We start from the raw sequence: 115,343 nt of genomic DNA, 5'->3' as shown, positions 1-115,343 counted from the left end.
ATCAAGTTACTGTTTTAGGAAGGAGGTTGGAAAAATGTCGAATTTTGATAGACTTTATAGGGGATATAAATTACAATATTCGTATACTATTTATTATTTCTGTCCGTCTTTCGTTTTTTATTTGATAAAGGAGGTAGTGAGAATGGACTTATTTAGTGGGACAATTAACACATTACAGCAATCTTTAAATTATGCATCAGTTAAAAACCAAACGATATCTTCGAATATAGCAAATGTCGATACCCCTAATTATAAAGCGAAAGATGTCGTATTTAAAGATGTATTAAATAACGAATTACAGAGTTCTTTGACTGCAAAGCGAACAAACTCCAGACATTTACCATTCGAAAATGAACCACGACAATCATTCAATGTTATGACACGCAATGATACAACCTACAACCACAATGGAAATAATGTTGATATTGATAAAGAAATGTCAGAGCTGGCTGAAAACCAAATTTATTATCAAAGTTTAATAGATCGTCTTAATGGTAAGTTTAGTAGTTTACAAATGGTTATAAAAGGAGGTAGATAACGATGTCAATATTTAATGCATTTAATGCTAGTTCAAGTGCCCTAACAGCACAACGATTACGAATGGATGTTATCTCTTCTAATATTGCAAATGCGAATACAACCAGAGCTACAGTTAATGAAAACGGAGAGTATGAGCCATATCGACGAAAAATGGTGGAAATGGAACCAGCTGACAAGAGTTTTCAATCTTTCTTGCAAAAGGCAACTAACACGTCATCGAATCCAGCAAGTGGTGTAAAGGTTTCTGGGATTGTGGAGGATGAAGAACCATTTAAATTATCCTATGATCCGACACATCCAGATGCTAATGAAGCTGGATATGTACAATTACCGAATGTTGATCCACTAAAGGAAATGGTGGACTTGATGAGTGCAACTAGATCATATGAGGCAAACATCACAGCACTAAACGCAAGTAAAAGTATGTTAATGAAAGCATTGGAAATTGGTAAATAAGGAGAATGGTCATGAATCTATCAGTTAACGGATTAACAAATAATGCAATTGAGCCTAGTATTTCAAAAACAACGATAGCTCCTGGTAAAGCACAAGCAAATTTCGCAAATGCTTTAAAGAATGCGATTAACAATGTGAATGAATTGCAAATTCAATCAGATCAGAAAACAGAAGCACTTGCACAGGGGAAAATTGATGATTTACATGATGTCATGATTACTGCTCAGAAAGCAAGTATCACGCTAGAGGCAACTGTAGAGGTTCAACGTAAAGCAATTGACGCTTATAACGAAATTATGAGAATGCAAGTATAATAGCTTTTCTAGCTATTATATCGGCAAGTTATACAAAGCTTTAATAGTAAATTTAGCAGATTGATGATTGTTTTTTAAAAAATCTGCTTTCGTACAACGAATAGCATTCGCGAACGTGGCGAGTGTCAAGCTTTCTAACATCAGTTTAGAAATTTGGCGGGGGAGTACATGAACGAAAAAATAATGAAATTTAATGAAACGGCAAAAACTTTTTGGTCAAAACGGTCGAAAAGTCAAAAGGGGTTAATACTTGGTTCGATCGTTGCGGTTATTGCGTTAATAATAGTCATTTCATTATTTGCAACGCGATCGGATTACGTCCCATTATATAATAATTTGTCCTTGCAGGAAGTTGGGCAAATCAAAGGTGAGTTAGATACTAGAGGTATTCCTTACGAGCTTCAGGATGGCGGAACGACGATTATGGTTCCGAAAGAACAAGCAGATGGATTACTTGTGGATCTAGCAGGGCAAGGAATTCCAAATAGTGGTAATATTGATTACTCGTTTTTCAGCGAGAACTCTTCTTGGGGGATCACCGATAATGAATTCAATATTATGAAGCTAGATGCTATGCAAACAGAATTAGCAAACCTGATTAAAGGTATTGAAGGAATCAATGATGCCCAAGTGATGATTAATATGGCCAAGGATCCGGTTTTTGTAAGTGAAGCAACACAACCTACAACAGCTGCAATCATCTTAAATACAGCACCAGGCTATCAATTCGAAGGTAATCAAATCAATGCACTATATCAATTGGTTTCTAAGGCTGTACCGAATCTGCAACCTGAAAACATCAGCATTATGAATCAATACTTCGAGTATTACGATCAAAACACACAAAATGCTTCAACAGGTTTCCAAGATGCATACACGTATCAACAAACAGTGAAAAAAGATGTAGAGCGTGACATTCAACGAAGAGTACAACAAATGCTTGGAACAATGGTAGGCATGGATAATGTTATTGTTTCGGTTACAACCGATATTGATTTCACCCAAGAAAACCGTGTGGAAGAAATTGTAGAACCAGCTGATCCAGAAACAATGGAAGGTTTACCAGTTAGTGTAGAGACTATTCGTGAAACCTATACCGGTGATGGCGCACAAGCTGGTGGCTTGGCGGGAACAGGTGAAGAAGATATTACGAATTACCCAGGAGCCGAAGAAGGCGAAAACGGGGAGTATGAGTATATCAAAGAAACGATTAATAATGAGTTCAATCGAATTCATAAAGAAATAGTAGAAAGTCCTTATAAAATTCGTGACTTAGGTATTCAAGTTGCGGTGGACAGTGTTAAACAGCAGGACGGAGAAGAGATAGAGTATCTCTCTCAACAAGATATGATGGTAGTTGAGGACGGGATTACATCTATTTTGAATTCCATAATCTCAACATCAATTGATGGAGCATATGGCGAAGTAGCACCTGAAGAGAAAACGTCAATTGTTTTCCAAGAATTTAGTGGAAGTAATGGATTAGCACAAGAAACTGGCTTTAAGATTCCATTATGGATGTATATTGTCGGCGGTTTATTGCTCGTAATCATTATTATTCTCGTTATCATGCTTATGATGAGGAAATCGAAGCAAGAAGAATATGAAGAAGAGGAATACGAATCAGAAGCAATTGCAACATTACCTGATCTTGATGAACAAGAAGAATCAGATTCGATACAACGCAGAAAACAACTAGAGAAAATGGCAAAAGAAAAACCAGAGGAATTTGCGAAGTTACTAAGAGGTTGGATTGGGGACGAATAGGAGGTTACCTGCATGGCTAGACAACAAACTGAATTATCGGGAAAACAAAAAGCGGCAATTCTCTTAATCTCCCTTGGTCCAGATGTATCGGCTCAAGTATATAAGCATCTTACCGAGGAAGAAATTGAGAGGCTGAGTCTTGAAATATCATCCGTAAAAAAAAGTAGATGCAACTATGAAAGAAGAAGTGCTTGAACAGTTTCATCAAATCGCACTGGCGCAGGATTATATATCACAAGGTGGTATTGGTTATGCCAAAACTGTGCTAGAAAAAGCTTTTGGGGAAAGTGAAGCGAGCAATATTATTAATCGTCTCACATCCTCATTGCAAATAAGACCGTTTGACTTTGCACGAAAAGCAGATCCCCAACAAGTATTAAACTATATTCAAGGGGAGCATCCTCAAACAATTGCACTAGTACTATCTTATTTTGATCCAGAACAAGCAGGACAAATTTTATCTGCTTTACCACAGGAAATGCAAGCAGATATTGCAAAACGAATTGCGACGATGGATTCCACATCACCAGAAATAATTAGTCAGGTGGAAGAAGTGTTAGAACGTAACATTTCTTCATCCTTTACAGAGGATTACACACAGGCTGGTGGAATTCAAACAGTGGTAGAAGTATTAAATGGCGTAGACCGTAGTACTGAACGTACTATTTTAGATGCACTAGAAATACAAGATCCAGAATTAGCAGATGAAATTAAGAAACGAATGTTTGTATTCGAGGATATTGTTATTCTTGATAACCGTGCAATCCAACGTGTTATTCGTGAAGTGGAAAACGAGGACCTTCGTCTTGCGCTGAAAGTTGCTAGTGATGAGGTGAAAGAAATCGTCTTTAAAAATATGTCACAACGTATGGCGGACACCTTTAAGGAAGAAATGGAATATATGGGGCCGGTTCGACTACGTGATGTAGAAGAAGCACAATCACGAATTGTGGCAATCATTCGTCGACTAGAGGATGTCGGTGAGATTGTGATTGCTCGTGGTGGAGGAGACGATATCATTGTCTAATTCGGAAACAAAACGAGTTATCCAAATTAAGCAAATTGAACTTCCGGTTGACGAAGAACAGATTAGTTATCAAGCTGACTTACAAGCAGAATTAGCTGAACTTCATCAAGCAAAAGCAGATCTAGAAGCGATCCAACAGCAGAGAGAAATACTCCTAGCAGATACGGATAAAGAAATTCAAGCTATGCGTGAAAGCTGGGAAACAGAAAAGCTTAAGCTAATGGAGGCTGCAAAAGAAACCGGTTATCAGGAAGGGTTTGCACAAGGAAAAGAAGAGAGTATTACGCAATATCAAGAACTTCTTGAGCAGGCCAATTCCATTATTATAGCATCTAAAAAGGATTACGAAGCCACGATTGAAAAGAGTGAAGAATCCATTCTAATGCTTGGATTACAAGTGGCAGAAAAGGTAATTAAGCAACAACTTAAAGATGACCCAGCATCATTTGTACCGATTGTGAAAGATGCAATCAGTACCATTAAAGACCAACGCGTGCTATCCATTTATTTGCATCCAGATCATTATGAATATGTTTTATCGCAGAAATCAGAACTGGAACGAATACTAGAAAAGAAGGCCGAGCTTTCTATCTATGTGAACGAAAGCCTTGAAGCCGGAAGCTGTGTCATTGAACATCCATTTGGCAAAATAGATGCAAGTGTAGATACACAATTATCTCAAATACAACATGTATTGCATGAAATTGTAATGGAGAATAAAGAATGAATCTAACAAGTTACCTGAATGCAATTGAAGAAGCAGATGTATACAAACGCTATGGTAAGGTTCAGCGTGTTGTGGGTATCATGATTGAGTCAGTTGGTCCTGCCGCTAATATTGGCGAGGTTTGTTATATTCATTCTGCGATGAACATGAATAAAAAGCCTGTTCTTGCAGAAGTTGTCGGATTTCATGATGAAAAAGTTATCTTGATGCCGTACAACGAAGTGACCGAAATCGGTCCGGGTTGCCTAGTAGAATCTACTGGAAAACCTTTAACAGTCAAGGTAGGTAGGGGATTAATTGGCATGGTAATTGATTCATTAGGAAAACCATTAGATCAATCAGCTTTGCCTAAAGGTTTATCGAACTTTCTAACTGAACAAGCGCCACCTAATCCAATGAGTAGACCGACGATATCAGACCCAATTCAAGTTGGTGTCAAAGCAATTGATTCGATGCTTACAGTTGGTAGAGGACAGCGTATTGGTTTATTTGCTGGAAGTGGTGTAGGGAAAAGTACTCTACTAGGAATGATTGCTAGAAATAGTAAAGCAGATATTAATGTAATTGCCTTAATCGGTGAGCGTGGACGTGAAGTTCGAGAGTTCATTGAGAAAGATCTCGGTCCTGAAGGTTTAGAAAAGTCAATTGTTGTTGTAGCGACCTCTGATCAACCTGCACTGATGCGAATTAAAGGGGCATATACAGCGACAGCAATTAGCGAATATTTTCGTGATTTAGGCTACCAGGTTAATTTAATGATGGATTCAGTAACACGTGTTGCAATGGCTCAACGAGAAGTAGGGTTAGCAACTGGTGAACCACCAACGACAAAAGGATATACACCTTCTGTTTTCTCTATCTTACCGAAGCTGTTGGAGAGAACTGGTACCAATAGCCATGGCGCAATTACAGCCTTTTATACGGTGCTAGTAGATGGAGATGACATGAATGAACCTATTGCTGATACGGTTCGAGGGATACTTGATGGACACTTTGTAATGGATCGAAAGCTAGCAGAGCAAGGGCAATACCCTGCTATTAATATCTTGAAATCGATTAGCCGGGTAATGAATCAAGTTGTCACACCTGAGCATTTAGAACTTGCACAGCAGACGCGTTCATTATTAGCAAAATATGAAGATAATAAAGAGCTAATTCAAATCGGAGCCTATAAACGAGGTACTGATCATGAAATTGATAAAGCAATTCTTTATTATCCGAAAATCCAACAATTTTTGAAGCAGAGCGTTGACGAAAGATTAACATTTGAGGAAACGTTTGAGAAGCTAAAATTGCTTCTAAATGGAGGTAGTTAACAATGGCAGGAACTCTAGCATTAACGAAAATACTTGATATTCGAGAGCTGGAAAAGAAGAATGCCCAGGTTGAATATCACCAGTCCGTTGAATCGTTTGAACAAGTAGCTACAAAATTGTTTCAGTTGCTTAAACAAAAGGAATCAGCTGAAGAAATGTACGAAGAAGCGTTATGTGAAAACATGGATCTTGAGCAAATTCAAGATCAAATCGCCTATATCGAAACGTTAAACAAACGGATTATTGTACTGCAAGAACAAGTACAGCAAGCGAGAACACAAATGGAAACAAAGCAAGTGTTGCTCTCAGAAGCTCATGTAGAAGCCAAAAAGTTCGAAAAGATTATCGAGTTCCGTACAAGAGAAGAACTAGAGGTAATTAAGAAAGAAGAAAAAGCACTAATGGATGACATATCTATCCAACAATATCTTAGTCACAAAAATAGGTGAATGCGATGGCAAAGGGAAATGTAATAGAAAAAGAAAAAATGAATCCATTCCTATGGTTCTTATTTGCAATAGTAATACCGGTCATCATTGCATTGACGTTAACAATTATCGTTTTCGCAGTGGCTGGGGTAGATGTAATTGACTGGGCCAAAAATAAAGGGAATAACATTCCAGTAATTTCATCCCTCATTACGACTGACGAGGAAGCTAGGGAAGAGAAGAAACAAGAAGACATCGATGCAAAGCTTGCCTCAAAGGATGAGAAAATCGAGCAACTAACTGTTGAGAAAGAAGATCTTGAGGGTCAGATTGAACAGCTGAAGTTAGAGGTGCAAAAGCTAAACCGTGATATGGAAGTAGCTTCAGCTAGTGCACAGCAAGATGACGAAATCGATCAGACTTCCAATCAAACCGTAAAAAAAATATCTAGTTCATTTACTGAAATGAAGAGTAAGCAGGCGGCTTTGATTTTAGAAGAGCTTGAGACGAATGCAGCCTATATGCTCCTAAGTGAAATGACCGATGAAGAACGTGGCGTAATTATGGAGAGCATGAATCCAGAGAAGGCTGCTACTATTACGGAAATGTTTATAGAAGCTCGATAATCATTCGAATTTGAAAGGAGGTGACAACATGAACGCGATGGGAATGATATTACAGGCTCCACCGACAACAGAAGTAAAAGGTAACCTGAATAAGAATGCTGCAAAAGCGAGCGAAGGAACAGTATCTTTTCCTAGTCTATTAAAAAAAGGTGAAATAGAACAAGGACAAGCACAGGCGCTTCTTTCAGCGGCGGTTCAGACATCAAATGCATTAATACCTGCAACCGGAGAAATAAAGGTGGAATTACAATCCTTCCTAGAAGCGATGAATCTGCAACCTAGTGATTTGCTAGGAATGGTCGAAGAGACAGTAGATAATCCGAACAATGAATTAGCAGCTAGTCTACTTGGGTTAATAACGAATAACCAACAGGATACAACGGAATCACTTGATTCGGAGCTATCTGTACAAGCACTTGATGCTACTATGGGTATTCACCTCAATCAAGAGGAACTGGAAAAGCTAGAACAACAGCTAACAGCGATTTTAGCAAAATTAGAAAATCTCCTAGCAACTGTTTCGACGGAAGAGGATAGTAAAAAAATTGCTCCAAAGATGCTAGAGTTGTTGCAGCAGTTAACGAAACTAGAAGCTAAGCTAGCTGGAACAAACCCAACATCTGATGTAGTAAATCGTTCTATTAACCTTGACCTTGAACAATATCCTGCTTTGAAAGAGATTATTGTCGCTTTTCAAAATCGAAGCAATCTCTCAGCAAAACAACTTTACAACAGTGACTCTCAAGTAACCACCAAAGATGTTGCAAAATGGATTGAGAATGCGATTCGTAATCAGCAGGTTTCCGAGGCAGCTGGAACTACTGGACAAACTACAGCAGTTGAACAAGAAGTTCCTGGATTACAGGATGCAACGAAAGTGTCAACTAATGTAAATCAACCAGTACAACAAGCGACCTTCCAGACGAATACAGCATTACCGAAGCTGGAACAATTCGTTATTTATGTTAATCAAAATCAAAGTAGTCAATCGGTTGAACAGCAAGTTATGGATCAATTTCAGCAAGTGATGAAATCAAGCAAATTCATGACGACGCCAAACGGTTTAAATCAACTGTCAATTGCCCTTCGTCCAGACAATCTTGGTGAAATGATGATTCGTTTAACCCAAATTAACGGGGAAATGACTGTTAAAATTTTAGTCACATCACAAGCTGCCAAGGATATGTTGGAATCGAATATGAATCAATTGAAGCATATGTTTTCTCCACAACAAGTCGTTATTGAACGTCAGGATGTTATTAGTGGACAAACACAAAATCCAACCAAGCAGAATGATGAACAATCATTAAACAGTCAACAACAAGGTCAATCTGACCATTCAGAGCAACAAGAAAAAAATCATAGCGAAGAAGATTTTCAATCACAATTAAATGAAATGATTCTGAATGAGAAAGTGTAGGTGAGTAAATTGCCAACAATTGATCCATCGTTGTATTTGAGAAATCAATCAACAACAAGAGTACCAAGTAGTGAACTTGGTAAAGATGAATTTTTAAAAATCTTGATGGCCCAACTATCCAATCAGGATCCAACGAGTCCGATGGAAGACCGTGAATTCATTTCACAGCTAGCTCAATTTTCATCATTAGAACAGATGATGAACATGACCAACTCAATTAGTTCGCTTGTTCAAAATCAAATGATTTCACCAGTAATTCAGTATAGCCATATGATTGGTAAGGATGTTTCATACCAAGATTATGATGAAGAAACAGGTAAAAAGCTTGATATCGTAACAAGTGAGGTTGTTTCTGTTAGTCAATACGAGGGCTTTGCCGTACTCGAATTGGAGAATGGTAAGAAGATTTACGCGGATACAGTCCTAGAAGTAAGAGCAAAGGAAGCAAAAGAGGAATCAGCTGAAACGGAATAGCGGGCTAGCAGTAAAGGAAGTGAAAAGCTATGGATCATCGAATCCATCAAGTGCCTAGACAGCACGCTCTACAATTTCCTGCAGTACCGAAAACGAATCATCCTAGTGAATCGAAGCTAGATTTCAAATCGATTCTCCAGGAACAGCAGGAATTGAAAATTAGTAAGCATGCAACGGAAAGACTTCAAGAACGAAATATTCAATTGAATGACAAGCAATGGCAGTTAATCAATGATAAAGTTGTTGAAGCAAAAGAAAAAGGCATTACCGATTCGTTAGTAGTGATGAATAATGCTGCTCTACTCGTAAGTGCTAAAAACAATACCGTTGTAACAGCAATGAATTTAGAAGAAGCATCAAACAGAATCTTCACAAATATCAATGGAACAATTTTAATTAACGAATAGGCTGGACCCTATTGGGAGGCCAATAAGCTGTTGACTGATTGATACAGCTATCAAAAACCGATTAAAGGGGAGAACGAAATGTTACGTTCAATGTATTCAGGTATTTCAGGAATGAAAAACTTTCAAACAAAATTAGATGTAATTGGTAACAACATTGCCAATGTTAATACATCAGGCTTTAAAAAAGGTCGAGTAACCTTCCAAGATATGATGAGTCAGATGACAACAGGTGCACAAGCACCAACAACTGGACCAGCAGGAAATATGATGCGTGGTGGGGTAAACCCAGCACAGGTTGGTTTAGGTTCACAGCTTGGATCAATTGACAATATTCACACACAAGGTTTCCGTCAAACAACAAACAACCCACTAGACTTCGCTCTAGAGGGAGATGGAATGTTTGTGTTAGCAAGTGATCTAGTACCAGGTAATTTAGAAAACTCTAATGTAGCCTATACTCGTGCAGGTAATTTTTATTTGGATGAACAAGGAAACATTGTAAATCCTCAAGGGTTATACCTAATGGGCTATACACAGCAGAATAATGCAGGTACACAAATCACTGCAACTGATGATGCTAGTATTCAGACGCGTATTACAACAGTAAATGGCGAAACAACTATTGAAATTATTCATCCTGAAAACAATGCTGGGATTTATGCGGAAGGTTTAGAGCCAGAAGTAACTACTGATGAAGATAACAATATTATTGAGACTTATATTTTACCAAATAATGTTGGACAAGTTGTTGTAACCACAGCTCCAGATGGAACAATCACAGTTACAACTCCAGATGATCCAGCAGGTTCACAAGGTACTTCAAGTGAACTTAATGTCGATGGCATCAACTATGATCTAGTTGGCCCGATTAACATCCCAGAAAACGCTCAAAGCTTCAGTGTACAAGCAAATGGTACAGTTAACTATGTTGATGAAAATGGGAACACAAGAGTAGCTGGTCAAATTGCACTTGCTAACTTCTCCAACCCAGGTGGTTTACAAAAAGCTGGAAGTAACTTGTTCTTAAATAGTGCTAACGCTGGTTATACTGGACTAATTATTCCAGAAACAGAAGGTGCTTCTGTCGTTAGTGGTGCACTTGAAATGTCAAACGTAGATCTTTCTGAAGAATTTACAGAGATGATCACAGCACAGCGTGGATTCCAAGCAAACACAAGAATTATTACAACTTCTGATGAAATCCTACAAGAACTCGTTAACTTAAAACGATAATAGGGAGGTAGGAAGTGCCCTGAAGTATTAGGGCACTTCTTCCAATAACATGATAAAACTAAAACGGCTAAATGGTGAATCATTCACCTTGAATGCATTTATGATTGAGCAAATCCAGTCCTATCCCGATACAACAATCACCTTACTAAACGGTAAAAAAATTGTTGTAAAGGAAAAAGAAGAAGAGGTAGTTGAACTTATAACATCTTATTATAAGCGGATAGGAATAATACATGCACTAAGTGAGGTGGAAAAAAGAAGTGAGTAAATTAGTGAAAACAATGCTTTTATCGTTAGTCATTATCATTTTAATTGGTGTTGTTGCAGCTGTAATTGTTTTAAATGTTATAGAAAAACGGGAACAAGGTGACGAACAATCCATTGATGAGATTGTTGAATACTCGTATCAAACACCTGAAATTACAACGGATCTTAGTGATGGTAGCTTTGTTCGTATACAATTTCAAATAGTGACAGACAGTAAAGAAGCACGAGAAGAAATCGAAAAGCGGGAATTTCAAGTCCGCAATATTTTAATTAAGGAATTAGCTACTATGGATGAGGAATCCTTTAAAACAGGCCTAACCAATGTAGAGGATAGTCTACTTACTAAGTTAAACGAAGTAATGACAGATGGCTTAGCGACAGACGTATACACAATCAATAAAATTTTACAGTAGAAAAACAATACTCCGATATGGAGGTGAGTATCTGTGGCAGAAGAAGTTCTCTCGCAAAATGAAATCGACGCCCTTTTATCAGCATTAACTACTGGTGACATGGACGCAGAAGAGCTAAAAAAAGAGGAAAAAGAGAAACGGGTTCGGGTCTATGATTTCAAACGTGCACTACGATTTTCAAAAGACCAAATTCGAAGCATCGGTAGAATACACGAAAACTATGCACGACTTTTAACGACATTGTTTTCTTCCCAGCTTCGAACCTATGTAAACATTACAGTTGCTTCCGTCGACCAAATTCCGTATGAAGAATTTATCCGATCGATTCCCAAAGTTACCGTAATTAACCTATATAATATAGCACCACTAGATGGTAGAATTATCATGGAAGTCAATCCGAACATTGCCTATGGAATGCTTGATCGTTTATTAGGTGGTCGAGGGGACTCCATTAATAAAATCGATAATCTAACAGAGATTGAAACAATCCTTATTTCGCAATTATTCGATAAGGCAACCATTAGCTTAAAAGAAGCGTGGTCTTCTCTTATTGACACTGAACCAGTATTAGAGGATATGGAAATCAATCCACAGTTTCTACAATTAGTATCGCCAAACGAAACGGTAGTTGTTGTATCGTTAAACACAGCTATTGGTGAAGTGAGTGGTATGATTAATATTTGTATTCCGCATATCGTATTAGAACCAATTCTTTCTCGATTGTCTGTACAATATTGGATGCAAAATGCAACGAAAAAGCCAGATCCAGAAGCGCTCGATAAACTTACACGAAATATTGAAAAAGTGTTTGTTGATGCAAAAGCAATTCTTGGAGAAACAACAATTAATTTACAACAATTACTAGCGTTAAATACAGATGATGTCATTGCATTAAATCGTCCAGTTGAACAGCCGTTAGTGTTAAAAGTCAATGACGAAGCCAAATTCCATGTACAGCCAGGTAAATTTAAAAATAAATTATCTGTACAGATATTGGACGAAATAAAGGGAGGGGTTGAAGAATGATGAATGATGGAATGCTTTCCCAAGACGAGATAGATGCACTATTAAAAGTTGGTGCAGATGAAGAACCGAAGGAAACAAAAGAAACGACTCATGAAGAAATAGATAGTAGCAAGTATCTTTCCAATACCGAAATCGATACATTAGGTGAGATAGGAAATATATCTTTTGGAAGCTCAGCAACTACGCTTTCAACACTTTTAAATCATAAAGTCGAAATCACAACACCATCCGTATCAATCATTAGTAAGAATCAAATCGATGAAGCATTTCAATTTGAACATGTAAGTGTTCAAGTAAATTATGTAGAGGGCTTCTCCGGTAAAAATGTACTGGTGATTAAGGCAGAGGATGCTGCGGTTATTTCCGATGTCATGTTAGGTGGTACTGGTGAAGGTCCGTTTGAAGAGTTGAATGAAATTCATCTAAGTGCAGTACAAGAAGCCATGAACCAAATGATGGGTGCTGCAGCTACTAGTATGTCAACCGTATTTGATAAGCGTGTTGATATTTCACCACCGTCTATTTCGCAATCAGCCGTTGCAGAAGATCATGGTGATGATGAATTCTTTGTAAAAGTATCATTCCAATTAAAGGTAGGCAGCTTAATTGATTCTAGTATTATGCAATTAATGCCAATTCATTTTGCTAAGCAATTGGTTGAAGATTTATTAGAGGAAGAACAAGCTGCACAAGCAGAAGCTGCTGTAGCAGTTGCAGAACCAGTTATGCAACAAGAAACAGCATATAGTACGCAACAGATGGCTACACAAACTCAGGTAAATGAGGGGACTCCAATTCAGACAATGAATACGAGTAATGAAACACAATTTATCGGTAACCAAGCAATTTTGAATAAAAACAATGTGCAACAAGCTGAGTTTTCTAATTTTAGTTCTCAAGGTCCAGTAACCAATCAGCATCGTAATCTTGATATGCTACTTGATATTCCATTGAAGGTTACGGTTGAGCTCGGCCGTACGAAGCGTACGATTAAGGACATTTTAGATTTAACTGCAGGGTCAATAGTGGAGTTAGATAAACTAGCTGGGGAACCTGTTGATATTTTAGTTAATGATAAATTAATCGCACAAGGTGAAGTAGTAGTAATCGATGAAAACTTTGGTGTCCGAGTGACTGATATAATTAGTCAGTCTGATCGACTCATGAAGCTGAAATAATCACACTAGGGGGATATAACAATGAGTAATCGCATTTTAATAGTAGATGATGCTGCATTTATGCGCATGATGATTAAAGATATTTTATCGAAAAACGGTTTTGAGGTAGTAGGAGAAGCACAAGATGGTGCACAAGCTGTACAGATGTACCAGGAGCTTACACCAGATTTAGTTACGATGGATATTACAATGCCTGAAATGGATGGATTATCCGCATTGAAAAAAATTAGAGAAACGAATCCAGAAGCAAAAATCATTATGTGTTCTGCAATGGGTCAACAAGCAATGGTTATTGATGCTATTCAAGCAGGTGCAAAAGATTTTATCGTAAAACCATTCCAAGCAGATCGTGTAATTGAAGCAATCCAAAAAGCATTGGACTAAGAAACGAGTGAGTACGTTGATTAAAAAAAGCGGTTTAGGGATCCTTTTAGGAGTATTATGTATCTTCCTATCATTACCTACTTTTGCATTTGCAGAAGGGGATTTGGTGAAGGATATGTTCCCTGAAAATGCAGATGAACAAGGAGAAGAATCTCCAAACGATAATACAGAAAATAATACTGAACTTGGTGAAACGCCAGTTGCTGAACCAGAAGTAGATAATGGCTCCTTAGTATGGGACATTATCAAAATGGTTTTCGCGTTATTGTTAATTCTTGTGTTGATTTATTTATTGCTCAAATTTCTCAATAAGCGAAATAAGTTATTTAGCCAGGTGAGGGCATTAGAAAATCTAGGTGGAATAACAGTTGGACCAAGTAAATCCATTCAACTTGTACGAGTTGGAAGTAAGATTTACCTAATTGGTGTTGGCGAGAATGTCCAGTTACTTGAGGAAATTGAAGATGAAGCCATCAAGAATGAACTTCTACAAAGCTTCGAACAACAGACAGAATTTAAAGCAGGAAATATTTTATCTGTGTTTCAATCGAAAGCTGGACAAGCGACTAGTGAACCAAATCAAACAAAAAATGATTTTAAAAATCTGTTTTCAAGTGAACTAGAAAAGTTAAAACAAAACAGAAAAAAACTACTAACGAAGCAAGTCGAGAAGGAAGATAGTCATGAATGAATTTATGGATATGTTTTCTAGTTCAGATCCTGCAAATGTGTCTACTTCAGTAAAATTAATCCTGTTATTAACAGTCTTTTCATTAGCACCAGGTATTCTGATTCTAATGACAAGCTTTACAAGAATTATTATCGTATTATCATTTGTTCGAACATCACTAGCGACACAGCAAATGCCGCCGAATCAAGTACTCATTGGAATTGCGTTATTTTTAACATTTTTTATTATGGCACCAACCTTTAATGAGGTTTACGAAGAAGGCTTGCAACCATTATTTAATGAAGAAATTACATTGGATGAGGCCTATGATCGGGCAAGCGAACCAATAAAGAGTTTTATGGCCAACCATACTAGACAAAAAGACCTGGCATTATTTTTAAATTATGCCCAAATTGAAACACCTGAGAGTATTAATGATATCCCAATGACAGCAATGGTACCCGCATTTGCCATCAGTGAGCTTAAAACTGCATTTCAAATGGGCTTTATGATTTTTATACCATTTTTAATTATCGATATGGCTGTTGCAAGTATTTTGATGTCCATGGGGATGATGATGTTACCGCCAGTTATGATATCACTACCATTTAAAATATTGCTATTTGTTATGGTAGATGGCTGGTATTTAATTACACATTCCTTATTATCAGGTTTTTGAGTAGGTTTAGAGCAGAAAAGGAGGTTTTGTCTTGAGTAGTGAATTTGTTTTAGCTTTGGCAGAAAAAGGAATTTATACCGTATTACTTGTGACAGGTCCATTGCTTATACTTGCACTTGCTGTAGGGTTGTTAGTAAGTATTTTTCAAGCAACCACTCAGATTCAAGAACAAACACTTGCCTTTATTCCAAAGATTGTTGCAGTTTTAGTAGGATTAATATTCTTCGGTCCGTGGATGCTTTCAACGATGATTGAATTTACGGCAGACATATTTCAAAATCTAAATCGGTTTGTAGGGTAACCCATGTTAGACTTAATATCGCTTAATAGTTTTCCTATATTTTTATTAATTTTAGTTCGCGTATTGGGCTTTTTTGTTACAATGCCACTCATTTCTTATCGGACAATTCCACTTCCATTTAAAATTGGGATTAGCTTCTTTTTAGCATTTATGATGTTTTATACTGTTGATTCTTCATCCATCGTAATTGATGAGATGTATTTCTTTTTAGTGATTAAAGAAGCGCTGGTAGGAATTTTAGTAGGTTTAATTGGTTATATTATTGTTTCAGCTGTACAAGTTGCAGGTGGATTTATTGATTTTCAGATGGGGTTTGCAATCGCCAACGTGATGGACCCTCAAACAGGTGCCCAAAGCCCATTAACGGGACAATATTTTTATATCATTGCCTTACTATTCTTATTATCGGTTGATGGCCATCACTTGTTAATAGATGGAATCGTGAATAGTTATACATTTATTCCAATTGATGCTTATATTCCATTTCATGATGGGAATATTGCTGAATTTGTTATTCGAGCATTCAATACTATGTTTCTCATAGCTTTCCAAATTTCTATCCCAATAGTAGGATGTTTGTTTTTAGTGGATGTAGCACTCGGCATTATTTCACGAACTGTTCCACAGCTTAATGTATTTGTTGTCGGGCTCCCATTAAAGATTTTAGTTAGCTTTGCAGCAATACTCGTGTTCTTAAGCTTGTATATTGTTCTTGTGAGGAATTTATTTACGACAATGTTTGAGACAATCCAAGGACTTATGCAGTTATTCGGAGGTGCGTAGGCTTGCAGTTACAGCTTGATTTACAATTCTTTGCAGGAGAAAAAACGGAAAAAGCTACGCCAAAGAAACGAAGCGATGAGCGAAAAAAAGGTAGAGTAGCCAAAAGCCAAGATATTAACACGGCATTTCTATTATTGTTTGTTTTAATTTTAATGGCTGTATTTGGAAGCTTTATGAAGGATAATATGCTTGCTCTGTATCAGCACTCCTTTACGGAATATATCAATTGGGAACTTACCGAAAATAACATTTTTCAACTATTTACTGAAGCTACCATCGAGCTTGTCAAAATTATTGCTCCAGTATTAGTAATTGCCTTAATAATTGGGGTAGCATCCAATTTAATGCAAATTGGCTTCTTATTCACGACAGAACCGTTAAAGTTTGATTTGAAAAAAATAGATCCTATCCAAGGTGCCAAGCGGATATTTTCGATGCGTGCCCTTGTTGAATTATTGAAGTCATTTCTTAAGATTGTTGTAATTGGTTCGATTACGTTTATGGTCATTTGGATATTCAAGGATGATATGCTGATGACAGCCTTCAAAAACGCGGAAAATGCACTAGCATTCTTCGGCAGGACAACCCTAATTATGGGGATCAGTGCTACGATAGCATTACTCTTTTTAGCAGTTTTTGACTATGCTTACCAGCGCTATGATTTTGAGAAGAATATGCGAATGTCCAAACAGGATATAAAGGATGAATATAAGAATATTGAAGGGGATCCTTTTATTAAATCCAAAATTAAAGAGAAACAACGTCAAATAGCAATGCGCCGAATGATGAGTGAAATTCCAAATGCTGACGTTGTTATTACAAACCCGACACATTATGCAATTGCTATTAAGTATGACGAGGATAAAGCAAGTGCACCTTATGTCGTTGGGAAGGGTGTTGACCATATCGCCTTTAAGATTAGAGAAATTGCCAAAGCAAATAATGTCATGACAGTGGAAAATAGACCACTTGCAAGGTCATTATATGCATCGGTTGAAATAGGAGAAGCAATCCCAGAAGAGTTCTACCAAGCGGTAGCAGAGGTGCTTGCTTACGTATACCGAATGGAGAAAAAAGTTTAGCAATAAGGAGAGACATCCATGAAAGCCCGTGACCTATCCGTTTTAATAGCCGTAATTTTAGTAGTCGTAATGTTAGTCATCCCGTTACCTGGATGGCTATTAAGTGTGTTTATCCTTATCAATATTATTCTTGCATTAATCGTACTTTTAGTTTCCATGAATACTCAGGAACCATTACAGTTCTCTGTTTTTCCAACCTTACTATTACTACTGACTTTGTTTAGACTTGCACTAAATGTTTCTACGACAAGATCAATCCTTAGTGAAGCAGATGCTGGGGGCGTTGTGGACACATTTGGTTCTTTTGTAATTGGCGATAATCCGTTAGTTGGTTTTGTTGTCTTTATCATTTTAGTTATTATTAACTTTTTAGTAATTACAAAAGGGTCCGAGCGTGTTTCTGAGGTAGCGGCTAGATTCTCACTAGATGCTATGCCAGGTAAGCAAATGAGTATTGATGCAGACTTAAATGCTGGATTAATTTCTGAACAAGAAGCAAAGGAAAGACGTAAAAAAGTTGAGAATGAAGCGGATTTTCACGGTTCCATGGATGGTGCTAGTAAATTTGTTAAAGGGGATGCAATTGCCGGAATCATCATTTTATTGATCAACATCATATTTGGGTTGATTATCGGAATGGTGCAAATGGGCTTTTCATTTCAAGAAGCAATTGACACGTTTATGCGCTTAACCGTAGGGGACGGGTTAGTAAGTCAAATTCCTGCATTATTAATTTCCACTGCGACCGGTATAGTGGTAACACGAAGCTCAGCAACTGGTAATAATCTTGGTAGTGATGTTAGTGCACAGCTGTTTCAATATCCGAAGCTATTATTTATTGCTGCAGGAACAATCTTCTTACTAGGGCTGACACCGATTAACTTTTTCTTAACAACAACGATTGCTTTAATTCTTGCTTTAGGGGCATACTATATGCTCCAGAAGCAGAAGGAACCAGAGGTTAAAGATGAAGAGGTTGATGACCAGACAGAAGGCTCCGCAATGAAGACACAGGAAAATGTAATTAGTCTTCTTAGCATGGATCCGATCGAATTTGAATTCGGCTATTCACTTATTCCGTTAGTGGATGCTAAACAAGGTGGCGACTTATTGGATCGTGTCATTATGATCCGCAGGCAATTAGCAATTGAACTTGGTATAGTCATCCCGGTAGTTCGTATTCGTGATAACATCCAGCTTAGTCCAAATGAATATCGCTTGAAAATAAAAGGAAATGAAGTAGCGTCAGGCGAAATATTACTCGATCACTACTTGGCCATGACGCCAGATATGGATAATGATTTGATTGACGGAATTGAAACAACAGAGCCAGCTTTTGGGCTACCTGCGAAATGGATTAGTGAAGAGAATAAAGATGATGCCGAGCTATCTGGTTATACGGTTGTGGATCCACCTTCTGTAGTGTCGACACACATTACTGAAGTAATTAAGCGTCATGCACATACTCTACTAGGAAGACAAGAAACGAAGGAACTAGTCGATCACTTAAAAGAAAATTATCCAATTTTAGTAGAGGAATTAACTCCAGATCCACTAGGAATAGGAGATATACAAAAGGTATTAGCGAAATTGCTACGAGAAAATGTCTCAGTTCGTAACTTACCTATCATTTTTGAAACGTTAGCAGATTTTAGCAAACTTACGAATGATCCAGAAATTTTAGGGGAATACGTCAGACAAGCACTCTCCTCACAAATTACAAAGCAATATGCAAATGCTGATAATTCTCTAAAGGTTGTAACTGTTTCTGGTAAGGTAGAAAAAATGATTGCAGAAAGCGTACAACAGACGGAACACGGTAATTATTTAGCACTAGAGCCAGATTCACAACAAGCAATTGTGAAGTCCATCAACGAAGAGGTTGAAAAGTTAACGCTACAGGAAGAAAATACGGTTATCCTATGCTCGCCTGCAATTCGGATGTATTTAAAACAATTATTAGATCGATTTTTACCACAGGTTGTCGTGCTGTCTTATAACGAATTAGAACCGACTGTACAAGTTCAAAGTGTTGGGGTGGTGAATGTTACATGAAGGTAAAAAAATACGTGGCACCAACAATGCCAGAAGCAATGAGCAGAATCCGAAAAGAGCTAGGAAAAGACGCTGTTATTCTTAGCTCGAAGGAGATTCAAGAAGGTGGCGTGTTAGGCTTCTTTAAAAAGCGTAAGATCGAAGTGGTTGCTGCACTGGATCAAAAACCAATACCAAAGCGACAACCGAACATACCAAAGCGTACACCACAGCCAGATACTGTCGAGAAAAAGCAAAACGTGACAGTGGAATCCGAAGTAATACAAGAGATTCGTAATATGAAACGTATGTTGGAGCAACAGTCCCTGCAACAAAAGGTTGGCAAATTTGAACTGGACTATCAGGCTGTTTTTCAATATTTACTTGATCAAGAAGTGGATGAGGCAATTGCCTCGTCCATTATGGAAAATGTTATCAAAAAACATAAGGAAACTGGGATTGCTCCAGACTATCCAACCATATCGAAGGATGTTCAAACAGAAATCGAAACAATGCTTTCAGATCTATCCTTTCATGGGTTCAGTAATTCAGCAAAAGTTGTTCATTTTATTGGTCCAACTGGTGTAGGGAAAACAACGACCATTGCAAAGGTAGCCGCTAACAGAATGCTACAAGAAAAAAAGAAGGTCGCCCTCATTACCATGGATACGTATCGGATTGCTGCAATCGAACAATTGAAAACATATGCCAAAATTTTAGAAACACCACTTGAAGTCGTTTATTCGGTTGATGACTACCAAAACGCCATCAAAAAGTTTCAGAACTATGACTTAATTTTAGTTGATACTGCTGGACGAAATTATCGAGATGAGCAATATGTAAAAGAACTAACGAAAACGATGCGTACAGATCAGCAAGTTGAAAATTATCTCGTGCTTTCATTAACCTCGAAGCCGAAAGATATGCATGACATTTATCATAGCTTCCGTCACGTAGATATAAGTGGATTGATTTTTACAAAAATCGATGAAACTAGGCAATATGGAAGCTTGCTCAATATTCCATTGACTGAGAAGCTGGACATTGCGTTTATCACTAACGGACAGGAAGTACCAGATAACATAATTAAACCGACAAAAGAAGTCATCAGTAACTATATAGTAGGTGATTTAATTGGTTCATGATCAAGCGGATAGCTTAAGAAGGCAGTTGGAAATATCGAAGCACCCAAGAGAAGCAAAGACGATTTCGTTTGTTAGTGGAAAAGGCGGCGTAGGAAAGTCGAATATTGCAGTCAATTTTTCACTAGAGCTTTGCCGACTAGGGAATAAGGTTATGCTAATTGATTTGGATATTGGAATGGGAAATGTCGAGATTTTACTTGGATTACATGCAGAAAAAACGATTGTAGATATGTTGCAAGATAATTTGCCTATTTATGATATTATGGAAGTAGGACCAAATAATTTGTCGTTTATTGCCGGAGGTTCTGGTCTTGCCAATTTGTTTTCCATGGATGAATACAAAATGGATTATTTCTTAGCACAGTATCAATCGATTACCAAGGAATATGACTATATTATTTTTGATATGGGTGCCGGTGCAACACAGGCAAGTATTGATTTTGTCTTAGCATCGGATGAATGTATCGTTGTCACGACACCAGAACCAACTTCGATCACTGATGCATATAGCATGATTAAGCATATTATTAGCTACAATCGGCAGGTGCCGTTTTATGTCGTTTTAAACCGAGCCGATACAATTAAAAATGGCTTACGTACTGTCGACAGATTTCGTAAAGTCATCATGCAATTTTTAGATATTGAGATTAAATTACTTGGTATTTTACCAGAAGATAAAGCTGTGTCAGCAGCCGTAATTCATCAGGCGCCTTTTGTGCTTGGCAATGAAAAAACGGCCATTACTAAATCTATTAAACAGCTTGCAGAGAAATATTCTAATAACGTAGTTGGATCGACTATAGAAGCAAATACTTCCTTTATTGATAGGTTAAAAGATCTTCTACGAAATAGGTAGGTGAATATTGTGTCTCCCATTCGAGTAATCGTGATTGATGATTCTGCATTTATGCGGAAAATGATCACGGATATATTAGAAAGTGACAGCAGAATTCAAGTATTAGCAACTGCACGGAATGGGGTAGAGGGGCTTAAAAAAATAAAGATGCTTTCACCTGATGTTGTTACATTAGATGTAGAAATGCCAATCATGGATGGTATTACTGCTCTGTCTCACATCATGGCAGAGCATCCTATACCAGTAGTAATGCTATCTAGTTTGACAAAAGAAGGAGCAACAAACACGCTTCAAGCAATTACAAATGGAGCCGTGGATTTTATAACAAAGCCATCCGGCTCCATTTCATTAGATATCGCAACGATAAAAGAAGAAATCATTACAAAGGTAATTGCAGCTTCTCAAGTGGATGTAGCAACGAAGACTGGCGAGCAACAACAAGAGAGTCCTAAATTAGTAGCTTCGAAACAGAAACATGCAGCAACAATCGTTTTAGTAGGGGCATCTACTGGTGGGCCAAGGGCATTACAACGATTTCTACTCGATATCCCAAGCGATTTCACAGATCCGATTTTAATTGTGCAGCATATGCCAGCTGGCTTTACGAAATCATTAGCTGAACGATTAAATCAGTTGTCAGAGCTCCATGTCAAGGAAGCAAGGCATGGGGAAATTATAAAGGAACGAACGGTTTATATTGCACCTGGTAATTTTCATATGAAAATTAGGAAGGTCGGTACTGTCCATGCGATAGAGCTAACACAAGAGGATGAACGTTCTGGACATAGACCAGCTGTTGATGTACTTTTTGAATCTGCCGCATTGTTAACTAGAGTTAATAAAATTGCGGTTATCTTGACGGGCATGGGAAGTGATGGTTCAAAAGGCATCAAAGAATTAAAGAAACGTGATGCTGATACGATCGTACTAGCAGAATCTGAAGAGTCAGCAATCATTAATGGGATGCCAAAAGCAGCAGTAAAAACCAATGCTGTTAATTACATAATACATTTACATCAGATGGGCGAAATGATTCATGCATTAACCAAACGAGTCGGGGGGATGTAATATGGATACAACACAATATTTAGATGTCTTTATTGATGAGAGTAAGGAACATATCGAAGTTCTGTACAAGAAATTACTAGAATTAGAGAAAAGCCCTAGTGAAAAAGCTATCATAGAAGAAATCTTTCGTGCTGCACATACCTTAAAAGGGATGTCTGCAACGATGGGATATAGTGATTTAGCAACGCTAACTCATACGTTAGAAAATGTATTTGATGCCATTCGTTATGACCGAGTCCAAGTGCAAACCGAAATGGTAGATTTGCTAGTGGAAACGGTAGACCAATTAAACTCGATGGTAGAAGATATTGCCAATGGCGGAAGTGGCACACGTAACATAGCAGATGTGGTAAATAAGCTAGAACGAATGGAAACAGGAACATCTGCCCAAAATGCATCTTCGTCAAAAGGAAAACAGGTAAGTGATTCTGTTACATCAACTAATGTGATACGGACACTTGATGAGTTTGAATTATCTATTTTGAATGAGTCACAGGAACGTGGGTTTTCAAATTATGAAGTAACGGTTCAACTTCGTGAGGACTGCTTACTGAAAGGCGCTCGTGTGTTTATGGTGTTTGAAGTGCTCGAGCAGCTAGGGGAAGTAATTAAGTCAGAACCTTCCGTAACGGAATTAGAGGATGAAAACTTCGAACACTCATTTACAGTTATCTTAGTATCCAATCGACCTGAAACGGAGATTAGTGAAAAAATAAAAAAAGTATCGGAAATTGAAACAGTAAACGTACACGAATTTTCCGTATCCAACTATTTAGAAACAAAAGAACAAGTAGTACAACGATCTTCTGTTCCTGCCAATCCAGATGATAAGCAAGTGAATCCAACTCCTGATGAGCGAGAAGTAGGAAAGAATGCCCAGCAAAAAACGATTCGGGTTAACATTGAAAAGTTAGATGTGCTGATGAATTTATTTGAAGAATTAATCATTGACCGAGGACGTCTAGAGCAAATTTCGATTGACTTACGTAATGCCGACCTGCAAGATACAGTGGAACGTATGTCCAGAGTTTCTAGTGATTTACAGAATATCATTTTAATGATGCGTATGGTGCCAATCGACCATGTGTTTAGTCGTTTCCCAAGAATGGTACGAAAACTGGCTCGTGATTTAAACAAGCAAGTTGATATAGAAATCATTGGTGCTGACACAGAGCTTGATCGAACTGTCATTGACGAAATAGGAGATCCAATTGTTCACCTGTTACGAAATGCTATTGATCATGGTATTGAAACACCAGAGGAAAGAGTTCGAAAAGGGAAACCAGAAAAAGGCACGATTAAGCTAGAAGCGTTCCATAGTGGAAACCATGTATTCATTGAAATCTCGGATGATGGCGCTGGTATTAACAAGGATAAAGTGTTAAAGAAGGCGCTAAGTAATGGTCTTTTAACTGACCGGGAAGCAGAAGGACTTACTGACCAGCAAATTTATGAGTTGATTATGGAAAGTGGCTTCTCAACCGCGGATAAGATTTCGGATATATCAGGGCGCGGAGTCGGGTTAGATGTTGTGAAAAATACTATCGAATCATTAGGTGGAAATATTGCGATTGATTCAGCAGTCGATAAAGGGTCCGTATTTTCCGTACAATTACCATTAACATTGACGATAATCTCTGTTTTACTCGTTGAGTTAAACAAAGAGAAATATGCGATACCACTGTCTTCTATCATTGAAACAGCTATTATTTCCAAGGAACAATTGCTATCTGCACATCATAAAAAGGTGATTGATTTTAGAGGCAAAGTTGTTCCATTAGTTAACTTAAAGGACATATTTGGTGTGGAAGCACCAGAGGTGGAAGAAGCGTATACCTCCGTTGTCATTGTTAAAAAAGGAGATAAACTTGCTGCACTTATTGTAGATTCGTTTATTGGGCAACAAGAAGTTGTCCTAAAATCGTTAGGTGCATATATGAGTAACACCTTTGCAATATCAGGTGCAACTATACTAGGCGATGGTGAAGTTGCTTTAATTATCGATAGTAATGCCATTATTAAATAGGGTTATAAATAGAGGAGGAACTACAAATGTCTAATGAAACAGCTACAGAAAAAAAGGTGATTGTTTTTCAATTAAAGGATGAAGAATTTGCTGTATCGGTAAAACAAATTGGATCGATTGAACGCATCCAAACGATTACTAGAGTGCCAAATACGAAGAGCTTTGTAAAGGGTGTTATTAACCTTAGAGGGGTTGTTACACCAATTATAGATTTACGGACAAGACTTGGAATTCAAGAGTCTCCCTATAATGATTCAACTCGGATTATCATCGTTTACTTAGACGATATGGAAGTGGGATTAATTGTTGATGCAGCAAATGATGTTATTGATATTCCGACTAGTATTATTGAGCCAGCACCAGAAGTAATTGGAGCAGTGAATGCGGATTATATTGAAGGTGTTGCTAAGCTATCTGATCGTTTACTTATTTTATTAGACCTGAAAAAGGTTTTAACAAATGAGGAAATTAATGAGTTAAAAACAGTAGAAGGTCAATAATATGAATTATGAACAACTTTCGACCATCCAATTAGATGCATTACGGGAAATCGGTAATATTGGAGCGGGTAATGCTGCTACTTCCATGTCAAAATTGCTACATAAGAAAGTAGACATGGAGGTACCAGATATTAACATCGTTGCATTTGACGAAGTAATGGAGATGGTTGGTGGAGCAGATAATCTCATCGTTGGTATACTATTTCAAATACATGGAAAAGCACCAGGAATGGTGTATCTGCTCTTTTCACTAGAGGAAGCTGAATCGTTAGTGAGACAAATGACTGATAACCCGACAATTCAGTTGTTTGAAGGGGATGAGCAAAATGAGATTGCCTTTTCAGCACTACAAGAGGCAGGAAATATTTTAGCAGGTTCCTATCTATCCGCTCTTTCAGACTTTACCAATATTAATATGCAACCATCGATACCACACTTAAGTGTGGACATGGCAGGAGCAATTTTGACGGTTGGATTACTACAAGTATCCGAAGTAACAGATTATGCCATTATTATTAATACGAAGATTAATGAAGCGGATGAGAATTACCATGCTATAAATGGACAATTTTTATTGCTTCCTTCGCCAGAATCGTTTACGAGAATATTTCAAGCTATAGGGATTCAAGGCGATGAGTAAAGACCAACAGACTGTTATCAAAGTCGGGATTGCAGATTTAAATATAGTTACAGCACCAGATGTAATTCGTACATCAGGATTAGGATCCTGTGTTGGGGTGGTTTTATATGATCCATATAAACATATCGCTGGCATGGCTCATGTGATGCTACCAGATTCAAAGCTTGGCAAACAAGAAACATTGAGCGCGTATAAATATGCCGATACAGCAATTGACATTCTGGTAGATCAGCTGTGTGCGAAAGGGATTCGGAAGACTCAATTACAAGCTAAGCTTGCAGGTGGTGCCCAAATGTTCCAATTCAATTCAAGTAATGACATTATGCGTATCGGTGAACGAAATACGGAAGCGGTATTGCAAAAGTTACGTGAGCATGCAATTCCAGTTGTAGCGTCCGATGTCGGTGGAAATTTTGGAAGAACGATTGAATTCGATCCACTAACAGCTAAACTGAAAATACGAACCATTAATAAAGGTATTGATTATATCTAAATTTTACTTACTAGTTGCCTATATAAGACTGTACGTTAAATGTATTAAAATTTTGGATAAGGAGGAGCTAGTCTATTGAGTACAAAAATTTCTCCTCTAGAGCAAGAATTATGGTATAAGTGGAAAAACGATCAAGATAATGAAGCAGCGAATGAATTAATTCAAAACTATATGTATTTGGTTAATTATCATGTGGAAAGAACTATTAGCCACCTTCCGAGTAGTGTAATGAAGGAGGACTTGAAAAGTCTAGGGCTATTAGGACTTTTTGATGCTTTAAAGAAATTCGATTTAGAACGTGACCTGAAGTTTGATACGTATGCTTCCTTCCGTATTCGTGGAGCGATAATTGATGGGCTACGAAAAGAAGATTGGCTACCTAGGTCAATTCGGGAAAAAACAAAAAAAATAGACCAGGTAGCACAGCAATTAGAACAGCGTTATCAACGCGAACCAAGCTCAGAGGAGATTGCGAAGGAGCTTAATCTACCCGTCCAAGAAGTAGAAACGTATGTACGCGATGCATTGTTTGCGAATATGCTATCAATTGAGGAAAAAGCAAAAGACGGTAATAATCAACATAAAGAGGGAATTGGCTATACGATTCCTGACGAAACAAGTGTACAACCAGAAGAACACATCGTGAAGCATGAACAATATAAAGACCTAGCACAAAGCATCAAAGGATTAAAGGAAAATGAGCAAATGATTATTAGCCTTTTTTATCAAGAAGGGTTAACTTTTACGGAAATAGGACAAGTATTAGGGTTGACGACATCACGTATTTCACAAATCCATAAAAAGGCTATCTTTAAATTGCGACACACGCTTGAAAAAGCACTTTAGATATTAGAAAAAAGGGGAAACATCGTGATGGCACAACTGAATGCGTATTTTACGATAGAAGTATCATCTGACCATATGATTGCTGAACTACAGTATACGGATAATTTTCTAGCTGAAACGAATGTTACAATCACTTCTGAGTTAATCACGCAATTTTTAACGGATAACCATATTAGCTATGGTTTCCAAAATGACATGATAGAAAAATTACTATCTGGTCCAACTGCCTCTGATTTTCCAATGATAATAGCGCGAGGCAAAGCACCCGTACCTGGTAATGACGGTACGATTCAATATGAAATTACGATAGATCCAGTGATAGAGAAAACAGACAGCTGGAATTTTCGGGATGTTATGCAAATCCCGTCAGTAGAAAAAGATGAGTTAATCGCAACCATCATTCAGCCGACAAGTGGTACTGATGGTGTTAATGTCTACGGTAAGGTGGTTTCGGCAAAACCTGGGAAGCCAGTAAATATCAAGGCTGGGCAAAATGTTCGATATGAAGCAGATAACCAGGCGTTTTATGCTGAATCGGTTGGCCAAGCAAGTGCTAGTGGTAATATGATTCATGTCCATCCGGTTTTTGAAATAATGGACAGCCTCTCCATGAAGGAGGGAAATATAGATTTTATTGGTACTGTCATCATTCATGGGGATGTTCCTTCTGGTTATACAATTAAAGCTGGCGGAGATATTAAAATCTTTGGGTTAGTAGAGGCAGCAACGGTATTGGCAGAGGGATCAATCTATATTACTGAAGGACTATCAGGATTGCAAAAGGGTATTATTGAAGCGGCTGGTAATGTTCGAATCGGTTACATAAATCAAGGAACTGTCAAAGCAGGTAATCAATTATTTGTTGAAAATTCTATTTTACATAGTGAGTGTATAGCAGGTAATGACGTGATTTGTCAAAAGGGGAGTATTATAGGCGGCCGTATATCGGCTGGCGTCCAACTATACGTACGGAATATCGGAAATCAACTGAATACGAAAACAGAGCTTATTTTAGGTAGAAATCATCATGATACCGAACATCTTCAAAAACTTGTAGCCGAAAAAAAGGAAATTGAAGATACATTGGCGAAATTAACTATAATAGGTGAAAAACTAACTCAGACTCCGAATATTGAAGCAAATCCCAAGCTATTTCAAGCACTACAAAGACAACGCGCATCGTATGATAAAAATACAAGTCTACTTGAAGGGATTAACAAACAACTAGAATTAAAGGAAGTTGTAACACGCGAAAAGATGGCAAAGTTAATTGTAACTGGAAATATTTTTGCCAATACATTAGTGTCATTTGGTAAGTATAAACGAGTTGTTACTACTCCTTATAAGCATGTGGAATTTGAGCTTGTTCACAATGAGATTGTAATGAATACACAATAGCGTTTTCTTTATTGAGCTTTTACCTTCCGTGATGGAGGGATAAATGAATAAGGAAGTGATTGAATGAGCTGGAAATCTGTTGAAATGCAGGTGGCGCTTCCAAGGACACATGATGCGGGTAAACTTCAAGATCAGATGATGAAATCGAATCAGCATTTTCAGGAAGCATTGGCCCAGAGCCAGTTAATCCAAGAATCAAAAAAACGAAAAAAAGTACAAGAATTTGAAGAAATCCAGTTACAAAAAGATGACCAGTCAGAGCATAAGCAGAACGAACAAGGAAAACAACGGAAAAAGGCTAATCTAGATCCGTTACAAGCATTGCGTCATCCGTATTTAGGTAACAACTTTGATATTAGGAGATAACCGTTATGATTTCATTTTTACTTACAATAAGTTTTCTTTTACATATTGTTTCATTAACCGCAATCTATGCCATGTATAAACAATTAACAGCCCCCAAAACAGATGATACGAAAGATGTCATCCAGCTTATGGAAGCATACCTTGAAGAAATAAAGCTAGAGAATGAACGGTTACAAGAGGAATTAAGCCAGTCAATGAATCATCCACAACCAGTTCCTAACAGACCAAACATAAAGGTAGCCAATCCACAGATAAGTAATACTAAGGAACAATCTACTGCACATGAAACAGATGAACCGCCAGTTCTGCCGATAGATATCGATATTCAAGATGATATGGAGGTTTCTTTGCAATCGCAAATCTTAAAGCTTCATCATGAGGGACTATCACCTGATGAGATTGCTCGCAAGTTAGGCTGTGGGAAAACAGAAGTGGACTTAATTCTTAAATTCCATGAAAAAAAATAGCATTAATGCTTGATTACCGAATACCGGTATGATATATTTATTTTTGGTGTAAATACAACAAATTGATTTATAACCACGCACGCTTGTTGATTTGGATAATTGGTGCCTAATAGGTCTTTATGCAAAAATGATTCAAGCGGAGGAAAAACCAAGGAGGAAAAATATTATGTCAGTAATTTCTATGAAGCAATTACTAGAAGCTGGTGTACATTTCGGACATCAGACTCGCCGTTGGAACCCTAAGATGAAGAAATATATCTTCACTGAGCGTAACGGCATCTACATCATCGATCTTCAAAAAACAGTTAAAAAGGTCGAAGAAGCGTATAACTATGTGAAAGAGGTTGCCGCTAATGGTGGTACAGTTCTTTTCGTAGGTACGAAAAAGCAAGCGCAAGATTCTGTTAAAGAGGAAGCAATCCGTTCTGGTATGTACTATGTTAACCAACGTTGGTTAGGTGGTACATTAACAAACTTCCAAACAATCCGTAAACGTATCAATCGTTTAGTAGAGATTGAAAAAATGGAAGAAGACGGTACTTTCGAAGTACTTCCTAAAAAAGAAGTTGTAGGTTTATTAAAAGAAAAAGAACGTCTTGTTAAATTCCTAGGTGGAATTAAAGAAATGAAGAAGCTTCCAGATGCACTATTCGTAATTGACCCACGTAAAGAGCGAATTGCAATTGCAGAAGCACATAAATTAAATATTCCTATCGTTGGAATTGTCGATACAAACTGTGATCCAGATGAAATCGATTATGTAATCCCAGCAAATGATGATGCAATTCGTGCTGTAAAACTTCTTACTGCGAAAATTGCAGATGCTATCCTTGAAGTTAAACAAGGTGAAGAATTAGAAGTAGCTGCCGAGGAGCAAGCAGAAGTTTCAGTTGAACAAACTGAAGAAGCTTAATTTCTGAAAAAGGTCAGGTGATAAGAGGATAAGCCTTTTATCACCTTTTTTTAAGGGTATTATATAAAGGTAAGAATAGTTCATAAGGTAATTATTTTAAGGAGGATTTAATATGGCTATAACTGCACAAATGGTAAAAGAACTTCGTGAAAAAACAGGTGCTGGAATGATGGATTGTAAAAAAGCACTTACAGAAACAAATGGTGATCTAGATAAAGCAATTGACTACCTACGTGAAAAAGGTATTGCAAAAGCAGCTAAAAAAGCAGATCGTATTGCGGCAGAAGGGTCTACATATATTGCTTCTGAAGGCAATACAGCAGTACTAATCGAAGTAAACTGTGAAACAGACTTCGTAACAAAAAATGATCAATTTAAACAGCTATTAGATGATTTAGCTTCTCACTTACTATCACAAAAACCTGCAACAGTTGAAGAAGCGTTGCAACAAAAACTAAAAGGTGAAGGTGAAACTGTAGAAACTTACATCAATTCAGCAGTTGCTAAAATTGGTGAAAAGATTTCTCTACGTCGTTTCGTTATTTCTACTAAAACTGATAATGATGCATTTGGTGAATACCTTCATATGGGTGGAAGAATCGGTGTTCTAACACTAGTTGAAGGCTCAACTGACGAGGCATTAGCGAAGGATATTGCAATGCATATTGCTGCGGTAAATCCGAAGTATGTTTCTCGTGATGAGGTTTCAGAAGAAGTTATTAATCATGAGCGTGAAGTGTTAAAACAACAAGCATTAAACGAAGGTAAACCTGAAAACATCGTTGAGAAGATGGTAGAAGGTCGTCTAAGTAAATTCTTCGAAGATATTTGCTTACTTGAACAAAGCTTTGTTAAAGATCCAGACCAAAAAGTTAAAAAATATGTTGCATCAAAAGGTGCAACTGTGAAATCATTTGTTCGCTATGAAGTTGGAGAAGGAATGGAAAAACGTTCTGAAAACTTCGCTGAAGAAGTAATGAGCCAAGTTAAAAAATAATGGTAGACAAAATAGGGGACATTTCATGTTCCCTATTTCACCATGAAGACATAAATTATTTTACAGCAGTTCTATAAAAATAGTTTTGTATGGAGGTTATTATGACAACAGCTCGTTACCGTAGAATTGTACTTAAGTTAAGTGGGGAAGCATTAAGCGGAGAACAGGGGTATGGAATCGAACCAAAAATCATCCAATCAATTGCTACACAGATAAAAGATGTTGTAAGTTTAGGTGTGGAAGTAGTTGTAGTAGTTGGTGGGGGTAATATTTGGCGAGGCAAGGTTGGTAGTGAAATGGGAATGGATCGAGCAACGGCAGACTATATGGGCATGCTAGCAACCGTTATGAATTCATTAGCCCTTCAGGATGCATTAGAAACAATTGATATTCCAACCCGTGTCCAAACATCAATCGAAATGCGTCAAGTAGCAGAGCCATATATCAGAAGAAAAGCAATTCGCCACTTAGAAAAGAAGCGTGTTGTCATTTTCGCAGCAGGAACGGGGAACCCATACTTCTCAACAGATACAACCGCAGCACTAAGAGCTGCTGAAATTGAAGCTGAAGTTATTTTAATGGCAAAAAATAATGTTGATGGTGTATACTCTGATGATCCAAGAACGAATAAGGATGCTAAGAAATACGATAATATTACTTATATGGAAATGCTAAATGAGGGTCTTGGTGTCATGGATTCAACTGCATCAACACTATGTATGGAAAATGATATTCCACTAATAGTATTTTCCATTACGGAAGAAGGAAATATTAAAAAGGTTGTCCAAGGCGAGACAATCGGAACGACGATAAGGGGGAAATAAATATGTCAGAGCAAATTTTAACAGGCTGCCGTGATAAAATGAAACAAGCTGTACAAGCATTTTCAAGGAACTTGGCAACTGTACGTGCTGGTAGAGCAAATCCTAGTTTATTAGATAATGTATTTGTTGATTACTATGGTGCTTCTACCCCATTAAACCAATTAGCGACGATATCAGCGCCAGAAGCGAGATTACTTGTCATCACTCCTTATGATAAAACAGCTATGGGCGATATTGAAAAAGCAATCCAAAAGGCTGATCTAGGTCTTTCGCCAACAAATGATGGGAATGTTATTCGTATTAATATTCCACCATTAACTGAGGAACGTAGAAAAGACTTAGTAAAAGTTGTTGGAAAATACGCGGAAGAATACCGTGTGCAAGTTAGAAATATTCGTCGTGATACAAATGATGCCTTGAAAAAGGCTGAAAAAAACGGTGAGTTAACTGAGGATGAATTAAGACTTGCACAAGATGATGTCCAAAAAGAAACGGATAATCATATTACCGAAATTGATCAACTAGCGAAGACTAAAGAAAAAGAAATCATGGAAGTTTAAGTGATTCTAAAGCGTAATCTGTCTGCCAAATACAATGAAGCAGGACGAAGCCCTCTTTTTTAAGGGGGCTTTTGTATTCTTATGTCATTCACGTTATAATAATAGGGTAGTCTATATCTAAGTAACACTTGTAGTTAGCTTATGATAAACTAGTTAAATAATGCTAAATGACATATCACAATCAATTGAAGCATAATTATTATAGTATTTTTATGGATAAACACCAGTGTTCGGAGGACAAATGATGTCAATGAAACTTCCTTTTTTTAAAACAAAGCAAGAAAGTCCTATAGAAACTAATGAACTAACCAATGTACCAGAACACGTGGCAATTATTATGGATGGGAATGGACGCTGGGCTAAGAAAAAAGGGTTACCACGAATAGCGGGCCATAAAGAAGGCATGGATGTTGTAAAAAGAACCATCGAACTCGCTTCGAAACACAACATTAAAATATTGACGCTATTTGCTTTTTCCACAGAAAATTGGAAAAGACCAAAGCCAGAGGTAGAGTATTTATTAAGGCTCCCAAAGGAATTTTTACATACGTATTTACCAGATCTAATTAAAAATAACGTCCGAATTGAAACGATAGGTGATTTTGATTCCCTACCAGATTTTACGAAAGAAGCCGTTCAGTATGCGAAAGAACAAACAAAGAATAATGATGGTTTATTAGTAAACTTTGCACTCAATTATGGAAGTAGAAGCGAAATTATGCGTGCCATCAAACTGATAATGCGGGATGTGGACGATGAAAAGCTATCGCTTGATAAATTAGATGAGGATTTATTATCAACGTATCTCTATACACAAGGAATATCTGATCCTGATTTGTTAATTCGAACAAGTGGTGAGAGACGATTAAGTAACTTTTTACTTTGGCAATTAGCTTATACGGAGTTTTGGTTTACGGATGTGCTATGGCCAGATTTTAGTGAAGAAATTTTTATCGAGGCGTTAATGGACTTTCAAAAAAGGTCTAGACGTTATGGAGGTATATAAGGTGATGAATGGTAGATGAAACAACGAATTCTAACAGCAATTGTAGCACTAATCCTATTTATACCGTTTGTTATCTATGGGAGTTGGCCGTTTACAATTATTGTGTTTTTATTAGCTACAGTAGGTTTAGTAGAATTATTAAAAATGCATGAGATTCCTTGGAATTCTTTTGCAGGCTTGTTTTCGATAGTCTTATTATGGTTAATTTTATACCCGGCATCGAATGAACTTCTTTCCTTTTCACTTGCCACGACAACCGCAGAGAACATTTTATTATTCGTGTTGTTATTACTAGCATATACTGTACTGTTAAAGAATAAATTCACATTTGATGATGTTGGCTTTATTTTGTTAGCGGTATTATATGTCGGCATGGGTTTTTATTATTTTCTAGAAACAAGACATACAGCAGATGGACTAGCTCAAATCTTCTTTGCCTTACTCGTAATTTGGGCAACAGATACAGGCGCTTATTTTAGCGGCCGGGCATTTGGGAAGAATAAATTATGGCCAGAAATTAGTCCTAATAAGACGATTGAAGGAGCAATTGGTGGGGTTATCCTTGCTGCTGTAGTGGGCGTGATTTTCCATATGTTATTCCCATTTCCGTTCAGTATCCTTACTGTTATCTTGATTTCTATTATTGTATCCATATTTGGTCAGATTGGGGATTTAGTGGAATCGGCCTTCAAACGTCATTATAATGTGAAGGATTCCGGGACAATCCTTCCTGGACATGGTGGTATCTTAGATAGATTTGATAGTGCAATATTTGTATTTCCAGTTTTACATTTCATTCTGCAAATTTTGTAATGAAATAGCTTGTCCTACCCACATTTGTTATGAGTTTTGCTTCTTTTTCTACTTCAACAAAGGAAGGTGTTCGATTTGACAACAGTAATTGCGTTTATATTTATGTTTGGCCTGCTTGTGTTTGTCCATGAATTAGGCCATCTAATCTTTGCGAAACGGGCAGGGATGCTAGCGCGTGAATTTGCAATTGGGTTCGGTCCCAAGTTATTTGCTTTTACAAAAAATGATACGTTATACACGATTAGACTATTACCAATTGGCGGATATGTTCGGGTTGCGGGTGAGGATCCTGAAATTATCGAGCTAAAGCCTGGACATCATATTGGGCTTGAGTTTAATGACGCGGGTAAAGTCAGTAAAATAATTGTCAATAACAAGTCCAAGCATCCAAATGCACGTGTAATTGAAGTAGAAGAAGTTGATTTAGATCATCAGCTAATCATCGAGGGCTATGAACTAGATGACGATGAAAATCGATTACGATTTGAAGTTGATCGCAAAGCTTTATTTGTCATGGATGAAAAGGAAACACTAATTGCTCCATATGATCGACAGTTTGCATCAAAAACAACTGGTCAGCGTGCAATGCAGCTATTTGCTGGTCCGATGATGAACTTTTTATTAGCGATTTTCATTTTTATCATTATTGGGGTTGTACAAGGCATACCGGTTGAAGAAGCAAGAGTGAGTCAAATCCAACTAGACAGTCCTGCAGAAACTGCTGGGTTGCAAGAAAATGATGAAGTAGTTCAAATCGACGATCAGTCCATTTCAACTTGGGAACAATTCACAGCTGTTGTCCGGGAAAATCCAGGAGAAGAGCTACATATGACCATTCTTCGAGATGGGGATACAGAAACGCTTACCGTTGTACCAAATGCGATTACATTAGAAGGACAAGAAGAACAGATCGGGCAAATTGGGGTATACCAAGCTTCTGAGAAGTCCTTTTGGGGTTCTTTTAAATACGGTGCGATTCAAAGCTATGAAACAACTTCCATGATTCTTACCAATCTCGCTATGCTTATTACCGGACAGCTAGGAATTGATATGCTGTCAGGACCTGTTGGCATCTATGATGCAACTGATCAGGTCGTACAAACCGGATTTATGAATTTCTTAATGTGGACAGCAATTTTAAGTATCAACCTAGGTGTTGTTAATCTAGTTCCATTACCGGCACTTGATGGTGGACGATTATTATTTGTTGGTATTGAGCTAGTGCGAGGGAAACCAATGGAACCAGAAAAGGAAGGTATTTTTCATTTTGTTGGATTTGCCTTGCTAATGCTCCTGATGATTATCGTTACGTGGAATGACATACAACGATTGTTCTTATAACACATATTTTTGATGAAATTACCAGATTAAAAATGTTGTAACGATTAGGTAAAGAAGGTACTATAGAAATAGAATAAGATTTGAACGATTTGGGACCCTTGTCTTTTTTTACGTGACAAGGGTTTCCATCTTTTCAATTTCCTGCATTACCGTTAAAAGGGTTATTTTTACAGGGGGAATACGAATGGATATATCTAATAAAGAGAAATTAAGTTTATTATTACAGCAAATAAATATGCCAGCAAACGATGTTTCTAACTATTTTCAGGATAGTTCCTTAACAAAGCTTGAGGTATTTAAAGCAAAAAGGCTATGGCACTTTTATATAGATGTCAATCAAGTGCTACCATCAACTGTGTATCAAACGTTAATGACACAGTTAAAGGAAGCGTTCCAACAAATTGCAACTATTGAGTTAACCTTGACTTGTCAGAATAGCCAATGTACTGAAGAGCTAGTCTGTGATTATTGGCAACTGTTTTTACAGCTAACACCTGATGTATCTCCAGCTTATCGTGATCTTGTCTATTCACAAAAACCTAGGGTTAACGGTAATAAAATTATGTTAACTGCTAGAAATGAAGCAGAGGCAAATGCGCTTAAAAAACGATTAGAAGAGAAGTTTAAATCTTTTTGTAAACAAGTAGGACTTGGATATTATCCGCTTACCGTGGATGTAAAAACAGAAGATGATAAAATTCAACAGTTCCGAGAACAGAAGGCGCGTGAAGATCAACAGCTTATTTTAAAAACAATTCAAGAAAAAGAAAAACGGGATAAAAACCGTTCAGCTGAAGAAAATCAGCCATTTTCAATTGGATATAAAATACAAGATGATATCTCTGAAATGCGAGAGATACAGGAGGAAGAGAAACGAATTGCCGTACAAGGCTATGTGTTTGATGTTGATATTCGTAAATTACGCTCTGGTAGAAGCCTGTTAATTGCCAAAGTAACCGATTATACGGATTCACTGCAGATAAAAATGTTCTCAAAAGGTGATGAGGATGCAGCTAAGTTTGAGCACTTGAAAAAAGGTATGTGGATTAGAGCAAGAGGTAGTATTCAAACAGATATGTATTCCAACGAGCTTGCAATGATGGCAAATGATATGCATGAAGTTAAAGTCGCGAGCAGACAAGATACCGCAAAGGATGACGAAAAGCGGGTAGAATTTCATGCTCATACGACTATGAGTCAATTGGATGCTGTTATTTCGCCAGCTAGACTTGTTGAACAAGCAGCAAAATGGGGTCATAAGGCTGTTGCAATTACGGATCATGCAGGTGTACAAGGATTTCCGGATGCACATGGAGCCGGCAAGAAGCATGGCATCAAAATATTATATGGTGTAGAAGCCAATTTAGTAGATGATGGGGTACCAATTGCCTATAACGAAGCAGACATCGATTTGGAGAATGGGACGTATATTGTATTTGACGTGGAAACAACCGGACTATCGGCTGTATATGACACCATCATAGAGCTAGCGGCGGTAAAAATACATCAAGGCGAAATTGTGGACCGATTTGAGTCATTTGCAAATCCACATCATCCACTTTCCCAAACAACAACGGATTTAACGGGAATTACCGATGAAATGGTGCAGAATGCTCCTGAAATTGACGATGTATTAAAGGATTTTTATAGCTGGAGTGGAGATGGCATATTTGTCGCACATAATGCGAGTTTCGATATCGGATTTTTAAATCAAGGCTACCAAAAGATTGGCTATGAAAAAGTAGAAAATCCAGTAGTTGACACATTAGAATTAGCTAGATTCCTATTTCCAGAATTAAAGAACCATCGCCTAAATACATTGTGTAAACATTTAGATATTGAATTAACACAGCATCACCGAGCAATTTATGATGCAGAGGCGACTGGCTATTTACTTTGGAAATTAGTACAAGCTTTATTAAAGAAGGAAATTACGAATCATAATCAATTAAACAGTCATATGGGGGAAGGGAATGCATATCAGCGCTCCAGACCATTCCATTGCACATTAATTGCACAAACAGAGGAAGGGCTAAAAAATCTGTATAAGCTTGTTTCACTTGCTCATATCGATTATTTTTATCGTGTGCCTCGCATCCCAAGATCTGTATTGCAAAAGCATCGTACTGGAATCTTAGTTGGAACTGCATGTGATAATGGAGAAGTATTTGAAACAATGATGCAAAAGTCTGCAGATGAAGCAGAAAAAGTTGCGGAATTCTATGATTATATTGAAGTACAACCACCTAGCAACTATACGCATTTAATTGAAAAGGATTTAGTTCAGAATGAAGCACAAATCTTAGATATTATTAATAAGATTGTCGATTTAGGAAATCGCATGGATAAACGTGTCATTGCATCTGGAAATGTTCACTATATTGACGAACATGAAAAAATGTATCGACAAATTCTAATCGCATCTCAAGCAGGTAATCCGTTAAACCGGGTTACATTACCAGATACCCCATTCCGAACGACAAATGAAATGCTTGAGTGTTTTCGTTTTCTAGGTGAGGAAAAGGCAAAAGAAATTGTTATTACAAATACACAAGCACTAGCAGATGAGATTGATGAAATTTCTCCTGTGAAAGACGATTTGTATACACCGACGATTGAAGGTGCTGATCAGGAAATAAGAGACCTATGTTATACACGCGCTAAATTAATTTACGGGGAACCGATACCGAAAATTGTTACCGATCGTTTAGAAAAAGAATTGGATAGTATTATTAGTAACGGTTTTGCGGTTATTTATTTAATCTCACATAAGCTCGTTAAAAAATCACTAGACGATGGTTATCTAGTAGGTTCAAGGGGATCTGTAGGGTCATCCTTTGTAGCAACGATGACGGAGATTACCGAGGTAAATCCGTTACCGCCACATTACATTTGCCCAAGCTGTCATTACAATGAATTTATAACAGATGGAACGTATGCAAGTGGCTTTGATTTGCCAGATAAAGATTGTCCTAGTTGTGGAACTTCCCTTAAAAAGGATGGACAAGATATACCGTTTGAAACATTCCTTGGATTCAAAGGGGATAAAGTTCCCGATATCGATTTGAACTTTTCAGGGGAATATCAACCAAAAGCACATAATTATACGAAGGTCCTGTTTGGTGAGGATAATGTTTATCGTGCAGGTACAATTGGTACCATTGCAGAAAAAACAGCCTACGGTTATGTGAAGGGGTATGCATCGGATAAACAGCTTGTTTTCAAACATGCAGAAGTAGATCGGCTCGTACAAGGCTGTACAGGCGTTAAACGCACAACTGGTCAGCACCCGGGTGGTATTATCGTTGTACCAGACGATATGGAAATCTATGACTTTACACCAATTCAGTATCCGGCAGATGATCGTAAGAGTGAATGGCGGACAACTCACTTTGATTTCCATTCTATCCATGATAATTTGTTGAAGCTAGATATACTTGGGCACGATGATCCAACCGTTATTCGTATGCTTCAGGATTTAAGTGGAATTGATCCAAAGACAATTCCTACAGATGATAAGGAAGTAATGAAAATCTTTGGAGGAACAGAATCTTTAGGGGTAACCCCAGAACAAATAAATTGTAAGACAGGAACATTGGGTGTACCGGAATTTGGAACGAAATTCGTACGCCAGATGTTAGAAGACACTAAACCAAGTACCTTTGCAGAGCTTGTTATCATTTCTGGACTATCACACGGTACTGATGTATGGTTAGGAAATGCACAAGAGCTTATTAACGAGGGAATCTGCACGTTACCAGAAGTAATTGGTTGTCGTGACGATATTATGGTTTATTTAATGCACAAAGGATTAGAAGCTTCTCTTGCCTTTAAAATCATGGAGTCCGTTCGTAAAGGGAAGGGTCTACAGGACGAATGGATTGTAGAAATGAAGAAACATAATGTACCAGATTGGTATGTGGAGTCCTGTAAGAAGATTAAATATATGTTCCCGAAAGCACATGCGGCTGCCTATGTATTAATGGCCGTTCGTATTGCCTATTTCAAAGTTCATCATCCAATTTATTTCTATGCAGCATATTTTACCGTACGTGCTGATGATTTTGATTTGGATACGATGGTAAAAGGATCTGATGCGATTCGTAAACGGATAGAGGGAATCAGTATCAAAGGAAATGATGCACCGCCAAAAGAGAAGAACCTTCTAACGGTTTTAGAAATTGCATTAGAAATGTGTGAACGTGGTTTCGCTTTCCAAAAGGTTGATTTATATAAATCAAAGGCAGCTGAATTTGTGGTAGAGGGTAACACATTAATCCCACCATTTAACGCAGTGGAAGGTCTAGGAACAAATGCTGCGATAAATATTGTGAAGGCTCGTGAAGAAGGAGAGTTCCTTTCGAAAGAAGATTTACGAGAGCGCAGTAAAATCTCTAAAACAGTACTGGAATATCTTGATAACCATGGCTGTTTAGAAGGAATGGAAGAAAAAAATCAATTATCCTTATTCTAATGAATATAAAGTTGAGACAAAACGTTTTATGGTAAGATAAAGTCCGAATATGGGTGCTATCTCCGCTTTAGGAATAGGCACATTGTTCGTCATTTTACCTTGGCATCATCCTTTTGTCTCAACTTTTTTTGTTCCTTTCATTTAAGGTTTAATTTATATGGTAGTGTAATGTAATGCTTGAATTACATGAGCTCGTATAGGTATAATTAAGGATACCATTTTACAAAACGATATGAATTTACTTACATATGCATTACCTAATCTGTTGAAGGAAGTGAATATGGTGCAGCTATCAAATTTAAAAAAAAGTGAAGATATTCATGAATTCCTAGTCCTAAACCGCATGCCGTTTGAAGAAAGATTACTAGGTGTTGCAGTGAATGTACGTAATAAAATCGATGAAATCCACATAATAGGAAATATAAATTTGTTGGATAATGCCCATCATCTCGTTTTATTAGTCGTTGATCAAGAGGCGGACAAGGTAAATGAATTTGCAAAACAAGAAGGAATATTATGGGCTAAGTTTGCATTAACACTAAGCTTTAAGCTCGAATGGTTACGCTCAATTCGTCGTACCCTATGGGAGTTTTTACATTATTATGATGTATTGGCTAATAAAGAAGAAAAGTCCAATGAATGTTTTTATCAGGAAACAAGTAATTATAATGACCTGCTGGATCATTTTATGAATGGGTTCTTTATTAGTTATACGAAATACAAAGATGAATTAATTGAAAAACAACAAAAGCTAGTTAATAATCTATCAGCACCAATCATTCCTATCACCCCAGATGTTAGCGTGTTACCACTAATTGGTACACTGGATACCAATCGCGCTAATATTATTGAAGAAAAAGTATTATTTGAGGTAGGTAGATTACGGATACAAACCTTAATTATGGATTTGTCTGGAATTGCTGAAATGGATAACGATGCGATGCAATTATTCCTTAAGTTATTAGATGGCGTTTCCATGATGGGTAGTAAATTGATAATTACCGGTTTACGTCCGGAAATTGTTCGGAAAATGATTAGCTTAGATGTTCATTTCGGCACTAAAGCAGTAACAAAAGCGTCTTTACAAAAAGCATTACAAGATTATTTAACCGTGGAAAACACCGTTAGTACGAATTTAATGGCCGATTTTAATGCCAATTAATCGGAGTTAGTAATTTTTCTGATTGTATATTTTCTTGCACAGAGGAAATGGTTATGGTATATTTTAGAAGTAAGTACTGATAGAATCGGACAAAAGAGTGGGCATTCCCACTCTTTCTTCGTAATCTGCTCACTCTGTTTAAACTTCCCTTGCCTCTTTTTTTGGCAAGGGTTTTATATTGATTCACAGCTAAATGAAATTGGAGTAGTTTGTCAATACTAAGAAGTAGCAGGTGCAGCTAGAGTTAAAAGGAGGATGGTGGCTTGAGCTCTCAAGTTGTGAAAACAGTAGAAGAATTAGTACAGCCAATTGTAGCGGCAAAACAATTAGAACTAGTTGATATCGAATATGTAAAAGAGGGCAAAAACTGGTTCCTACGCGTATTTATCGATAAGGAAGGCGGTATTGACATAGCTGAATGTGGCGATGTTTCCGAACAACTTAGTGAAAAATTAGATGAAGTTGATCCGATAAAGGAAGCGTACTTTTTAGAGGTTTCTTCACCAGGTGTTGAACGCCCATTAAAATCGGAAGAAGATTTTGCTAAAAATATCACTAAAAATGTGTATGTGAAATTGTTTGAACCAATTAATGGGGAAAAGGCATATGAAGGTATACTTATAGACTTTTCTAATCATACCGCAACCATTGAATACAAGGTTAAGACACAAAAAAAACAAGTTGAAATTCCATATGACAAAATTGCAAAAGCAAGATTAGCAGTCGTACTATAAAGGGGGATAATGAGGAATGAGTAGTCAATTGTTTGACGCAATTGAAAATTTAGGTAAAGAAAAAGGAATTGATAAGGACGTCCTTATCGAGGCATTAGAGGCAGCATTAATTTCGGCTTATAAGAAAAATTTTAAATCGGCTACCAATGTGCGGGTTGAGTTAGACGAAAAAGCAGGAACAATGCGTGTGTTCTCACGTAAAACGGTTGTAGAAGAAGTGGAAGATAATCAACAAGAAATATCGTTAGATGAAGCAAAGCGTATTGATCCAAACTATGTAATAGAAGATATTATTGAAGTTGAGGTTACACCGAAGGATTTCGGTAGAATTGCTGCACAAGCTGCTAAGCAAGTCGTGACACAACGTGTACGTGAAGCGGAGCGTGGTGTGATTTTTAGTGAATATGCTGACCGTGAAGAAGATGTTATGACTGGGATTATTCAACGAATTGACCCGCGATTTGTTTATGTGAATCTAGGGAAAATCGAAGCGAAACTTCCTGAGGCAGAACAAATGCCAACAGAAGATTATCAAGTACATGATCGCTTAAAAGTGTTTGTAACAAAAGTTGAAAACACAAGTAAAGGCCCACAAATCTATATTTCTAGATCACATCCAGGTCTATTAAAACGCTTATTTGAAATGGAAGTTCCAGAAATTTATGATGGCGTTGTAGAAATTAAATCAGTTGCTAGAGAAGCGGGAGACCGTTCTAAAATTGCTGTTTATGCGGAAGACCAAGACATTGATCCAGTTGGTTCTTGTGTAGGACAGAAGGGGCAACGTGTTCAAGCTATCGTTAATGAATTAAAAGGCGAGAAGATTGATATTGTAGAATGGTCTGAGGATCCTGTTGTCTATGTATCGAATGCGCTTAGTCCTTCTAAAGTAATCGAAGTTTTAGTCAATGAAGAGGAAAAATCAACAACCGTAATTGTACCAGATTATCAGTTGTCATTAGCCATCGGTAAACGTGGTCAAAATGCACGACTTGCTGCGAAACTAACTGGTTGGAAGATTGATATTAAAAGTGAGTCAGAAGCACGAGAAGAAGGATTAGTAACCGTACAAGAAGAATCAGATTACGCAGATTTCGAAGAGGATTTATTCGAATAAGGGAGTGATCTTGATGACTGGGAAACGAAAAACTCCAGCGCGTAAATGTGTGGTAACAAATGAAATGAAGCCAAAGAATGAATTGATTCGTGTGGTACGCAACAAAGAAGGAGAGGTCTTTGTTGATCCTACCGGTAAGAAAAATGGTAGGGGAGCTTATCTATCAAAGGATATACAAGTGATTAATCAAGCGGAGAAAACAGGTATATTAAATCGTCAGTTAAATACACAAGTCGATACGGCTATTTATGATGAGTTAAGAATGCTTGTAAGTGGTCACAATGAATCCTAATTATTTAAATATTATCGGTTTAGCATTTCGAGCTGGCAAATGTTCAACTGGGGAAGAAACAATCGTTAAGGATATCCAAAAACGACGAGCTAAATTAGTGCTGATTGCTAATGATGTCGGTCCCCAAACACGAAAAAAGCTGACAGATAAATGTAATTCATATGAAGTTCCATATGTAATCGTAGCCGATGATAGAGATACATTATCAAATGCTATCGGAAAATCCCAAAGAGTAGCCATTGCGATTTTAGATGGAGGGTTTGCGACTAAATTGAAGCAGTTACTCGGGTAAATAAATTCGGGGGTGAACATATGCGTAAAATGCGTGTATATGAGTATGCGAAACAACAAAATATTACAAGTAAAGATGTAATTGAATTTCTAAAAGAAAATAATATAGAAGTTTCTAATCATATGTCAACGATCGATTCTGATATGGTTACAAAACTAGATCAGCGATTTGGATCGAAACAGAAGGAAGAAAAAGCAGTATCAAATTCGGAAAAACCACGTCAAGAATCACCTAAGAGCGCGGAGACACAACCAAAAAAAGACGTCAAAACTAATCCGAATACAAAGTCTGGGGAGCAACATACTAAAAAACAAATGAATAATAACAAACAAAGACCAAACAACAACCAAAAACAACAACAGAATAAAGGGCCAAAGAATAATAAGAAGAATAAACAAGCTCAACATAACCAACCACCAGTCGTGAAGGAAACACCAAAGGAAATTAAATATAGTGGTACACTAACTGTTAGTGAATTAGCTGAAAAACTAAATAAAGAAGCCTCAGAAATCATTAAAAAATTAATGTTTTTAGGTGTTATGGCGACTAAAAATCAAGACTTGGATGATGATGCAATTGAATTAATTTGCGCAGAATTTGATGTTGAGGTTGAAAAAGAGATTATTCTTGAGGACACAGACCTAGATAAATACGTAGAAGCTGATGACGAAGCTACTTTAGTCGAAAGACCAGCAGTTGTAACCATCATGGGTCACGTTGACCATGGTAAAACAACTTTACTTGATTCCATTCGTCATACGAAGGTAACTGCTGGAGAAGCAGGTGGAATTACACAGCATATTGGTGCTTACCAAGTTAAAAGAAGTGGAAAGAAAATTACCTTCTTGGATACCCCTGGTCACGCTGCCTTCACTAGCATGCGTTCACGTGGTGCACAAATAACAGATATTGCGATTTTAGTAGTAGCTGCTGATGACGGTGTAATGCCACAAACAGTTGAAGCAATAAACCATGCAAAAGCAGCAGAGGTTCCGATTATCATAGCGGTAAATAAAATAGACAAAGAAGGAGCAAACCCAGACCGTGTTATGCAGGAACTAACTGAATATGAATTAGTTCCAGAAGACTGGGGTGGCGATACTATCTTTGTTCAATTATCGGCTATCAAGGGTGAGGGTATCGATGATTTATTAGAAATGATCGTACTTGTGTCCGAAGTAGAAGAACTAAAAGCTAATCCAAAACGTAATGCTACTGGTACTGTAATTGAAGCACAATTAGATAAAGGCCGTGGTTCCGTTGCAACATTATTAGTACAAAATGGTACATTACATGTTGGGGATCCTATTGTAGTAGGTAACACATTTGGTCGAGTACGTGCGATGGTAAATGATCTTGGGCAACGCGTGAAAGAAGCAGGTCCATCTACACCAGTAGAAATTACTGGATTAAATGAAGTGCCACAAGCAGGCGATCAATTTGTTGTATTTGATGATGAGAAGAAAGCACGCCAAATTGGTGAAGCTCGTCAGCAAAAACATATTCAAGAAAACCGTACAGAGCAAACGAAAGTGAGCCTGGATGATTTATTTGAACAAATTAAGCAAGGTGAAATGAAAGAAATTAATGTCATTATTAAAGCAGATGTACAAGGTTCAGTAGAAGCTTTAGCATCATCACTTCGCAAAATTGAAGTGGAAGGTGTTAAAATTAAAATAATCCATACAGGTGTTGGGGCGATTACAGAATCGGATATCATTTTAGCATCAGCTTCTAACGCAATTGTAATCGGGTTTAATGTACGCCCAGATGCAAACGCTAAAAATTCTGCGGAATCTGAGAATGTTGATGTGCGATTACATCGCGTTATATACAAAGCGATTGAAGAAATCGAAGCGGCAATGAAGGGTATGCTTGATCCAGAGTTTGAAGAGAAAGTGATTGGGCAAGCAGAAGTAAGAGAAACCTTTAAAGTATCTAAAGTTGGAACCATTGCTGGTTGCTATGTAACTGATGGTAAAATTACAAGAGATTCAGGTATCAGGTTAGTACGAAATGGCGTCGTTCTATTCGAAGGCGAAATTGATACACTGAAACGCTTTAAAGATGATGTGAAAGAAGTTGCCCAAAACTATGAATGTGGAATAACAATTAAGAATTATAATGATATTAAAGAAGGCGACATTATTGAAGCATACGTGATGGAGGAAATCGAACGTAAATGATTATCTCACTTGAAGTAGAATGCATGCTGTATGATGGTCATTCCTTAAAAGAGAAACGTTCTGTGATTAAGCGACTCCTTGCCAGATTGCGAAAGGATTTTAATGTTGCGGTTACCGAATTAGATTATCATGATTTATGGCAACGTACCAAATTAGGTGTTGTAACCATTTCAAATGAACGTTCTCATGGTGAACAGGTAATGCAAGAAGTACTTCGAGTTATCGATACATTTTCTGAAATAGAAAGAACGATTACAACTATTGACATTGTCTAAAAGCAATGCGTATGTGACTGATTAGAGGTGATGGAAATGAGTAATCTACGTGCAAATCGAGTAGCAGAACAAATGAAAAAGGAACTCGGCGAGATTTTAACGCGTAAAATTAAAGATCCTCGGGTTGGATTTGTTACGGTAACTGATGTGGAAGTAACTGGTGACTTACAACAAGCTACAGTATATATTTCCGTGCTTGGTGATGAGGCAAAGAAGAAGGATACACTTCTTGGTCTTGCAAAAGCAAAAGGATTTATCCGTTCTGAGATTGGTACTCGAATTCGTTTGCGTAAGACACCAGAAATAAGTTTCGAATTCGATGAAGCGTTGGAGTATGGAAATCGAATTGATTCGTTATTACGGGATTTAAATAAGCAATAAGTAAATAGTTTTGAAATAAAAATCTGGCTCTTCGGGGGTCAGATTTTTATTCAGACTTGTGCAAAAAACGTTGGAGGTTATACAATGGATGGTATTTTACCATTATGGAAACCAAAAGGAATGACCTCACACGACTGTGTGATGAAAATACGAAAATTATATAAGACAAAAAAAGTAGGTCACACAGGTACACTCGACCCTGAGGTGGAAGGCGTGTTACCTATTTGTATTGGGCAGGCAACGAAAATTGTTCAATTTCTGACAGATACCAAGAAGACGTATGTAGCGGAGTTAAAGCTAGGGTCTGCCACCGAGACTGAGGATAGCTATGGGGAGATAATCGAAGAAGTCGAAGTAGACGAGATTCCATCTCAACAAGTAATTGAAAACGTGTTACAATCATTTAAGGGTGAGATTATTCAAGTTCCACCGATGTATTCGGCAGTAAAAGTAGCTGGTAAAAAGCTATATGAATATGCTCGGTTAAATCAAACAGTAGAACGGCCCAAGCGGACGGTTACGATACATGAAATAACTAGGCTACCTGCTATTAAGCAAGATGAAACCATCATTCGATTCCAGGTTGTTTGTTCTAAAGGGACCTATATTCGAACACTATGTGTTGATATTGGGAAGCAATTGGGGTATCCTGCCCATATGGCTACACTTGTTCGGGAACAAACTGGTTCCATTAGTCGTGAGGATACCGTTAATTTCGATACGATTATGGAGGCGTGTGAGCAAAACACCGCAGACAAGTTATTGCTACCAATCACTCAAGGTTTGACGCATTTAGATCAACTGTCAGTGGATGAGGAAATCAAACGAAAAGTGTTAGTCGGACAAAAGCTTGCTAAACCAGATGAAATCATACACAATAAGCCGTTTAAGGTCATGCATGGTAATCAATTATTAGCAATCTATCAAATCCATCCTGAAAATAAGCAGGAGATAAAACCGATTCGCGTCTTTAGCGAGTAACAAAAGTAGGTGAAAATATTGAAAACAATCAACTTAACATACCCGCATAAGCTAGACACACATGATTTACCGGAGACTGTCGCTGCAATCGGATTTTTTGATGGCATTCATAAAGGTCATCAATCCGTTATCAAACAAGCTGTAACAAAGGCAAAGGAAAATAAGATGGAAAGCGCAGTGATGACCTTTTATCCACATCCATCGGTTGTTCTGAAGAATAACCATGATGTAAAATACATAACGCCATTAAAAGAAAAACAAGCAATGCTAGCAAAGCTTGGCGTCGATCGTGTCTATATTATTTCATTTAATAAGGAATTATCTGCTCTTTCCCCACAGGATTTTGTCGATCATTTTATTATAGGACTCCATATTAAGCATGTTGTCGCAGGATTTGATTTCTCCTATGGTCACAAGGGACAAGGTAATATGGATGTGATTGGCGAGCATTCACGAGGGTTATTCGGATATACAAAGGTAGCTAAGGTAACACTAGATGATGAGAAGATTAGTTCAACTGTTATTCGTGGATTACTCCATGAAGGAGATATGGAACAGGTGAATCTGCTATTAGGTAGACCATTAACAACAAGTGGGATTGTCATTGAAGGTGATAAGCGTGGCAGAGAACTTGGCTATCCAACAGCTAATATTCAGTACCATCTAGATGCCTTATTGCCTAAGCCTGGTATATATGCTGTACGGGTTATTATTGATGGTAAACATTACAACGCAATGGCAAGTCTAGGGACTAATCCAACGTTTACACAAGATCGGAAGGATTTATCGTTAGAAGTAAATATTCTTGATTTTTCCAATGATTTATACGGAAAAGAAATAATAGTGGAATGGTATAAATTTATCCGTCAAGAAGAAAAATTCTCTAGTGTGGAAGAACTTGTTGAGCAGATGGAAGACGATGAGAAACAAATTCGTCACGTTTTAACGAGTCTTGTATAATAATCTAATTTCAGGTAAAATAGGAAAAGACCTTGCATTTTTAACGGAAAAGATGTAAGCTAAAACAGTTATAACCTTCGCTTGGCAAATCGTTACTCCGACGTTTGCTAGGGGACAGGGGATAGTTATTATTTTTATAGGAGGTGGCCCAAGATGGCTATTACAAAAGAACGTAAGAATGAAATCATTAATGAATACAAGGTTCATGAGAGTGACACTGGATCTCCTGAAGTACAAATCGCTGTATTGACAGAAGAAATCACTACATTGAACGAACATTTACGTGTTCATAAAAAAGATCATCATTCACGTCGTGGTCTTTTAAAAATGGTTGGTAAGCGTCGTAACTTGCTTAACTACCTACGTAATAAAGACGTAACACGTTATCGTGAGTTAATTAAAAAACTTGGATTGCGTAGATAATGGGAAAAGCAGGAGTAATCCTGCTTTTTTTTCAATAGTTGCGAATTTAAAAATGGCTAGCTCCAGGCGCCAACGACTATTTAGACTTTATTCACCTCCATACGTCGCTTGAACAGGTGCCTTACGCTTTGCAATTTACATACATAAAATTTACATTATTGACGATAAGCTATAAAATATAAAATAGAATGCTTTCATGAAAGGAGTATGACGAATAATGGCACAAGATAAACATGTATTCTCGACCGAAATAGCTGGAAAAACGTTCACTGTTGAAATTGGCGAGCTAGCAAAACAAGCTAATGGAGCTTGTATGGTTCAATATGGTGATTCATCAGTACTTGCAGTTGCCACTGCATCTAAAAAACCTAAAGATTTGCCGTTCTTCCCATTAACAGTTAATTATGAAGAACGTTTATATGCGGTAGGAAAAATCCCTGGAGGTTTCATTAAACGAGAAGGAAGACCGAGTGAAAAAGCGATTCTTGCTTCTAGATTAATTGACCGTCCAATACGTCCGTTATTTCCAGATGGTTACCGTAACGAGGTTCAAGTCATTAGTACGGTTATGAGTGTGGATCAAGACTGCTCTACAGAAATTGCTGCAATGATAGGCTCATCAATCGCACTATCCATTTCAGATATTCCATTCGAACAACCAATTGCTGGTGTTCATGTTGGTCGTGTAAATGGTGAATTTGTTATCAACCCGACTGTTGAACAAGAAGCAAATAGTGACATTGAACTAACCGTAGCTGGTACGAAAGATGCGATAAACATGGTAGAAGCTGGTGCAAATGAAGTACCAGAAGAAATTATGTTAGAAGCAATTATGTTTGGTCATGAGGCAATAAAACGATTAGTTGCATTCCAAGAAGAAATCGTACAGGCTATTGGACAAGAAAAATCAGAGTTTGTCTTATTTGAACTTGATGCAGCATTAAAAACTAAAGTAGAAGCAGAAGCGAAAGATCAATTACTTGCGGCTATTCAAGTTAAAGAAAAGCATGCACGAGAAGAAGCGATAAGTGAAGTAAAGACGGCAGTATTAGCAAGCTATGAGGAAGAAGAAGCTGAAACGGTATCACAGGTTAGCTCTATTCTTGATAAAATGGTGAAAGAAGAAGTACGCCGTCTAATCACGAAGGAAAAAATTCGCCCAGATGGTCGTAAAATTGACGAGATTCGTCCATTGTCATCACGTATCGGTGTATTACCTAGAACTCATGGTTCCGGACTGTTTACACGTGGACAAACACAAGCATTAAGTGTTTGTACATTAGGAGCTCTGGGTGATGTGCAAATCTTAGATGGTTTAGATTTAGAAGAATCGAAACGATTTATGCATCATTATAATTTCCCGCAATATAGTGTTGGAGAAACTGGACCAATTCGTGGGCCTGGTCGTCGTGAAATTGGACATGGTGCACTAGGTGAGAGAGCACTTGAAAAAGTGATTCCTTCCGAAAAAGACTTCCCATATACAATGCGTCTAGTATCAGAAGTATTGGAGTCAAATGGATCAACATCACAGGCTAGTATTTGTGCAAGTACATTAGCTATGATGGATGCAGGTGTTCCAATTAAAGCACCAGTGGCAGGTATTGCAATGGGACTAGTTAAATCAGGTGATGATTATACGATCCTAACGGATATTCAAGGCATGGAAGATGCCTTAGGTGATATGGACTTTAAAGTTGCTGGAACTGCAAAAGGTGTTACGGCATTACAAATGGATATCAAAATTGATGGTTTATCGAGAGAAATCTTAGAAGAAGCATTAACACAAGCTAAAAAAGGTAGAATGCAGATTCTAGATTCCATGCTACAAACGATTAACGAACCGAAGAAAGAGTTATCGGTATACGCACCTAAAATCCTAACAATGTCCATTAATCCAGATAAAATCCGTGATGTTATTGGACCAAGTGGAAAACAAATCAATAAAATCATTGATGAAACTGGTGTTAAGATTGACATCGAACAGGATGGTAGTGTCTTTATTTCATCTACAGATACAGCAATGAATGAAAAGGCAAAACAAATTATTGAAGACTTAGTGCGTGAAGTTGAGATCGGACAAGTATACCTAGGAACCGTAAAACGAATTGAGAAGTTCGGTGCATTTGTGGAACTATTTAAAGGTAAAGATGGACTGGTTCATATCTCTGAGCTTGCTGAAGAGCGTACGAATAAAGTTGAGGATGTCGTGAAAATCGGCGACCAAATTATGGTGAAGGTAAAGGAAATCGACCATCAAGGGCGTGTCAACCTTTCCCGCAAAGCAGTATTGATAGAGCAAAAAGAAAAAGCCGAAAAATCAACATTGTAAGACGGATAAGAAGCTGGAATTCCAGTTTCTTTTTTGCTTTATCCAAGTAACATCTTTTACATATCTTGTCCTCTCTGTTCATATAAATGAAAGGGAGGAGTGATGGTATGTACCGGTATCGCAATTATATTCATATAATTGTATTTATCATGATCGTGATGGTTACGTTTCGGATTGATCAAAATCCATTTGCGACAAATGACCAAGCAGTTTTTTCTCAGCTTACAGCAGTAAACAATGAAGATGCGCTTTATCAAGAAATCAAAGAGAAAAGCGTTACATATAATGAAGAACCACAAGATGCGTATATAGATCGGGTTTGGAAGAAGACACCTGGTAGAAATGGTCGGCAAGTTGACATTGATTCTTCCTTTGAGCGGATGAAAAAGGGAGGTAAGTTTCAAGAGGATTTACTCGTTTATGAGCAAATCAAGCCCAAAACTTCCATGGAGGACTTACCTGCTGCACCGATTTATCGCGGGCATCCAGAAAAGCAAATGGTTTCTTTTTTAATTAATGTTTCCTGGGGTACAGAGCATGTGCCAACTATTTTAACTATATTAAAAGAGAACAAAGTGAAGGCAACTTTTTTCATAGAAGGCCAGTGGGCAAAGGAACATGTCGATTACGTGAAAATGATTCAGGAACAAGGACATACTATTGGTAATCATGCCTATAATCATCCTGATATGGCTAAATTAAGCAGAGGCGAAATACTAAGGCAGATTCAGGATACTAACAAAGTATTGCATGCAATAACTGGAAAAAATCCGAAATGGTTTGCGCCTCCAAGTGGTAGTTTTTCCGATCAAGTCATTGTGGTAGCAGATGGGTTAAAGATGAATACGATTCTATGGACAGTGGATACAATTGACTGGAAGAACCCTAGTGTAAATGTTATGATGAAGCGAGTAATGGGGAAAATTCACCCAGGAGCAACGATTCTTATGCATCCTACCACTTCTATCGTTAATGGATTGCCAAGTTTAATTAAAGCGATTAAGGACCAGGGATATCAAATAGGAACCATTGATAAGTTATTATCAGAGAATCGATAGTTTGTAATACAGGAGGAACTATTTTGATTGAAAAACATACTAGCAAAAATGGACTACGAATAGTACTAGAAAAAATACCAGCAGTGCGTTCTGTGACAATCGGAATCTGGGTGTTAACTGGTTCTCGAAATGAAACGGACGTAAATAATGGGATATCACACTTTTTAGAGCATATGTTTTTTAAAGGAACAAAAACAAGAACCGCCACAGATATTGCCGAGGCCTTTGATTCTATCGGTGGACAGGTAAACGCATTTACATCAAAGGAATACACGTGTTTTTATGCAAAGGTACTAGATACCCATAAGGAGCACGCATTAGACATATTAGCTGATATGTTTTTTAATTCTGCTTTTGATCCAGATGAAATGGAGCGAGAGAAGAAAGTAGTATTTGAAGAGATTAAAATGTATGAGGATACACCTGATGATATTGTACACGATTTATTAGCGAGAGCATCCTACGGTGAACACCCACTAGGGTATCCAATCTTGGGGACAGAAGCACATTTGAATTCGTTTCAACCACAGACATTAAAAGACTATATTCAAGCTTATTATACGCCTGAAAATGTCGTTGTTTCGGTTGCTGGAAATGTTGAATCAGATTTCATTACAAAAATTGATAGCTATTTTGGTTCCTATGAATCAAAAGTACAACGTCCATTATTGGATAAACCTATTTTTCTAGGGAATACGATTGAACGCCATAAGGAAACAGAACAAGCTCATTTATGTATTGGCTATAACGGATTACCGATTGGTGCTGACAATGTTTATAGTCTTATCATTTTAAATAATGTACTTGGTGGTAGCATGAGCTCACGATTATTTCAAGAAGTTCGTGAAAAACGCGGTTTAGCCTATTCTGTGTTCTCGTATCATTCTTCCTTTATGGATAGTGGAATCTTAACCATTTATTCGGGAACCGGTAAGGAACAACTACCATTATTAAAAGAAACGATTGATCAGACAGTTGCGACTCTTGTTGAAAATGGGTTGACAGATAAGGAATTACGAAATAGCAAGGAACAATTAAAGGGTAGTTTAATGCTTAGCCTAGAAAGCACGAATAGTCGGATGAGCAGAAATGGTAAAAATGAATTGTTATTAAAACATCACCGAACACTTGATGACATGATTCAAGAGATTGATGCTGTGAGTCATGCGTCCATTCAACAGGTCATTGATGCTACGTTTAACGCAGAGCCTTCCATGGCTGTGATAGCACCGAAAATCAAGTAAGTCACAAGAATCTATGTACATCATAGATTCTTATTTTTTTGCATATACATGATAAAAGCAAGAGAATAAGGGGGACTACTTATGCGCTATAATGATATTAGTAGTAAGGAAATTGTCAATGTTACCTCGGGAAAGCGTCTCGGTATATTGGGTCAAACCGATTTAGAAATCGATGAAGAAACCGGTCAAATCCGCTCATTTATTTTACCGAATTATAAGTGGTTCGGGTTAAAAAAAGAAGGGGCGGTAGCTAAAATTCATTGGAATTCAATAAAGAAGATCGGTGAGGATATGATTATGATTGAAGCAGAATAGAAAGAAACTAGGGTGGCTCGTATCGATAGATGATTGATACGAGCCATCTTTTTTTGTGTCCAAGATACGTATAACAAGCTTACCTAGCGGCATGAGATAACAACAGTCAGTGATTGTGAGAGCAATGACAGCCTGGTTTATGACTGTTATTAAACTTTTTGTGGGACAAGCAACTGCTGTCCTTGCCTCTGTCAGTTTTTCGTTATGCCTAGTGCATCGTTTTTTTCAAATGATTTTCAAAAGTCATAATCACTAACCACCTACTATCACATAAGCTATAAAGAAAATGTTTTACGAAAAAGAAACCCATTAACATCATGTGGTGACTTTTTTTAAACTAGGTTGGAGGGTGTTCTAGGTAATGAAACAATTCATAGCTGTAATAGGTGGAGATGCAAGATATTTAGAGTTAATAAGGCAACTACAAGCTATTGAAAATATAGAAATTATTTTAATCGGCTACGACAAACTGGAACAAGGGTTTACCGGTTTAAACCAGGTCGACTTTCAGGAAATGGAAATTGACGAATTGGATGTCGTAATCTTGCCTATCACTGGAACTGATGAAGAGGGGAAAGTAGAGACTGTGTTTTCCGTGCAGGAGATTCGTCTTACAGAAGAGTGGTTCGCAAAATTAAAGGATTCTGCTGTGATCTTCACAGGAATTGCCAATGAATATTTGAAAGATGTAACAACTAAAACAGATACAACAATGATCCCATTACTTGATCGTGATGATGTTGCCATCTACAACTCTATTCCGACAGCAGAAGGAACCATCATGATGGCAATTGAGCATACCGACTACACAATCCATTCCTCGCGTGTGATCGTAGCGGGTTTTGGGAGAGTGGGGAGTACAGTTGCCAATAAATTTGCTGCACTTGGAGCAAAGGTATCTGTTGCAGCCCGAAATACTAGGGATTTAGCAAGGATTACCGAGATGGGTTTACACGCGATTTCGTTAGAAAAATTGCCTGATTATACGAATGAATGTGATTTACTAATTAATACAATTCCTGCACGGGTAATTACGAAAGCATCGATTGAAAAACTTCCTTCAAATGCACTTATTCTTGATCTAGCTTCAAAACCAGGCGGTACGGATTTTGAATATGCCAAACAAAGAGGGATTGAAGCGATATTAGCTCGTAGTCTGCCAAGTATTGTGGCTCCTAAAACAGCAGGGAAAATACTGGCAGATGTCATTATTCAAATCTTAACGAATGAAAAGGAGTTATTAGGATGGACTTAAAAGGAAAACGAATTGGATTTGGTGTTACTGGTTCCCATTGTACGTATAAAGATGTTTTTGGTCCAATGGAACAATTGATGGAATTAGGTGCAGAGGTCGTACCAATTGTAACGTATACTGTGATGAATGTAGATACAAAATTTGGCAAAGCGAAAGATCATATTGCTCGTATTGAATCGATAACGGGTAAGGAAGTTATTGCCACGATTCCAGATGCAGAGCCTCTTGGCCCCAAAAATCCTTTAGATTGTATGGTGATAGCACCATTAACAGGAAATTCCATGAGCAAGCTCGCAAATGCCTTGACTGATTCACCTCCATTAATGGCTGCAAAAGCAACTATTAGAAATCAGAGTCCAGTTGTTCTAGGAATATCAACGAATGATGCATTAGGTTTAAATGGTGTCAATTTGATGCGGCTAATGGCAAGCAAATATATGTATTTCGTTCCGTATGGGCAGGATGATCCATTTAAAAAGCCAACCTCACTTGTTGCGAATATGGAATTATTACCGGAGACAATCGAATCTGCCCTCGTAGGAAAACAATTGCAGCCTGTTTTAGTTCCGTATACAGAATAAATTTGATAAAATATAAGCTTAAGAGTTTTGTTACTATTTTAATAAATCTAATTGGAGTGTGAATCAGCATCATGACGAAGGATAATAGTTATCATGTCGCAGTAGTTGGGGCAACAGGAGCAGTAGGCCAGAAGATGATTAAAATGCTGGAGGAAAGCAATTTACCAATTAGCACATTAAAACTGCTATCTTCCAAACGCTCAGCTGGTACGAAGGTTGATTTTAAGGGAAAAGAATTGATTGTAGAGGAAGCAACTGATGAAAGTTTTACAGGAATAGATATTGCATTATTTTCAGCTGGAGGCTCAGTGTCTAAACGATTCGCTCCTGAAGCAGTAAAGCGTGGTGCGGTTGTTATTGATAATACGAGTGCTTATCGCATGGATGAACAGGTTCCACTTGTTGTACCAGAAGTAAATTCAGAAGATCTTGAGTCACATCAAGGGATAATTGCCAATCCAAATTGTTCTACCATTCAAATGGTTGCTGCTTTAAAACCGATTCAAGACGCATTCGGTCTTTCTAGAGTGATTGTGTCAACCTATCAAGCAGTTTCTGGAGCTGGAACACAAGCAGTTGAGGAACTAAGAGATCAGACGAGACAATTTCTCGCTGAAGAGGAAGTAACGGCCACCATCTTACCCGTAAAAGGCGCTGAAAAGCACTATCCGATTGCATTTAATGCCTTACCACAGATTGATGTATTTCAGGAAAATGGCTATACATTTGAAGAAATGAAGATGATCAACGAAACAAGAAAGATATTACATCGACAGGATCTTTCCGTTGCTGCGACTTGTGTTAGACTTCCGTTTTTCACGTCTCATGCAGAAAGTGTATATATTGAAATAGAGCAATCAGGAATAGAAACAGAAGCTATACGGCACGTTTTACAAGAAGCAGATGGGGTAATTTTACAAGATGATCCACTTACACAGACCTACCCAACGCCACAAAGTTCAGCAGGTAAAAAAGAAGTGTTTGTTGGTCGTGTTCGGAAGGATTTGGACCATCCTAATGGCTTCCATCTGTGGGTCGTCTCGGATAACTTGCTAAAAGGTGCAGCATGGAACTCTGTCCAAATTGCTGAAAAATTAATGGAAAAAAATCTACTGCTACACGAAAAATGATTGTTAGGTAGAGGTGTGAAATTGTGCAGATATTAGTTCAAAAATTCGGAGGAACTTCTGTACAAAGTAAACAAACTAGACAACATGTTATCCATCATATAAACAAAGCACTAAAAGAGAAGTTTAAGCTTGTTGTAGTCGTATCTGCATTAGGAAGAAGTCCAGAAGCATATGCCACCGACTCTTTATTAGATTTAGTTGATTATCCAGACCATGATATTTCAGATCGTGAGTTAGATATGCTGATGGCTTGTGGCGAAATTATTTCCTCGGTCGTTTTATCCAACGAGCTGAAACGGGAATCGATAAAATCGATTGCGTTAACAGGGGCACAGGCAGGAATTCTTACCAGTGCTGACTATACACAAGCGAAAATCAAAGAAGTGAATCCAACACGTATTCAGGAAGAACTAAAGCGACATGATGTTATCGTAGTTGCTGGCTTCCAAGGTAAAAATTCATTTGGAGAATTAACAACATTAGGTAGAGGTGGTAGTGATACTACCGCGGCAGCACTTGGTGCAGCATTAAATGCGAACCGAATTGAAATTTTTACGGATGTGAACGGGATAATGACTGCAGATCCAAGGGTTGTAAAAGAAGCTCGACCACTTGATGTGGTAACATACCGTGAGATTTGTAATTTAGCCTATCAAGGGGCTAAGGTGATTCATCCAAGAGCAGTTGAAATTGCCATGCAAGCAAAAGTACCTATTCGAGTTCGTTCTACCTATGAGGAAGACGGTGGTACTTTAGTGACCACCTTTGCTACGAAGAAATCAGGAGTTGATATAACAGATCGGTTGGTCACGGGGATAGCCCATCTAGCAAATATTACACAAATAAAAGTGCAAACAAAGGAAACCCAAGCGTACAGAATGCAGTCCGAAGTATTTAAGGCAATGGCCGATGCGGGTATTTCGATTGATTTTATCAATATTTCGCCAACCGGTGTTGTTTATACCATTCCCGATATCCAGGCGAGAAAAGCAATGACGATTCTAGAATCGCGAGGATTTTCTCCTACAGTGACCAAAAATTGTGCGAAGGTATCGGTAGTAGGTGCGGGGATGACTGGTGTACCAGGTGTTGCATCGCGAATTGTGCATGCATTGACAAATAAAGGGGTACAAATTTTACAATCGGCAGATAGTCATGCGACAATTTGGGTACTCATTTCCGGTGATGATTTATACACAGCAGTAAATGCATTGCATCACGAATTTGAATTGAGTAATCAAGCTACAGTTTTACATGACTATTTAATAGAAAGGTGAGTTCAAATGAATTTTGGTAACGTATTAACCGCAATGATTACACCATTTAATGAACAAGGGGAAATCAATTTCAATGAAACAACGAATCTCATCAATTATTTAATTGAAAATGGAACCGATGGATTAGTCGTTGCTGGAACGACAGGGGAATCACCAACACTTACCACAGAAGAAAAAAAGCAATTGTTCTCCCATGTCGTTAAAATTGTCGATAAACGCGTACCGGTGATTGCCGGTACTGGTGGAAATAACACACAAACATCGATTGAGTTGACAAAAGAAGCGGAGAATTGTGGTGTGGACGCGGTAATGCTAGTGACGCCATATTATAATAAGCCAAATCAACAAGGCTTATATGAGCATTTCAAAGCAATTGCACAAGCAACAACACTGCCAGTCATGCTCTACAATATTCCAGGAAGATCTGTCATTAACATGAGTGCGGAAACAATAATCGAATTAAGCAAAATTGAAAATATCGTTTCGGTCAAAGAGGCAAGTGGAGATTTAGATCAGGCGGCTGTAATTATTGAAAACACAGCCGAAGATTTTTCAGTCTACAGTGGTGATGATGGATTGACGTTACCAATGCTTGCAATTGGCGGGACTGGAATCGTTTCGGTTGCCTCTCATATTATTGGTAATGATATGCAGGAAATGATCCGTGCCTTTGAAAACGGAGATACGAAAGGTGCTGCCTCCATCCATCGTAAGCTTTTACCAGTTATGAATGGACTTTTTGCAGCACCGTCACCTGCTCCAGTTAAAGCTGCTTTACTGCATACAGGCATCCAGACAGGCGGAGTGCGCCTCCCATTAGTCCCTCTAACGGAAGAAGAAGAAAGCAAGCTGAAACAGTTAATTGATAGTCTTCATCATTAATATATTTCTTAAAAAGGATTCTCATCTTCGTATGGGAATCCTTTTTTTCGCTAGAATGTATTTAGTTGTTTCCGTTCATACTATAGCCATAGTGATTTTTAAAGGGGTGTTCTTATGATGGAAAATGATACAGAAAAAAAAGAAGGGCAGGAGGAACAATCTGGTTCTTCCTCACTCGTGCAAAAAATTCAAGCTTTAGGCCAAACAAATGTACCACAGTCACCTGACTCCAATATTCATGTACTATCTATTATTGGTCAAATTGAAGGGCATATTCAATTACCACCGCAAAATAAAACAACGAAATATGAACATTTATTACCACAGCTTATTGCCATTGAACAAAACCCTAAAATTGAAGGGGTGATTATTTTATTAAATACAGTTGGAGGCGATGTAGAAGCGGGGCTGGCGTTATCGGAGATGATTTCATCGCTTTCCAAACCAACTGTTTCGATTGTTCTTGGAGGTGGCCATTCTATCGGTGTACCAATAGCAGTTTCAACCGATTATTCATTTATTGTGCCAACTGCTACGATGACCATCCATCCCGTACGGTTAACAGGGCTTGTTATTGGTGTACCACAAACCTTTGAATACTTAGATAAAATGCAGGATAGGGTTATTAACTTCGTGGTTAATCATTCTCACATAAAAGAGGAGAAGTTTAAAGATCTTATGTTTGCAAAAGGAAATCTAACCCGTGATATTGGGACAAATGTCGTTGGAACAGATGCTGTTGAGTATGGGTTAATTGACGAGGTTGGCGGAGTTAAGGAAGCGATGGAAAAATTAAATGAACTGATAGGGGACGCCAACGATACGGGACAAGAGGAGGTTATCCAATGATTTTATACACACCACTAGCAGAAACAGATATATTTCCAATAGCAGCGGATGCCTATACAAATCGGGTATGTATCAATTACGGGGGCAAGCAAGTATATGTAGAAAAAAATAGTGATGGGGCATACCGATTACTTCAATTACTATCAACAGATCCACAAGATTTTTTAAATGAAAACTATACACCAGGTACGATTATTTCGTAATTTTTTTGAAATCGAGAAATTGGTTACTCTATGATATACTATATCTATTCAACAAGAGTTAATAGAGGCTGGGATATGACGAATACAATCCAAACAATACACATTTGTTCCAGTCTCTTCATCATAAAAAATGGCTTTTGTAGGTAGAGGTGAGTATATGGCTAAGAAGCGAAAGAAACGTAAGAAAAATACATTGCGAAAAACAGTGAAGGCCGAGTTGTTAGGGCTGTTATTTGTTTTTCTAGCAATTTTTGGTAGTGGAGCTAGTGCAATTAGTGAAGGTGCTATACCTGGAGGTTTAGAGCATATTTTTAGATTTTTTCTAGGGGTATGGTATTTTGTTGCGTCTATCTTTTTATTAGTAATTGGTATCTTTTTAATTGTTAAACGACGTTATCCAAATTTTTTACATAAAAAAATGATTGGGTTTTATATTATTCTACTAGGCGTACTCCTTTACACGCATATCCAAGTATATGAACAACTAGTGGCCCTTTCCGGTAATACATCGATAATCAAGGCAACATGGATTAGCTTTTTTGACTTTGTGGCAGGACAAGCACCCTCTGGTCAAACCGGTGGCGGAATGATTGGTGCATTTATTTTTGCTTTTTGTTATTATCTATTCTCTTCGGTTGGTGCTAATATTGTCGCTGTTTTCTCGGTTGTGATTGGTGTCATCTTTTTAACCGAGTTCTCATTAGGGGACTTCTTCTTAAAGCTTGTAAAGAATATCCGTGCTAATGTGGAAAAAGTGAAGGAGAAATTTAGCACGATTCAAACAACAAGAGAACAGCGCAAGCTTGCAGATGAACCGTTAGAGCCATTAGAGGATGCTGATATAGCTATTAAGCATGAGGAAGTTGAATTTCCTGATGTAACCTATGCCTTTGATGAGCACGTGGATTCAGCTCCTCCAGTGGACGAAAAACCATTACGGGCGACTGCAGAAGATCACGAAGCTGAAGAAGATGTTACGGTTATGCCAATGACCGCAACAGAAAATCCAGAATATCGTTTACCATCGCCAAATCTATTAGCTGAACCAGCTCATAACACACAATTCCAAGAGAAGTCTCAGATTCAAGCGGTTGTTCGTAAGTTGGAAAAAACTTTTCATAGTTTTGGCGTAAAAGCACGAGTAACAAAAGTAAATGTTGGCCCTGCCGTAACGAAATATGAGGTGTATCCAGAAGCGGGTGTAAAGGTAAGTAAAATTGTTAGTTTACATGATGATTTAGCACTTGCTTTAGCGGCGAAGGATATTCGGATTGAGGCACCAATACCAGGGAAGTCTGCTGTTGGTATTGAAGTGCCAAATAAAGAAATTGCCATGGTATCACTTCGAGAGGTATTGGATAGTACAACAAGCAAGCAATCTTCTAAACTATTAGTAGCACTTGGGAAAGATATTACTGGGGATGCTGTATTAGCAGAATTAAATAAAATGCCCCATCTATTAATTGCTGGAGCGACTGGTAGTGGTAAGAGTGTCTGTGTTAACGGCATTATCACGACTATTTTAATGCGTGCGAAGCCACATGAAGTTAAAATGATGATGATTGACCCGAAAAAGGTAGAATTAAATGTTTATAATGGCATTCCACATTTACTAGCACCAGTAGTAACCGATCCAAAGAAAGCTTCTAGAGCATTAAAAAAAGTGGTCTCGGAAATGGAACGACGCTATGAATTATTCTCTGACACGGGAACGCGTAATATCGAGGGTTATAATGAATATGTACGAAAGTATAATATAAATGCAGGTAACAGCGAAGAGCAACCAAATCTACCATATATAGTGGTTATTGTTGATGAGTTAGCAGATTTAATGATGGTTGCCTCTAGTGATGTGGAAGATTCGATTACAAGACTAGCGCAAATGGCACGAGCTGCTGGTATTCATTTAATTATTGCAACACAAAGACCATCTGTTGATGTCATAACAGGTGTCATAAAAGCAAATATTCCATCTCGAATTGCTTTTAGTGTTTCTTCTTCTACCGATTCTCGCACAATTTTAGATTCTGGTGGGGCGGAGAAGCTACTTGGTCGTGGTGATATGCTGTTCCTTCCTGTTGGTTCTTCTAAACCGGTCCGAGTACAAGGGGCGTTCTTGTCAGATGAAGAAGTGGAGCGAATTGTGGATCATTGTATTGAACAGCAAAAAGCAAATTATCAGGAAGAAATGATTCCTGAGGATACGAATGAAGTTGTTCAAGAAGTAGATGACGAACTATATGATGAAGCAGTTCAGATGATAACAGAAATGCAAAGTGCTAGTGTATCAATGCTGCAGCGTCGGTTCAGAATTGGTTATACGAGAGCTGCTCGCTTAATTGATGCAATGGAAGCAAGAGGTATTGTTGGACCTTATGAAGGAAGTAAACCAAGAGCTGTATTAGTTACAGACACAGAAGAAAAGACTTCGTAATAAGAAAATTGTATAAAAAATGAGCAAGGTGACATGGTAGTAATATAGATGTTTTCCTTGCTCTTTTTTTAACGTAAATATTGACGAATTTTTCCGATTATTAAATAGAATGAAACCGTTATAGGACTACAATATGTCAGGAATTTACATGATTAGTATGTAATAATTAAATTATGTACGTAATTTTTGTGAAAACTATTTATTTGTTTTAAAATAAATGATATATTATTCAAGGTATAGTTGTCAGATATTGTCGGAATTAGTTGTCTCATCTGTTATGGGCATAAGGAGGGAGCATATGTCAATTAAAGCAGACGCAAGACATTTATATTTACAAGTGATTGACCGAATCAAACATGATATTGAAACGAGTAAATATAAAGCAAATGAAAAGCTTCCATCCGAATTCGAACTATCCAAGCAATTAGGTGTATCTAGAGCAACGCTTCGTGAGGCATTACGTATCTTAGAAGAAGAGAATGTCGTCTCTAGAAAACATGGTGTCGGAACATTTGTAAATCCGAAACCAATCGTTTCATCAGGTATCGAACAATTAACGAGTGTGACCTACATGATTGAACAAGCTGGGAAAAAACCAGGTTCGCAGTTTTATTCCACGGATATAATCGATCCTAGTGAAGAGGACCGAACTAATTTCAAGTCCACTACATTGCAAAAGCTTGTAAAAATAGAGCGCGTACGAACCGCTGATGGACAACCAGTTGTATTTTGCGTCGATAAAATACCCCATGGATTAATTCCTATTGAAGCTGCTCACCAAGAAGATTCCTTGTTTAAATTAATGGAGGAGCATGCCAAAAAACGAGTTAGTTATGCTATTACATATATTGAGCCGGTTAGCTACAACGAAAAAATTTACAATATTTTAAATTGTGATTTTGAAAAAACACTTTTATTACTAAAACAGATGCACTATACAGAAGACGATGAAGCTGTTTTATATTCATTAAACTATTTTCGTTCTGATGTATTTAGTTTCCATGTGTTTCGGAAGCGCATATAGGATTTTACATTCCTTTTAGGAGGTGATTTCAGCCTGTAGTATCAAAGACATAGTAGTAAGTAAAGAAGTAGGAATACATTCATTTAAAATTTATCTAGGGGGCATTATTTAATGAAGAAATTAAGCTTTTTACTTGTATTAATTCTAGGTCTAGGATTATTTCTAGCAGCATGTGGAACTTCTGATGATGAAGAAGGAAATAACGCTGACAACGATAGTACTGGATCTGACGAAGCGGCAAGCGATTTTTCAGTAGGTATGGTAACAGATATTGGTGGAGTTGATGATAAATCATTCAACCAATCAGCATGGGAAGGATTAAAAGCTTTTGGTAGCCAACACGGATTTACTGAAGGTGAAGGCTATGGCTATGCACAATCAAACGCTAGAGAAGAATATATTCCTAACCTAAACCGTATGGTTCGTGATGGTTATGATTTAATTTATGGAATTGGTTTCGAACTTAAGGAAGATATTACAACAGTTGCTGGCCAAAACCCAGATACTAAATTTGCTTTAGTAGATGATATCTTAGAGGCTCCAAATGGAGTAAGTATTACTTTTAAAGAACACCAAGGTTCATTCTTAGTAGGTGTTGCGGCAGCACTTAAAACAAAAACAAACAAACTTGGATTTGTCGGTGGTGTAAACTCACCATTAATCAATAAATTCGAAGCTGGATTCATTGCTGGTGCTAAATCAGTAAATCCTGATATCGAAGTAGATGTGCAGTATGCAGAAAGCTTTGCAGATGCTGCAAAAGGTAAATTAATCGCTGCTAATATGTATGATAATGGTGTTGATGTAATTTATCACGCTTCTGGTGCTACTGGTAACGGTGTATTCAACCAAGCTAAAGATATTAAGCAAAATGATCCAGAACGTGAAATTTGGGTAATCGGTGTTGACCGTGACCAATATGAAGAAGGTCAAGCAGGAGATTACAATGTAACTTTAACATCAATGGTTAAACGTGTAGACGTAGCTGTTGAACAAGTTGCTACACTTGCAATGAACGATGAGTTCCCAGGTGGAGAGCAATTAGAATTCGGTATTGAAGAAGATGGTATTGCAGTTGCTACTACGAATACAGAAGCAATGACAGAAGAAATCGTTGCAGAAGTCAATAGCTGGCAAGAAAAAATTCTAAATGGTGACGTGGAAGTTCCACAAACACACGAAGAATTAGAAGCATTTGTAAAAGCACTACAGTAATAATTCTGTGGAAAAGACCGACATTCGGTCTTTTCCCATGTTTTGTCTATGTAAAATCCTCAACTGAAGAAGATGGTAGAATCGTCTTTTTCATTTGGTGATTTTATTTTATGAAATCAAATAGTATTCAATATGCCATGAAATAGGGAAAAGAGGGGTGACTTTAGTGGAGTATGTAATTGAAATGTTAAATATTCGAAAAGAATTTCCGGGTATTGTAGCAAATGATAACATTACAGTCCAACTAAAAAAAGGTGAAATTCATGCACTTTTAGGTGAAAATGGTGCAGGGAAATCAACCTTGATGAATGTGTTATTCGGATTATACCAGCCAGAAGCAGGCGAAATCCGAGTAAAGGGTGAAAAAGTAAATATAACAAACCCGAATATTGCGAATGAATTAGGGATTGGCATGGTGCATCAGCATTTTATGCTAGTTGAGCCATTTACCGTCACACAAAATATTATATTAGGTAACGAGCCAAAGGATAAATTCGGCAAGATTAATATAAAAAAAGCAGAAGAAGAAATTCAAGAAATTTCCGATCGCTATGGTCTAAAGGTGGATCCTTCTGCGAAAATTAGTGACATATCAGTTGGAATGCAACAACGCGTAGAGATTTTAAAGACATTATATCGCGGAGCAGAGGTTTTAATCTTTGATGAACCAACAGCGGTACTAACACCACAAGAAATACGTGAACTAATCGAAATCATGCGTTCGCTTGTTAAAGAAGGAAAATCGATTATTTTAATTACACATAAATTAAAAGAAATAATGGAAGTATGTGACCGTTGTACCGTCATTCGTAAAGGACAAGGAATTGGAACAGTCAATGTTGCCGAATCGAATCCAGATGAGCTTGCTTCATTAATGGTAGGGAGAGAAGTAAACTTTAAAACAGAAAAGAAGCCTGCTCAGCCAAAAGATGTCGTACTTCATATTGAAGATCTTTATGTGAAGGATGCAAGAAAAGTAGATTTGGTGAAGGGCCTGAATTTAGAGGTTCGTGCTGGTGAAATTGTTGGGATAGCAGGTGTTGATGGTAATGGTCAAACAGAGCTAATCGAAGCAATTACTGGTTTACGGAAATCACAGTCTGGATCGATATCTGTTAACGGAAAATCCATCACGAATTTAAGCCCACGGAAAGTTACCAATCATGGTGTTGGGCATATTCCACAGGATCGACATAAGTATGGATTAGTATTAGATTATCCAATTGGAGCAAATATTGTTCTGCAAACATATTATCAAAAGCCTTTTTCAAAGGTATCGGTTTTAAATTATAAAGAAATCTATAATAAAGCAAAAGAAATCATTGCCGAATATGATGTACGTACACCAAGTGAATTTACACCTGCACGTGCTCTATCTGGTGGAAATCAGCAGAAAGCAATTATTGGACGAGAAATAGATCGTTCTCCTGATTTATTAATCGCAGCACAGCCAACTCGTGGATTAGACGTAGGTGCTATTGAATTTATTCATCAAAAGCTGATTGAAGAGCGTGACAAAGGACGAGCAGTATTATTGATTTCGTTCGAATTAGACGAAATCATAAATGTTAGTGATCGAATCGCAGTGATGTTTGATGGGAAGATTACAGCTACTCGCAAGCCAGAGGAAACCAATGAACAAGAATTGGGATTATTAATGGCTGGAAGTATAACAGAAAAGGGGGCTGATTCTAATGAAGTCAACTAATCGTTTATTTGGAATCTTAGTACCGATTATATCTGTTCTTCTCGGCTTAATTGTTGGTGCAATTATCATGCTTATTTCTGGTCATAACCCGATTGAGGGATATAAAGCACTATGGGATGGGGCATTTTATGATGCGTTCACATTAGGTGAAACGATTCGCCGTATAACACCACTAATTTTAACAGGACTTGCTGTGGCGTTTGCATTTCGTACTGGATTATTTAATATCGGGGCAGAAGGTCAAGTTATTGTTGGGTGGTTAGCCGCAGTCTGGGTAGGGTTAACGGTAGATGCACCAATGATTATCCACTTACCGCTTGCTGTTTTAGCAGGAGCAATAGCTGGTGGTCTATGGGGCTTTATCCCTGGCTTGTTAAAGGCTAAAATTGGTGTTCATGAAGTTATTGTTACAATTATGATGAACTATATTGCTATGTTTGTATCAAATGAAATTGTTCGTTCTGTTTTAACAGATCATGATACATCAACTGAACAGATTGCAACAACGGCATCTTTGGCTTCTGAATGGCTAAAAAGTATTACATTTTATTCTCGTATGCATTATGGTATCTTAATTGCTTTATTTGCAGCCGCAATTATGTGGTTTATCATTCAACGTACGACGGTTGGGTATGAATTGAAAGCGGTTGGATTTAATCGCCATGCATCAAAATATGCTGGTATGAATGTTAGTAAAAATATCATATTATCAATGGTCATCGCGGGGGCATTTGCTGGACTTGCTGGTGCAATGGAAGGTCTAGGAACTTATGGTAATGTATCCGTAATTTCTGGATTTACGAATCTTGGTTTTGATGGGATTGCAGTTGCGCTTCTTGGAGCAAACAATCCATTTGGTGTCGTTTTAGCCGCTATATTATTTGGTGTGCTTAAAGAGGGTGCTGGTGAAATGCCTAGTGCCGGTGTACCGACAGAACTCGTAGATATTATTATGGCAGTTATTATTTTCTTTGTTGCTTCAAGCTATATTATTCGTTGGGCGTTACTTCGCTTCAAAAAGGAGGGGAACTAAATGCTTGATATTTTACAATCTGTTGTTCCTACAATTTTATTCTTTTCAGCACCCCTTATTTTTACAGCCTTAGGTGGCGTGTTTAGTGAGCGATCTGGTGTTATTAACATTGGTCTAGAAGGACTTATGGTTATAGGTGCTTTCATAGCTATCGTATTTAACCTTACCTTTGCTGATATGTTTGGAACATGGACCCCTTGGGTATCCATTGTTGTTGGTATGATTGGTGGCGCAATATTTTCATTAATACATGCTGTTGCAGCGGTCTCTTTTAGAGCGGACCAAACGGTTAGTGGTGTAGCCATTAATATGCTCGCACTAGGTGTTGGTGTTTATTTAACAAAGATATTCTATGATAAAGGTCAGACCGATATGGTTACACAGCCTTTCTTATCCAAGACGATTCCAGTATTATCCGATATTCCAATTATCGGACCGATCTTTTTTAAAGGTATTTATGTAACCTCATATATTGCATTAATTGTAGCCTTTATTGCTTGGTTTGTTTTATATAAAACATCATTCGGATTACGCTTACGTGCAGTCGGTGAACATCCGATGGCGGCTGATACGAACGGTATTAATGTATACAAAATGCGTTATATCGCTGTCATTATATCAGGTGCATTAGGTGGACTTGGTGGATCTGTGTTTGCTCTAACAATTGTTTCGAATTTTTCACATGCGACAATTGTAGGTCAAGGATTTATGTCACTAGCTGCAGTTATATTTGGTAAGTGGCATCCACTAGGTGCAATGGGTGCGGCATTATTCTTTGGATTTGCCCAAAGCTTAAGTATTGTAAGCTCAGGTATTCCAATCCTAGAGGATATTCCGCAGATTTACTTGCTTATTGCGCCATATGTACTTACCATCTTAGCGTTAGCAGGATTTATCGGACGCGCAGAAGCACCACGCGCAAATGGAATTCCGTATATTAAAGGAAGTAGATAATACGAACTAAAGCCGACTTGGATTTCCAGGTCGGCTTTTTCAATGGTTAATACTATTGTGGTGTTGCTAGCTTTCCATTGGCTACCGTTGGGGATAATGGTAAACTATGGTTATTAATAAATTGTTTATGGATTAATCAAAAACGTACAAACTAAGGCAGATAACGTAAGAATGTAAAGAATTGAAATGGAGGAGTTAGGATGGTCACCATTGAGGAACAGGTGAAGAATATGAATGGCTATAATCTTCACGTCATACCCAATAAAAAATTTAAAACCGTTCATATCGTTGTAAAGTTTAAAGCGCCATTAAATCGCGAAACCATTACGAAACGTGCTTTGTTACCGTATGTTCTCCAACAAGGCTCAAAGAAGTACCCAAGTAGAAAAGAATTGCAAATTGCATTAGATGATTTGTATGGTTCAGTATTATCAATGGATAGTGGGAAAAAGGGCGATAATCATATTATTAGTTTCCGGTTAGAGGTTGCTAATGATAAATTTATACCGAATGAAACCAATTTAGTCGAAGATTCGTTTCGTTTGCTAAATGAGGTAATCTTCCAACCGAATGTTCAAGGTGATGCATTTGTAGAATCGGTATTTAACCGTGAAGTAGGAACATTGCGCCAAAAAATCAAATCAATCATCGATGATAAAATGCAATATGCAAATATGCGACTACTCGATGAGATGCTTGATGGTGACCCATATCAGCTTCATGTTCATGGTTACGAAGAGGATTTAGACAGCCTAAATGCAACAGATTTATATCGTTACTACACGACCATGCTTAAAGAAGATCAGGTTGATATTTATATTCTTGGTGATTTAGATCAAGAAAAGATGGAAGCAATTGTGACAGCGAATATGGAACGCACCAGCTCAGGTGCTACCACGGGTACGAATGATGAAGAATCACCATCGCGTAATCATCATGCACCGAAAGAAGTAATCGATAAGCAAAATGTTCAACAGGCTAAGCTACACATCGGCTACCGGACGAATTGTACGTATCGCGATAAAGAATATCCTGCACTTCAAGTGTTTAATGGTATATTAGGTGGATTTCCAAGCTCGAAATTATTTATTAATGTTCGAGAAAAGAACAGCTTGGCATACTATGCATCCTCGCGACTCGAAAGCCATAAAGGTTTACTGCTAGTATTTAGTGGTATTGCTCCTGGAGATTATGAAAAAGCTAGAGCAATAATAGAAGAGCAAATGAAGGCAATGAAAAATGGTGATATATCGGAAAACGAGTTAGCAGAATCAAAGGAATTAATTGTTAATCAGCTATTAGAAACGTTAGACCACCCACAAGGGATTATTGAAATGCTCTATCAGCAAGTAATTGCGAATGCAGACATATCACCTCACCAACTAATTGATAAGATAAAAGCAGTACAGCTAGATGATGTCAAAGCAATTGGAGAAAAAATAACAGAAGATACGGTTTATCTCTTAACAAGTGAAGGAGGCACGTCAAATGAATAAAATGGAATATCGTCATATTGATGAAAATCTTTACCATGAGAAGCTTGAAAATGGTCTAACAGTCTTTTTATTACCACGCCCTGAAATGTCAAAAACATATGCGATTTTTTCAACAAATTATGGATCTATTGATCGGACGTTTGTCCCAATTGGCAAGGATGAAAAAATCACAGTACCAGATGGTATCGCACATTTTCTTGAGCATAAGCTATTTGAAAAAAAAGACCGCGATGTATTTGCGGATTTTAGTAAACAGGGAGCATCTGCCAATGCTTATACATCATTTACGAAAACCGCCTATTTGTTTTCCGCTACTGCTAATATAGAAGAAAATGTAAAAACGTTGTTAGATTTCGTTCAAGATCCTTATTTTTCAGAGAGCTCGGTTGAAAAGGAAAAAGGAATAATTGGCCAAGAGATTAAAATGTACGATGATCAACCAGATTGGCAGTCATTTATGGGTACATTAAAAAGCTTATTTAAAGAGACACCGGTAAATATTGATATAGCTGGAACGGTGGAATCTATTGCGGAAATAACAAAGGATGATTTATATACTTGTTATCATACCTTTTATCATCCCGAGAATATGACATTCTTTATTGCGGGAAATTTTAATCCGGAACAGATGCTAACCCTTATAAAAGAGAACCAAGTATCGAAGGAATTTGTGAAGCTTGATGAAATTAAACGTGATTATCCAACAGAGCCAGCAGAAGTTGCTAAAGAAGAAAATAAATTAATCATGCCGGTATCCATTGCCAAATGTACGGTTGGGATAAAAGAATCCATTGAAGAATTATCGCCAGAAGAATTTATTCAGAAGGATTTATTACAGGATTTAATTCTGACTTTTTATTTTTCAAAGAGTGGACAATTCTATGAAGAGCTATACAAGGAAAATATGATTGATTCCAGTTTTTATTTCGAAACAAATCTGGAAAAGAATTTCGGTTATTCCATTCTAGGTGGAAATACGGATAATCCGGATCAATTTGTCGCTAAGTTAAAACATCTATTGCTATCAACAACCAGTATGGAAATTACGGAGGCAGAATTTGAACGAATGAAGAAAAAGAAGATTGGTCAGTTGCTACGTTCAATGAATTCATTAGAAAACATTGCGAGTAAATATATTCATTATCATACAGTGGGTGTGGATTTCTTTGAATTAATTCCCACTATACAAGGTTTAACGGTAGAGGATGCTAATAAATTTTTAAAAGAATGGATTAAACCAGAGCGATTAGGCGTTTGTAAAATTGTTGCAGAATAGGGAGAAGCTACATGGGGAAAACCGTTTTAGTTATTGGAGCAAGTGGTGATATTGGAAGTGCGATTGCAACACAATTAGGAAATGAGGGGTACCAACTAATTCTTCATTATCATCAAAATAGGGAAGCAGTAACAGCTATTGAACAAGGTCTAGCACCAGAAACTGTTTTGGATGTGCTAAAAGCCGATCTCGAGTCAACGGAAGGAATAAATACGTTTCTTACATCCTTAGTCTATCCGGTAGATGCAATTGTGTTTGCAAGTGGTGTTGCTCATTATGGATTATTTCAGGATACACCCGAGCAGGTTATGGATGCAATGCTTTCTGTTCATGTCAAAGCACCATTGAAAATAGTCCAAAATCTATTACCATCTATGATTCAGCAAAAGGCAGGTAAGATACTATTTATTTCCTCAATATGGGGAGAGATTGGTGCTAGCTATGAAGTCATGTATGCCACTGTTAAGGGTGCACAGAATAGCTTTGTCAAATCACTGGCTAAAGAGGTTGGAAGAAGTGGTATTTCAGTGAATGCCATTAGTCCAGGATATATTGACACAAAGATGAATGTTTTAGATCCAGAAGAAAAAGCACAGCTAGTAAGTGAAATTCCTCTAAACCGACCGGGTACACCGGAAGATATTGCAAATGCTGTTAGCTTTTTGCTCCAAGATAAATCAAGTTATATTCACGGTGAAATTGTCAGAATATCTGGTGGCTGGTCGTAAAGTTATCATCAAGTTCCTTATCTACAATGCATAATCACATAAAATTTTCAAATACTATGCATGTACGATATGAAGGAGGAATGATGATGTCCGTTCTGGATAATTTTGAGTCTTGGAAAGATTTTTTGGCAAATCGTTTAGAGCAAGCTCAATCACAAGGTATGTCACAGCAGACGATTTCTGAGGTAGCCTATGAGGTTGGGGATTATCTTGCCAAGAGCGTTGATGCCAAAAATAATGAAGAGGCAGTACTAAGGGAGCTTTGGAACGCTGCATCAAAAGAAGAGCAACATGCTATTGCTAATTCCATGGTAAAATTAGTACAAAATCAAGCTAATAATAGCTAAGTAAGCTGAAAATTTAAAGGAGCTGCGCTTTTACGTGGCTTCTTTTCCATTCTAAAAGGAAAACTTTAGTAATTATTTTCATTAATAGCTTTAAACTATCGTGAAAATCATTTATTATAAAGATATACATTTTTTTGCCGAAAAGAAGAACATTTTTTCTTCGGCATAAGAAAAACTATCTTAATCGCTAAAGGAACGAGCGAAGTTTTTCTAAAGATGATTGCAATTGGATACGTATGGCAAAGGAGAGTTTTCGATTGGGACGAACAGAATGGTATTTAGAATACGAAATTCAAATTAATCGCCCTGGTTTATTAGGAGAAATTTCTTCTTTGCTCGGTATGCTCGCCATTAATATTGTGACCATAAATGGTGTAGAAAACGGTAGAAGAGGTATGTTGTTACTTGCCAATAACGATGAACAAATAACACGATTAAAATTAATTTTACAAACAATGGACACAATAAAAGTAACCAAATTAAGAAAATCAAAACTCCGAGATAGATTAGCTGTAAGACACGGGAAATATATACATAGAGATGCAGATGATCGTAAAACAGTACGTTTTGTACGAGATGAGCTTGGGCTATTAGTTGATTTTATGGCCGAGTTGTATAAGCAAGAGGGTCATAAGCTAATCGGAATTCGAGGAATGCCGAGAGTCGGTAAAACAGAATCGGTCGTTGCGGCAAGTGTTTGCGCGAATAAACGGTGGTTGTTTGTATCAAGTACGTTAATCAAACAAACCGTCCGTAGCCAGCTCATTGAAGGTGAATATAGCTGTGATAATATTTTTATCATTGATGGAATTGTTTCAAAGCAAAAAGCAAATGAGAAGCACTGGCAATTAATTCGCGAAATTATGCAGCTTCCAGCTATAAAAGTTGTGGAGCACCCTGATATATTTGTACAAGCAACCGAATATAGTATCGATGATTTTGATTATATTATTGAACTTCGCAGTGATGAGGATGAAGTCATTACATATGAAGAGGTTGAAAAGATGCAATTCAATCAGGGAAATGGTTTTTCAATGTTCGATTATTAAATTGGATGGTGTTATAAATGGGAATAGGTGCAAGATTAAAAGAAGCTAGAGAAGAAAAAGAACTATCACTAGACACGCTACAAGATACAACAAAAATACAGAAACGATATTTAGTAGCGATTGAGGAAGAGAATTTCTCTATTTTACCTGGAAAGTTTTACGCGAAAGCATTTATTAAGGAATATGCAATTGCTGTCGGTCTAGATCCAAATGAACTAATGGAAGAGTATAAACAGGATATTCCTTCTCCGGAAGAAGATTCAACAACGCAATATACGAGAATTCATCGCTCTAGAAAAGATAATATGCCGACAAAAAATACTGCAATTTTTTCGTTTATTCCTACATTAATTGTGATTTTATTAATTATTGGAATTGTCTTTTTAGCTTGGTGGTTTATCACACAAAAAATTGGTGACGATGAAAATACGCCATCGGAACAAACGAGTGATAATACGATCATTCGAAATGACTCAAACAATAATAGCAATGACCAATCGGTAGTAGATGATGAAGAGCAAGCTGAAAACGATGAACAAACAGATACTGAAAATACGAACGAAGATACAACTGATAATTCAACTGAAGAAACGGATGAAGAATCCACTCAAGATGAAGCAGAATTAGGTATGGAAGTCGTAGAAGAGGGTAGTGGAACGAAGCCGCTTTCAACGATTGAGTTATCTAATGTAGGTGAAGAGCTTATATTTGAATTCGAATCGACAGAAGATGTTTGGCTAGATGTAAGTAATGAAGCTGACCAATCCTTCTTTAGTGGATTTGTTACATCTGGTGAACCAACTACACTTGACCTAACCGGTCAAAGTAAAGTCTTCTTGAATGTTGGCCGTGCCCCAGGTTTAGCCATTACAATCAATGGTGTTGAATTTGAATACCCAGTAGATCCAAATCAAAGGGGTGCAGATCATCAGCAACTGTGGTTTAATGTTGTCGATGCAGAGTCAAATGAATAAGGAAGAGAAACCCTTCTTGGTCTAAGGACTGAAGAAGGGTTTTATCCCGTTTGAACGAATTAACGTCAAGGAAAAAATTATATAATCGTAGCAGGAGGAACAAGTAAACATGAATATTCCAAATCGGATTACATTATCAAGAATCTTCTTAATCCCTATTTTTATATTGATATTAAGTATCCCATTTAAATGGGGAGAATGGTCTATTGGAGAGGGAACATTGCCTATCTCTCATTTTGTAGCAGCGTTATTGTTTATCGTTGCATCGACAACAGATTGGATTGACGGTTACTATGCTAGAAAACATAATTTAGTTACTAATTTAGGGAAGTTTCTCGATCCATTAGCAGATAAATTGTTAGTATCTGCTGCACTAATTCTGTTAATTGAAATGGGAGCAGCGCCAGCGTGGGTTGTTATCGTTATTATCAGTAGAGAATTTGCAGTAACTGGATTACGTTTAGTTGCTGCTGGTGAAGGTATTGTTTTAGCAGCAGGGGGCATGGGTAAGCTGAAGACCGCTACCCAAATGATCGCAATTGCATCATTATTGCTGCATAATTTTCCATTTTCCTATTTGAATTTCCCGTTTGGAACGATAATGCTTTATATCGCACTATTCTTTACTGTGGTATCTGGCTATGATTATTTCAAAAAAAATTGGCATGTGATGAGGGATTCTAAGTAATGAAACAGGTTAATGCTGAAATTATTGCTGTAGGGACAGAGCTTCTTTTAGGCCAAATTGCCAATACAAATGCGCAATGGATTTCGGAGCAGTTAGCATTACATGGCATTAATGTATTTTACCATGGTGTAGTTGGTGATAATCAAAAACGCGTTGCGGATTCATTTCAATTAGCACAAACTCGTTCTGATGTAGTCATCGTTACAGGTGGGCTTGGGCCAACAGACGATGACTTAACACGAGAGGCTTTTCAATTAATAAGTGGATTGAATGTGGTTGAGCATGGTCCCTCGATGGAAAAAATCGAAGCATATTTTTCTAGGCAGAACACAGTAATGACGCCGAACAATCGAAAACAAGCGCGTGTTTTTTCTGGTTCGACTGTTATTATGAATGAAGTTGGTATGGCTCCCGGTATGATTGTTGAGCATGATCAAACAATATGGGTTTTCTTACCTGGAGTGCCCCGTGAAATGAAGTCATTAATGCGTGAAGGTGTACTTCCAATTTTGAGTCAAAAGCTAGATCAACATCATGTTATTCGCTCTTACGTCTTACGGTTTATTGGAATTGGGGAATCCAAGCTAGAGCATGAGCTAAAAGAACTTATTGATAAGCAGGATAATCCTACTATTGCACCACTGGCACAAAGTGATGGTGTTGTTATCCGTTTAACTGCAAAAGCGTTATCGGATAAACAAGCAAATCTCCTATTAGACCAAACAAAGGATGCTATTTTAGCGAAGGTCGGGGAGTTTTATTATGGCATGAATGAAGAAACCATTCAGCATCGGATTGTTTCTTTATTACGTTCACAACAATGTCAGATTGCCTCTGCCGAAAGCTTGACTGGTGGTAAATTTATCGAAAAACTGATTTCAGTACCAGGAGCTTCACAGGTTTGTAAAGGTTCTATTGTTTGCTATGATGCGTCCGTAAAGCGGGAAGTACTTCACGTATCGAATGAAATAATCGATCAATTTGGAACCGTAAGTGAAGAATGTGCACAAGAGATGGCAAAAAATGTAGCCGATCTTTTACAAGCATCGATTGGTATAAGCTTTACCGGTGTTGCCGGCCCAGATCCTATTGAAGGTAAGCCAGTTGGTACAGTATATATCGGAGTGTATCGCGATGGTGAAGACTCTATTGTTCGTAAATATGAATTCCTCGGGGATAGAGAAACAATCCGACAGCGTGCTGCTCTAAAAGGTTATGAACTTTTATATAGTTTACTAAAAGGATAGAATGTACGGTATCTATTACATAAAAATAGATTTATACAGAACTATTTATTTATATAATCGAATTTTCGATGAAAAAAGTGGCAAAAAATATGGGAACATTTATTCGATTTTTGCTTGGCAAAATGGCTAAAACAATGTATGATAGATAATAGTTAATATAAGGAGGTAGTTTCGATGAGTGATAGAAAACAAGCTTTAGATATGGCTTTACGACAAATAGAGAAACAATTTGGAAAAGGTTCCATTATGAAATTAGGGGAACAAGCTGCTCAAAAACTAGCAACGATCTCTAGTGGATCGCTTACATTAGATATTGCGTTAGGTATAGGTGGTTATCCAAAAGGAAGGGTAATCGAAATTTACGGACCTGAATCATCTGGTAAAACGACCGTAGCACTTCATGCAATTGCGGAAGCGCAAAAAAACGGTGGCCAAGCAGCATTTATAGATGCGGAGCACGCACTAGATCCAACATATGCAAGAGCACTTGGTGTTAATATTGATGAGCTTCTACTTTCACAACCAGATACTGGTGAACAGGCACTTGAAATTGCTGAAGCATTAGTACGTAGTGGAGCGGTTGATATTATTGTAGTCGATTCTGTTGCCGCATTAGTTCCAAAAGCCGAAATTGAAGGCGATATGGGTGATGCGCATGTTGGTTTACAAGCTAGACTTATGTCACAGGCTTTGAGAAAGCTTTCTGGTGCCATTAATAAGTCTAAAACAACAGCTATTTTCATTAACCAAATTCGTGAAAAAGTTGGTGTTATGTTCGGTAACCCTGAAACTACTCCTGGCGGACGCGCATTAAAATTCTATTCTTCTGTACGCCTTGAGGTTCGTCGTGCAGAAACATTGAAGCAAGGCAATGATATGGTAGGAAATAGAGCGAGAATTAAAGTCGTGAAGAATAAAGTAGCGCCACCATTTAAACAAGCTGAAGTTGATATTATGTACGGAGAGGGTATTTCGAAAGAGGGAGAAGTACTTGATATTGGTTCTGAATTAGATATCGTGCAAAAAAGTGGTGCATGGTATTCTTATGAAGGAGAAAGACTTGGTCAAGGTCGAGAGAATGCTAAGATTTTCTTAAAAGAAAATGAGGAAATTTTAGACGAGATACAACAAGCAATTCGAGACCATTACAATTTAGATAATGCAGTGGAAGAAACTGACGAAGAAGTGTTAGAAGATACACAAGAAACATTGGATGTTTAATTTGTAATAGAAACTGTACTAGCCAAGTAGATAGAGGTATTCTATCACTTGCTGGTACGGTTTTTTTGTAGAATAAAAACAACTGTGAAATATTTGATTTATTTTGAAATATATTTTATGTCGATTCCTTGACATTATTTTTACAGACAGATAAAATTAAAATGTATAATTTTATAATTTTATTATACATCGTGTGTAAATTATTCATTGAATATGGTACATGCCGACAATATGTAAAGAATGCTGAAACAATTTTATAGCAAGAGGAGGTGAAAACGTGGAGGACAATATTCTACTCATCTCCATTTTGCTTACCTTAATTTCCCTTGTAGTCGGTATTGTTGTTGGTTATTGGATTCGTAAATCTATTGCGGAAGCGAAGATTTCCAGTGCGGAGAATCTAGCGAAGCAAATAGTGGAAGAAGCACATCGAAATGCAGATGCCGCTAAGAAAGAGGCACTTCTTGAGGCGAAAGATGAAAATCATCGACTTCGCCAGCAGACAGAGCAAGAATTGCGTGATCGTCGTTCTGAAGTACAAAAGCAAGAAAATCGCCTGATGCAAAGAGAAGAAAATCTGGATAGAAAAAGTGAAACGCTGGACAAGCGAGAGTTCATGCTTGAAAAACGGGAACAATCGCTTTCTGAAAAACAACAACAAATTGAAGAAATGGAAAGCAAAGTGGAAGCAATGTTACAAGAGCAGCAAACTGAGCTTGAGCGCATTTCTGGTTATACCACTGATCAGGCTAGAAGTATTATTTTAGAGCGTATCGAAAAAGAATTAGCACATGAATCAGCGATTATGATTAAAGAAGCTGAAAACCGTGCAAAAGAAGAAGCAGATAAGAAAGCGAAGAGCATCTTATCACTTGCTTTACAACGCTGTGCTGCAGACCACGTTGCTGAAACGACTGTATCTGTTGTAAATCTTCCAAACGATGAAATGAAAGGTCGTATTATTGGTCGTGAAGGTCGAAATATACGTACACTTGAAACATTGACTGGAATTGATTTAATCATTGATGATACACCAGAGGCAGTAATATTATCTGGTTTCGACCCAGTTCGTCGAGAAACTGCTCGCTTAGCGCTTGAGAAACTTGTTCAGGATGGTCGAATTCACCCTGCAAGAATCGAAGAAATGGTTGATAAAGCTAGACGTGAGGTTGACGAGTATATTCGAGAAGTTGGGGAAGAAACTACTTTTGAAGTTGGTGTACATGGTCTACATCCTGATTTGATTAAAATTCTTGGTCGCCTAAAATATCGTACAAGCTATGGTCAGAATGTGTTAAAGCATTCCACCGAGGTAGCATACCTATCAGGATTGCTTGCTGCTGAACTTGGCGAAGATGTTAGATTAGCAAGAAGAGCTGGATTACTACATGACATTGGTAAAGCAATTGATCATGAAGTAGAAGGTAGCCACGTTGAAATCGGTAAAGAGTTAGCCATGAAATACAAGGAACACGAGGTAGTTATTAATTCAATCGCTTCTCACCACGGTGATGAAGAGCCTACTTCTGTCATTTCTGTTTTAGTTGCTGCGGCGGATGCATTATCAGCTGCTCGACCAGGAGCTAGAAGTGAGACACTGGAAAATTACATTAAGCGTTTAGAGAAGCTTGAAGAGATTTCAGAGTCATTTGCAGGTGTTGAAAAATCATTTGCAATCCAAGCAGGTCGTGAGATTCGAATTATGGTTAAGCCAGATGAAATAGATGATATTGATTCTGCAAGAATTGCTCGTGATATTCGTAAACGTATTGAAAGTGAGCTTGATTACCCGGGTCACATTAAAGTGACGGTAATACGTGAAACAAGAGCAGTAGAATACGCGAAATAAAAAGGCGGAGCACATTTGCTCCGTCTTTTATATTCACCATAATTTTGCATAGAGGCGTTTTGCAACCGCAATTTTTTGACTTTAAGGGTAGGTTATGAAACACTTAATCATACATATTAGATAGATAGGATGAATGAAACATGAAGATATTATTTATCGGTGACGTATTTGGTTCACCGGGTAGAGATATGGTACAAGAATATTTACCAAAGTTAAAAGAAAAGTATAAACCGAATGCTGTTATAATCAATGGAGAAAATGCAGCGTCCGGAAAAGGGATTACCGAAAAGATATATAAGCAATTCATGGGATTAGGTGCACAAGTAATTACTATGGGGAACCATACTTGGGATAAAAAGGATATCTTTGAGTTTATTGATGATGCAAAAAATTTAATTCGACCAGCCAATTTCCCGGAAGGAACACCTGGAAAAGGATTAACGTTTATTAATTTAAATGGGGCAGAATTAGCGGTAATAAACTTACAAGGACGTACTTTTTTACCAGCTATTGATGACCCATTTAAAAAGGTTGATGAGCTTATAGCGCAGGCAAAAAAGCGAACAGATCTACTATTTCTTGATTTTCATGCCGAAGCAACAAGTGAAAAACAAGCAATGGGATGGTATGTAGATGGTAGAGTTAGTGCTGTCGTTGGGACACATACGCACACGCAAACGGCAGATAATCGCATTTTACCAAATGGTACGGCATATATTACTGATGTAGGAATGACAGGACCGTATGACGGAATATTAGGTGTTGAACGAGATGCGGTTATAAAGAAATTTTTAACGAGTTTACCAGTGCGATTTGAACCAGATAAAGTAGGAAGAACACAATTAAATGGTGTCGTCATTACAATTGATGAAAGTAATGGAAAAGCAACTAGTATCGAACGGATTATGATTAATGAAGATCATCCTTTTTTTGGTTAAATTACAAATCTTACCAACCGAGAAAATTTGAATTTTTTGAATTCTTGATGCATAATAAGGTTATAAGCTAACGTCTCCAAGAATATAGTAGCATTAGAACTATAATAGGAAATGAAGGAGGTACTAGTAATGGAAATATTAAAAGTCTCAGCAAAATCAAATCCTAATTCAGTAGCAGGAGCACTTGCGAATGTATTACGTGAACGTGGCACAGCGGAAATCCAGGCTATCGGCGCTGGTGCATTGAACCAAGCCGTGAAAGCAGTTGCTATCGCACGAGGATTTGTGGCCCCTAGTGGTGTTGATTTAATTTGTATTCCAGCCTTTACTGACATCATGATTGATAATGAAGAACGGACAGCGATTAAATTAATTGTTGAACCTAGATAATGAAATTGTAGGTAAGATGAGTGTTGCGCATTTGCGTAGCACTTTTTTATTTTAGGGCAGAAGTTACATAATATCGTTCATACTTGCATGAATAGTTGTTGTTCAATAATACGTTTTCTCACAATTATTGTTAAATTGAGTAAAAGGCTTTATACTGTAGTAATGAATACCCTTTACATAATTTTTTTCCTGAGAAGAAAGGAGATTGTCTGATGAACGAAAAGCAACGTCTTGAACAAGCTCAAATCAAGCAAGTTGATTCAGTGGATGTAAAATCGGATCATGATAATATAGAACGAATAAAGCAAATGTCTAGTGACGAAATGATTGCCAAATATTTTCAAACTAGTTATCAACCGCCAGATTTAAAGCAAGCTCGGAAACGACGTCGAGAAGAAGTTCAGTTTCATTATGACTTTTCCATTCCAGAAGATATGCAGTTGATCGGAAAAGGAAAGAAGTTCTTGATTCGTACATATGGTTGTCAAATGAATGAACATGATACAGAGGTTATTGCTGGTATCTTAACCGAAATGGGTTATGAGTCTACTACCGATACAAATGAAGCGGACTTAATTCTGTTGAACACGTGTGCTATACGTGAAAATGCTGAAAATAAGGTGTTTGGTGAAATTGGCCATTTAAAGCCATTAAAACTGGAAAAACCAGATTTAATTCTTGGTGTTTGTGGCTGTATGTCCCAAGAAGAATCTGTGGTTGATCGTATAATGAAGAAGCATCAGCATATCGACCTTGTGTTTGGTACCCATAACATCCATCGCTTACCACATTTAGTGAAGGAAGCAATGTTTGGTAAGGCTCAAGTTGTAGAGGTATGGTCTAAAGAAGGAGACGTCATTGAAAACCTTCCAAAGGTACGTAATGGAAAAATAAAAGCCTGGGTTAATATTATGTATGGCTGTGATAAGTTTTGTACCTATTGTATTGTGCCAATGACACGTGGTAAAGAAAGAAGTCGTCGACCTGAGGACATTATCCAAGAAGTTCGTCAACTGGCAGCACAAGGCTATCAGGAGATAACCTTACTGGGACAAAATGTTAATGCATATGGAAAAGATTTTGTGGATATGGATTACCGGTTTGGGGATTTAATGAATGATATCCATAAAATCGATATACCAAGAGTTCGCTTTACAACTTCACACCCACGTGACTTTGATGATCATTTAATTGAAGTACTTGCAAAAGGTGGAAATCTCCTTGATCATATTCATTTACCAGTACAGTCTGGTAGTAATGAAGTGTTAAAACGAATGAATCGTAAATACACACGTGAGGACTATTTAGAATTGGTTCGAAAAATTAAAAAGGCTATTCCGAATGCAACGTTAACTACGGATATTATTGTTGGATTCCCGAACGAGACGGAGGAACAGTTTGAAGAAACGATGTCTCTTGTTCGAGAAGTTGGCTTTGAGGCTGCTTATACGTTTATTTATTCTCCTCGTGAAGGAACCCCAGCTGCTATGAAGCAGGATGATGTACCAGAAGAGGTTAAAAAGCAACGCTTATACCGACTAAACGAGCTAGTAAACCAACAAGCTGCGGCATCCATGAAGTCCTATGAACAAAAGACGGTTAAGGTGCTTGTAGAAGGCGAAAGCAAAAAGGATCCAAACGTACTAGCAGGCTACACAGAAAAAAATAAATTAGTTAATTTTAAAGGACCAAATGCTGCAATCGGAAAGATTGTAGACGTAACCATAACGGAAGCCAAGACATGGTCATTAAATGGCGTTATGGTGGAAAAAACAGTAGAGGTGAACTAAATGGCAGAATATACACGTACACAAATATTGGATGAAGCAAAGCGTTTAGCAGAAATGCTTGCTAATACAGAAGAAATTGATCGCTTTAAGCAGGTTGAAGCGAAATTAAACGAAAATAATAAGGTACAAAAATTAATCCAAAAGATTAAAACCTTACAAAAGCAGGCTGTTAATTTTCAAGCTTATGAAAAAAGAGAGGCTTTAAAACGAATCGAGGAAGAAATCGATCGCTTGCAAGAAGAAATCGATGCGATTCCGATTGTTCAGGAGTTTAAAGAAACGCAGATAGTAGTCAATGATGTACTGCAGCTTGTTTCCGGTACCATTGCACGTGAGGTTACCAATAAAGTGATCGAATCAACTGGTGGTGATCCATTATCAGGAAAGACCGCTTCAGGAGAGAAAAATAGTGTAAGTTGCGAGCAATAGTATATAGGTAAAGAACAAGTGGGATAATTCTCACTTGTTTTTTTGTGGTGTAAAACACTGGATTGGTTGGGTATAACAGGGTTTAGCCCAAATTTATTTTTTTCTTCGTGACCTTTCGTAGAATCCTTATGCACTTTAGGTATTTGTCTTGCATAAAATGACTATGAAAAAAGAGGAGGTAAACGTAATTATGAGTTTTCTAGATAAAGACTACCGAGAAATAATTACAAAAGCGGTTATTGGCAAAGGAAAAAAATTCACGCAGGCTACTCATTCCGTTTCGCCATCACATAGACCAACAAGCATTCTTGGATGCTGGGTAATTAATCATCTGTATAATGCCAAGAAAAAATCAGAAGACACCGTCGAAGTAAATGGAAGCTACGACATTAACATTTGGTATTCCTATAACGACAACACGAAAACCGAAGTTGTTACAGAGCGTGTAACATACACGGATTACATCCCGCTCGGTATTCGAGATGAAAATTGCATAAATGATGATTATGATGTGATTTGTAAAGTACTACAACAGCCAAATTGCTTGGAATGCAGAATCTCTAATCAAGGTGCTAAGATTTTGGTCGATATTGAACGTGAGTTTTTAGTTCAAGTACTAGGCGAAACAAAGATTCTAGTTCGTGTCAATACAAAGGAAGTAAAATTTGAAGAAGAAGAAAGCTGGGATTATGCCGTAACGGAAGATGAACTAACTGACCTAAATCCAGATTTCTTAGAGAGTAGCAATAGAAATAAGGACTAATAAGCTTACGAGGGAAAATTCCTCGTAAGTTTTTTTCTTCCCTCAATAGTCAAGTTCCTTTTAATAAGAAACTACGCAATCGTTATACAATATTTTATGCTATAATTATAGAATAAAATGTAGGCTTTTGGAGGATTTTGTAATGGCGAAATATACACCAATGATGGAACAATATTTATCAATCAAAGCGGATTATAAAGATGCCTTTTTATTTTTCCGATTAGGCGATTTTTATGAGATGTTTTTTGATGATGCGATAAAAGCTTCACGAGAATTAGAGATCACGTTAACGAAACGGGATGCAGGACAGGACGACCCGATACCAATGTGTGGCGTTCCGTATCATGCTGCCGGAAATTATATTAAGACACTAGTCGAAAAAGGCTATAAAGTTGCCATCTGTGAACAAGTGGAGGACCCTAAAACAGCAAAAGGAGTGGTAAAACGAGAAGTCGTTCAGCTTATTACTCCAGGAACGGTTATGGAAAGCTCCATGTTAACAGAACGGAATAATAATTACATTGCTAGTCTTTCTCATTTTAATGATGGCACCTATGTGGTTGTTTATAGTGATTTATCGACTGGAGAAAGCAGAATTGCTTCGATATCATTAGGCTTTGATGCGGTTATTCATGAGTTATATAATCAACCGATTAAAGAGATTGTCATATCTTCGGAGCTGCCAGAGGAGCTAAAAAAACAATTAACCAATCGCTTACAGGTTACGTTGTCCTACCAGGATGAAGTATCATTTAACGGCGAATATCGTGACCTTTGTGAGAATTTAAATGATGAACGATTAATCACATCGTTCAGTCGATTATTAAACTATATTCAATATACACAAAAGCGCTCGCTTGATCATTTGAAACAAGCAGAAATTATTGAGCTAAATCATTATTTATCGCTTGATATGTATTCGAAGCGTAATCTAGAACTAACCGAAACCATTCTCCGAAAAGGTAGACATGGTAGCCTGCTATGGGTCTTGGATAAAACGGTAACAGCGATGGGCTCACGAATGCTGAAAAAATGGTTAGAACGGCCATTGTTGGATCGAAAGCAAATTGAGAATCGCTTGGAGGCAGTAGATGGTTTTTATCAAGCCTTTATGGAACGAGACACTTTACGAGAAAGCTTAAAGTCCGTGTATGATTTAGAACGATTGGCTGGAAGAATCGCGTTTGGAAATGTAAATGCTCGAGATCTAATCCAATTGAAGAAGTCATTATTGAAAATTCCAGAGATCAAAGCGTTATTAGCGCAATTTGACCATAAACAGATTAAAGAGCTTGCTAATTTGCTGGAATATCCTAGTGATTTAGTAGATAGGCTGGAGGCTAGTATAGTAGAGGATCCACCAATTTCTATTAAGGAAGGGTCCATTATTAAAGATGGGTATCATGAGCAATTAGACAAGTACCGTTATGCGTCACGAAACGGAAAACAGTGGATTGCAGAGCTTGAACAGCAGGAAAAACAAGAAACAAATATTAAGTCCTTAAAGATAGGCTATAATCGTGTGTTCGGCTACTATATCGAAGTAACAAAAGCAAACCTACACCTGTTGCCAGAAGGGAAGTATGAGCGGAAGCAGACATTGACTAATGCTGAGCGCTTTATTACTCCAGAACTAAAAGAAAAGGAACAATTAATTCTGGAGGCAGAAGAAAAAAGTGTTGAATTAGAATACACGTTATTCACGGAAATTCGGGAGCAAATAAAAGAGCAAATTCCGAAGTTACAGTATTTGGCAGATGTGATTAGTAAAATTGACGTACTCCAAGCATTTGCAACGGTTAGTGAGGCAAACAATTATAAGCGACCGACATTTGTGGAGAAAAAGCTAGTGATTAAAAACGGTCGTCATCCGGTTATTGAGCAAGTAATGGGTGATGGTACGTTTGTTCCTAATGATATTACACTAGACGATGAAAAAAGTGTCCTGTTAATTACGGGTCCAAACATGTCTGGTAAAAGCACGTATATGAGACAGCTTGCGTTAATTGTTATTATGGGACAGATTGGTTGCTTTGTTCCGTGTGATGCAGCAGAATTGATTATGTTTGACCAAATATTTACCCGGATTGGTGCAGCAGATGATTTAGTTTCTGGCCAAAGCACGTTCATGGTGGAAATGTTGGAGGCAAATCATGCAATCTCCCATGCAACGGAAAGAAGTTTAATTCTCTTAGATGAAATTGGACGTGGGACAAGTACCTATGATGGGATGGCCCTAGCGCAAGCAATTGTTGAGTATATTCATAACCATATCCATGCCAAGACATTATTTTCGACGCACTATCATGAATTAACCGCATTAGAGGAGAGCTTACCACGACTTCGCAATATTCATGTTCGTGCAGAAGAATATGAAGGAAATGTCGTATTCTTACATCAAATTAGAGAGGGCGCAGCAGATAAAAGTTATGGTATTCATGTTGCGAAGCTAGCGAGCTTACCAGAACCCTTGATTGAGCGAGCGAGTGTCATTCTTACTGGTCTAGAGAATAATGAATTACCTGAGACAGTGGTGCAACCAAATGAAACGGATCAATTATCCTTCTTTGACGAGACGTCGAATTCAACGAGTACTAGTTCAACTAGTACTCGCGCGACCGAACAAATCGTGGCAGAATTAAGCCAAATCGATCTGTTTGAACTGACACCGATTCAAGCGATGAATGAGCTGCATCGTTTACAAAAAAAGCTAAAACAAAAACAGCCAGCCAAATAAGCTTGGTTAGAAAGGGTTTATCCACATGAAAATATTTCAAATGCCAGATACATTAGCCAATAAGATTGCGGCAGGCGAGGTTGTGGAGCGACCAGCCTCTGTCGTAAAGGAATTAATTGAGAATAGTATCGATGCAAATAGCACTTGGATAAAGATTGAAGTTTTAGAAGCAGGATTAGAGCAAATCCGAATTACCGATAACGGAGACGGCATGGAGGAGGAGGATGTTGAAAGAGCCTTCCTTCGTCACGCTACTAGTAAAATACGAAATGAAGCAGATTTATTTCATGTGAATACGCTAGGATTTCGTGGGGAGGCACTTGCGAGTATTGCCTCGGTTAGTAGATTAACCATCAAAACCTCCCAAGGTGATTCAGCTGGTACTTTCCTCTCGTTAGAAGGCGGAAAGGTTGTGGAACGGAGTAAAAGTGATGCCAGAAAAGGAACCGAAATCACGATAGCGGATTTGTTTTTCAATACACCCGCCCGCTTAAAATATATGAAAACGATCCATACCGAGCTTGGCCATATTACAGATTTATTGAATCGTCTCGCTTTAGCACATCCAGAAATTCGCTTCGAGGCAACACATAATGGCAAACCATTATTTAGTACACCGGGTACAGGTGATATGCTCCAAGTCATTGCGCAAATCTATGGGATGGGTGTTGCTCGAAAAATGCTCTCTGTGCAAAAAGAGACCTTAGACTTCAAAATTACTGGGTTTATTGCTAAGCCAGAGATTACAAGAGCCTCTAGATCTTATATTTCCATCATTTTAAATGGTAGATATATTAAGAGTATCCCGTTAACACAAGCGATTATTCGAGGCTATCATACGTTATTACCAATTGGTCGCTCACCGATTGTTGTATTGTCGATAGAAATGGATCCAATTCTAATCGATGTCAATGTCCATCCTACGAAATTAGAAGCAAGATTTAGTAAGGATAAGGAATTATTTTCGGTTGTTGAAGAATTAATCCGGTCAACCTTTAGGCAAACGCGACTAATTCCTGAAATTGAGCAAAAACCAGTTGTGAAACCACAGCAGTCTGTTCAACACTCCATGAACTTTGATGATGTTAAACGAGGGGAAAACACCTTGTGGGAACAACGCAATGAGCAAACGAATCTAGTAACCAAACCATATCAGCCTGAACCTGCCATGGAAAAGAACATTCCATATCAAACGACGAATGTTGTGGAACAGGAGATTCTTCCTGAAGTAAGAAACGAAGAATGGATTATCCAAGAGCAGGATCGAGGCAGAAATACCGTTACAGCAACCAACGAGCACGAGGAAAAACTAGCCCCAGAACAGCGTGTTCCTACCATGTATCCAATTGGGCAATTACATGGTACGTATATCCTTGCGCAAAATGAAAATGGTTTTTATATGATTGATCAACATGCTGCCCAAGAACGAGTTAAGTACGAATTTTTTAAGAAAAAACTGGGGCAAACAACGAATGAACTTCAGGAATTGTTGCTACCTATTACCTTTGAGTTTTCTAAGCAAGAAGCGATTTTCATTGAACATTATAAAGAAGATTTGGAAAAAGTCGGGTTATTTTTAGAGGATTTCGGTAATCAGACCTTTATTATACGTGCCTACCCAAACTGGTTCCCGAATGGGTTTGAAGAAGAAGTTATTCGGGAAATGATAGAACAGATTATGCATGATGAACGGATTGATGTTGAGGCTATCCGTGAGAGTGCAGCTATATTGATGTCTTGTAAACGATCAATTAAGGCGAACCATTACTTGAATCAGGAGGATATGTTTCGACTCCTTGAGGATTTAAGGAAAACGACTGATCCATTCACGTGTCCACATGGTAGACCAATTATTGTTCATTTCACCACGTATGAACTGGAAAAAATGTTCAAAAGAGTCATGTAATAGGTATATTTCCACCGCACTTCGCAAATGCTAAAGAAGAGGCTATGACGTCTGATTGATGAATCTTGACGTGAAAGGTGAAGTGTAGGTGGAAAATCAACAATTAATCAATTTTTTAAACCAATTATTATCGAATCAATTTGTCATGTATGTTAAATTACATCGTTATCACTGGTTTGTGCAAGGAAAGCATTTTTTTCAGCTCCATGCCTTGTATGAAGAGATGTATACTAAATTTGCAAATGATCTCGATCAAGTTGCCGAACGGATTCTCATGATTGATGGGAAACCATTAGCAACGATGTCAAAGTATTTAAAAGAGACGACTTTGGTAGAAGCAAATGCGGATGACAAAGAGGAAGAATTAATGGATCAGCTAGCCAATGATTTTAAGCAGCTGATTACTGAGATTCGTGACCAAGGATATGTGTTCGCAGAAGAACGACATGATGAGCCTACAAAAGATATGCTCGTAAAACTTGTTGGAGATTACGAAAAATATCGATGGATGTTATCGGCATATCGTGCATATAAATAAAAGTATTATTTTTTAGGGGAATAAGGATGAAGCAAAAGGTAGTATCGATTGTTGGACCAACCGCAGTCGGTAAAACAAAGTTAAGTATAGAAGTGGCAAAGAAATTTAACGGGGAAATTATTAGTGGTGACTCGATGCAGGTATATAAAGGAATGGATATTGGTACTGCTAAGATTAAACCAGAGGAAATGGAAGGTATTCCCCATCACTTGCTCGATTTAAAACAACCAGACGAAGCATTTTCAGTAGCGGATTTTAAGGAATATGTACAGCAATACATAAAAGAAATTACGGGGCGTAACAAAGTCCCGATAATTGTGGGCGGCAGTGGGTTATACATACAAGCGGTTTTATATGATTATAATTTTTCAAGTGAGAAGCGTGATGACTCGCTAACCAAGCAGTTAGAAGCGGAACTGGAACAACACGGTATTGATGCTCTATTCAAGCGACTGCAACAAGTTGATCCGATACAGGCAAGTAGGATTCATCCGAATAATACTAGGCGCGTAATTCGAGCGTTAGAGGTATTGGAAAAGACTGGGCTCACAATGACGGAATATCAGCAGCAGCAATCTGATGATACACCGTATGATAGTATGCTTATTGGGCTAACGATGGAAAGAGATGTATTGTACAATCGGATTAATCAGCGAATAGATCAGATGATTGAAGATGGTTTAATAGAAGAAGTCAGATCCCTTCTTGTAGAAGGGTATGAAAACTATCAATCAATGAAAGCGATTGGCTATAAAGAGCTTATCCCTTATGTAAAAGGTGAGGTTGCTTTAGAAGAAGCAATTGCATTACTCAAGCGTAATTCGAGAAGATACGCAAAAAGACAGTACACATGGTTTAAAAATAAAATGGATGTTAAGTGGTATCATGCAAATCCGGAAGCAAGTGATGATTATTTTGCAGAGATTTTTACTAATTTAGCAGGATTTCTTAACCGCTAAGTAGAAATATATACTATAGATAGAAAAGAGGAGGAAGTGCGATGGCACAATCTGTAAACATTCAGGACCAATATTTGAACCTATTAAGAAAAGAGCATATTTCGGTTACGGTATTCCTAACGAATGGATTTCAATTACGAGGTATTGTGAAAGCATTCGACAACTTTACAGTTCTGTTGGAGTCAGAAGGAAAGCAACAATTGATTTTTAAACATGCCATTTCCACGTTTGCACCAGCTAAAAATGTAAATCTTGATAAAGAATAAACTGTAACGAACGCTATATTAGCGTTCGTTTTTGGTTTTTAGTAAAATATGGGCATTTGTCACAACTTCATCCAACACCACGTATACTATGGGTGACTAAGGAGTGATGAGGTTGGGAACACAAATGATTCATAATAAAAATGGTCAAATTAATATTGTATTGAACGAAAATAAAGTAACGAATATAGATCCAGTTAAAAACCAGGAGAATATAAGCAAAGACCCTTTTGCTCATATTGATCAAGAGCTATCCTCATTTGTTGGGATGGATAATTTAAAACGAAAAATTAAAGAAATCTATGCAACTATCATCATTAATGAAAAGCGTAGTCAGATGGGTCTTACGAACACGAAGCAGGTCTTGCACATGCTTTTTAAAGGAAATCCAGGTACTGGAAAAACAACAGTCGCTAGAAAATTAGCCAAACTATATTTTGACATGAATCTATTATCAAAAGGACATTTTATTGAAGCGGAGCGAGCAGATTTAGTAGGTGAATACATTGGCCAGACTGCACAAAAAACGCGTGCACTCGTTCAAAAAGCCTTAGGTGGTATTTTGTTTATTGATGAAGCCTATTCCTTAGCTCGTGGCGGAGAACGTGATTTCGGTAAGGAAGCAATCGACACACTCGTGAAGCATATGGAGGATAATGGTGATGACTTTGTATTAATTTTAGCGGGGTATCCGTTTGAAATGGAACGATTTCTAACACTGAATCCAGGTCTTAAGTCTAGATTCCCTTTTATCTTAGAATTTCCTGATTATGATGTCGATCAATTATTGGAAATCGCAAGACAAATGGCTTCTGAACGAGAATATCAGCTATCGAAGGAAGCGGAATGGAAATTACGGAACTTTTTATATAAGCAACAAAAGCTTGCAAATATTAATTTTTCCAATGCGCGGTTTATCCGGAATGTTATCGAGCATTCAATACGCATGCAGGCTGTTCGCTTATTATATAAGGATAATATTTCTCCAGATGAACTAATACTACTAACAGGAAACGATTTAAAATTAGAAGATATCAATTCGATTTGGTAGAAACAGGAATTAACAAGACCAATTCATAGTGATTGTAATTGCATCTTAACCAAGGAGAGAGAATACAATAATGCCCGAAGAAAAAATAATAATTATAGCAGTAAAAAAACCGAACCAACCAGATGATTATTTTCAATCGTCATTAGAAGAACTTATTTCGTTAGCAGATACAGCTGGTGGTAAAGTTGTTGAGGTAGTGACACAGAATCGAGAGAGAATCCATTCTGCTTACTATCTCGGTGAAGGAAAAGTGGCGGAGATAAAAGACAGAATTGATGCGTTAGCTATTGATTTGGTAATCTCCAATGATGAACTGTCGGCAAGTCAATCGCGAAACTTAAGTGATTTCTTTGATAAACGAGTGATTGATCGAAGTCAATTAATTTTAGATATTTTCGCTGCGCGTGCAAGAACAAAGGAGGGTAAACTTCAGGTGGAGCTTGCCCAGCTTCAATATTTGTTGCCAAGATTACATGGCCAAGGTGGTCAATTGTCGCGGTTAGGTGCGGGTATTGGTACGAGAGGTCCTGGTGAGACAAAATTAGAGACCGATCAGCGCCATATTCGAAGAAGAATTGATGACATTAAGCGACGTTTAAATCAAGTCGTAAAGCAGCGTGATCAATACCGTAAACGAAGAAAGACAAATGAGGCGTTTCAAATCGCTATTGTCGGGTATACAAACGCAGGAAAATCTACCCTTTTTAATCGGTTAACGAATAGTGAGTCGTTAGCAGAAAATAAACTTTTTGCGACGTTAGATCCATTAACACGTCGTATTCAGCTTCCTTCCGGTTTTCAGTCATTACTTACAGACACAGTAGGATTCTTACAACAATTACCGACGACATTAATAGCTGCATTTCGTTCGACATTGGAAGAGGTAAAAGAAGCCGATTTTATCCTGCATGTTGTAGATGGCTCACATCCAGATAATGAAAACCATCAAAAAACGGTATTAAAATTATTGGATGAACTAAATGCTGGATCCATACCAATGCTGACAATTTACAATAAGAAAGACTTAATTCAAGAGGACCTAATCCCGATGAATCGTCCCTACATCGTAATCAGCGCACTGGAGGTAGATGGTGTAAAGCTCTTGCTTAATAAAATAGAGGATGTATTAATTTCGGAGTGGGAAAGCTATGAAGTGTCTGTGGTAGCTGGTAATGGACAATTGCTAAATCGATTTGAGCATGAGACAATACTGAAGGACAAATTTTTTGACCAAGAGACAGAAACATATCGGTTGAGTGGGTATCTTAAACAACAGCATCCACTTCAGGGGAAGGTAAAGGAGAAGTCATAAAACATGATAGAAAAAATTGCACAACAAGCAGAAACAGACATCCGTGTGATTCATGACTCGATTAATCATACGGTAGAGATAAACCAAAAACGAGTATTAGAGGCATTTAAACAGAATAGAGTTAGCGATAGCCACTTCAATTCAACAAGTGGCTATGGTTATGATGATATGGGACGAGATACGCTAGAAGCAGTTTATGCAGATGTTTTCGGAGGGGAGTCAGCAATTGTGCGGCCACAGCTTGTGTCTGGTACCCATGCGATTACGACGGTGCTATATGGTTTACTTCGTCCCGGTGATGAACTGATTTATATTACTGGAAAACCATATGACACACTAGAGGAAGTCATTGGTACTAGAGGAGAAAATACGGGATCATTAAAGGAATTTCAGATTACCTATAATGAAGTATCCTTAACAGCTGAAGGTGGCATAGATTACTCGAAAATAAGACAAGTTCTCACAAGCAAAACAAAGGTCGTTGCGATCCAACGGTCAAAAGGCTATGCGGACAGACCATCCTTTACTGTGGATGAAATTGGTGAAATGGTAAGGTTTATAAAGGATATACGGAACGATATTATTATTTTTGTTGACAATTGCTATGGTGAATTTGTAGAAGATAAAGAGCCATTACATGTTGGAGTGGACATCATAGCTGGTTCCCTCATTAAGAATCCCGGTGGAGGTATCGTTCGAGCTGGTGGGTATATTGTAGGTCGAGATGATTTAGTAACCTTATGTGCGTATCGGTTAACTGCACCAGGATTGGGTAAAGAAGTAGGGGCAACCTTCAATGTATTACAGGAAATGTACCAAGGATTTTTCTTAGCTCCACATGTAGTTGGTGAGGCGTTAAAAGGTGCTATATTTACAGCGAGGTTTTTAGAATTATTGGGATTTGCAACGAAACCACATTATCAGGATAAACGAACCGATTTAATTCAATCGGTTACCTTTAATACAGCCGATCAAATGGTAGCCTTCTGCCAGGCTATACAAAAGAATTCACCAGTAAACTCTTTTGTAACCCCATATCCTAGTGCAATGCCAGGGTATGAAGATGAAGTCATTATGGCAGCTGGAACGTTTATTCAAGGTTCAAGTATTGAACTCTCGGCAGATGGACCGATACGGGCCCCGTATACTGCTTTTGTACAAGGCGGCCTGACGTATTCCCATGTCAAAATAGCTTTGAAAGAAGCGGTAAAGGCTTTAAAATCCTAAGTATATTGCACTATCTAGTAATCTAATAATAAGATGTCAGATTACCTAACATTTTGTTGACAGTATACATAACATAAACTATAATAATCAATGAAAGGGAGGTCATATTCATGAATGATAAGGATCGCCGATCAATGCCTTTGTTCGGAATCGGTATCGTGATGAAATTAACCGAGCTGACTGCAAGACAGATACGCTATTACGAAGAGAATGGATTAATAAATCCGGAGCGTACAGCTGGTAATCAACGATTATTTTCATTCAATGATGTAGATCGTCTTCTAGAAATTAAGAATTACCTTGATAAAGGATTAAATCTTGCTGGTATCAAGTTGTTACTAACGGATGAAGAAGAAAAAGAAGCAAGAAGTTCTACTGAAAAGAAAAAGACAGAGCTGTCTGACAAGGAACTAAGATCAATTTTAAAACACGAAATTACCGAAGCGGGCAGATTCGGTAGGACCAATCTTCGTCAAGGGGAATTAGCAAGGTTTTTTGTAAATCGGTAGTTAATTTAGAGGGGATTAATTAATTAATTTTTCTCTAAAATACATTATTATTTTTATTTTTAGGAGGAGAAATTAATGGGGTATACTCGCGAAGAAATCGAAAGAAAAGTTAAAGAAGAAAACGTCAAATTTATCCGTCTTCAATTTACCGACATGCTTGGTACAATTAAAAACGTGGAAATTCCGTTAAGTCAATTAGAAAAAGCACTTGATAACAAAATGATGTTTGATGGTTCTTCTATTGAGGGATTTGTACGAATTGAAGAATCAGACATGTATTTATATCCGGATTTAGATACATTTGTTGTTTTCCCGTGGACTTCTGAAAAAGGAAAAGTAGCTCGTTTTATTTGTGATATTTATCGTCCGGATGGAACACCATTTGAAGGTTGCCCAAGATACAACTTAAAACGCAACCTTAAGAAGATGGAAGAGCTAGGATTTGATGCCTTTAACATTGGAACTGAACCAGAATTCTTCTTGTTCAAATTAGATGAAAAAGGAGATCCTTCTTTAGAATTGAACGATCATGGCGGATACTTTGATCTAGCTCCAACTGATTTAGGGGAAAATTGCCGTCGTGATATCGTGTTAGAATTAGAAGAAATGGGATTTGAAATTGAAGCATCTCACCACGAGGTAGCTCCTGGACAACACGAAATTGACTTTAAATATTCTGATGCATTAAAGCATGCTGATGATATTCAAACATTTAAACTAGTTGTTAAAACAATTGCTAGAAAGCATAATTTACATGCAACATTCATGCCTAAACCACTATTCGGTGTAAATGGTTCCGGAATGCATACAAACATGTCTTTATTTAAAGGCTCAGAAAATGCATTTTATGATCCAAGTGGTGATTTAGAATTAAGTGAAACTGCTTATCAGTTCATTGCTGGTATTGTAAAACATGCAACTAGCTTTACAGCTGTAACAAACCCAACAGTAAACTCTTATAAGCGTTTAGTTCCTGGATACGAGGCACCTAGCTATGTAGCTTGGTCAGCGGCTAACAGAAGCTGTCTAATGCGTATACCGAACTCACGTGGCTTAAGCACTCGTGTTGAAGCAAGAAGTGTAGATCCAGCAGCTAACCCATACATGGCTCTTTCTGTATTACTTGCAGCGGGATTAGACGGAGTTGCAAATAAATTAACTCCTCCTCCAGCAGTGGATCGCAATATTTATGTAATGACGAAAGAAGAACGTGATGAAGTAGGTATTAAAGATTTACCGTCTTCTCTAATCGATGCCTTACAAGAACTTAAACAAGATGAAGTTATTGTAGAAGCATTAGGCGAGCATCTATTTGAGCATTACATTGAAGCAAAAGAGATTGAATGGGATATGTTCCGCACGAGCGTTCATCCGTGGGAAAGAGAACAGTATTTAACAACGTTCTAAGCTCGTAAAAAACCTTATAGAATAAAAAAGTTAGCCAGACTTGATGTTTGGCTAACTTTTTTTGTCGGTAAAAGGGTTATTGTGTAATATAACATGAGAGTTTCTCAATCAATTTAATAATATGGATTATACGGATAACCATAACCACCGTAATATGGTCCGCCATAACCATATCCATATGGCGCATATAACGCACTACCTAACAAGCCACCAAGGACTCCTCCTAGAAATGGTCCACCGAAACCATAGCCAAAGCCAAAAGGTCTTCCGAATCCATATGGTCTTCCAAATCCATAAGGTCGACCATACCCAAAAGGTCTTCCAAATACTCGTTCGTCATTTACTTGGTATGAAACAGGAGCCCAATTTATTGGATTAGACATACAAAGTACCTCCTCATACGTTATTTTTGTTAATAGGATAAAAACCCATACCTCACAATTAACGTATGTTTGAAGTGGTTACTTTGAATAGGTGATAACCTATGAAATCCAAAAACTTATATTTGGAATGGGAATAGCATACATTATCCTACATTTCCGCACCGATATTTTGTATCGTTTGGTAATTTTAGAAAACCATTCTTGCTATATTTATCAAATAAATCACTTAGCTCCTGAACGAAATTAGGAAAGAGTGTATCTGACGCATTTAATGCATAGGAAGCAGAAAGGTGACGACCGATAAAGCTGTTTTTATCATGAGATATAGGAAAATCATAAACCGTTTCTGTGTAGCCGTTCATGAAAAATGAATCATATACTTCTTTTGAATCCTTTAATCCATTGGAAAATCCAACGAAATTCGGACAAAATTTTTGGTAGACTTTCGCAATCTCTTGATTTAGTGGTGCTGAAATATTTCGTACATTGGAAATGATTGCTACCTTTCCATTTTCCTTTAAAATTCGGTTTGCTTCATTTTTGAAAGATACATGATCGAACCAATGGAATGCTTGTGCTACCGTAACGAAATCTACACTATTGTCTGGTAGAGTTGTGTGTTCTGCAGTTCCATTAATAGCATGAAAGTATTGGTTAGCTGCTAGCTGATTTACTGCGGTTTGCCTAATTTCAGTGTTGGGCTCCACCGCAAACACTTGGAGATTATGCTCTAATAGCATTTTCGTCAATCTTCCTGTTCCAGCTCCAATATCGGCGACGATAGAATCCTTCTTTAAATTATTTTTAGTGATTAGATCTACGATTAATTGTTTTGGATAATCTGGCCGGAATTTTGAATATAAACCGGCTTTTCCGGTAAATTTGTTTGTGTTAGACATGTTTTTATCACTTCCGATTTTTGATTATTACCTTGTTCGTATTATAAATATAGTATTCCTAATTCGTAAAGAAAAGCCGATTAATCACAGAATAATTCTGGACTAATCGGCATGTTCAAGTTGTATGTATAGTGAATATTAGTGGATGTGGCGGTATAAACCGACAACTTTTCCAAGAATTGAGACATTATGATAAATAAGTGGCTCCATTGTACTGTTTTCAGGCTGCAGCCGAATATGATCCTTTTCTTTAAAGAAACGTTTCACAGTAGCCTCGTCGTCCTCAGTCATAGCAACAACAATATCACCATTTTGAGCAGTGTTCTGTTGTTTCACGATGACCATATCCCCATCTAAAATTCCTGCCTCAATCATACTTTCCCCATCAATTACTAGCACGAATAAATTTTCATCAGGCCCAGCTGTCGAGCTTGGGATAGGAACGAACTCTTCAATGTTTTCCACTGCAGTAATCGGTATACCGGCCGTAACCTTACCAATTACAGGAGCATATCGTGCTTCATCTTTCGGGATGTTGCTTTCTTCATCGAAATCTAGTATTTCAATTGCCCTTGGTTTAGTAGGATCGCGTCTAATGAATCCTTTACTTTCTAACCTAGATAGATGTCCATGGACGGTCGAACTAGAAGCTAACCCAACAGCCTCTGCGATTTCTCGTACAGAAGGTGGATAACCTTTTAACTTTACTTGTTCTTTTATATAGTCAAGAATTGCTTGCTGTCTCGTTGATATTTTTGTCATCTATTAAACACCTCGCACATAAGATTTATTAATGCTAGTTTACCATCCATTTTTTAAAAAAGCAAACATTCGTTCGAAAAAGTTGTTGACAAGACCATATGTTCTGTTATACTAAGTTTAGCGAACAAAGGTTCTTATATTAGTGAGGAAGGGATGATGAAGAAATGTTTAGAAAAGTAAACCTAACAGATCTATTCTACATTGCTGCATTTGCGACAACTTTAGGATTCTTATACCTTACATTAATTAGTGCATAATAGGAGTTTTTTATATTGAATGCAATTATATACTGCCGTGTGAGTACAGATAAAAAGACACAGGAAACGTCTCTAGTAAGACAGAAGGAAGAATTATACCGATTGGCTAAGCAACATGATTTTGTGATTTTTAAATGTCTGGAAGAACAGGCAAGTGGTTATGAAATAGAACGAGAGGCTATTTTTGAAATGCTTGAGGATTTTGAAGCCGGACGAGCAGATTGCCTGTTAATCCAAGACGAAACGAGGCTAGGTAGGGGAAATACAAAGATCGCGTTATTTCATCAATTGGCAAAACGCCAAATTCCTATATACACCGTGATTCATAATGGTGAACTTGAGCTTACCGAATCGGATTCGATGGTGTTACAAATAGTAGGTATTGTCGAAGAATACCAACGGAAGCTACATAATGCAAAGATTAAACGAGGAATGAAGAAGGCCATTTCCAACGGTTTTAAGCCCGCTCAAAATCTATCGAATCGGAATAGTGCTCCTGGTAGGGAGAAGCTAGAAGTGCCGATTGAAGAAATTGTTCGATTGCGAGAGAAAAATTTAACCTTTGGTGAAATAGCTTCTACGTTAAACGGATTAGGCTATCAAGTATCAAAAGCTACGGTTCATCGTAGGTATCAAGAGTTTATTATAATTGATTCAAATAAAAGGAACAGGTAATATTAAAAAGCAAGGACAGTGTATTGTTCTTGCTTTTTCCGTATGTAGTAATATCGAAACTAAAAAAGCAACTGAGATTGGCTATGTCCATGATTCTTTGCTTCATTACTTATATTTTTTTAGGAGGTAACTAAATATGTTATCAAAAGAGAGACTGGAACGGATTAATGTGTTGGCTAAAAAAGCTAAAACGACAGAAGGATTAACGGCGGAAGAAAGAGACGAACAAAAAAAGCTAAGACAAGAGTACTTAGGAAATATTCGTAAATCGTTCAAAAATCAGTTAAAAACAATGACGGTCATTGATCCGGCGGGAAATGATGTGACTCCAAAGAAATTACGAGATATGCAAGAGCGAAGTAGAAAGCATTAATAGAAAGATACTTATGATAATATAACTTGTTATCCTTTCTTATTCATTATAAGATAAAAATGGTATTAAAATAATTGTTTGAAGTGGAAAGGAGTTTCATCATGTCAACTAATGTAGAACAGCTTTCTGTAAATACGATTCGTACGCTATCAATTGATGCTATCGAAAAAGCAAATTCAGGGCATCCAGGATTACCAATGGGTGCTGCGCCAATGGCTTACACGCTTTGGACAGATTTTATGAAGCATAACCCTAAACATTCAAAATGGTTTGATAGAGATCGTTTTGTATTATCTGCGGGCCATGGCTCCATGCTATTATATAGCTTATTACATCTTTCCGGTTATGATGTTACGATTAATGATTTAAAGGAATTTCGTCAATTAGGATCAAGAACCCCGGGTCACCCAGAAGTACATCATACAGATGGTGTGGAAGCAACAACTGGACCATTAGGACAAGGGATTGCAATGTCTGTTGGTATGGCGATGGCAGAAGCACATCTAGCAGCTAAATATAATAAAGATGATTTTTCTATTATTGACCATTTTACATATGCATTAATTAGTGATGGCGATATAATGGAAGGAATTTCACATGAAGCCGCTTCTCTAGCTGGTCATTTAAAATTAGGAAAATTAATTGCATTATATGACTCAAATGATATTTCTTTAGATGGTGAACTAAATAAAGCATTTTCTGACAACACAGAACAACGCTTTAAAGCATATGGATGGCAGGTTTTACGTGTTGAAGATGGAAATAATTTAGATGAAATTCGTGCTGCTATTAAAGCTGCACAAGCTAATACGGATCAACCGACGCTTATCGAAATTAGAACGGTAATTGGTTACGGTTCTCCAAACAAATCTGCTTCTGCTGCATCTCATGGTGCGCCACTTGGAGCAGATGAAGTGGTACTTACGAAGGAATTTTATCAATGGGGACATGATGAATTCCATGTGCCAGATGAGGTATATGCTGATTTCCAAGAAAAAATCGTTGTAAAAGGCGAAAAGCACGAAAATAGTTGGAATCAATTATTCCAAGCATATCAAGAAAAGTATCCAAATGAAGCAAATGAGTTACAAGCAGCTATCAATGGTCAATTACCAGAAGGCTGGGATAAGGATCTTCCGGTTTATGAAGTAGGTAAATCACTTGCATCTCGCGCTTCTTCAGGTCAAGTGCTTAATGAAATCGCCAAATCAGTACCATTTTTCTTAGGTGGAAGTGCCGATTTAGCTGGTTCCAATAAGACAATGATCAATGGCGAAGACGATTTATCACGTAATAATTTTGCTGGACGTAATATTTGGTTTGGTGTACGCGAACATGCAATGGGAGCTGCACTAAACGGTATGGCATTACATGGTGGATTGAAAGTATACGGGGGTACGTTCTTCGTGTTCAGTGACTATCTACGCCCTTCCATCCGTTTGTCAGCAATTATGAAGACACCGGTAACGTACGTGTTTACTCATGATTCGATTGCTGTTGGTGAAGATGGACCAACACATGAACCAATTGAACAGCTCTCTGCTTTACGAGCAATTCCGCATCTTTCGGTGATTCGTCCAGCAGATGGGAATGAAACACAGGCTGCATGGAGACTTGCAGTAGAATCAACTGATAAACCAACGATTCTTGTATTAACAAGACAAGATCTTCCTACATTAGAAGGAACGAAAGAGCGTGCCTATGAAGGTGTTAAACGTGGAGCTTATGTATTAAGTGATTCTGAGAAGGAAACACCAGATGCTATTTTAATTGCTACTGGTTCAGAGGTTCATTTAGCAGTACAAGCGCAAACAACACTTAAAGAAGAGGGAATCGATGTTCGTGTTGTTAGTTTAGCATCATGGGATCGTTTTGAAGACCAAGATGCTAGCTATAAAGAACAAGTACTTCCGAAGGCCGTTAAAAACCGTGTAGCTATCGAAATGGGATCACCACTTGGTTGGGAACGTTATGTTGGCTTAGATGGTATTATCATGGGAATAAACACATTTGGTGCTTCTGCAAATGGAGATAAACTAATCGAAGAGTATGGTTTTACAGTTGAAAATGTAGTGAAGAATGTAAAATCTTTAGTGAAATAATTAAAATGAATAAACTATGGTTAGAGCCAAACAATTTCTTCTCAAAATTGTTTGGCTCTTTTTCTATACTCGCTATTCGACAAAACTAGTGTATCTTTGCTGCACAGTATGACATTCTTTTCTACTAGAATCCGTATACTAGAGGTAAAGGAGGTATCATAATGAAAGAGTATACGGTTTACTGGATAAAAGAAGAATTTGCGAAGCATTACTATTATAAAAATGATATATTATTCCGTTTTATACGAGAGTATCAGACGAAGCGGGTTCGAAAAGATTTAGTCATGCAATTCAACTTTATAACAGAAGATGTTCCTGTTGACTTGATACTTCCAAAACTAGCTATGCAGCAGGGGAAGAATGGTAGTGGTTATTTTGATGAGAATCCCATTCAGCTAGTTGGTACACATAATGATATTACTTTACATATTGCTAAAAAACATTTAAAATTTCGTTGTGAAACATTACAGAATGCAGAAGCAGTATTATTTCCTATGTTAAGACAGATCCACCCTTATATATTTATCATTGACTATCAGAGTGAAAATTTCGGATGGATATCGCCTGCTAGGATAAATATTGCCTATACTACAGAACAGGTATTGTATTCTTAGGACTGTTTTACTATACTGTATAAGAGACAACACGAAGGAGGATAACGATAGATGGGCACAATTTGGGTCGTATTAATTGCTATAGCAGCTTTAATAGTTGGTGTTGCTCTTGGATTTTTTATCGCGAGAAAATACATGATGAGCTATTTGAAGAAGAATCCACCAATTAATGAGCAAATGCTTCGTACGTTAATGATGCAGATGGGTCAAAAACCATCGCAGAAGAAAATCAATCAAATGATGCGTGCAATGAACAATCAAGTGGATAAATAATAAATAGCAATAATGATTTCTTATCATACTTAAACATTGCACCGATACCCCATACTAATAAACAGTAGGGGGTATTTTTTATATTGATTTAAGAAAGAATTTCTACAGGTTGATCAAATTCCTTTCAATTGTCATCATTATGCCATATGCAAAAGAATAGACTCTGCTATAATGAGTTGTAGATAAAAGATCAGGAGGCTAACGATGTCCGAAATTAATTTTTTTCTAGCGTTTGGTGCTGGATTTCTTTCGTTTATTTCACCATGTGTATTACCGCTATTTCCGGCATTTTTATCGTATATTACGGGAATGAGTGTTAGTGAAATTAAGAATGAAAATAAAATGCTGAACAAAAAAAGTATTTTACATACGTTTTTCTTCTTACTTGGCTTCTCTAGTATATTTATAATGATGGGGTTTACCACCTCAGCAATCTCGGAATTTCTAAAAGTATATCAAGATGTAATTAGACAAGTTGGAGCTATCCTTATTATTTTCTTTGGCCTTGTAATTGTAGGGATATTTAATTTCAAGTTTTTGATGAAAGATAAGAAAATCATGTTTAAGAATCGACCGCCAGGTTTTATAGGATCGTTTTTAATTGGGATGGCTTTTTCTTTAGGTTGGACGCCATGTACAGGCCCAATATTAGGTGTCATCTTAACACTGGCAGCTACAGACCCAGGTTCAGGAGTAGGGTTGATGACGGGATATGTGCTAGGTTTTTCAATTCCGTTCTTTGTGCTTTCTTTCTTCGTTGGAAGACTTACCTGGATAAAACGAAATGGTCATCGCATCGTAAAAATAGGTGGCTATATTATGATTGTGATGGGTATCGCTTTGTTTTTTGATTGGATGACAAAGCTTACAGCATTCCTGGCTGGATGGGTAGGTTTCTATGGATTTTAATGGTGAATTATATTATGATAATACGTATAGATTGTACATAAGGAAGTGTTCATGATGGAAAAACCTAATAATCTTATATTACAGACCGCAACATCGTTGATTGCCTTTATTTTATTAGGCTTTTCAATATATTTATTTATGGCAGGTCATAACTCACCAGGTGGTGGATTCGTAGGCGGACTTGTTACCGCGGCAGCAATCGTTTTACTCTATATGGCTTATGGTATTGATTTCGTTAACAAGATTTTACCGATAAATTTCCGGGTACTAATTCCAATAGGATTACTTGTTGCGTTGCTTACTAGTATGGGATCTTTTATATTTGATGTCCCGTTCCTTTCGCACACCTTTGGGTATTTTGAATTTCCATTCTTCGGGGAAGTAGAGCTTGCGACAGCAATGCTGTTTGATTTAGGGGTTTATCTAACAGTTGTCGGTGTAACAGTAACTATTATCATAAGTATTGCAAATGACAAAGCAGCATAGTTTCATTTTAAATCGTAACAAACATATAGAAACATTTACTATCATTTAAAAATTGGGGCAGAAAAACAAAGGGGAAACTACTTATGATGAAGGATTCCAGGTTTTTCAAGTAATGGGGGAAATGATATGGCAAAGGTTTTAATTGTTGATGATGCAAAATTTATGCGAGCTACGTTAGTTAGTATTTTGACAAAAGACCACCATGAAATTGTAGGGGAAGCAGAAAATGGTCAGGAAGCAGTAACACTTTATAAACAAACACAACCAGATTTAGTTATCATGGATATTACGATGCCAGTCATGAATGGCATCGATGCAACAAAAGAGATTATGGAATATGATCCAAATGCACATGTAGTTGTTTGCTCTGCTATGGGGCATCAAAAAATCGTAGTAGATGCTATTGAAATAGGTGCAAAGGATTTTATTGTTAAACCATTTGATGAGCACCGTGTATTAGAAACCGTGGGACGAGTTCTTTTTTAGCCAATAGGAAAGAAAAGTCTCGCCGGCACAAGTAAAACTAATGCAATCGCTGATTTGAGCGTATGTGTATGTTTTATTTAGCACCCACCGTTAGACAGTATCCTGAAAAGAGTGTGTTAGTATGTTTTGGATTGTAGCAAGTACAGTCGTTGCATTTTTAATGGCATTGACAATGATTTTTGTTCGTTTAAAGGCTTCGAAAAAACCAGCTACCGTAAAGACGATTATTTTGCCGCCATTATTTATGAGTACTGGTGCACTAATGTTTTTATTCCCAGAATTTCGTTTGGAATGGATGCAGGTTTTAGAGGCGCTCAGTATAGGGGTTATCTTTTCTATATTTCTGATCATAACGTCGAGGTTTGAGATTCGTCGAAATGAAATTTACTTAATACCATCGAAAGCATTTGTATTCATTTTATTTGGATTGCTTTTTGTTCGGATAATTTTGAAGCTTATCATCGGTAGCACCATTACATTAGGTGAGACGAGTGGCATGTTCTTCTTGTTAGCATTCGGAATGCTTGGAACATGGCGAATCGCAATGCTTTATAAATATAAACGATTAGAAAAACAAGTAAAGGTTTCTTCATCATAATTGAGGGAACCTTTACTTGTTATTAATTGCGTTTTTTATAGTTAGCTTGCCAATTTGTTCGGTAATCATCCTTTGATAAGCTGAATAACTCCTCAAACGGTGCGATATCGATTTGTTTTTCTCTTAACTTTTTCTTCAAGAATTTATGGTCCCGCTTTGGAGTTGCCAAAATATATCCTTCGATTACAATATTCTGATTGATAGTGGTAATTCCTTTCTGTAAAGCTACTTCTCCAATTTTACTAGCGATTTTTTGTCTTGCAACATCACGGAATAGTTCAGGCACCGGGGAGACTAATTCATCAAGTAATTCTTTCTCTGCATCATCCCACATATGTTTTGTCTCGTTAATATAATGGATTTCCCAATCCATCATTGATCTACCGTCTTCCTTAGGTAACTGTTTAAGGAACTTTCGGAACATAAAGTAGCCACCAATAGCCATCATCCCAATCATGAAAAATCCCCAAAATACGATTAAAAAATCATCGAATATAGACATTTAAATCCACCTTCTAGCAGCTTGATATAGACGTATATTACTAGAATATACATAGTCATAATTTATCATAGAGGTACGATAAATTTACTATTTGAGCAAAAATAATTACGTTAAACTTGTTACTTTTAGTTATTATGTATGCTAATATAATTATAATTATAGTTATTGTTTCGTGATTAAACAACAGTCATATTTATATATATTCCAACATATTATCATATAGAGATTTAAAATTGTATGAAAATGTAATAAAGGGGCGAATGCGATGGAGAAGAAATCGAATAAACAAGAAATAAACCAGGTTTCTGAAAGCACGATTACCCCTTATAAATTAGAATTTGAACCGTTAACGAATTCGCATCTATCAAGCCTTCCAGCATTTATGCTTAACTGGGTTGAAAAAAATAGTAGTGACGTATTTGCGGTTTGGGATAGTCAGGGTATTGCACAATTTTTTTCTAGTTCAGTAGAAAGATTGTTTGGTTATAAGGCAGAGGACTTAATAGGGAAGTCTTGGCATGATCTCGTGAATGAAGAGGATAGGGATTATTTAATTAAAGAATTTAAACAGGATTCGTTTTCGAATCAAACATTCAATATACATATTAAAAATTTTGACCAAAAATTTATTTGGTGTGAAAGTAAAATAGCTAGAATAAGTGAATCTGACAACGATTCTTATTGCTATTTGTCTGCTCATCGTGATATTTCTGATAAAAAAGAGATGGAAGAAATGATGATTCGGTCAGAGAAAATGTCCATCGCTGGTCAGCTTGCTGCTGGAATTGCACATGAAATACGGAATCCGTTGACTTCAATTAAGGGGTTCCTGCAACTATTACAGGCTGGAGTAAATCGGAAAGATGTCTATTACAAGATTATGATTGATGAGATTGAGAAGATGGAAACAATTACGTCTGAGCTATTATTTATTTCCAAGCCTCTTACGGATAATAAGCAAGAAGAATCTGTGTTACAAATGATTCAGGATGTCACTGAACTACTTATATCCCAAGCAAAATTAAAGAGTATTACATTAGAAACATTTGGAGAGGATCAGGTTGTTTTTTGTGACCGATCACAGATAAAACAAGTATTAATAAATATTATCAAAAATGCAATTGAAGCAATGGAAAATCCAGGTAAAATTACGGTAATGATCACTGACCATGATACAGAGGTAAGTATTGATATTGTTGATGAGGGACCAGGCATTGACGAGGAAGTAATTCATAAGCTTGGAGAACCTTTCTTTACGACAAAACAACAAGGAACAGGTCTTGGTTTAATGATTACGAAGCAATTACTGGAAAGACATAATGCCAAACTAGAAATCTTACAAAATAAAGAAAAGGGAAGCACCTTCCGAATTCTATTTCCTAAGTGGGAATAATAGAGTGATGGTATGCTTTTGTTATAATCTGGCATAAATTCATTTGCTTTATTGGTATAAGTAAAAATTATCACCTTGAATAACTTTTTAGTATAGTAAATCCAGCATGAAACAATTGTTTTATGCTGGATTTTCATTTAAGATGAATATGGTGGAAAACCAATCGAATTTGGAAACGCTCTATTTTATTTTTTTATTCTAGCAAACATTCAAATTCTTAATCTAAGAATGAAAGGGGTTTAGAGCAATGGGAGAAGTAATCTCAAATGCAAAGAAGAAATTCGAACTAAATGGCAAGACGTATAACTATTATCAATTAAACGCTTTAGAAAAAGCAGGATTAGGCAAGATTGAAAGGCTACCATTTTCAATAAGAGTTCTATTGGAATCACTAGTTCGTCAATATGATGGACGTGTTATTAACGATGAGCATGTAGAAGCTTTAGCGAAATGGGGAACAAAAGAAGGGGTAGGTGTAGATGTACCTTTTAAACCTTCTCGTGTTATTCTACAAGACTTTACAGGTGTACCTGCTGTCGTTGATCTTGCTTCCTTACGAAAAGCAATGGTTGATCTTGGCGGGGAACCAGATAAAATCAACCCAGAAGTTCCGGTAGATTTAGTTATTGACCACTCCGTGCAGGTTGATAAATATGGTACAGCAAATGCGCTAAAAGCAAATATGGACTTAGAATTTGAACGAAATGCAGAGCGCTATGAATTTTTAAATTGGGCTCAAAAAGCTTTTGAAAATTATCGTGCTGTTCCACCAGCAACAGGTATCGTACACCAAGTAAACTTGGAGTATATTGCTAATGTGGTGCACGCAATTGAAAATAACGATGGAGAATATGATGCATTCCCAGATACTTTAGTTGGTACAGATTCACATACGACTATGATTAATGGTTTAGGAGTACTAGGTTGGGGTGTAGGTGGTATTGAGGCTGAGGCAGGAATGCTTGGTCAACCTTCTTATTTCCCAGCTCCAGAAGTAATTGGTGTTAAATTTACTGGAAGCTTCCCACAAGGTACTACGGCAACAGACTTAGCACTTAAAGTAACACAAGTGCTTCGCGAAAAAAATGTTGTTGGAAAGTTCGTGGAGTATTTTGGCCCTGGCTTAAAAGATATGCCACTAGCTGACCGTGCTACTATTTCAAACATGGCACCTGAATATGGAGCAACATGTGGCTTCTTCCCAGTTGATGAAGAAGCACTTAACTACCTTCGTTTAACAGGACGTAGCGAAGAACAAATTAAATTAGTAGAGACATACTGTAAGGAAAATGATCTTTGGTATGCAGATGATGTAAAAGATCCAGAATATACGACAGTTGTTGAAATTAATCTTTCTGAATTGGAGCCGAATTTATCTGGACCAAAACGTCCACAGGATTTAATTCCGTTATCTAACATGAAAAAGGAATTCAACAAAGCTATTACAGCTCCGTCTGGTAACCAAGGATTTGGGCTAGATAAATCTGAATTTAATAAAGAAGTTACAATTGAACTTGGAACTGGCAACAAAACAACGATGAAAACCGGCTCAATTGCAATCGCTGCGATTACATCTTGTACGAATACATCAAACCCATATGTTATGTTAGGTGCTGGATTACTAGCGAAAAAAGCGGTTGAAAAAGGTTTACAAGTACCTGCGTTTGTTAAAACATCATTAGCACCAGGTTCAAAAGTTGTTACACGCTACTTAGAAGATGCGGGTCTAATGCCATACCTTGATCAACTAGGATTTAGTCTTGTTGGTTATGGTTGTACGACTTGTATTGGGAACTCAGGTCCACTTCTTCCTGAAATAGAGGAAGCTATTTCAAGTAATGATTTAACAGTGGCTTCTGTTCTTTCTGGAAACCGTAACTTTGAGGGACGTATCCATCCGTTAGTAAAAGCTAACTACTTAGCATCTCCTCCATTAGTTGTTGCTTATGCACTAGCAGGCACAGTTGATATCGATCTTGCTAAAGACGCACTTGGTGTGGATGCGGATGGTGAGCCAATTTACTTAGATGATATTTGGCCATCGATGGAAGAAATCAAGACAGAAGTAAGTAATGTAGTTAATCCAGAAATTTTCCGTAAAGAGTATGAAAATGTATTCAACTCTAACGAAAAATGGAATGAAATTGATACAACTGACGAGCCTTTATTTGAGTGGGATACAGAATCTACTTATATTCAAAATCCACCATTCTTTGAAGGATTATCTAAAGAAGCAGGTAAAGTAGAAGCATTAAATAACTTACGTGTCATTGGTAAGTTTGGCGATTCTGTTACAACTGACCATATTTCTCCTGCAGGTGCTATTGCGAAGGATATGCCAGCAGGTAAGTACTTACAAGAAAAAGGCGTTTCTCCAAGAAACTTTAACTCGTATGGTTCTAGACGTGGAAACCATGAAGTCATGATGCGTGGTACATTTGCTAACATCCGTATCCGCAACCAAATCGCACCAGGTACGGAAGGTGGATACACTACCTACTGGCCAACTGGCGAAATCATGCCGATTTATGATGCAGCCATGAAATATCAACAAGATGGTACAGGATTAGCTGTATTAGCAGGTAAAGATTACGGAATGGGTTCATCACGTGACTGGGCAGCGAAGGGTACGAACCTATTAGGTATTAAAATGGTAATTGCCGAAAGCTTCGAGCGTATTCACCGTTCCAATTTAGTTATGATGGGTGTGTTACCATTACAATTTGAAAAAGGCCAAAACGCTGAAAAGCTAGGCTTAACTGGTAAAGAAACATTCAATCTAGAAATTGGTGAGGATGTTAAGCCACATGATCTTGTTAACGTAACAGCTATTGATGAAGATGGAAAAACAACGAAATTCAAAGCAGTTGTTCGCTTTGATAGTGAAGTTGAAATTGACTATTATCGTCATGGTGGTATCTTGCAAATGGTACTACGGAACAAATTAGCATAATGTTAATTCAGCGAGTCCTTTTTAGAGGACTCGCTTTTTATTTCACTACATGTGACAGCTATTTGAATTTTTCTTTAATAGCTTTATTATTTCGTTCAAATTGTATACTATTAAATGGAATTGCCAATGCTAGTTACAAGTTATACATAGGGAGTTTTTTCATATGGTAAAAAAAATCATCGGAATTGCGATATTAGTTACCTTAGGGATTATTTTGGTTATTAATATTGGAGAGATAACAAAACAAAAAAATACAGCTGGCTCAGGTCCAAATCTTGTGGATGTATCAGGAGATACTTCAGTAGAAGGTGTTTCGATAGTGTCACCAAATGCAGAAGGAATTAATGAAGGGGATACCGCACCAGATTTTAAATTAAAAATGCTAAATGGTGATACCGTAACATTGTCTGATTTAAAAGGAAAAAAAGTGCTCGTGAATGTATGGGCTACTTGGTGTCCACCATGTAAAGAAGAAATGCCAGAGCTACAACAATTTTACGAAGAATATGGCGATGACATTGAAATTATTGCCGTAAACGCTACTGGTTCAGAACGCAATGAACAGGCCGTCCGAGATTTTATTTCTGAATATGACTACACATTCCCAGTGGCCTTTGATAAAGATATGGAAGTGACAGATAACTATATGGTCATCTCGATTCCAACATCCTATTTCATTGGAACCGATGGGGTAATTCAAGTCCCAAGAAAAGTAGGTCCTATGACATATGATTTTATGGTTGAAATGATGAATAAACTAAAGTAATGAAAAAAGCACCCCACTATTATAAAATCTCAACGATTTGGTAATACTTTTCGTAAAAAGGGAGTGATTACCATATCTTTAAAGAAACGACTTTCTTTCGAAGAGCTGGTTCAAGCTAATCGTCAGCAAATTCTAGATGATCGAGCGATATTAGATCGAATTGAGGAAAACCTAGAACAACGAGCAAGAGAAGTGCTATCCAAACGAAGAGAAGCATAGATTTTGCTTAACCGTAATGAACCTCCACTATTGGCATGAAGCATGCTATCAATAGTGGAGGTTTTTTCCTTTTTTAGAAGCAATGTATAGTTGTTGACAAGATAGAAAAAATAACAATGCCTTGGCAAATAACTTTCGAAAGGAGTTTTTCACATGGCATACAAAGATACACATCCTAAACCGGATGATCGCAGTGATAATGTGGAAAAACTACAGCATATGATTCATGATACAATTGAAAATATTGAAGCATCCCATGAAACAATGCAATTATCGTCGGAAGAAGAGAAGCAAACTATTGCGGAAAAAAACAAACGACGTGAAGAAGCAATTGAAGGAATGCGTGCAGAGATTAAGGACGAATCTCGTTCAGAATAGTAAGGCTACTAGACCTCAAATTCTAATTAGGATTTGAGGTTCTTTTATAGGAGAAGCTTTGGAAGAGTATGGTAAAATAAGCTGGAGAAGGAGGAGGCTACCCGTGAAAAAAGTACAGACAGAAATTGAAGTTCGATACCAAGAGACAGATCAAATGGGGGTCGTCTATCATGCAAATTATTTAGTATGGTTTGAAATAGGCCGTACGAAGTTTATCGAGCAGTTAGGATTAAGTTACATGGAACTAGAACAAAACAATGTTGTCTCACCAGTAATAGATGCACAGTTATCCTTTAAACGTCCAGCCAAATATGGAGAGAAGATAACTATATATACATGGTTAGATCAATACGATGGGTTGCGGACCGTATATGGTTATGAGATTATTGGCGACAATGGGGAAATAAAGGTAACAGGTAAAACGAAACATGTTATTGTGAATAAGGAGACCTTTCGCCCGTTATCACTTCGGAAGGCCTTTCCTGCATGGCATGAGGTATATATGAGCTGCTTAGAGGGTGAACAGTAATGGCTTTTGGTTTAAATCGGCACGAATTAAAGGCATGGAAAGAGAAAGTTGAACGTGGAGAAATAGCTTTTTTAACCCATTACTGGCTTGACGATCGCTTTCCTGGTTGTACGACCGTGACGAAAGTAGGTTGTAATGATTTACAAACACTAATGACATGGGGAGCACAATACGATTTAAGTCCTAATTGGATTCATCGTGATATGAAATACCCACATTACGACCTGTTTGGTGAAAAACAGAAAGCCATTTTAGTTGAGGAAGGAATTTGGGAACAGATTAATAAATTTGATTTGTAGACTGTGAGGAGTTTTCTAGCATGAATTGTCGTAAAGCAACAGTAGAGGACGTGGAACAATTAGTTGAGATTCGAAAAAAACAGCTAATTGATGAAGGGATAGAACCCGTAATAACTATTGATACAGAACTATATCACTTTTTTGACCAAAAATTACGTGATGGTTCCTTAGTACAGTGGATCGTAGAAAATAACGAGAAGATTATCACTACTGGTGCGATTGTAGTATATGATTTTCCGCCAACATATACGAATAAGAATGGTAAAAAAGGATACATAACAAATATGTTTACAGAACAAGCGTATCGTGGACAAGGTTTTGCTACAAAGTTATTAACAAAATTAGTTCAAGAAGCTAAACAAAGGGATATTAACAAGCTATGGCTCGGTGCTTCAACACTTGGTAGACCTGTTTATGCTAAATTTGGATTTATAGCGTCCGATGAATGGATGGAATTAAATATAACATAAACCAAACGCTCAGCTATCCTGAGCGTTTGGTTTATGCTTCTTTTCAGGTACGAAATCAACTCCACCCGGATGAAATGGGTGACACTTGCTAATCCGTTTGATTGTTAAATAACCACCTTTGAGCGCACCAAATCTTCTAATTGCTTCCAATCCGTATTCTGAACAAGTTGGATAAAAACGACAGGTGGAGGGGGTATAGGGACTAATGGCTTTTCGATAAAATTTGATAAGTCCAATAAGAATATATTTCATGACATACCTTCTTTAGGATTACTTCTTAATTACTTTGTATACCGTATTGTTGCAATAGCGTCATGCATATGAATCGATTCTTCATTTTGACAAGTAATGGTAAATTCTTTCACATAAGGAAGTTCATATAGGTCCGATGCAACTAAGCGTGCCATGTCTTCTACAAATCTCGGGTTTTCATAAGCTTGCTCTGTCACCATTTTTTCATCTGGTCGTTTTAAGATAGGGTGTAATCTGGCACTTGCATTACTTTCAGCAGCTTCTAATAATACTAGCTTCCAGTCTGCTTGTTCCTCATCAAAGCTGTCCGCTAGTACTACTTCCATGTTGACATTACCACGTTGGTTATGAGCACTGTATTCACTAATTTCCTTTGAACATGGACATAACGTAGTCACGAGAACATGCATCCCAACGGTTATTTGATAACCACTTTCTACATGATACGAAACCGTCATGGTTAGGTCGGCATGGTTTAAGCCGGCAATATCACTGCTTGGGCCTTTACGCTCATAAAACCATGGAAACGTTACTTGCATTGTCGCATCTTTTTGGTTTAAGCGGTCGGCTAACTCTTTAACAAAACGTTTAACCGTAGCGATATTTGCAGTAAAGCCCTGTTGTGCATATTCTGCTAACTGCTCCATGAAACGACTCATATTTGTTCCTTTGTTCATTTGGCTAAGACTGGATGTGAAGGTAAAGGAAGCAATACTCGTTTGCTTTTCTGGATTCGTATTACTGGTAATCACAACAGGATGTTTTACATTGGTAATCCCTACAGCATCAAGTTCAAACAAGAAATCCTTTTTCGTATTCTGTAAATCTGCCATCTGATGTTTGTTGGCAGGTTTGGTTTTAGGACCGGGTGCAACAGAACCGAATAGTTTATGACGCTCTTGCTTATTTGGCAGCGTTTTTTGCGGTGAGTGTTTCGAATTCATCGTCATTTCCTTTCTATAAGAAAGAGTTATTGTAACCCAAAGTATACGCCAAATAAGGCAACGTTTTCAATGATGAGGCTTGCGAATAGGCTCTACATCCAAGTGATTTTAGGTTCTGTTTTATTAATAATCCGTTTAATATTAGCAATATGTCTGTAAATAACAAATAGCGTCAATGCTGCTGTTACGATTAATAATCCAAGATCACCGATAAATACCGCAGCAATTACAGCAACTATTCCGGTAATCATTGAAGATAAGGATACATATTTGGTAATGTATAGTGTTAATAGAAAGGTAAGAACCATGATAGCAAATAGTAACGGACTAACCCCTAAAACAATACCACCAGAAGTAGCAACTGCCTTACCACCTTTGAATTTTGCAAATAAAGGATACGTATGGCCAATTACAGCAAAAATACCAATGGCTAATCGATATACATCAGCATCGAATAACAAAGGGATAGCGGTTGCAATTGTTCCTTTTAAAATATCGGCGAGTGTAACAATGATGCCTGCCTTCATACCTAACACTCGGAAGGTATTGGTAGCACCGAGATTCCCACTGCCGTGTTCTCGAATATCAATTTTATAACCTACTTTTCCAACAATCAGAGCAGAAGGAATGGATCCTAACAAATAGGCAACCACTGCAAAGATAATGTATTCCATACTTTTCCTACTTTCATTAATTAGTTAATTTATACTTTCATCATTATTTTATCACGAACTATTAATAGAAAGTACTAATAATACGATAAGTTTTGATAAAAATTATAAGGAGTATCCACAAAAGCCGAATGATTTCGCCAAACATGCTACACTACTACTAAAGAAAAGATAGAAGGGAGTTATAGCACATGCAAAATCCAACTAATGACAAAATAAAACAGATTCTAGAATCAGCAAAAACAATTGCGGTTGTAGGGCTATCAGATAATCCTGAAAGAACATCTTATCAAATATCAAAAATAATGCAAGAAAGTGGTTACAGAATTATTCCTGTAAATCCTACAGTAGATGAAGTACTCGGTGAAAAATCTTATAAATCACTACTTGATATTCCAGAACCAGTTGATATTATCAATGTGTTTAGGAGACCAGAATTTTTACCAGAAATTGCAAATGAAGCTGCGGAAACAAACTGCCCTGTGTTTTGGGCACAGCAAGGTATTTCGAATGAAGAAGCGTATGAATATTTGACGGAAAAAGGCGTTACGGTAGTAATGGATTTATGTATTAAAGTAGCTCATTCGATATTAATTAAAAAGTAAGCAGTAAAAGAGAGGATGGCATTGATATGCTCCCCCTAAAGTAGACACCAAAAAAACAAAACTACTTTAGGGGGAGTTTTTTATGCGTTCTAATAGTAAACATTCTGTTGATGAACTTGAAAGATATATTCAAATGTACCTTGATGAAGGATGGAGCTATCGGGAGTTAAGTGAAAAGAAGGGTCTGCTGTTAAGTAAATCGGTATTTAATAAAAAAGTGCTGAGATACCAAGAACAGGGGATTAGAGGCATTCAAACGAAGAGGAGAAATAATAAATATAGTAAAGAGTTTAAGGACTTGATCGTTAAAGAACGCATCGAACAAGGCACACCTTTCATACAGTTAGCTCGCAAGTATGGTATTCCGAATGATAGTACTGTTCGAAATTGGATCATCAAGTATACTGAGGGGGAGGAATTAAAAACTTATTCTCCAAAACCCGAGGTGTATACAATGAAAAGTAGAAAAGTGACGCATGAAGAAAAAGTTGAGATTGTCAAAGCATGTTTAGCCAATAACTTATCTTATAAAGACACAGCTGAAAAATATCAGGTTTCTTATAATAATATTTACTCATGGGTTCAAAAGTACAAAGCGCATGGTCCTGATGGACTGGTAGATGGACGAGGCCACGGAAAGCCAGACAAGATCCAAACAGATGAAGAAAAGTTACGAACAGAAATTGCAGCATTAAAAGCACGAAATGAGTACCTTGAAACAGAGAACGCTGCGCTAAAAAAGTTAGAAGAAGTGGAAAGAGAGTTGATGTTACGCAAACGCGGTATGAGGCAGAGTACCAAACAATCAAAAAGCTCGAAAAAAAGGGGTTCAAAATAACCATACTATGTGAAGCATTAGGTGTGAGTCG

At 37.4% G+C, this 115,343-nt stretch carries 121 protein-coding genes and 1 pseudogene; 115 read left to right on the top strand and 7 right to left on the bottom strand.

The genetic code is table 11. From position 1 onward, the window contains the following. Window positions 1-142: 142 nt before the first annotated feature. The 96 genes and pseudogenes from flgB to glnA all read left to right on the top strand — a co-directional run bounded on the left by flgB (window position 143) and on the right by glnA (window position 95,676). Window positions 143-538, top strand: a complete 396-nt coding sequence (gene flgB / locus JF53_RS06000) for a flagellar basal body rod protein FlgB (protein ID WP_047981276.1) — start codon at window positions 143-145, stop codon at window positions 536-538. Window positions 539-540: 2 nt separating this feature from the next. Beyond that, complete coding sequence (flgC, locus tag JF53_RS05995; RefSeq protein WP_047981275.1) at window positions 541-996, top strand: flagellar basal body rod protein FlgC; 456 nt, start codon at window positions 541-543, stop codon at window positions 994-996. Window positions 997-1,001: 5 nt separating this feature from the next. Next, on the top strand, window positions 1,002-1,310 hold the full coding sequence (fliE, locus tag JF53_RS05990) for a flagellar hook-basal body complex protein FliE (protein WP_047981274.1): 309 nt from the start codon (window positions 1,002-1,004) through the stop codon (window positions 1,308-1,310). Window positions 1,311-1,478: 168 nt separating this feature from the next. Next, window positions 1,479-3,077 (top strand): flagellar basal-body MS-ring/collar protein FliF, encoded by a 1,599-nt coding sequence (gene fliF, locus JF53_RS05985; protein WP_047981273.1) that lies wholly within the window; start codon window positions 1,479-1,481, stop codon window positions 3,075-3,077. Window positions 3,078-3,089: 12 nt separating this feature from the next. Further along, window positions 3,090-4,104, top strand: a pseudogene (gene fliG / locus JF53_RS05980) (flagellar motor switch protein FliG). Then, window positions 4,097-4,831, top strand: a complete 735-nt coding sequence (gene fliH, locus JF53_RS05975; protein WP_047981272.1) for a flagellar assembly protein FliH — start codon at window positions 4,097-4,099, stop codon at window positions 4,829-4,831. The pseudogene fliG and the gene fliH overlap by 8 nt, the downstream one beginning before the upstream one ends. Continuing rightward, the gene (gene fliI, locus JF53_RS05970; RefSeq protein ID WP_047981271.1) at window positions 4,828-6,147 is read left to right on the top strand and encodes a flagellar protein export ATPase FliI; all 1,320 of its coding nucleotides are present in this window, start codon (window positions 4,828-4,830) and stop codon (window positions 6,145-6,147) included. The genes fliH and fliI overlap by 4 nt, the downstream gene beginning before the upstream one ends. Window positions 6,148-6,149: 2 nt before the next feature. Then, complete coding sequence (fliJ, locus tag JF53_RS05965; RefSeq protein ID WP_047981270.1) at window positions 6,150-6,596, top strand: flagellar export protein FliJ; 447 nt, start codon at window positions 6,150-6,152, stop codon at window positions 6,594-6,596. A 5-nt stretch (window positions 6,597-6,601) separates the two neighbouring features. Continuing rightward, a complete protein-coding gene (locus JF53_RS05960; protein WP_047981269.1) occupies window positions 6,602-7,201 on the top strand; it encodes a MotE family protein in 600 nt (199 codons plus the stop codon). 28 nt (window positions 7,202-7,229) lie between these two features. Further along, window positions 7,230-8,621, top strand: a complete 1,392-nt coding sequence (locus tag JF53_RS05955) for a flagellar hook-length control protein FliK (RefSeq protein ID WP_047981268.1) — start codon at window positions 7,230-7,232, stop codon at window positions 8,619-8,621. A gap of 9 nt (window positions 8,622-8,630) precedes the next feature. Next, a complete protein-coding gene (gene flgD, locus JF53_RS05950; RefSeq protein ID WP_047981398.1) occupies window positions 8,631-9,095 on the top strand; it encodes a flagellar hook assembly protein FlgD in 465 nt (154 codons plus the stop codon). Between the two features lie 29 nt (window positions 9,096-9,124). Further along, entirely contained in the window at window positions 9,125-9,502 is a 378-nt protein-coding gene (locus tag JF53_RS05945; RefSeq protein WP_047981267.1) for a TIGR02530 family flagellar biosynthesis protein, read from the top strand. 78 nt (window positions 9,503-9,580) lie between these two features. Further along, window positions 9,581-10,735, top strand: a complete 1,155-nt coding sequence (locus JF53_RS05940; RefSeq protein WP_047981266.1) for a flagellar hook-basal body complex protein — start codon at window positions 9,581-9,583, stop codon at window positions 10,733-10,735. 49 nt (window positions 10,736-10,784) lie between these two features. Continuing rightward, on the top strand, window positions 10,785-11,003 hold the full coding sequence (locus JF53_RS05935; protein ID WP_047981265.1) for a flagellar FlbD family protein: 219 nt from the start codon (window positions 10,785-10,787) through the stop codon (window positions 11,001-11,003). Then, window positions 10,996-11,415, top strand: coding sequence for a flagellar basal body-associated protein FliL (gene fliL, locus JF53_RS05930; protein ID WP_047981264.1), 420 nt, complete (start codon window positions 10,996-10,998; stop codon window positions 11,413-11,415). Before JF53_RS05935 ends, fliL begins: the two co-directional genes overlap by 8 nt. A gap of 33 nt (window positions 11,416-11,448) precedes the next feature. After that, entirely contained in the window at window positions 11,449-12,441 is a 993-nt protein-coding gene (gene fliM / locus JF53_RS05925; RefSeq protein ID WP_047981263.1) for a flagellar motor switch protein FliM, read from the top strand. Beyond that, window positions 12,438-13,619, top strand: a complete 1,182-nt coding sequence (gene fliY / locus JF53_RS05920) for a flagellar motor switch phosphatase FliY (protein WP_047981262.1) — start codon at window positions 12,438-12,440, stop codon at window positions 13,617-13,619. Before fliM ends, fliY begins: the two co-directional genes overlap by 4 nt. A gap of 21 nt (window positions 13,620-13,640) precedes the next feature. Next, window positions 13,641-14,003 carry a response regulator gene (locus tag JF53_RS05915; protein ID WP_047981261.1) on the top strand — a complete coding sequence of 121 codons (363 nt, stop codon included), beginning with the start codon at window positions 13,641-13,643 and terminating at the stop codon, window positions 14,001-14,003. A gap of 16 nt (window positions 14,004-14,019) precedes the next feature. Further along, window positions 14,020-14,694: a flagellar biosynthetic protein FliO gene (locus JF53_RS05910; protein WP_053071912.1), complete on the top strand. Its 675-nt coding sequence runs from the start codon at window positions 14,020-14,022 to the stop codon at window positions 14,692-14,694. After that, entirely contained in the window at window positions 14,687-15,352 is a 666-nt protein-coding gene (gene fliP / locus JF53_RS05905) for a flagellar type III secretion system pore protein FliP (RefSeq protein ID WP_047981260.1), read from the top strand. The genes JF53_RS05910 and fliP overlap by 8 nt, the downstream gene beginning before the upstream one ends. A gap of 31 nt (window positions 15,353-15,383) precedes the next feature. Next, window positions 15,384-15,653, top strand: coding sequence for a flagellar biosynthesis protein FliQ (gene fliQ, locus JF53_RS05900; protein WP_047981259.1), 270 nt, complete (start codon window positions 15,384-15,386; stop codon window positions 15,651-15,653). Window positions 15,654-15,656: 3 nt separating this feature from the next. Further along, complete coding sequence (fliR, locus tag JF53_RS05895; RefSeq protein ID WP_047981258.1) at window positions 15,657-16,436, top strand: flagellar biosynthetic protein FliR; 780 nt, start codon at window positions 15,657-15,659, stop codon at window positions 16,434-16,436. Between the two features lie 2 nt (window positions 16,437-16,438). Then, a complete protein-coding gene (gene flhB / locus JF53_RS05890) occupies window positions 16,439-17,518 on the top strand; it encodes a flagellar biosynthesis protein FlhB (protein WP_047981257.1) in 1,080 nt (359 codons plus the stop codon). 18 nt (window positions 17,519-17,536) lie between these two features. Beyond that, entirely contained in the window at window positions 17,537-19,573 is a 2,037-nt protein-coding gene (gene flhA / locus JF53_RS05885) for a flagellar biosynthesis protein FlhA (protein ID WP_047981256.1), read from the top strand. Then, the gene (gene flhF, locus JF53_RS05880) at window positions 19,570-20,697 is read left to right on the top strand and encodes a flagellar biosynthesis protein FlhF (RefSeq protein ID WP_047981255.1); all 1,128 of its coding nucleotides are present in this window, start codon (window positions 19,570-19,572) and stop codon (window positions 20,695-20,697) included. Before flhA ends, flhF begins: the two co-directional genes overlap by 4 nt. Continuing rightward, entirely contained in the window at window positions 20,687-21,553 is an 867-nt protein-coding gene (locus tag JF53_RS05875; RefSeq protein ID WP_047981254.1) for a MinD/ParA family protein, read from the top strand. Before flhF ends, JF53_RS05875 begins: the two co-directional genes overlap by 11 nt. Window positions 21,554-21,562: 9 nt before the next feature. Further along, complete coding sequence (locus tag JF53_RS05870; RefSeq protein ID WP_047981253.1) at window positions 21,563-22,621, top strand: protein-glutamate methylesterase/protein-glutamine glutaminase; 1,059 nt, start codon at window positions 21,563-21,565, stop codon at window positions 22,619-22,621. Window position 22,622: 1 nt separating this feature from the next. Continuing rightward, window positions 22,623-24,647 (top strand): chemotaxis protein CheA, encoded by a 2,025-nt coding sequence (locus tag JF53_RS05865; protein WP_047981252.1) that lies wholly within the window; start codon window positions 22,623-22,625, stop codon window positions 24,645-24,647. 26 nt (window positions 24,648-24,673) lie between these two features. Beyond that, the gene (locus JF53_RS05860) at window positions 24,674-25,147 is read left to right on the top strand and encodes a chemotaxis protein CheW (protein WP_047981251.1); all 474 of its coding nucleotides are present in this window, start codon (window positions 24,674-24,676) and stop codon (window positions 25,145-25,147) included. Between the two features lies 1 nt (window position 25,148). Further along, window positions 25,149-25,787 carry a chemotaxis protein CheC gene (locus JF53_RS05855; RefSeq protein WP_047981250.1) on the top strand — a complete coding sequence of 213 codons (639 nt, stop codon included), beginning with the start codon at window positions 25,149-25,151 and terminating at the stop codon, window positions 25,785-25,787. Next, on the top strand, window positions 25,780-26,280 hold the full coding sequence (locus JF53_RS05850; RefSeq protein WP_047981249.1) for a chemotaxis protein CheD: 501 nt from the start codon (window positions 25,780-25,782) through the stop codon (window positions 26,278-26,280). Before JF53_RS05855 ends, JF53_RS05850 begins: the two co-directional genes overlap by 8 nt. A gap of 75 nt (window positions 26,281-26,355) precedes the next feature. Next, the gene (locus tag JF53_RS05845) at window positions 26,356-27,126 is read left to right on the top strand and encodes a FliA/WhiG family RNA polymerase sigma factor (protein ID WP_047981248.1); all 771 of its coding nucleotides are present in this window, start codon (window positions 26,356-26,358) and stop codon (window positions 27,124-27,126) included. Window positions 27,127-27,153: 27 nt separating this feature from the next. After that, window positions 27,154-28,524, top strand: coding sequence for a DUF342 domain-containing protein (locus JF53_RS05840; protein WP_047981247.1), 1,371 nt, complete (start codon window positions 27,154-27,156; stop codon window positions 28,522-28,524). A 63-nt stretch (window positions 28,525-28,587) separates the two neighbouring features. After that, entirely contained in the window at window positions 28,588-28,890 is a 303-nt protein-coding gene (locus JF53_RS05835) for a hypothetical protein (protein WP_047981246.1), read from the top strand. 5 nt (window positions 28,891-28,895) lie between these two features. Continuing rightward, window positions 28,896-29,357: a DUF6115 domain-containing protein gene (locus JF53_RS05830; protein ID WP_047981245.1), complete on the top strand. Its 462-nt coding sequence runs from the start codon at window positions 28,896-28,898 to the stop codon at window positions 29,355-29,357. A 166-nt stretch (window positions 29,358-29,523) separates the two neighbouring features. Beyond that, the gene (gene rpsB, locus JF53_RS05825; protein ID WP_047981244.1) at window positions 29,524-30,270 is read left to right on the top strand and encodes a 30S ribosomal protein S2; all 747 of its coding nucleotides are present in this window, start codon (window positions 29,524-29,526) and stop codon (window positions 30,268-30,270) included. A gap of 112 nt (window positions 30,271-30,382) precedes the next feature. Then, a complete protein-coding gene (gene tsf, locus JF53_RS05820) occupies window positions 30,383-31,267 on the top strand; it encodes a translation elongation factor Ts (protein WP_047981243.1) in 885 nt (294 codons plus the stop codon). Between the two features lie 101 nt (window positions 31,268-31,368). Continuing rightward, a complete protein-coding gene (pyrH, locus tag JF53_RS05815; RefSeq protein WP_047981242.1) occupies window positions 31,369-32,091 on the top strand; it encodes a UMP kinase in 723 nt (240 codons plus the stop codon). A gap of 2 nt (window positions 32,092-32,093) precedes the next feature. Then, complete coding sequence (frr, locus tag JF53_RS05810) at window positions 32,094-32,651, top strand: ribosome recycling factor (protein ID WP_047981241.1); 558 nt, start codon at window positions 32,094-32,096, stop codon at window positions 32,649-32,651. A 244-nt stretch (window positions 32,652-32,895) separates the two neighbouring features. Next, window positions 32,896-33,657: an isoprenyl transferase gene (locus JF53_RS05805; protein WP_047981240.1), complete on the top strand. Its 762-nt coding sequence runs from the start codon at window positions 32,896-32,898 to the stop codon at window positions 33,655-33,657. A 15-nt stretch (window positions 33,658-33,672) separates the two neighbouring features. Beyond that, entirely contained in the window at window positions 33,673-34,470 is a 798-nt protein-coding gene (locus tag JF53_RS05800) for a phosphatidate cytidylyltransferase (RefSeq protein ID WP_047981239.1), read from the top strand. Between the two features lie 75 nt (window positions 34,471-34,545). Continuing rightward, window positions 34,546-35,811, top strand: a complete 1,266-nt coding sequence (rseP, locus tag JF53_RS05795; RefSeq protein ID WP_047981238.1) for an RIP metalloprotease RseP — start codon at window positions 34,546-34,548, stop codon at window positions 35,809-35,811. 184 nt (window positions 35,812-35,995) lie between these two features. Next, complete coding sequence (locus JF53_RS05790; RefSeq protein WP_047981237.1) at window positions 35,996-40,285, top strand: PolC-type DNA polymerase III; 4,290 nt, start codon at window positions 35,996-35,998, stop codon at window positions 40,283-40,285. Between the two features lie 280 nt (window positions 40,286-40,565). Continuing rightward, window positions 40,566-41,447: an STAS domain-containing protein gene (locus tag JF53_RS05785; protein WP_047981236.1), complete on the top strand. Its 882-nt coding sequence runs from the start codon at window positions 40,566-40,568 to the stop codon at window positions 41,445-41,447. A gap of 263 nt (window positions 41,448-41,710) precedes the next feature. After that, window positions 41,711-42,181, top strand: coding sequence for a ribosome maturation factor RimP (gene rimP / locus JF53_RS05780; RefSeq protein ID WP_047981235.1), 471 nt, complete (start codon window positions 41,711-41,713; stop codon window positions 42,179-42,181). 16 nt (window positions 42,182-42,197) lie between these two features. Next, on the top strand, window positions 42,198-43,298 hold the full coding sequence (gene nusA, locus JF53_RS05775; RefSeq protein WP_047981234.1) for a transcription termination factor NusA: 1,101 nt from the start codon (window positions 42,198-42,200) through the stop codon (window positions 43,296-43,298). Between the two features lie 13 nt (window positions 43,299-43,311). Further along, window positions 43,312-43,590: an RNase P modulator RnpM gene (gene rnpM / locus JF53_RS05770; protein ID WP_047981233.1), complete on the top strand. Its 279-nt coding sequence runs from the start codon at window positions 43,312-43,314 to the stop codon at window positions 43,588-43,590. Next, window positions 43,580-43,882 carry a L7Ae/L30e/S12e/Gadd45 family ribosomal protein gene (locus tag JF53_RS05765; RefSeq protein ID WP_047981232.1) on the top strand — a complete coding sequence of 101 codons (303 nt, stop codon included), beginning with the start codon at window positions 43,580-43,582 and terminating at the stop codon, window positions 43,880-43,882. The genes rnpM and JF53_RS05765 overlap by 11 nt, the downstream gene beginning before the upstream one ends. Window positions 43,883-43,902: 20 nt before the next feature. Next, window positions 43,903-46,068 carry a translation initiation factor IF-2 gene (gene infB, locus JF53_RS05760; protein ID WP_047981231.1) on the top strand — a complete coding sequence of 722 codons (2,166 nt, stop codon included), beginning with the start codon at window positions 43,903-43,905 and terminating at the stop codon, window positions 46,066-46,068. Then, window positions 46,065-46,343 (top strand): DUF503 domain-containing protein, encoded by a 279-nt coding sequence (locus tag JF53_RS05755; protein WP_047981230.1) that lies wholly within the window; start codon window positions 46,065-46,067, stop codon window positions 46,341-46,343. The genes infB and JF53_RS05755 overlap by 4 nt, the downstream gene beginning before the upstream one ends. A 36-nt stretch (window positions 46,344-46,379) precedes the next feature. Continuing rightward, a complete protein-coding gene (rbfA, locus tag JF53_RS05750) occupies window positions 46,380-46,724 on the top strand; it encodes a 30S ribosome-binding factor RbfA (protein WP_047981229.1) in 345 nt (114 codons plus the stop codon). An 84-nt stretch (window positions 46,725-46,808) separates the two neighbouring features. Beyond that, window positions 46,809-47,705 (top strand): tRNA pseudouridine(55) synthase TruB, encoded by an 897-nt coding sequence (truB, locus tag JF53_RS05745; protein ID WP_047981228.1) that lies wholly within the window; start codon window positions 46,809-46,811, stop codon window positions 47,703-47,705. Window positions 47,706-47,714: 9 nt separating this feature from the next. Next, complete coding sequence (locus JF53_RS05740; RefSeq protein WP_330218279.1) at window positions 47,715-48,665, top strand: bifunctional riboflavin kinase/FAD synthetase; 951 nt, start codon at window positions 47,715-47,717, stop codon at window positions 48,663-48,665. 153 nt (window positions 48,666-48,818) lie between these two features. Next, window positions 48,819-49,088 carry a 30S ribosomal protein S15 gene (gene rpsO / locus JF53_RS05735; protein ID WP_047981226.1) on the top strand — a complete coding sequence of 90 codons (270 nt, stop codon included), beginning with the start codon at window positions 48,819-48,821 and terminating at the stop codon, window positions 49,086-49,088. Window positions 49,089-49,305: 217 nt separating this feature from the next. Beyond that, window positions 49,306-51,420: a polyribonucleotide nucleotidyltransferase gene (gene pnp / locus JF53_RS05730; protein WP_047981225.1), complete on the top strand. Its 2,115-nt coding sequence runs from the start codon at window positions 49,306-49,308 to the stop codon at window positions 51,418-51,420. Between the two features lie 107 nt (window positions 51,421-51,527). Next, window positions 51,528-52,478: a polysaccharide deacetylase family protein gene (locus JF53_RS05725; protein ID WP_047981224.1), complete on the top strand. Its 951-nt coding sequence runs from the start codon at window positions 51,528-51,530 to the stop codon at window positions 52,476-52,478. 23 nt (window positions 52,479-52,501) lie between these two features. Continuing rightward, window positions 52,502-53,722 carry a M16 family metallopeptidase gene (locus tag JF53_RS05720; RefSeq protein WP_047981223.1) on the top strand — a complete coding sequence of 407 codons (1,221 nt, stop codon included), beginning with the start codon at window positions 52,502-52,504 and terminating at the stop codon, window positions 53,720-53,722. A gap of 81 nt (window positions 53,723-53,803) precedes the next feature. Continuing rightward, window positions 53,804-54,037, top strand: coding sequence for a YlmC/YmxH family sporulation protein (locus JF53_RS05715; RefSeq protein WP_047981222.1), 234 nt, complete (start codon window positions 53,804-53,806; stop codon window positions 54,035-54,037). Between the two features lie 361 nt (window positions 54,038-54,398). Beyond that, window positions 54,399-55,292 (top strand): dipicolinic acid synthetase subunit A, encoded by an 894-nt coding sequence (gene dpaA / locus JF53_RS05710; RefSeq protein ID WP_047981221.1) that lies wholly within the window; start codon window positions 54,399-54,401, stop codon window positions 55,290-55,292. Then, a complete protein-coding gene (gene dpaB, locus JF53_RS05705) occupies window positions 55,283-55,873 on the top strand; it encodes a dipicolinate synthase subunit B (protein ID WP_047981220.1) in 591 nt (196 codons plus the stop codon). The genes dpaA and dpaB overlap by 10 nt, the downstream gene beginning before the upstream one ends. A gap of 71 nt (window positions 55,874-55,944) precedes the next feature. After that, window positions 55,945-57,003, top strand: coding sequence for an aspartate-semialdehyde dehydrogenase (gene asd, locus JF53_RS05700; protein ID WP_047981219.1), 1,059 nt, complete (start codon window positions 55,945-55,947; stop codon window positions 57,001-57,003). 23 nt (window positions 57,004-57,026) lie between these two features. Next, on the top strand, window positions 57,027-58,280 hold the full coding sequence (gene dapG, locus JF53_RS05695) for an aspartate kinase (protein ID WP_047981218.1): 1,254 nt from the start codon (window positions 57,027-57,029) through the stop codon (window positions 58,278-58,280). 6 nt (window positions 58,281-58,286) lie between these two features. Next, window positions 58,287-59,162 carry a 4-hydroxy-tetrahydrodipicolinate synthase gene (gene dapA, locus JF53_RS05690; RefSeq protein ID WP_047981217.1) on the top strand — a complete coding sequence of 292 codons (876 nt, stop codon included), beginning with the start codon at window positions 58,287-58,289 and terminating at the stop codon, window positions 59,160-59,162. Between the two features lie 117 nt (window positions 59,163-59,279). After that, window positions 59,280-60,011 (top strand): ClpP family protease, encoded by a 732-nt coding sequence (locus JF53_RS05685; RefSeq protein ID WP_047981396.1) that lies wholly within the window; start codon window positions 59,280-59,282, stop codon window positions 60,009-60,011. Continuing rightward, the gene (locus tag JF53_RS05680) at window positions 60,008-60,214 is read left to right on the top strand and encodes a YlzJ-like family protein (protein WP_083443556.1); all 207 of its coding nucleotides are present in this window, start codon (window positions 60,008-60,010) and stop codon (window positions 60,212-60,214) included. The genes JF53_RS05685 and JF53_RS05680 overlap by 4 nt, the downstream gene beginning before the upstream one ends. A gap of 157 nt (window positions 60,215-60,371) precedes the next feature. Beyond that, window positions 60,372-62,648 (top strand): FtsK/SpoIIIE family DNA translocase, encoded by a 2,277-nt coding sequence (locus JF53_RS05675; RefSeq protein ID WP_047981216.1) that lies wholly within the window; start codon window positions 60,372-60,374, stop codon window positions 62,646-62,648. A gap of 298 nt (window positions 62,649-62,946) precedes the next feature. Then, a complete protein-coding gene (locus JF53_RS05670; protein ID WP_047981215.1) occupies window positions 62,947-63,672 on the top strand; it encodes a GntR family transcriptional regulator in 726 nt (241 codons plus the stop codon). 111 nt (window positions 63,673-63,783) lie between these two features. Further along, window positions 63,784-64,887, top strand: coding sequence for a BMP family lipoprotein (locus tag JF53_RS05665; RefSeq protein ID WP_047981214.1), 1,104 nt, complete (start codon window positions 63,784-63,786; stop codon window positions 64,885-64,887). A gap of 166 nt (window positions 64,888-65,053) precedes the next feature. Then, a complete protein-coding gene (locus JF53_RS05660; protein ID WP_047981213.1) occupies window positions 65,054-66,595 on the top strand; it encodes an ABC transporter ATP-binding protein in 1,542 nt (513 codons plus the stop codon). Next, the gene (locus JF53_RS05655) at window positions 66,582-67,628 is read left to right on the top strand and encodes an ABC transporter permease (RefSeq protein WP_047981212.1); all 1,047 of its coding nucleotides are present in this window, start codon (window positions 66,582-66,584) and stop codon (window positions 67,626-67,628) included. The genes JF53_RS05660 and JF53_RS05655 overlap by 14 nt, the downstream gene beginning before the upstream one ends. Then, entirely contained in the window at window positions 67,629-68,582 is a 954-nt protein-coding gene (locus JF53_RS05650) for an ABC transporter permease (RefSeq protein ID WP_047981211.1), read from the top strand. 200 nt (window positions 68,583-68,782) lie between these two features. Further along, window positions 68,783-70,078, top strand: coding sequence for an EF-P 5-aminopentanol modification-associated protein YfmF (gene yfmF / locus JF53_RS05645; RefSeq protein ID WP_047981210.1), 1,296 nt, complete (start codon window positions 68,783-68,785; stop codon window positions 70,076-70,078). Continuing rightward, window positions 70,071-71,354: an EF-P 5-aminopentanol modification-associated protein YfmH gene (gene yfmH, locus JF53_RS05640; RefSeq protein ID WP_047981209.1), complete on the top strand. Its 1,284-nt coding sequence runs from the start codon at window positions 70,071-70,073 to the stop codon at window positions 71,352-71,354. The genes yfmF and yfmH overlap by 8 nt, the downstream gene beginning before the upstream one ends. A gap of 11 nt (window positions 71,355-71,365) precedes the next feature. Next, window positions 71,366-72,082 (top strand): elongation factor P 5-aminopentanone reductase, encoded by a 717-nt coding sequence (ymfI, locus tag JF53_RS05635; protein ID WP_047981208.1) that lies wholly within the window; start codon window positions 71,366-71,368, stop codon window positions 72,080-72,082. A gap of 86 nt (window positions 72,083-72,168) precedes the next feature. After that, window positions 72,169-72,429 carry a DUF3243 domain-containing protein gene (locus tag JF53_RS05630; protein WP_047981207.1) on the top strand — a complete coding sequence of 87 codons (261 nt, stop codon included), beginning with the start codon at window positions 72,169-72,171 and terminating at the stop codon, window positions 72,427-72,429. A 257-nt stretch (window positions 72,430-72,686) separates the two neighbouring features. Then, on the top strand, window positions 72,687-73,478 hold the full coding sequence (locus JF53_RS05625) for a DUF3388 domain-containing protein (protein WP_047981206.1): 792 nt from the start codon (window positions 72,687-72,689) through the stop codon (window positions 73,476-73,478). Window positions 73,479-73,495: 17 nt separating this feature from the next. Further along, complete coding sequence (locus JF53_RS05620) at window positions 73,496-74,452, top strand: helix-turn-helix domain-containing protein (protein WP_047981205.1); 957 nt, start codon at window positions 73,496-73,498, stop codon at window positions 74,450-74,452. Window positions 74,453-74,561: 109 nt separating this feature from the next. Continuing rightward, window positions 74,562-75,140, top strand: coding sequence for a CDP-diacylglycerol--glycerol-3-phosphate 3-phosphatidyltransferase (gene pgsA / locus JF53_RS05615; protein ID WP_047981204.1), 579 nt, complete (start codon window positions 74,562-74,564; stop codon window positions 75,138-75,140). Next, entirely contained in the window at window positions 75,140-76,387 is a 1,248-nt protein-coding gene (locus JF53_RS05610) for a competence/damage-inducible protein A (protein ID WP_047981203.1), read from the top strand. Before pgsA ends, JF53_RS05610 begins: the two co-directional genes overlap by 1 nt. 174 nt (window positions 76,388-76,561) lie before the next feature. Then, complete coding sequence (gene recA, locus JF53_RS05605) at window positions 76,562-77,608, top strand: recombinase RecA (RefSeq protein ID WP_047981202.1); 1,047 nt, start codon at window positions 76,562-76,564, stop codon at window positions 77,606-77,608. Between the two features lie 277 nt (window positions 77,609-77,885). Next, on the top strand, window positions 77,886-79,457 hold the full coding sequence (gene rny / locus JF53_RS05600) for a ribonuclease Y (RefSeq protein ID WP_047981201.1): 1,572 nt from the start codon (window positions 77,886-77,888) through the stop codon (window positions 79,455-79,457). Between the two features lie 140 nt (window positions 79,458-79,597). Further along, entirely contained in the window at window positions 79,598-80,395 is a 798-nt protein-coding gene (locus JF53_RS05595; protein WP_047981200.1) for a TIGR00282 family metallophosphoesterase, read from the top strand. Between the two features lie 129 nt (window positions 80,396-80,524). Further along, a complete protein-coding gene (gene spoVS / locus JF53_RS05590; protein ID WP_010093295.1) occupies window positions 80,525-80,785 on the top strand; it encodes a stage V sporulation protein SpoVS in 261 nt (86 codons plus the stop codon). A gap of 212 nt (window positions 80,786-80,997) precedes the next feature. Then, window positions 80,998-82,575 (top strand): tRNA (N6-isopentenyl adenosine(37)-C2)-methylthiotransferase MiaB, encoded by a 1,578-nt coding sequence (miaB, locus tag JF53_RS05585; protein ID WP_047981199.1) that lies wholly within the window; start codon window positions 80,998-81,000, stop codon window positions 82,573-82,575. Then, the gene (locus JF53_RS05580; protein WP_047981198.1) at window positions 82,576-83,004 is read left to right on the top strand and encodes a RicAFT regulatory complex protein RicA family protein; all 429 of its coding nucleotides are present in this window, start codon (window positions 82,576-82,578) and stop codon (window positions 83,002-83,004) included. A gap of 190 nt (window positions 83,005-83,194) precedes the next feature. Further along, the gene (gene cotE / locus JF53_RS05575; RefSeq protein ID WP_047981197.1) at window positions 83,195-83,767 is read left to right on the top strand and encodes an outer spore coat protein CotE; all 573 of its coding nucleotides are present in this window, start codon (window positions 83,195-83,197) and stop codon (window positions 83,765-83,767) included. Window positions 83,768-83,909: 142 nt separating this feature from the next. Then, complete coding sequence (mutS, locus tag JF53_RS05570; protein ID WP_047981196.1) at window positions 83,910-86,504, top strand: DNA mismatch repair protein MutS; 2,595 nt, start codon at window positions 83,910-83,912, stop codon at window positions 86,502-86,504. A 25-nt stretch (window positions 86,505-86,529) separates the two neighbouring features. Further along, the gene (mutL, locus tag JF53_RS05565; RefSeq protein WP_047981195.1) at window positions 86,530-88,410 is read left to right on the top strand and encodes a DNA mismatch repair endonuclease MutL; all 1,881 of its coding nucleotides are present in this window, start codon (window positions 86,530-86,532) and stop codon (window positions 88,408-88,410) included. 88 nt (window positions 88,411-88,498) lie between these two features. Beyond that, window positions 88,499-88,948 (top strand): Dps family protein, encoded by a 450-nt coding sequence (locus JF53_RS05560; RefSeq protein WP_047981194.1) that lies wholly within the window; start codon window positions 88,499-88,501, stop codon window positions 88,946-88,948. Between the two features lie 26 nt (window positions 88,949-88,974). Further along, window positions 88,975-89,907: a tRNA (adenosine(37)-N6)-dimethylallyltransferase MiaA gene (gene miaA / locus JF53_RS05555; RefSeq protein ID WP_047981193.1), complete on the top strand. Its 933-nt coding sequence runs from the start codon at window positions 88,975-88,977 to the stop codon at window positions 89,905-89,907. A gap of 41 nt (window positions 89,908-89,948) precedes the next feature. Then, on the top strand, window positions 89,949-90,173 hold the full coding sequence (gene hfq / locus JF53_RS05550) for an RNA chaperone Hfq (protein WP_047981192.1): 225 nt from the start codon (window positions 89,949-89,951) through the stop codon (window positions 90,171-90,173). Between the two features lie 112 nt (window positions 90,174-90,285). Beyond that, window positions 90,286-91,221, top strand: coding sequence for a stage V sporulation protein K (gene spoVK / locus JF53_RS05545; protein WP_236686915.1), 936 nt, complete (start codon window positions 90,286-90,288; stop codon window positions 91,219-91,221). A 70-nt stretch (window positions 91,222-91,291) separates the two neighbouring features. Beyond that, complete coding sequence (hflX, locus tag JF53_RS05540; RefSeq protein WP_047981190.1) at window positions 91,292-92,533, top strand: GTPase HflX; 1,242 nt, start codon at window positions 91,292-91,294, stop codon at window positions 92,531-92,533. A gap of 3 nt (window positions 92,534-92,536) precedes the next feature. Beyond that, the gene (locus JF53_RS05535; protein WP_047981189.1) at window positions 92,537-93,760 is read left to right on the top strand and encodes a methionine gamma-lyase family protein; all 1,224 of its coding nucleotides are present in this window, start codon (window positions 92,537-92,539) and stop codon (window positions 93,758-93,760) included. A 110-nt stretch (window positions 93,761-93,870) separates the two neighbouring features. Then, window positions 93,871-94,269, top strand: coding sequence for a MerR family transcriptional regulator (locus JF53_RS05530; protein WP_047981188.1), 399 nt, complete (start codon window positions 93,871-93,873; stop codon window positions 94,267-94,269). A 75-nt stretch (window positions 94,270-94,344) separates the two neighbouring features. After that, window positions 94,345-95,676, top strand: a complete 1,332-nt coding sequence (gene glnA, locus JF53_RS05525; protein ID WP_047981187.1) for a type I glutamate--ammonia ligase — start codon at window positions 94,345-94,347, stop codon at window positions 95,674-95,676. Window positions 95,677-95,789: 113 nt separating this feature from the next. Here the strand turns inward: glnA and JF53_RS05520 are convergent, their stop codons facing one another. The 3 genes from JF53_RS05520 to lexA all read right to left on the bottom strand — a co-directional run bounded on the left by JF53_RS05520 (window position 95,790) and on the right by lexA (window position 97,720). Then, the gene (locus JF53_RS05520; RefSeq protein ID WP_047981186.1) at window positions 95,790-96,059 is read right to left on the bottom strand and encodes a hypothetical protein; all 270 of its coding nucleotides are present in this window, start codon (window positions 96,057-96,059) and stop codon (window positions 95,790-95,792) included. A gap of 143 nt (window positions 96,060-96,202) precedes the next feature. After that, complete coding sequence (locus tag JF53_RS05515; protein ID WP_047981185.1) at window positions 96,203-96,958, bottom strand: class I SAM-dependent methyltransferase; 756 nt, start codon at window positions 96,956-96,958, stop codon at window positions 96,203-96,205. 138 nt (window positions 96,959-97,096) lie between these two features. Beyond that, entirely contained in the window at window positions 97,097-97,720 is a 624-nt protein-coding gene (lexA, locus tag JF53_RS05510) for a transcriptional repressor LexA (protein WP_047981184.1), read from the bottom strand. A 272-nt stretch (window positions 97,721-97,992) separates the two neighbouring features. On the opposite strand from lexA, the gene JF53_RS05505 reads away from it, so the two are divergent. The 9 genes from JF53_RS05505 to JF53_RS05465 all read left to right on the top strand — a co-directional run bounded on the left by JF53_RS05505 (window position 97,993) and on the right by JF53_RS05465 (window position 104,493). Then, the gene (locus JF53_RS05505; protein WP_047981183.1) at window positions 97,993-98,652 is read left to right on the top strand and encodes a YneB family resolvase-like protein; all 660 of its coding nucleotides are present in this window, start codon (window positions 97,993-97,995) and stop codon (window positions 98,650-98,652) included. A gap of 136 nt (window positions 98,653-98,788) precedes the next feature. After that, window positions 98,789-99,025: a DUF896 domain-containing protein gene (locus JF53_RS05500; protein WP_047981182.1), complete on the top strand. Its 237-nt coding sequence runs from the start codon at window positions 98,789-98,791 to the stop codon at window positions 99,023-99,025. 101 nt (window positions 99,026-99,126) lie between these two features. Next, window positions 99,127-101,127 (top strand): transketolase, encoded by a 2,001-nt coding sequence (gene tkt, locus JF53_RS05495; RefSeq protein ID WP_047981181.1) that lies wholly within the window; start codon window positions 99,127-99,129, stop codon window positions 101,125-101,127. A 161-nt stretch (window positions 101,128-101,288) separates the two neighbouring features. Continuing rightward, window positions 101,289-101,741, top strand: a complete 453-nt coding sequence (sirA, locus tag JF53_RS05490) for a sporulation inhibitor of replication protein SirA (RefSeq protein ID WP_047981180.1) — start codon at window positions 101,289-101,291, stop codon at window positions 101,739-101,741. Window positions 101,742-101,792: 51 nt separating this feature from the next. Further along, the gene (locus tag JF53_RS05485) at window positions 101,793-102,014 is read left to right on the top strand and encodes a YneF family protein (RefSeq protein ID WP_047981179.1); all 222 of its coding nucleotides are present in this window, start codon (window positions 101,793-101,795) and stop codon (window positions 102,012-102,014) included. A gap of 204 nt (window positions 102,015-102,218) precedes the next feature. Then, window positions 102,219-102,923: a cytochrome c biogenesis CcdA family protein gene (locus tag JF53_RS05480; protein ID WP_047981178.1), complete on the top strand. Its 705-nt coding sequence runs from the start codon at window positions 102,219-102,221 to the stop codon at window positions 102,921-102,923. A 54-nt stretch (window positions 102,924-102,977) separates the two neighbouring features. Further along, the gene (locus JF53_RS05475; RefSeq protein ID WP_047981177.1) at window positions 102,978-103,409 is read left to right on the top strand and encodes a Na(+)/H(+) antiporter subunit B; all 432 of its coding nucleotides are present in this window, start codon (window positions 102,978-102,980) and stop codon (window positions 103,407-103,409) included. Window positions 103,410-103,535: 126 nt separating this feature from the next. Continuing rightward, window positions 103,536-103,895, top strand: a complete 360-nt coding sequence (locus tag JF53_RS05470) for a response regulator (RefSeq protein WP_047981176.1) — start codon at window positions 103,536-103,538, stop codon at window positions 103,893-103,895. Between the two features lie 121 nt (window positions 103,896-104,016). Continuing rightward, on the top strand, window positions 104,017-104,493 hold the full coding sequence (locus tag JF53_RS05465; RefSeq protein WP_047981175.1) for a CcdC family protein: 477 nt from the start codon (window positions 104,017-104,019) through the stop codon (window positions 104,491-104,493). A 22-nt stretch (window positions 104,494-104,515) separates the two neighbouring features. On the opposite strand, the gene JF53_RS05460 is transcribed toward JF53_RS05465, so the two are convergent. Beyond that, window positions 104,516-104,995, bottom strand: coding sequence for a DUF2621 family protein (locus tag JF53_RS05460; RefSeq protein ID WP_047981174.1), 480 nt, complete (start codon window positions 104,993-104,995; stop codon window positions 104,516-104,518). 265 nt (window positions 104,996-105,260) lie between these two features. On the opposite strand from JF53_RS05460, the gene JF53_RS05455 reads away from it, so the two are divergent. The 8 genes from JF53_RS05455 (at window position 105,261) to JF53_RS05425 (ending at window position 112,002) form a co-directional block, all read left to right on the top strand. Next, window positions 105,261-106,388, top strand: a complete 1,128-nt coding sequence (locus JF53_RS05455) for an ATP-binding protein (RefSeq protein WP_047981173.1) — start codon at window positions 105,261-105,263, stop codon at window positions 106,386-106,388. Between the two features lie 247 nt (window positions 106,389-106,635). After that, on the top strand, window positions 106,636-109,341 hold the full coding sequence (gene acnA, locus JF53_RS05450) for an aconitate hydratase AcnA (RefSeq protein ID WP_047981172.1): 2,706 nt from the start codon (window positions 106,636-106,638) through the stop codon (window positions 109,339-109,341). 163 nt (window positions 109,342-109,504) lie between these two features. Beyond that, window positions 109,505-110,107: a TlpA family protein disulfide reductase gene (locus JF53_RS05445; protein ID WP_047981171.1), complete on the top strand. Its 603-nt coding sequence runs from the start codon at window positions 109,505-109,507 to the stop codon at window positions 110,105-110,107. 72 nt (window positions 110,108-110,179) lie between these two features. Beyond that, the gene (locus JF53_RS17190; RefSeq protein ID WP_157052467.1) at window positions 110,180-110,326 is read left to right on the top strand and encodes an FbpB family small basic protein; all 147 of its coding nucleotides are present in this window, start codon (window positions 110,180-110,182) and stop codon (window positions 110,324-110,326) included. Window positions 110,327-110,479: 153 nt separating this feature from the next. Then, complete coding sequence (gene tlp / locus JF53_RS05440; RefSeq protein ID WP_047981170.1) at window positions 110,480-110,704, top strand: small acid-soluble spore protein Tlp; 225 nt, start codon at window positions 110,480-110,482, stop codon at window positions 110,702-110,704. 103 nt (window positions 110,705-110,807) lie between these two features. Further along, window positions 110,808-111,233, top strand: a complete 426-nt coding sequence (locus JF53_RS05435) for an acyl-CoA thioesterase (RefSeq protein WP_083443554.1) — start codon at window positions 110,808-110,810, stop codon at window positions 111,231-111,233. Then, window positions 111,233-111,532, top strand: coding sequence for a hypothetical protein (locus JF53_RS05430; protein ID WP_047981169.1), 300 nt, complete (start codon window positions 111,233-111,235; stop codon window positions 111,530-111,532). The genes JF53_RS05435 and JF53_RS05430 overlap by 1 nt, the downstream gene beginning before the upstream one ends. Window positions 111,533-111,552: 20 nt before the next feature. Then, entirely contained in the window at window positions 111,553-112,002 is a 450-nt protein-coding gene (locus JF53_RS05425) for a GNAT family N-acetyltransferase (protein WP_047981168.1), read from the top strand. A gap of 9 nt (window positions 112,003-112,011) precedes the next feature. On the opposite strand, the gene yidD is transcribed toward JF53_RS05425, so the two are convergent. The 3 genes from yidD to plsY all read right to left on the bottom strand — a co-directional run bounded on the left by yidD (window position 112,012) and on the right by plsY (window position 113,872). Then, complete coding sequence (gene yidD / locus JF53_RS05420) at window positions 112,012-112,254, bottom strand: membrane protein insertion efficiency factor YidD (RefSeq protein ID WP_047981167.1); 243 nt, start codon at window positions 112,252-112,254, stop codon at window positions 112,012-112,014. Window positions 112,255-112,283: 29 nt separating this feature from the next. Next, on the bottom strand, window positions 112,284-113,198 hold the full coding sequence (folE2, locus tag JF53_RS05415; protein ID WP_047981166.1) for a GTP cyclohydrolase FolE2: 915 nt from the start codon (window positions 113,196-113,198) through the stop codon (window positions 112,284-112,286). A gap of 92 nt (window positions 113,199-113,290) precedes the next feature. Continuing rightward, entirely contained in the window at window positions 113,291-113,872 is a 582-nt protein-coding gene (plsY, locus tag JF53_RS05410; protein ID WP_047981165.1) for a glycerol-3-phosphate 1-O-acyltransferase PlsY, read from the bottom strand. Between the two features lie 188 nt (window positions 113,873-114,060). On the opposite strand from plsY, the gene JF53_RS05405 reads away from it, so the two are divergent. Together JF53_RS05405 and JF53_RS05400 are read left to right on the top strand one after the other, a co-directional pair. After that, the gene (locus tag JF53_RS05405; protein ID WP_047981164.1) at window positions 114,061-114,474 is read left to right on the top strand and encodes a CoA-binding protein; all 414 of its coding nucleotides are present in this window, start codon (window positions 114,061-114,063) and stop codon (window positions 114,472-114,474) included. An 82-nt stretch (window positions 114,475-114,556) separates the two neighbouring features. Further along, on the top strand, window positions 114,557-115,312 hold the full coding sequence (locus JF53_RS05400; RefSeq protein ID WP_053351188.1) for a helix-turn-helix domain-containing protein: 756 nt from the start codon (window positions 114,557-114,559) through the stop codon (window positions 115,310-115,312). Window positions 115,313-115,343 lie beyond the last annotated feature (31 nt).

Origin of the sequence: Ornithinibacillus contaminans, assembly GCF_001038425.2 — a bacterium.
Taxonomy (GTDB): Bacteria; Bacillota; Bacilli; order Bacillales; family Amphibacillaceae; genus Ornithinibacillus; species Ornithinibacillus contaminans.
The sequence above is the reverse complement of the archived record's forward strand: the minus strand, read 5'-3'. Positions and strand labels throughout refer to the sequence as shown.

Coding starts and splice junctions, on each gene's coding strand:
- flgB (WP_047981276.1), top strand. CDS start 143: ATGGACTTATTTAGTGGGACAATTAACACATTACAGCAATCTTTAAAT.
- flgC (WP_047981275.1), top strand. CDS start 541: ATGTCAATATTTAATGCATTTAATGCTAGTTCAAGTGCCCTAACAGCA.
- fliE (WP_047981274.1), top strand. CDS start 1,002: ATGGTCATGAATCTATCAGTTAACGGATTAACAAATAATGCAATTGAG.
- fliF (WP_047981273.1), top strand. CDS start 1,479: ATGAACGAAAAAATAATGAAATTTAATGAAACGGCAAAAACTTTTTGG.
- fliI (WP_047981271.1), top strand. CDS start 4,828: ATGAATCTAACAAGTTACCTGAATGCAATTGAAGAAGCAGATGTATAC.
- fliJ (WP_047981270.1), top strand. CDS start 6,150: ATGGCAGGAACTCTAGCATTAACGAAAATACTTGATATTCGAGAGCTG.
- JF53_RS05960 (WP_047981269.1), top strand. CDS start 6,602: ATGGCAAAGGGAAATGTAATAGAAAAAGAAAAAATGAATCCATTCCTA.
- JF53_RS05955 (WP_047981268.1), top strand. CDS start 7,230: ATGAACGCGATGGGAATGATATTACAGGCTCCACCGACAACAGAAGTA.
- JF53_RS05945 (WP_047981267.1), top strand. CDS start 9,125: ATGGATCATCGAATCCATCAAGTGCCTAGACAGCACGCTCTACAATTT.
- JF53_RS05940 (WP_047981266.1), top strand. CDS start 9,581: ATGTTACGTTCAATGTATTCAGGTATTTCAGGAATGAAAAACTTTCAA.
- JF53_RS05935 (WP_047981265.1), top strand. CDS start 10,785: ATGATAAAACTAAAACGGCTAAATGGTGAATCATTCACCTTGAATGCA.
- fliY (WP_047981262.1), top strand. CDS start 12,438: ATGATGAATGATGGAATGCTTTCCCAAGACGAGATAGATGCACTATTA.
- JF53_RS05915 (WP_047981261.1), top strand. CDS start 13,641: ATGAGTAATCGCATTTTAATAGTAGATGATGCTGCATTTATGCGCATG.
- fliP (WP_047981260.1), top strand. CDS start 14,687: ATGAATGAATTTATGGATATGTTTTCTAGTTCAGATCCTGCAAATGTG.
- fliR (WP_047981258.1), top strand. CDS start 15,657: ATGTTAGACTTAATATCGCTTAATAGTTTTCCTATATTTTTATTAATT.
- flhA (WP_047981256.1), top strand. CDS start 17,537: ATGAAAGCCCGTGACCTATCCGTTTTAATAGCCGTAATTTTAGTAGTC.
- flhF (WP_047981255.1), top strand. CDS start 19,570: ATGAAGGTAAAAAAATACGTGGCACCAACAATGCCAGAAGCAATGAGC.
- JF53_RS05865 (WP_047981252.1), top strand. CDS start 22,623: ATGGATACAACACAATATTTAGATGTCTTTATTGATGAGAGTAAGGAA.
- JF53_RS05860 (WP_047981251.1), top strand. CDS start 24,674: ATGTCTAATGAAACAGCTACAGAAAAAAAGGTGATTGTTTTTCAATTA.
- JF53_RS05855 (WP_047981250.1), top strand. CDS start 25,149: ATGAATTATGAACAACTTTCGACCATCCAATTAGATGCATTACGGGAA.
- JF53_RS05850 (WP_047981249.1), top strand. CDS start 25,780: ATGAGTAAAGACCAACAGACTGTTATCAAAGTCGGGATTGCAGATTTA.
- JF53_RS05840 (WP_047981247.1), top strand. CDS start 27,154: ATGGCACAACTGAATGCGTATTTTACGATAGAAGTATCATCTGACCAT.
- JF53_RS05835 (WP_047981246.1), top strand. CDS start 28,588: ATGAGCTGGAAATCTGTTGAAATGCAGGTGGCGCTTCCAAGGACACAT.
- JF53_RS05830 (WP_047981245.1), top strand. CDS start 28,896: ATGATTTCATTTTTACTTACAATAAGTTTTCTTTTACATATTGTTTCA.
- rpsB (WP_047981244.1), top strand. CDS start 29,524: ATGTCAGTAATTTCTATGAAGCAATTACTAGAAGCTGGTGTACATTTC.
- tsf (WP_047981243.1), top strand. CDS start 30,383: ATGGCTATAACTGCACAAATGGTAAAAGAACTTCGTGAAAAAACAGGT.
- pyrH (WP_047981242.1), top strand. CDS start 31,369: ATGACAACAGCTCGTTACCGTAGAATTGTACTTAAGTTAAGTGGGGAA.
- frr (WP_047981241.1), top strand. CDS start 32,094: ATGTCAGAGCAAATTTTAACAGGCTGCCGTGATAAAATGAAACAAGCT.
- JF53_RS05805 (WP_047981240.1), top strand. CDS start 32,896: ATGTCAATGAAACTTCCTTTTTTTAAAACAAAGCAAGAAAGTCCTATA.
- JF53_RS05800 (WP_047981239.1), top strand. CDS start 33,673: ATGAAACAACGAATTCTAACAGCAATTGTAGCACTAATCCTATTTATA.
- JF53_RS05790 (WP_047981237.1), top strand. CDS start 35,996: ATGGATATATCTAATAAAGAGAAATTAAGTTTATTATTACAGCAAATA.
- JF53_RS05785 (WP_047981236.1), top strand. CDS start 40,566: ATGGTGCAGCTATCAAATTTAAAAAAAAGTGAAGATATTCATGAATTC.
- nusA (WP_047981234.1), top strand. CDS start 42,198: ATGAGTAGTCAATTGTTTGACGCAATTGAAAATTTAGGTAAAGAAAAA.
- rnpM (WP_047981233.1), top strand. CDS start 43,312: ATGACTGGGAAACGAAAAACTCCAGCGCGTAAATGTGTGGTAACAAAT.
- JF53_RS05765 (WP_047981232.1), top strand. CDS start 43,580: ATGAATCCTAATTATTTAAATATTATCGGTTTAGCATTTCGAGCTGGC.
- infB (WP_047981231.1), top strand. CDS start 43,903: ATGCGTAAAATGCGTGTATATGAGTATGCGAAACAACAAAATATTACA.
- JF53_RS05755 (WP_047981230.1), top strand. CDS start 46,065: ATGATTATCTCACTTGAAGTAGAATGCATGCTGTATGATGGTCATTCC.
- rbfA (WP_047981229.1), top strand. CDS start 46,380: ATGAGTAATCTACGTGCAAATCGAGTAGCAGAACAAATGAAAAAGGAA.
- truB (WP_047981228.1), top strand. CDS start 46,809: ATGGATGGTATTTTACCATTATGGAAACCAAAAGGAATGACCTCACAC.
- rpsO (WP_047981226.1), top strand. CDS start 48,819: ATGGCTATTACAAAAGAACGTAAGAATGAAATCATTAATGAATACAAG.
- pnp (WP_047981225.1), top strand. CDS start 49,306: ATGGCACAAGATAAACATGTATTCTCGACCGAAATAGCTGGAAAAACG.
- JF53_RS05725 (WP_047981224.1), top strand. CDS start 51,528: ATGTACCGGTATCGCAATTATATTCATATAATTGTATTTATCATGATC.
- JF53_RS05715 (WP_047981222.1), top strand. CDS start 53,804: ATGCGCTATAATGATATTAGTAGTAAGGAAATTGTCAATGTTACCTCG.
- dpaA (WP_047981221.1), top strand. CDS start 54,399: ATGAAACAATTCATAGCTGTAATAGGTGGAGATGCAAGATATTTAGAG.
- dpaB (WP_047981220.1), top strand. CDS start 55,283: ATGGACTTAAAAGGAAAACGAATTGGATTTGGTGTTACTGGTTCCCAT.
- asd (WP_047981219.1), top strand. CDS start 55,945: ATGACGAAGGATAATAGTTATCATGTCGCAGTAGTTGGGGCAACAGGA.
- dapA (WP_047981217.1), top strand. CDS start 58,287: ATGAATTTTGGTAACGTATTAACCGCAATGATTACACCATTTAATGAA.
- JF53_RS05685 (WP_047981396.1), top strand. CDS start 59,280: ATGGAAAATGATACAGAAAAAAAAGAAGGGCAGGAGGAACAATCTGGT.
- JF53_RS05680 (WP_083443556.1), top strand. CDS start 60,008: ATGATTTTATACACACCACTAGCAGAAACAGATATATTTCCAATAGCA.
- JF53_RS05675 (WP_047981216.1), top strand. CDS start 60,372: ATGGCTAAGAAGCGAAAGAAACGTAAGAAAAATACATTGCGAAAAACA.
- JF53_RS05670 (WP_047981215.1), top strand. CDS start 62,947: ATGTCAATTAAAGCAGACGCAAGACATTTATATTTACAAGTGATTGAC.
- JF53_RS05665 (WP_047981214.1), top strand. CDS start 63,784: ATGAAGAAATTAAGCTTTTTACTTGTATTAATTCTAGGTCTAGGATTA.
- JF53_RS05655 (WP_047981212.1), top strand. CDS start 66,582: ATGAAGTCAACTAATCGTTTATTTGGAATCTTAGTACCGATTATATCT.
- JF53_RS05650 (WP_047981211.1), top strand. CDS start 67,629: ATGCTTGATATTTTACAATCTGTTGTTCCTACAATTTTATTCTTTTCA.
- yfmF (WP_047981210.1), top strand. CDS start 68,783: ATGGTCACCATTGAGGAACAGGTGAAGAATATGAATGGCTATAATCTT.
- yfmH (WP_047981209.1), top strand. CDS start 70,071: ATGAATAAAATGGAATATCGTCATATTGATGAAAATCTTTACCATGAG.
- ymfI (WP_047981208.1), top strand. CDS start 71,366: ATGGGGAAAACCGTTTTAGTTATTGGAGCAAGTGGTGATATTGGAAGT.
- JF53_RS05630 (WP_047981207.1), top strand. CDS start 72,169: ATGTCCGTTCTGGATAATTTTGAGTCTTGGAAAGATTTTTTGGCAAAT.
- JF53_RS05620 (WP_047981205.1), top strand. CDS start 73,496: ATGGGAATAGGTGCAAGATTAAAAGAAGCTAGAGAAGAAAAAGAACTA.
- pgsA (WP_047981204.1), top strand. CDS start 74,562: ATGAATATTCCAAATCGGATTACATTATCAAGAATCTTCTTAATCCCT.
- JF53_RS05610 (WP_047981203.1), top strand. CDS start 75,140: ATGAAACAGGTTAATGCTGAAATTATTGCTGTAGGGACAGAGCTTCTT.
- recA (WP_047981202.1), top strand. CDS start 76,562: ATGAGTGATAGAAAACAAGCTTTAGATATGGCTTTACGACAAATAGAG.
- JF53_RS05595 (WP_047981200.1), top strand. CDS start 79,598: ATGAAGATATTATTTATCGGTGACGTATTTGGTTCACCGGGTAGAGAT.
- spoVS (WP_010093295.1), top strand. CDS start 80,525: ATGGAAATATTAAAAGTCTCAGCAAAATCAAATCCTAATTCAGTAGCA.
- miaB (WP_047981199.1), top strand. CDS start 80,998: ATGAACGAAAAGCAACGTCTTGAACAAGCTCAAATCAAGCAAGTTGAT.
- JF53_RS05580 (WP_047981198.1), top strand. CDS start 82,576: ATGGCAGAATATACACGTACACAAATATTGGATGAAGCAAAGCGTTTA.
- cotE (WP_047981197.1), top strand. CDS start 83,195: ATGAGTTTTCTAGATAAAGACTACCGAGAAATAATTACAAAAGCGGTT.
- mutS (WP_047981196.1), top strand. CDS start 83,910: ATGGCGAAATATACACCAATGATGGAACAATATTTATCAATCAAAGCG.
- mutL (WP_047981195.1), top strand. CDS start 86,530: ATGAAAATATTTCAAATGCCAGATACATTAGCCAATAAGATTGCGGCA.
- miaA (WP_047981193.1), top strand. CDS start 88,975: ATGAAGCAAAAGGTAGTATCGATTGTTGGACCAACCGCAGTCGGTAAA.
- hfq (WP_047981192.1), top strand. CDS start 89,949: ATGGCACAATCTGTAAACATTCAGGACCAATATTTGAACCTATTAAGA.
- hflX (WP_047981190.1), top strand. CDS start 91,292: ATGCCCGAAGAAAAAATAATAATTATAGCAGTAAAAAAACCGAACCAA.
- JF53_RS05535 (WP_047981189.1), top strand. CDS start 92,537: ATGATAGAAAAAATTGCACAACAAGCAGAAACAGACATCCGTGTGATT.
- JF53_RS05530 (WP_047981188.1), top strand. CDS start 93,871: ATGAATGATAAGGATCGCCGATCAATGCCTTTGTTCGGAATCGGTATC.
- glnA (WP_047981187.1), top strand. CDS start 94,345: ATGGGGTATACTCGCGAAGAAATCGAAAGAAAAGTTAAAGAAGAAAAC.
- JF53_RS05520 (WP_047981186.1), bottom strand. CDS start 96,059: ATGTCTAATCCAATAAATTGGGCTCCTGTTTCATACCAAGTAAATGAC.
- JF53_RS05515 (WP_047981185.1), bottom strand. CDS start 96,958: ATGTCTAACACAAACAAATTTACCGGAAAAGCCGGTTTATATTCAAAA.
- lexA (WP_047981184.1), bottom strand. CDS start 97,720: ATGACAAAAATATCAACGAGACAGCAAGCAATTCTTGACTATATAAAA.
- JF53_RS05500 (WP_047981182.1), top strand. CDS start 98,789: ATGTTATCAAAAGAGAGACTGGAACGGATTAATGTGTTGGCTAAAAAA.
- tkt (WP_047981181.1), top strand. CDS start 99,127: ATGTCAACTAATGTAGAACAGCTTTCTGTAAATACGATTCGTACGCTA.
- sirA (WP_047981180.1), top strand. CDS start 101,289: ATGAAAGAGTATACGGTTTACTGGATAAAAGAAGAATTTGCGAAGCAT.
- JF53_RS05485 (WP_047981179.1), top strand. CDS start 101,793: ATGGGCACAATTTGGGTCGTATTAATTGCTATAGCAGCTTTAATAGTT.
- JF53_RS05480 (WP_047981178.1), top strand. CDS start 102,219: ATGTCCGAAATTAATTTTTTTCTAGCGTTTGGTGCTGGATTTCTTTCG.
- JF53_RS05475 (WP_047981177.1), top strand. CDS start 102,978: ATGGAAAAACCTAATAATCTTATATTACAGACCGCAACATCGTTGATT.
- JF53_RS05470 (WP_047981176.1), top strand. CDS start 103,536: ATGGCAAAGGTTTTAATTGTTGATGATGCAAAATTTATGCGAGCTACG.
- JF53_RS05465 (WP_047981175.1), top strand. CDS start 104,017: ATGTTTTGGATTGTAGCAAGTACAGTCGTTGCATTTTTAATGGCATTG.
- JF53_RS05460 (WP_047981174.1), bottom strand. CDS start 104,995: ATGTCTATATTCGATGATTTTTTAATCGTATTTTGGGGATTTTTCATG.
- JF53_RS05455 (WP_047981173.1), top strand. CDS start 105,261: ATGGAGAAGAAATCGAATAAACAAGAAATAAACCAGGTTTCTGAAAGC.
- acnA (WP_047981172.1), top strand. CDS start 106,636: ATGGGAGAAGTAATCTCAAATGCAAAGAAGAAATTCGAACTAAATGGC.
- JF53_RS05445 (WP_047981171.1), top strand. CDS start 109,505: ATGGTAAAAAAAATCATCGGAATTGCGATATTAGTTACCTTAGGGATT.
- tlp (WP_047981170.1), top strand. CDS start 110,480: ATGGCATACAAAGATACACATCCTAAACCGGATGATCGCAGTGATAAT.
- JF53_RS05430 (WP_047981169.1), top strand. CDS start 111,233: ATGGCTTTTGGTTTAAATCGGCACGAATTAAAGGCATGGAAAGAGAAA.
- JF53_RS05425 (WP_047981168.1), top strand. CDS start 111,553: ATGAATTGTCGTAAAGCAACAGTAGAGGACGTGGAACAATTAGTTGAG.
- yidD (WP_047981167.1), bottom strand. CDS start 112,254: ATGAAATATATTCTTATTGGACTTATCAAATTTTATCGAAAAGCCATT.
- folE2 (WP_047981166.1), bottom strand. CDS start 113,198: ATGAATTCGAAACACTCACCGCAAAAAACGCTGCCAAATAAGCAAGAG.
- plsY (WP_047981165.1), bottom strand. CDS start 113,872: ATGGAATACATTATCTTTGCAGTGGTTGCCTATTTGTTAGGATCCATT.
- JF53_RS05405 (WP_047981164.1), top strand. CDS start 114,061: ATGCAAAATCCAACTAATGACAAAATAAAACAGATTCTAGAATCAGCA.
- JF53_RS05400 (WP_053351188.1), top strand. CDS start 114,557: ATGCGTTCTAATAGTAAACATTCTGTTGATGAACTTGAAAGATATATT.